This is a genomic window from Dyella sp. C9, from assembly GCF_003332825.1.
Classification (GTDB): Bacteria; Pseudomonadota; Gammaproteobacteria; order Xanthomonadales; family Rhodanobacteraceae; genus Dyella.
In genome coordinates this window covers 22649-137991 of record NZ_QIRF01000007.1, presented here as the reverse complement: position 1 = coordinate 137991, position 115343 = coordinate 22649, and the positions used below count along the sequence as shown (strand labels likewise).

88 protein-coding genes, 1 tRNA gene and 1 pseudogene (1 of these 90 cut by a window edge) are annotated in these 115343 nt (G+C 66.2%); 42 read left to right on the top strand and 48 right to left on the bottom strand.

Translation table 11 applies throughout. The features are described 5' to 3' along the window. Positions 1-720, bottom strand: the start of a protein-coding gene (locus DVU99_RS10975) for a TonB-dependent receptor (RefSeq protein ID WP_114240250.1). Its footprint begins 2202 nt before the window's first position; only the first 720 of its 2922 coding nucleotides appear in the window; its start codon is at positions 718-720; its stop codon lies beyond the left edge, outside the window. A gap of 271 nt (positions 721-991) precedes the next feature. Here DVU99_RS10975 and DVU99_RS10970 point away from each other — a divergent pair, with 271 nt between their 5' ends. The 3 genes from DVU99_RS10970 to uxaC are packed head-to-tail and all read left to right on the top strand — an operon-like array spanning position 992 to position 4947. Next, positions 992-2446 carry an MFS transporter gene (locus DVU99_RS10970; protein WP_114240249.1) on the top strand — a complete coding sequence of 485 codons (1455 nt, stop codon included), beginning with the start codon at positions 992-994 and terminating at the stop codon, positions 2444-2446. Continuing rightward, positions 2443-3495, top strand: a complete 1053-nt coding sequence (locus DVU99_RS10965) for an endo-1,4-beta-xylanase (RefSeq protein ID WP_114240248.1) — start codon at positions 2443-2445, stop codon at positions 3493-3495. Before DVU99_RS10970 ends, DVU99_RS10965 begins: the two co-directional genes overlap by 4 nt. 24 nt (positions 3496-3519) lie before the next feature. After that, positions 3520-4947, top strand: a complete 1428-nt coding sequence (gene uxaC / locus DVU99_RS10960; RefSeq protein ID WP_114240247.1) for a glucuronate isomerase — start codon at positions 3520-3522, stop codon at positions 4945-4947. Positions 4948-4986: 39 nt separating this feature from the next. Here uxaC and DVU99_RS10955 read toward each other — a convergent pair whose 3' ends face one another. The 8 genes from DVU99_RS10955 to DVU99_RS10920 all read right to left on the bottom strand — a co-directional run bounded on the left by DVU99_RS10955 (position 4987) and on the right by DVU99_RS10920 (position 19024). Then, on the bottom strand, positions 4987-6609 hold the full coding sequence (locus tag DVU99_RS10955) for a DUF5597 domain-containing protein (RefSeq protein WP_198670273.1): 1623 nt from the start codon (positions 6607-6609) through the stop codon (positions 4987-4989). A gap of 58 nt (positions 6610-6667) precedes the next feature. Continuing rightward, positions 6668-8149: a mannitol dehydrogenase family protein gene (locus DVU99_RS10950; RefSeq protein WP_114240245.1), complete on the bottom strand. Its 1482-nt coding sequence runs from the start codon at positions 8147-8149 to the stop codon at positions 6668-6670. Continuing rightward, complete coding sequence (locus DVU99_RS10945; RefSeq protein ID WP_114240244.1) at positions 8149-9180, bottom strand: sugar kinase; 1032 nt, start codon at positions 9178-9180, stop codon at positions 8149-8151. The genes DVU99_RS10950 and DVU99_RS10945 overlap by 1 nt, the downstream gene beginning before the upstream one ends. Positions 9181-9192: 12 nt before the next feature. Further along, positions 9193-11826, bottom strand: a complete 2634-nt coding sequence (locus DVU99_RS10940; RefSeq protein WP_114240294.1) for a glycoside hydrolase family 3 protein — start codon at positions 11824-11826, stop codon at positions 9193-9195. Positions 11827-11920: 94 nt separating this feature from the next. Next, on the bottom strand, positions 11921-13573 hold the full coding sequence (locus DVU99_RS10935) for a glycoside hydrolase family 43 protein (RefSeq protein WP_232823564.1): 1653 nt from the start codon (positions 13571-13573) through the stop codon (positions 11921-11923). Between the two features lie 17 nt (positions 13574-13590). Further along, a complete protein-coding gene (manD, locus tag DVU99_RS10930) occupies positions 13591-14844 on the bottom strand; it encodes a D-mannonate dehydratase ManD (RefSeq protein ID WP_114240243.1) in 1254 nt (417 codons plus the stop codon). Then, positions 14841-16844, bottom strand: a complete 2004-nt coding sequence (locus tag DVU99_RS10925; protein ID WP_114240293.1) for a sialate O-acetylesterase — start codon at positions 16842-16844, stop codon at positions 14841-14843. The genes manD and DVU99_RS10925 overlap by 4 nt, the downstream gene beginning before the upstream one ends. Before the next feature lie 29 nt (positions 16845-16873). Then, a complete protein-coding gene (locus tag DVU99_RS10920) occupies positions 16874-19024 on the bottom strand; it encodes an alpha-glucuronidase family glycosyl hydrolase (RefSeq protein WP_232823563.1) in 2151 nt (716 codons plus the stop codon). Between the two features lie 175 nt (positions 19025-19199). On the opposite strand from DVU99_RS10920, the gene DVU99_RS10915 reads away from it, so the two are divergent. Further along, positions 19200-20276, top strand: coding sequence for a LacI family DNA-binding transcriptional regulator (locus tag DVU99_RS10915; protein WP_114240241.1), 1077 nt, complete (start codon positions 19200-19202; stop codon positions 20274-20276). 61 nt (positions 20277-20337) lie between these two features. Here DVU99_RS10915 and DVU99_RS10910 read toward each other — a convergent pair whose 3' ends face one another. From DVU99_RS10910 to xylB, 3 genes are all read right to left on the bottom strand, one after another. After that, entirely contained in the window at positions 20338-21771 is a 1434-nt protein-coding gene (locus DVU99_RS10910; RefSeq protein WP_114240240.1) for a sugar porter family MFS transporter, read from the bottom strand. A gap of 111 nt (positions 21772-21882) precedes the next feature. Beyond that, on the bottom strand, positions 21883-23220 hold the full coding sequence (xylA, locus tag DVU99_RS10905) for a xylose isomerase (protein ID WP_114240239.1): 1338 nt from the start codon (positions 23218-23220) through the stop codon (positions 21883-21885). A gap of 49 nt (positions 23221-23269) precedes the next feature. Further along, entirely contained in the window at positions 23270-24772 is a 1503-nt protein-coding gene (gene xylB, locus DVU99_RS10900) for a xylulokinase (RefSeq protein ID WP_114240238.1), read from the bottom strand. Between the two features lie 190 nt (positions 24773-24962). Here xylB and DVU99_RS10895 point away from each other — a divergent pair, with 190 nt between their 5' ends. Further along, a complete protein-coding gene (locus DVU99_RS10895) occupies positions 24963-26192 on the top strand; it encodes a DNA-binding transcriptional regulator (protein WP_232823559.1) in 1230 nt (409 codons plus the stop codon). An 8-nt stretch (positions 26193-26200) separates the two neighbouring features. Here the strand turns inward: DVU99_RS10895 and DVU99_RS10890 are convergent, their stop codons facing one another. From DVU99_RS10890 to DVU99_RS10865, 6 genes are all read right to left on the bottom strand, one after another. Next, entirely contained in the window at positions 26201-28345 is a 2145-nt protein-coding gene (locus tag DVU99_RS10890) for a sialidase family protein (RefSeq protein WP_114240291.1), read from the bottom strand. 98 nt (positions 28346-28443) lie between these two features. Continuing rightward, positions 28444-31554, bottom strand: coding sequence for a TonB-dependent receptor (locus tag DVU99_RS10885; RefSeq protein WP_232823558.1), 3111 nt, complete (start codon positions 31552-31554; stop codon positions 28444-28446). A gap of 351 nt (positions 31555-31905) precedes the next feature. Then, a complete protein-coding gene (locus DVU99_RS10880; RefSeq protein WP_114240235.1) occupies positions 31906-33609 on the bottom strand; it encodes a ShlB/FhaC/HecB family hemolysin secretion/activation protein in 1704 nt (567 codons plus the stop codon). A 22-nt stretch (positions 33610-33631) separates the two neighbouring features. Continuing rightward, positions 33632-39073, bottom strand: a complete 5442-nt coding sequence (locus DVU99_RS10875) for an MBG domain-containing protein (RefSeq protein WP_114240234.1) — start codon at positions 39071-39073, stop codon at positions 33632-33634. Positions 39074-39318: 245 nt separating this feature from the next. Further along, positions 39319-40428, bottom strand: coding sequence for a LuxR C-terminal-related transcriptional regulator (locus DVU99_RS10870; protein WP_114240233.1), 1110 nt, complete (start codon positions 40426-40428; stop codon positions 39319-39321). A 155-nt stretch (positions 40429-40583) separates the two neighbouring features. Next, positions 40584-40660, bottom strand: a tRNA-Met gene (locus DVU99_RS10865). 191 nt (positions 40661-40851) lie between these two features. On the opposite strand from DVU99_RS10865, the gene DVU99_RS10860 reads away from it, so the two are divergent. The 8 genes from DVU99_RS10860 to DVU99_RS10825 all read left to right on the top strand — a co-directional run bounded on the left by DVU99_RS10860 (position 40852) and on the right by DVU99_RS10825 (position 46143). Next, positions 40852-41409: an RNA pyrophosphohydrolase gene (locus tag DVU99_RS10860; protein WP_114240232.1), complete on the top strand. Its 558-nt coding sequence runs from the start codon at positions 40852-40854 to the stop codon at positions 41407-41409. A 203-nt stretch (positions 41410-41612) separates the two neighbouring features. Further along, positions 41613-41801: a bacterioferritin-associated ferredoxin gene (locus DVU99_RS10855; RefSeq protein ID WP_232823557.1), complete on the top strand. Its 189-nt coding sequence runs from the start codon at positions 41613-41615 to the stop codon at positions 41799-41801. 142 nt (positions 41802-41943) lie between these two features. Continuing rightward, positions 41944-42414 carry a bacterioferritin gene (bfr, locus tag DVU99_RS10850; RefSeq protein ID WP_114240230.1) on the top strand — a complete coding sequence of 157 codons (471 nt, stop codon included), beginning with the start codon at positions 41944-41946 and terminating at the stop codon, positions 42412-42414. A gap of 191 nt (positions 42415-42605) precedes the next feature. Then, positions 42606-43358 carry a DUF6776 family protein gene (locus DVU99_RS10845; protein WP_114240229.1) on the top strand — a complete coding sequence of 251 codons (753 nt, stop codon included), beginning with the start codon at positions 42606-42608 and terminating at the stop codon, positions 43356-43358. Beyond that, positions 43345-43764 carry a polymer-forming cytoskeletal protein gene (locus DVU99_RS10840; protein ID WP_114240228.1) on the top strand — a complete coding sequence of 140 codons (420 nt, stop codon included), beginning with the start codon at positions 43345-43347 and terminating at the stop codon, positions 43762-43764. Before DVU99_RS10845 ends, DVU99_RS10840 begins: the two co-directional genes overlap by 14 nt. 47 nt (positions 43765-43811) lie before the next feature. Continuing rightward, positions 43812-44189, top strand: a complete 378-nt coding sequence (gene erpA / locus DVU99_RS10835) for an iron-sulfur cluster insertion protein ErpA (protein ID WP_114240227.1) — start codon at positions 43812-43814, stop codon at positions 44187-44189. Positions 44190-44202: 13 nt separating this feature from the next. After that, positions 44203-45177 carry an NAD(+) diphosphatase gene (gene nudC / locus DVU99_RS10830; RefSeq protein WP_114240226.1) on the top strand — a complete coding sequence of 325 codons (975 nt, stop codon included), beginning with the start codon at positions 44203-44205 and terminating at the stop codon, positions 45175-45177. A gap of 96 nt (positions 45178-45273) precedes the next feature. After that, a complete protein-coding gene (locus tag DVU99_RS10825; protein WP_114240225.1) occupies positions 45274-46143 on the top strand; it encodes a cobalamin biosynthesis protein in 870 nt (289 codons plus the stop codon). Positions 46144-46278: 135 nt separating this feature from the next. Here the strand turns inward: DVU99_RS10825 and DVU99_RS10820 are convergent, their stop codons facing one another. Then, complete coding sequence (locus DVU99_RS10820; RefSeq protein WP_114240224.1) at positions 46279-48153, bottom strand: MFS transporter; 1875 nt, start codon at positions 48151-48153, stop codon at positions 46279-46281. 337 nt (positions 48154-48490) lie between these two features. On the opposite strand from DVU99_RS10820, the gene DVU99_RS10815 reads away from it, so the two are divergent. The 3 genes from DVU99_RS10815 to DVU99_RS10805 all read left to right on the top strand — a co-directional run bounded on the left by DVU99_RS10815 (position 48491) and on the right by DVU99_RS10805 (position 50491). Then, on the top strand, positions 48491-49072 hold the full coding sequence (locus DVU99_RS10815) for a hypothetical protein (RefSeq protein ID WP_157971408.1): 582 nt from the start codon (positions 48491-48493) through the stop codon (positions 49070-49072). 277 nt (positions 49073-49349) lie between these two features. Continuing rightward, positions 49350-49796 (top strand): SRPBCC family protein, encoded by a 447-nt coding sequence (locus DVU99_RS10810; RefSeq protein WP_114240222.1) that lies wholly within the window; start codon positions 49350-49352, stop codon positions 49794-49796. A gap of 47 nt (positions 49797-49843) precedes the next feature. After that, positions 49844-50491 (top strand): dihydrofolate reductase family protein, encoded by a 648-nt coding sequence (locus tag DVU99_RS10805; protein ID WP_114240221.1) that lies wholly within the window; start codon positions 49844-49846, stop codon positions 50489-50491. 124 nt (positions 50492-50615) lie between these two features. On the opposite strand, the gene purD is transcribed toward DVU99_RS10805, so the two are convergent. The 6 genes from purD to DVU99_RS10775 all read right to left on the bottom strand — a co-directional run bounded on the left by purD (position 50616) and on the right by DVU99_RS10775 (position 59462). Beyond that, entirely contained in the window at positions 50616-51896 is a 1281-nt protein-coding gene (purD, locus tag DVU99_RS10800; protein ID WP_114240220.1) for a phosphoribosylamine--glycine ligase, read from the bottom strand. 430 nt (positions 51897-52326) lie between these two features. After that, positions 52327-53703: an AMP-binding protein gene (locus tag DVU99_RS10795; protein WP_114240219.1), complete on the bottom strand. Its 1377-nt coding sequence runs from the start codon at positions 53701-53703 to the stop codon at positions 52327-52329. A 188-nt stretch (positions 53704-53891) separates the two neighbouring features. Then, positions 53892-54464, bottom strand: a complete 573-nt coding sequence (locus tag DVU99_RS10790; protein ID WP_114240218.1) for an L-threonylcarbamoyladenylate synthase — start codon at positions 54462-54464, stop codon at positions 53892-53894. Beyond that, positions 54465-57002, bottom strand: coding sequence for a DNA topoisomerase I (locus DVU99_RS10785; RefSeq protein ID WP_114240217.1), 2538 nt, complete (start codon positions 57000-57002; stop codon positions 54465-54467). An 83-nt stretch (positions 57003-57085) separates the two neighbouring features. Beyond that, positions 57086-58249: a DNA-processing protein DprA gene (gene dprA, locus DVU99_RS10780; protein WP_114240216.1), complete on the bottom strand. Its 1164-nt coding sequence runs from the start codon at positions 58247-58249 to the stop codon at positions 57086-57088. A 79-nt stretch (positions 58250-58328) separates the two neighbouring features. After that, positions 58329-59462: a LysM peptidoglycan-binding domain-containing protein gene (locus tag DVU99_RS10775; protein WP_114240215.1), complete on the bottom strand. Its 1134-nt coding sequence runs from the start codon at positions 59460-59462 to the stop codon at positions 58329-58331. Positions 59463-59651: 189 nt separating this feature from the next. On the opposite strand from DVU99_RS10775, the gene def reads away from it, so the two are divergent. From def to DVU99_RS10755, 4 genes are all read left to right on the top strand, one after another. Further along, a complete protein-coding gene (def, locus tag DVU99_RS10770; RefSeq protein ID WP_114240214.1) occupies positions 59652-60161 on the top strand; it encodes a peptide deformylase in 510 nt (169 codons plus the stop codon). Continuing rightward, entirely contained in the window at positions 60158-61078 is a 921-nt protein-coding gene (gene fmt, locus DVU99_RS10765) for a methionyl-tRNA formyltransferase (protein WP_114240213.1), read from the top strand. The genes def and fmt overlap by 4 nt, the downstream gene beginning before the upstream one ends. A 68-nt stretch (positions 61079-61146) precedes the next feature. Next, entirely contained in the window at positions 61147-62442 is a 1296-nt protein-coding gene (rsmB, locus tag DVU99_RS10760) for a 16S rRNA (cytosine(967)-C(5))-methyltransferase RsmB (RefSeq protein WP_114240212.1), read from the top strand. A gap of 137 nt (positions 62443-62579) precedes the next feature. Continuing rightward, positions 62580-64310, top strand: coding sequence for a glycosyltransferase family 39 protein (locus DVU99_RS10755; protein WP_114240211.1), 1731 nt, complete (start codon positions 62580-62582; stop codon positions 64308-64310). A gap of 30 nt (positions 64311-64340) precedes the next feature. Here DVU99_RS10755 and DVU99_RS10750 read toward each other — a convergent pair whose 3' ends face one another. From DVU99_RS10750 to DVU99_RS10730, 5 genes are read right to left on the bottom strand one after another with little or no spacing between them, the layout of a single operon-like run. Continuing rightward, positions 64341-65474: a glycosyltransferase family 4 protein gene (locus tag DVU99_RS10750; protein WP_114240210.1), complete on the bottom strand. Its 1134-nt coding sequence runs from the start codon at positions 65472-65474 to the stop codon at positions 64341-64343. Further along, positions 65471-66331: a glycosyltransferase family 2 protein gene (locus DVU99_RS10745; RefSeq protein ID WP_343126324.1), complete on the bottom strand. Its 861-nt coding sequence runs from the start codon at positions 66329-66331 to the stop codon at positions 65471-65473. Before DVU99_RS10745 ends, DVU99_RS10750 begins: the two co-directional genes overlap by 4 nt. A 10-nt stretch (positions 66332-66341) precedes the next feature. After that, entirely contained in the window at positions 66342-67280 is a 939-nt protein-coding gene (locus tag DVU99_RS10740) for a glycosyltransferase family A protein (RefSeq protein ID WP_114240209.1), read from the bottom strand. Next, positions 67277-68227: a UDP-glucuronic acid decarboxylase family protein gene (locus DVU99_RS10735; RefSeq protein ID WP_114240208.1), complete on the bottom strand. Its 951-nt coding sequence runs from the start codon at positions 68225-68227 to the stop codon at positions 67277-67279. Before DVU99_RS10735 ends, DVU99_RS10740 begins: the two co-directional genes overlap by 4 nt. Before the next feature lie 45 nt (positions 68228-68272). Then, positions 68273-69463: an O-antigen ligase gene (locus DVU99_RS10730; RefSeq protein WP_157971407.1), complete on the bottom strand. Its 1191-nt coding sequence runs from the start codon at positions 69461-69463 to the stop codon at positions 68273-68275. A gap of 218 nt (positions 69464-69681) precedes the next feature. Between DVU99_RS10730 and DVU99_RS10725 the strand changes: the two genes are divergently transcribed. The 4 genes from DVU99_RS10725 (at position 69682) to DVU99_RS10710 (ending at position 73698) form a co-directional block, all read left to right on the top strand. Further along, on the top strand, positions 69682-70497 hold the full coding sequence (locus DVU99_RS10725) for a glycosyltransferase family 2 protein (RefSeq protein ID WP_114240206.1): 816 nt from the start codon (positions 69682-69684) through the stop codon (positions 70495-70497). After that, positions 70494-71537, top strand: a complete 1044-nt coding sequence (locus DVU99_RS10720) for a CDP-glycerol glycerophosphotransferase family protein (RefSeq protein WP_114240205.1) — start codon at positions 70494-70496, stop codon at positions 71535-71537. The genes DVU99_RS10725 and DVU99_RS10720 overlap by 4 nt, the downstream gene beginning before the upstream one ends. Positions 71538-71680: 143 nt before the next feature. Beyond that, a complete protein-coding gene (locus DVU99_RS10715) occupies positions 71681-73387 on the top strand; it encodes a glycosyltransferase family 39 protein (RefSeq protein ID WP_114240204.1) in 1707 nt (568 codons plus the stop codon). Beyond that, positions 73384-73698: a hypothetical protein gene (locus DVU99_RS10710; protein ID WP_114240203.1), complete on the top strand. Its 315-nt coding sequence runs from the start codon at positions 73384-73386 to the stop codon at positions 73696-73698. The genes DVU99_RS10715 and DVU99_RS10710 overlap by 4 nt, the downstream gene beginning before the upstream one ends. A gap of 28 nt (positions 73699-73726) precedes the next feature. Here DVU99_RS10710 and DVU99_RS10705 read toward each other — a convergent pair whose 3' ends face one another. Further along, positions 73727-74623, bottom strand: coding sequence for a lipid A biosynthesis acyltransferase (locus DVU99_RS10705; protein WP_114240202.1), 897 nt, complete (start codon positions 74621-74623; stop codon positions 73727-73729). 140 nt (positions 74624-74763) lie between these two features. Here DVU99_RS10705 and dtd point away from each other — a divergent pair, with 140 nt between their 5' ends. Beyond that, a complete protein-coding gene (dtd, locus tag DVU99_RS10700) occupies positions 74764-75204 on the top strand; it encodes a D-aminoacyl-tRNA deacylase (RefSeq protein ID WP_114240201.1) in 441 nt (146 codons plus the stop codon). Positions 75205-75369: 165 nt separating this feature from the next. Then, positions 75370-77223, top strand: a complete 1854-nt coding sequence (gene rpoD, locus DVU99_RS10695) for an RNA polymerase sigma factor RpoD (RefSeq protein ID WP_114240200.1) — start codon at positions 75370-75372, stop codon at positions 77221-77223. A gap of 169 nt (positions 77224-77392) precedes the next feature. Here rpoD and DVU99_RS10690 read toward each other — a convergent pair whose 3' ends face one another. From DVU99_RS10690 to DVU99_RS10680, 3 genes are all read right to left on the bottom strand, one after another. Further along, positions 77393-77764 (bottom strand): SnoaL-like domain-containing protein, encoded by a 372-nt coding sequence (locus DVU99_RS10690; RefSeq protein WP_114240199.1) that lies wholly within the window; start codon positions 77762-77764, stop codon positions 77393-77395. Positions 77765-77852: 88 nt separating this feature from the next. After that, positions 77853-79457: a S10 family peptidase gene (locus tag DVU99_RS10685; RefSeq protein ID WP_114240198.1), complete on the bottom strand. Its 1605-nt coding sequence runs from the start codon at positions 79455-79457 to the stop codon at positions 77853-77855. A 132-nt stretch (positions 79458-79589) separates the two neighbouring features. Beyond that, positions 79590-80447 carry an EamA/RhaT family transporter gene (locus DVU99_RS10680; protein WP_114240197.1) on the bottom strand — a complete coding sequence of 286 codons (858 nt, stop codon included), beginning with the start codon at positions 80445-80447 and terminating at the stop codon, positions 79590-79592. Between the two features lie 112 nt (positions 80448-80559). On the opposite strand from DVU99_RS10680, the gene DVU99_RS10675 reads away from it, so the two are divergent. Then, a complete protein-coding gene (locus tag DVU99_RS10675) occupies positions 80560-80865 on the top strand; it encodes a DUF1272 domain-containing protein (RefSeq protein WP_114240196.1) in 306 nt (101 codons plus the stop codon). 87 nt (positions 80866-80952) lie between these two features. After that, complete coding sequence (locus DVU99_RS10670) at positions 80953-83139, top strand: sensor domain-containing diguanylate cyclase (RefSeq protein ID WP_198670272.1); 2187 nt, start codon at positions 80953-80955, stop codon at positions 83137-83139. A 29-nt stretch (positions 83140-83168) separates the two neighbouring features. On the opposite strand, the gene DVU99_RS10665 is transcribed toward DVU99_RS10670, so the two are convergent. Then, positions 83169-84497 (bottom strand): MFS transporter, encoded by a 1329-nt coding sequence (locus DVU99_RS10665; protein WP_114240194.1) that lies wholly within the window; start codon positions 84495-84497, stop codon positions 83169-83171. A gap of 143 nt (positions 84498-84640) precedes the next feature. Here DVU99_RS10665 and cyoA point away from each other — a divergent pair, with 143 nt between their 5' ends. From cyoA to DVU99_RS10640, 5 genes are read left to right on the top strand one after another with little or no spacing between them, the layout of a single operon-like run. Beyond that, entirely contained in the window at positions 84641-85615 is a 975-nt protein-coding gene (gene cyoA / locus DVU99_RS10660) for a ubiquinol oxidase subunit II (RefSeq protein ID WP_198670271.1), read from the top strand. 24 nt (positions 85616-85639) lie between these two features. Next, positions 85640-87643 (top strand): cytochrome o ubiquinol oxidase subunit I, encoded by a 2004-nt coding sequence (gene cyoB / locus DVU99_RS10655; protein ID WP_114240193.1) that lies wholly within the window; start codon positions 85640-85642, stop codon positions 87641-87643. Beyond that, entirely contained in the window at positions 87636-88274 is a 639-nt protein-coding gene (gene cyoC, locus DVU99_RS10650) for a cytochrome o ubiquinol oxidase subunit III (RefSeq protein ID WP_114240192.1), read from the top strand. The genes cyoB and cyoC overlap by 8 nt, the downstream gene beginning before the upstream one ends. Then, on the top strand, positions 88271-88660 hold the full coding sequence (gene cyoD / locus DVU99_RS10645; RefSeq protein ID WP_114240191.1) for a cytochrome o ubiquinol oxidase subunit IV: 390 nt from the start codon (positions 88271-88273) through the stop codon (positions 88658-88660). The genes cyoC and cyoD overlap by 4 nt, the downstream gene beginning before the upstream one ends. 40 nt (positions 88661-88700) lie before the next feature. Beyond that, positions 88701-89480 carry an SURF1 family protein gene (locus tag DVU99_RS10640; RefSeq protein ID WP_114240190.1) on the top strand — a complete coding sequence of 260 codons (780 nt, stop codon included), beginning with the start codon at positions 88701-88703 and terminating at the stop codon, positions 89478-89480. 42 nt (positions 89481-89522) lie between these two features. Here DVU99_RS10640 and DVU99_RS10635 read toward each other — a convergent pair whose 3' ends face one another. Next, positions 89523-90059: a DUF2501 domain-containing protein gene (locus DVU99_RS10635; RefSeq protein ID WP_198670270.1), complete on the bottom strand. Its 537-nt coding sequence runs from the start codon at positions 90057-90059 to the stop codon at positions 89523-89525. A 156-nt stretch (positions 90060-90215) separates the two neighbouring features. Here DVU99_RS10635 and DVU99_RS10630 point away from each other — a divergent pair, with 156 nt between their 5' ends. After that, on the top strand, positions 90216-90581 hold the full coding sequence (locus DVU99_RS10630) for a hypothetical protein (RefSeq protein ID WP_114240188.1): 366 nt from the start codon (positions 90216-90218) through the stop codon (positions 90579-90581). 7 nt (positions 90582-90588) lie between these two features. Here the strand turns inward: DVU99_RS10630 and DVU99_RS10625 are convergent, their stop codons facing one another. The 4 genes from DVU99_RS10625 to DVU99_RS10610 all read right to left on the bottom strand — a co-directional run bounded on the left by DVU99_RS10625 (position 90589) and on the right by DVU99_RS10610 (position 94748). Beyond that, positions 90589-91536, bottom strand: a complete 948-nt coding sequence (locus DVU99_RS10625; RefSeq protein WP_114240187.1) for a hypothetical protein — start codon at positions 91534-91536, stop codon at positions 90589-90591. Between the two features lie 77 nt (positions 91537-91613). Beyond that, positions 91614-92138 carry a hypothetical protein gene (locus tag DVU99_RS10620; RefSeq protein WP_114240186.1) on the bottom strand — a complete coding sequence of 175 codons (525 nt, stop codon included), beginning with the start codon at positions 92136-92138 and terminating at the stop codon, positions 91614-91616. Between the two features lie 114 nt (positions 92139-92252). Then, positions 92253-93917, bottom strand: coding sequence for a protease pro-enzyme activation domain-containing protein (locus DVU99_RS10615; RefSeq protein ID WP_198670269.1), 1665 nt, complete (start codon positions 93915-93917; stop codon positions 92253-92255). Positions 93918-94451: 534 nt separating this feature from the next. After that, positions 94452-94748 (bottom strand): HigA family addiction module antitoxin, encoded by a 297-nt coding sequence (locus tag DVU99_RS10610; RefSeq protein ID WP_114240184.1) that lies wholly within the window; start codon positions 94746-94748, stop codon positions 94452-94454. 235 nt (positions 94749-94983) lie between these two features. Between DVU99_RS10610 and DVU99_RS10605 the strand changes: the two genes are divergently transcribed. Continuing rightward, on the top strand, positions 94984-95862 hold the full coding sequence (locus tag DVU99_RS10605) for a hypothetical protein (protein ID WP_114240183.1): 879 nt from the start codon (positions 94984-94986) through the stop codon (positions 95860-95862). Between the two features lie 115 nt (positions 95863-95977). Here DVU99_RS10605 and DVU99_RS10600 read toward each other — a convergent pair whose 3' ends face one another. From DVU99_RS10600 to zwf, 5 genes are all read right to left on the bottom strand, one after another. Further along, positions 95978-96514: a DUF2059 domain-containing protein gene (locus tag DVU99_RS10600; protein ID WP_157971406.1), complete on the bottom strand. Its 537-nt coding sequence runs from the start codon at positions 96512-96514 to the stop codon at positions 95978-95980. 204 nt (positions 96515-96718) lie between these two features. Beyond that, positions 96719-97360, bottom strand: coding sequence for a bifunctional 4-hydroxy-2-oxoglutarate aldolase/2-dehydro-3-deoxy-phosphogluconate aldolase (gene eda, locus DVU99_RS10595; RefSeq protein WP_114240181.1), 642 nt, complete (start codon positions 97358-97360; stop codon positions 96719-96721). 153 nt (positions 97361-97513) lie between these two features. Beyond that, a complete protein-coding gene (gene edd, locus DVU99_RS10590; protein WP_114240180.1) occupies positions 97514-99331 on the bottom strand; it encodes a phosphogluconate dehydratase in 1818 nt (605 codons plus the stop codon). A gap of 70 nt (positions 99332-99401) precedes the next feature. Continuing rightward, on the bottom strand, positions 99402-100115 hold the full coding sequence (pgl, locus tag DVU99_RS10585; protein ID WP_114240288.1) for a 6-phosphogluconolactonase: 714 nt from the start codon (positions 100113-100115) through the stop codon (positions 99402-99404). 135 nt (positions 100116-100250) lie between these two features. Continuing rightward, a complete protein-coding gene (gene zwf / locus DVU99_RS10580; RefSeq protein WP_114240179.1) occupies positions 100251-101717 on the bottom strand; it encodes a glucose-6-phosphate dehydrogenase in 1467 nt (488 codons plus the stop codon). A 219-nt stretch (positions 101718-101936) separates the two neighbouring features. Between zwf and DVU99_RS10575 the strand changes: the two genes are divergently transcribed. Next, positions 101937-102689: a GntR family transcriptional regulator gene (locus DVU99_RS10575; RefSeq protein ID WP_114240178.1), complete on the top strand. Its 753-nt coding sequence runs from the start codon at positions 101937-101939 to the stop codon at positions 102687-102689. Between the two features lie 131 nt (positions 102690-102820). Here the strand turns inward: DVU99_RS10575 and DVU99_RS10570 are convergent. Next, a pseudogene (locus DVU99_RS10570) lies at positions 102821-103398 on the bottom strand (transposase); the annotation flags it as partial. 324 nt (positions 103399-103722) lie between these two features. On the opposite strand from DVU99_RS10570, the gene DVU99_RS10565 reads away from it, so the two are divergent. From DVU99_RS10565 to DVU99_RS10550, 6 genes are all read left to right on the top strand, one after another. Continuing rightward, positions 103723-107250: a hypothetical protein gene (locus DVU99_RS10565; RefSeq protein WP_198670268.1), complete on the top strand. Its 3528-nt coding sequence runs from the start codon at positions 103723-103725 to the stop codon at positions 107248-107250. Next, complete coding sequence (locus DVU99_RS10560; RefSeq protein WP_114240176.1) at positions 107250-109241, top strand: RHS repeat-associated core domain-containing protein; 1992 nt, start codon at positions 107250-107252, stop codon at positions 109239-109241. Before DVU99_RS10565 ends, DVU99_RS10560 begins: the two co-directional genes overlap by 1 nt. A gap of 664 nt (positions 109242-109905) precedes the next feature. Beyond that, positions 109906-110514: a hypothetical protein gene (locus tag DVU99_RS19750; RefSeq protein WP_157971405.1), complete on the top strand. Its 609-nt coding sequence runs from the start codon at positions 109906-109908 to the stop codon at positions 110512-110514. Between the two features lie 57 nt (positions 110515-110571). Beyond that, a complete protein-coding gene (locus DVU99_RS20135; protein WP_232823556.1) occupies positions 110572-110901 on the top strand; it encodes a hypothetical protein in 330 nt (109 codons plus the stop codon). A 55-nt stretch (positions 110902-110956) separates the two neighbouring features. Next, the gene (locus tag DVU99_RS10555; protein ID WP_157971404.1) at positions 110957-111136 is read left to right on the top strand and encodes an MbcA/ParS/Xre antitoxin family protein; all 180 of its coding nucleotides are present in this window, start codon (positions 110957-110959) and stop codon (positions 111134-111136) included. A 69-nt stretch (positions 111137-111205) separates the two neighbouring features. Beyond that, positions 111206-111469, top strand: a complete 264-nt coding sequence (locus tag DVU99_RS10550; RefSeq protein ID WP_114240174.1) for a hypothetical protein — start codon at positions 111206-111208, stop codon at positions 111467-111469. A gap of 149 nt (positions 111470-111618) precedes the next feature. Here the strand turns inward: DVU99_RS10550 and DVU99_RS10545 are convergent, their stop codons facing one another. After that, on the bottom strand, positions 111619-114774 hold the full coding sequence (locus tag DVU99_RS10545) for an efflux RND transporter permease subunit (RefSeq protein WP_114240173.1): 3156 nt from the start codon (positions 114772-114774) through the stop codon (positions 111619-111621). Positions 114775-115091: 317 nt separating this feature from the next. Continuing rightward, positions 115092-115343 (bottom strand): efflux RND transporter permease subunit (locus DVU99_RS19950; protein WP_198670267.1); only part of this gene is annotated, 252 nt, incomplete at its 5' end.

The following is a 115343-nucleotide window of genomic DNA, read 5'->3' as shown; positions in this document are numbered from 1 at the left end:
CTTCACGGCGCTGCCGATGGAGTTGTAACTGCCCTGGGCCGAATAGGTGACATGGGGGCCCGGATTGTCGAACGGACGCGTGGTGCGCATGTCCACCACGCCGGCGATGCCGCCTGCGGTCATGCTGGCTTCGGGCGTCTTGTTCACCGTGAGCTGGGTGAAGAATTCGGTCGGCAGCAGGTCCAGGTCCACTTCGCGGTTCTGGTTCTGCGAGTTGAGGCCGCCAGCCGAGGCGACCGCAAGCTGGTTGCCGTTGAGCAGGATCTTGGTGAAGTCCGTGCCGAGGCCGCGGATCTGCACGTTCACGCCTTCACCGTCCACGTCACGGGTCAGCTGCACGCCGGGCACGCGGTTCAGCGATTCGGCGATGTTGGTGTCCGGGAACTTGCCGATGTCCTCGGCGTATACCGAGTCGGTGACGTTGGTGGCGTCGCGCTTGGCATCGGTGGAGAACTGGATACTGCTGCGATAGCTGCCGCTGACGTTGACCGCATTGAGCGTCTTGGTGTCGGCGGACGACTGGGCCTTGCCGTCGGTGGCGGCCTGGCCGTTGGCTGGAGCGGCTTTGCTGTTGCCCTGCGCATTGGCCTGGCCCTGCGTGGAGGACGGCGTCGAGGCCGGTGCCGCGGCATCCTGCGCCTGGGCAGCCCCCACGGCTCCGAGCAGGGCGAGACTCAAGGCATGCGACAACACGGTTTTTGCGATACGAACTTGCACCATACTCCCCTCTCGATTCTGGCGGCGGAATCGTCCCCAGAGCGCCATTGCGGTACTCCCGACTCCATCTGTCTCTACGAACAGCTGACTCAGTGGCCGCACTGCTGCGGCCTCTAGAAAAGGTAGCGCTAACAATATCGACTGGCACGCTGCACGGCAGCATCCCTGAAACGCGACGTGCAAATGGCTAAACGACAAGCCAAATTCGGCATCCGGCGAGAGATTGGCGACGTGGTGCAAGTGCAAATGACTTTGCCTGTTTTGCGTGCCAATAATGGTAGCGCTATCACTTTTGATAGCGATGCAGCGAGGGGACGGCATGGCGGGAGCCGAATACACACGGGCCTGGGCATCGGGGTCGCCCACGCCGTGCGAGTGCGTACCAGACGGCGCCGAATGTTGCGATGCGGCGAGCGAGGACCGCGACAAGCTTGCGATCGAGCGGGCCCCGTCCGCAGGAATAGGACGTTTTCGCTGGCGCGTGTGCGCCATGCTGCTGGCCGCGACCACCATCAGCTATATCGATCGCCAGGTACTGGGCGTGCTCGCGCCGTTCCTGCAGGAAAAGATCGGCTGGACCGAAGTGCAGTACAGCAGCATCGTCACCGCGTTCCAGGCGGCCTATGCGCTGGGCCTGCTGTGCGCCGGCGCGGTGATCGACCGCTTCGGCACGCGCATCGGTTACGCGCTGGCCATCGGCATCTGGAGCCTCGCGGCGATGGGCCACGCGCTGGCCAGCGGCGTGGTGAGCTTCGCCGCCGCGCGCTTCGCACTGGGCCTGGGCGAGTCGGGCAATTTCCCGGCGGCGATCAAGGCCGTGGCCGAGTGGTTTCCGCAGCGCGAGCGCGCACTGGCCGCAGGCATCTTCAACTCCGGCTCCAACATCGGCGCGATCGTGGCGCCGCTGATGGTGCCCGTGATCGCCTCGCGTTGGGGCTGGCAGGCCGCATTCCTTTTTACCGGCGTGCTCAGCGCCACCTGGTTGACCGCGTGGTTGATCACCTATCGCACGCCGGACCGGCAACCGCGGCTTTCGGCGGCCGAGCGCGCCTACATCGGCAGCGAAACGACCCCGGCGACGATGCGCATCTCGTGGTTGACCCTGCTGCGCCACCGGCAGACCTGGGCGTTCGCCGCGGCGAAATTCATGACCGATCCGATCTGGTGGTTCTTCCTGTTCTGGCTGCCCAAGTTCCTGCACGCGCAATACGGGCTCAGCCTGCTGGAACTGGGGCCGCCGTTGATCACCATCTTCCTGATGGCCGACGTGGGCAGCATTGCCGGTGGCTGGCTGGCCGGCCGGCTGATCCGCCGTGGCTGGAGCGTCAACCGCGCGCGCAAGGGCGCCATGCTCGCTTGCGCGTTGTTGATCCTGCCGGTGATGTTCGCCGCGCGCGCGAGCCACCTGTGGCTCGCGGTGGCGCTGGTGGGGCTGGCCACCGCCGGCCACCAGGGCTGGTCGGCCAATGTGTATACGCTCACCTCGGACATGTTCCCGCGCCACGCCGTGGCCTCAGTGGTCGGCATGGGTGGCTTCGCGGGCGCGGTGGGCGGCATGCTGATCTCCACCGTGATCGGACTGCTGCTGCAGGCCACCGGCAGCTACGTGCCCGTATTCATGATGGCCGGTGGCGCCTACCTGCTGGCCCTGCTGGTGGTGCAATGGCTGGCGCCCCGGCTCGAACCCGTTGTGATGGACTCCACCGATCGCCCGGAGGCGACTGCATGAAGAACACGTTGGTCAGGAGCACGCTCGTCGCGGGACTGCTGCTTGCGCTCGCCGCGGTCCTCCCTGCGGCACACGGCGCGCCGCTCGCCGCGGGACAGTCCAAGTTCCTTGGCAGCACCTACAGCGCCAGCCAGTCGGAAGGTTTCGCCAACTACTGGAACAAGGTCACGCCCGAGAACGCCGGCAAATGGGCCAGCGTGGAGCCTGTGCGCGGACAGATGGACTGGAGCGGGCTCGACCGCGCCTACCAGTTCGCCAAGAGCCACGACATGCTGTTCCACATGCATGTGCTGGTGTGGGGGGAGCAGCAGCCCGAATGGGTACGCCACCTCCCGCCTGCCGAACAGCGCAAGGCGATCGAGCACTGGTTCAGCGCCGTGGCCCAGCGCTACCCTGACCTGGATTTCGTCGAGGTGGTGAACGAACCTCTGCACCATCCGCCCTCCGGCAACAAGAAGGACGGCGGCCACTACATGGCGGCACTCGGCGGCAAGGGCAGCACCGGCTGGGACTGGATCATCAGCGCGTTCCGCCTGGCCCGGCAGAACTTCCCGCATGCGCGACTGCTGATCAACGACTACAGCATCACGCGCAGCGACCGCGACACGCTGCGCTACCGCCGCATCGTGGAACTGCTGCAGCGCGAACACCTGATCGACGGCATCGGCCTGCAGGAACATGCCTTCGAGACCGCGCCCGGCGTGCCGATGTCGGTGCACCAGGCCAACCTGGATCGACTCGCCGCCACCGGCCTGCCGATCTACATCACCGAACTGGACATCGACGGCCCGAGCGACGCCGTGCAGCTGGCCGGCTACCAGCGCATCTTTCCGGTGTTCTGGCAGCACCCGGACGTCAAGGGCATCACGTTGTGGGGCTTCCGCCCCGGCCTGTGGCGCGACAAGCAGGGCGCCTACCTGGTGCGCGCCGACGGCAGCGAGCGCCCAGCGCTGAGCTGGCTACGCGACTACGTTGCCGGCCGGCTGGCCACGCCCACCGCCACGCAACACGCGCCGTCCTCCGGCTCCGTCGTCCCGGCCACACCCTGATCGACTTCACCCACGAGACACCCGATGAACACCGCACCCCGCCCGCTCGCCCTGCATGAGGACCGGCTGTTTTCCTCCGACCCGGTGCAGCGCGCCATTGCACGCCGCCTGTTCGCGCAGGTGGAAGAATTGCCGATCGTCAGCCCGCACGGGCATACCGATCCGTCGTGGTTCGCCGACAACGCGTCCTTCGTCAACGCCACCGAGCTTCTGCTCGTGCCGGACCACTACGTATTCCGCATGCTCTACAGCCAGGGCGTGTCGCTGGATGCGCTGGGCATTCCGCGCGCCGACGGCTCGCGTGCCGCGGTGGATCCGCGCGAGGCGTGGCGGGTGTTCGCCAGTCGCTTCCACCTGTTCCGCGGCACGCCTTCGTCGATGTGGCTGAACCACGTGTTCCACGATGTGTTCGGGTTGCGCGCGCGCCTGGGCGCGGATACCTCCGACCTTTACTTCGACCACATCACCGAGGCCCTGCAGACAGCGAACTTCCGTCCGCGTGCATTGTTCGAGCGCTTCAATATCGAGCTGATCGCCACCACCGAATCGCCGCTCGATCCACTGCAGCACCATGCAGCGATCCGCGAAAGCGGCTGGAAGGGTCGCGTGGTCACCGCCTACCGGCCGGATCCTGTGGTCGATCCCGAGCACGAGCAGTTCCCCGATGCCTTGCGACGTTTCGGCGAGATCACTGGTGAGGACGTCTACCGCTGGGACGGCTACCTGCGCGCACATCGCCAGCGTCGCGCGTATTTCGCCGCGGCGGGCGCCACCTCCACCGACCACGGCCACGCCAGCGCGGCGACCGCCGATCTTTCGCGCGCCGAGGCCGAACGCCTGTTCGACACGGTGGTGCGCGGCAAGGCCAGCGCGGCGGAGGCGGAACTGTTCCGCGCGCAGGTGCTGACCGAGATGGCGGCGATGAGCCTGGACGACGGCCTGGTGATGCAGCTCCATCCGGGCTGCTTCCGCAACCACAACCGCCAGCTGTTCGAGCACTACGGCCGCGACAAGGGTGCCGACATTCCGCTGCGCACCGAGTACGTCAACGCGCTCAAGCCGCTGCTGGACCGCTTCGGCAACGAGCCGCGCTTCCAGCTGATCCTGTTCACGCTGGACGAGAGCACCTACAGCCGCGAACTGGCGCCGCTGGCGGGCCACTACCCGTCGCTGTTCCTCGGCCCGGCCTGGTGGTTCCACGACGCGCCCGAGGGGATGTGGCGCTTCCGCGAGCAGACCCTGGCCAGCGGCGGTTTCTACAACACCGTAGGCTTCAACGACGACACGCGCGCATTCCTGTCGATTCCCGCACGCCACGACGTGGCGCGCCGCATCGACTGCGCCTTCCTCGCCAAGCTGGTGGCCGAGCACCGCATGGACGAGGACGAAGCGGCGGAGCTCGTGGTGGACCTGGCCTACCGCCTGCCAAAGAAGGCCTATCGCCTGCCCTGAGTCAAGGCGGCGCGTCGCATGCCGGCACGCCGCCTTCGGTCACTGGCGTGCGATGGCATGCACGCGCACGCGATAGATGCGCATGTGCTGCGCATCCATCATCAACTGGCGGCCCTGGTTGCTCTGGTCGCCGTTGAGGCGGCGCCGCACGACCCAGTCGGCGCCCTGGCGCGTGACTTCCTCGATGCTGCTTATGCCCGCTACCTTGGCGTCCGCGTCTGGATCGCGCCTGACGTTGACGGTGAGGCCGCTGCCCACCACGAAGAATTCGTCCGGCGCCGATTGCAGCACCAGCATGGCGCCATCGTCGGTGAGCAGCTTCTTCTCCGGCCAGGAGCGCGACAAGGTCGCCTCGAACAGATAGCCGCCGAGTGCCACCACCTGGGTCGGCCGCGGGCTTGCCGCATGCAGCACCAGTCCACGCGTGCGCGCCTGGGCCTGCGCCGCCGGCAGCAGTTCGCCCAATTGCGCGAGCACGCCGTAGACCTGGGTCATCAACGGCTGGCTGTCGGTGTCATCGCCCATCACAGGCACGCTGTCGATGTCGAACGGGCTGAAACCAAAGCCGCGTGCCTCGCCGTAGGCGTACAGCGCGTTGTACGGCGCCACCTGCAGCTTGGCCTCGGGGATGAACACCGGGTTGCCCAGCGCCTGGTAGCGCTTCACCCACTGCTCGAATTCCGGCCAGTAGATGTCCGGCGAGTAGAAGTCGACATGCGGCGCCGTCGCGCGATAGACCTGCTGGTAATACGGATGCGGTCCTCCGCTGGGATAGTCGCCAGCGCGCTCCAGCGGTGCCGGCAGCTGCCCGTTGAGGTACATGGGCAGCGCGTATTCGGCCTTGCCGGCCTGCGCCACGCGGTCGATGTAGCTGGCGTAGCGCCACGCCATGAACACCTCGTCGGCGGCGTCGCCAAACACGTCCTTCCAGCGGCTGCCCTGCGCGTTGAAGTGCGCGGCCAGTTCCGGCGTCAGGTTGGCGCGCTGTGCCTGCAGCGCCTGCACCAGCACCGGCGGCACCTCGCCCTGGAAGGCGCGATCGGCGTCGGCGGAACGGTCGCGGCGGTCACCCACCAGGCCCACCTCGTTCTCCACCTGCACCATCAGCACGGTCTGCTGCAGATCCTTCTGGCGCACGTGGGCCATCAGCGCGGCAAAGGCGCGACTGTCCAGGCGCAGGGTTTCCTCGCCAAAGGTGGAGAGGATCTCCAATGGTGTGCCGTCGATGGCTCGTGCCCGGGGAAAGCGCGTGGTGTCCGCCTTGATCCATGCCGGCGCGTATTCGGAAAAGCCGTTCTTCCAACTGCCGAACCACAACAGCACCAGATGCATGCGCTGGCTGCGCGCCACGTCGATCCAGTGATCGAGGATGCGGAAGTCGTACCGGCCCTCAACCGGCTCGATCTGCTCCCACGCCACCGGCATCAGCACGGTGTTGATGTGCTGACTTGCCAGCCGTGGCAGGATGGTGTCGGCCTGCGCCGCCGTGCCCGCGGAAGAGTTGCCCAGCTCACCGGCCAGCATCAGGTATGGGTTGCCGTCGACGACCAGCTGGCTGGCGCCGTCCTGCACGCGCACGACCGGCAGCGTGGCGGCTTGTGCGGCGGCGCCAAACAGGGCGCAGGCCAGCAGGGCAAGGGCGCGGGGATAGATGGTCTTCATGGATGCTTCTCGTGCGAGGCCGGCATGGCGCGCCCGCCGGAATGAAGGAGGCAAGGCATCACACCGCATGGCGAGCTAGCGCATTGGCCACCGCGTCAGGCGAGGCATCACCCAGCGCGGCATAGGCCGCGCGCACAGTCTCGCCGAAGACCGGGTCGACACCCAGCGCACCGAACACCGCCTCCAGCTGCAGGAAGCGAGCCACGTCGTGACCGGCATCGCCGGTGCAACCCTTGCCCAGTGCCTGCAGGGTGTCGTTGATCGGATCCACCAGCGCCACGCCGCGCGAAGCCTGCCGCCGCACGAAGTGCATCCACGCGGCGATGGGCAGGCACAACGCGTCGATGGATTGACCCTGCCGCAGCGACTCACCGATGGTGCTGAGCAGGCGCACGGGCAGTTTCTGTGAGCCATCCCACGCGATCTGCGAAAGGCGATGGCGAATCGAGGGATTGCGGAAGCGCTGCAGGATCGCGTCGATGTAACCCTCGGCATCCATCGCGCGGGGCAACGCGATCACGGCGGCGATGTGCCTGCGCATCAACCGTTCGACGAAACCAGCCAGTGCGGGATGCGCCATGGCATCACCCACGCTGTCCAGCTCCATCAGCGAGCCGAGATACGCCAGCGAGGAGTGCGCGCCGTTGAGCAGGCGCAGCTTGGCGCGGTCGTAACCGGCGATATCGCTGCTCAATGTCACGCCCACGCGCTCCAACGGCGGACGCTCGCCGCCGAAGCGGTCTTCCACCACCCATTGGGTGTATTCCTCGCGCTGGATCGGCCAGGCGTCGTCGCAACCCAGTTCGACATCGATGCGTTCGCGCAGGGCGTCGTCGGTGGCCGGCGTGATGCTGTCGACCATCGAGCACGGAAAGCACACGCTCGCCTCGATCCACGCAGCCAGCGGCGCATCCACCCGTCGCGCGAACTGCAGCACTGCCCGATGCAGGCGATGGCCATTGTCGGCAAGGTTGTCGCAGCTCAACACCGTGTACGGCGCGATGCCATGGCGCTGCCGCTCGCGCAGGCCGGCCACCAGGTAGCCGATGGCGCTGCGCGGCTGCGCCGGATGCGCCAGGTCATGCGCGATGTCCGGGTGCGAGAGATCGAGGTCGCTGCCGGCCAGGCAATAGCCTTTCTCGGTGATGGTCAGCGTGACCAGCCGCACCGCCGGATCGGCCAGCCGCGCCAGCACGGCCGCCGACTGATCGCGGGCGCTGAGCATCTCGCGCAATGCGCCGATCACGCGCAAGTGGCGCTCGCTGCCAAGCAGGGCCAGGGTGTAAAGGCCGCCCTGCGGATCGAGCGCATCGCGCACGTCAGTACTGTGCAGGGAGACGCCGCAGATGGCCCACTCCGGATGCGTGGCCAGCAGGTCATCGATATAGACCGCCTGGTGCGCGCGATGGAACGCGCCGGCACCGATGTGCACGATGCCGATGCGCACGCCATCCAGCGCGTAGGCGGGTTGTTGCACGTTCGCCGGCAGCTGCGCAAGGCAGGCCGGCGACAGGCGGGGACGGGCAGCCGGGGCGGCCATCAACGCTTTACCTCGTAACCGCCACCCTGCAGGAAGGCCAGCATGTCGGCCTCACGCAGCAGGTTCACGTCGCCCGGCACCGAATGCTTGAGGCAGGCGGCTGCGGTAGCGAAGTCGAGCGCGGCCTGTTCGGGCATGCCGCGCAGCAGCGCATGCAGCAGGCCCGCGGCAAAGGCATCGCCACCGCCGATGCGATCCACCACTCCCTGCAGGGAGTGGGCATGGGTCACGCGCGCATGCTCGCGGGTGGAGAGCATGCCGGTCAATTCCTGGTCGTCCACATTGCGGTGGCGCCTTTCCGTCGCGGCAACGTAGCGCAGGTGCGGCCACGCGGAAAAAGCAGCGCAGGCGGCGGCGCGAAAACGCTCGCCGGCCTGCGCCTGGGGAAAACTCTGGCCCAGCGCGAGGGCGATGTCACGATCGTTGCCCAGGATCAGCTCGGCTTGGCTCATCACCTGGCGGATCAACGCCGGCGCCTCATGGGCGCGCTCGCCCCACAACCGGCTGCGGTAATTGCCGTCGAAGGACACGTGCACGCCCAGCGTCCTGGCGGTGGCCACCGCATCCAGCGTGGCCTGCGCGGTCGCCTGGCCCAACGCGAGATTGATGCCGGACACATGCAGCCACTGCGCATCGGCGAGCAGGCGCGGCCAGTCGTAGGCGTCGGGCGACGTCTGCGCGAACACCGAGCCTGCGCGGTCGTACAGCACTTCGGCGGGTCGCTGCATGGCGCCCGGCGACAGGAAATACAGGCCCATGCGGCCCTCGGCATAACGCAGCGCACTGGTGTCCACGCCATGCCGACGCAACTCGCCGGCGCAGGCATGACCCAGAGCCTGCGCCGGCAACGCGCTCACCATCATGCTGTGATGGCCGAGGATGGCCAGTGAGGAAGCGACGTTGGCCTCGGCGCCGCCGAAGCGCGCCTCCAGCCGGTGCGACTGCAGCAGAAGCTCATGGTAGGGAGGCGACAGCCGCAGCAGCAGTTCACCGAAGCAGACGATGCGTGCGGGCGTGGATACGGGAGACATGACGGTGGTTCCTTACGGGCTCACGTCGAACGGCTCGCTGAGGCGGATGTCGGCGCTGGAGGCGCCCACCTGCACTTCGTAGCGACCGGGGTCGACGGCATAGGCATGCTGTTGGTCGTCGTAGTAGCGCAGCGCGGTGCGCGGCGCGAGGTCGAAACTGATGCGGCGCTGCTCACCCGGCTGCAGGCTCACCCGCTGGAAACCGCGCAGTTCCTTGTTGGATCGCCACGGGCCGGCATGCAGGCTGCGCACATAGAGCTGCACTACTTCGTCGCCCGCACGGCTGCCGCTGTTCTTCACCGTCACGCTCACGCTGAGCCTGCCGTCGACCGTCACGCTGGACGAGGCCAGCTGCAGGTCGCTGTAGCCGAACGTGGTGTACGAGAGACCGTAGCCGAACGGATACAGCGGCGTGCCCTTGAAGTAACGATAGGTGCGGCCGGCCATGTGGTAGTCGTCGAAGGCGGGCAGCGCCTCGTCGGCCTTGTAGAAGGTGACCGGCAGGCGGCCGGATGGATTCACCGAGCCGAACAACACGTCGGCCACCGCATCGCCGCCGCGCTGGCCCGGATACCACGCCAGCACGATGCCCGGCACGTGCTGTTGCGCCCAATCCACCGCCAGCGCCGAACCGGAGGTGAGCACCAGCACCACCGGCTTGCCGGTGCGCTGCAGCGCTTCCAGCAGCTTCTGCTGGGTGGCGGGCAGGCGCAGGTCGGTGCGGTCACCACCGGCAAAACCGGGGTAGTTCACCTTCATTTCCTCGCCTTCGATGTCGCTGGTCAGGCCGCCCACGAACACGATGGCGTCGGCATGGCGCGCCGCATCCATCGCTTCCTCGAACGCGGGCCTGGCACCGGGCTCGCGCCAGGCCAGGCGGACATCGTTGTTGTGCTCGCGCTTGCTGTACTCCAGGCGCACCGCGTAAGCCTTGCCGGCGACCAGATCCACCGATGCGGTCGCGGCCTTGCCGGTGGCGTTGTCCCAGGCGTCGACCAGCAGGTGACCGTCGAGGTACAGGCGATAACCATCGCTGGCCGGCGCCGTGAGCGTGTAATGGCCGCTCCTGGGTGCCACCAGCTCGCCACTCCAGCGCACGCTGAAATGCGCCGGGTCCAGCGCCTGGTCGGCGGCCAGCTCGCCCTGCGCAACCAGATCGTCGGTGGGTGCGCTGTGATCCCAACGGAAGCTCACTTTCGCATCCACCCGCGTCAGTACCGGCGTGCCCTGCAGGTCGCCACCGCGGAAATACTCGCCCTTGAGGCCATGCTCGCCGGAGCCGGCGTCGGGCCGCAGGTCGGCCGCGTCGATCAGTGGCGTGCCTTCGTCGTCGAAGCCCTGCACCAGGGCCGCACCCTTCGCATAGGTCACTTCCGCCTGCGGCAACGCGTTGCGGATGCCCTGCAGCACGGTCACCGGCGCGGCCGGCGTGCCGTGGTAATTGCCGAGCAGGGCGGTGACGTCATCGGCGGTGGGGCCGATCACCGCCACATGGCGCAGTTCGCGCGACAGCGGCAGCACGCCATGGTTCTTAAGCAGCACGATGGATTCGTCGGCGGCGCGGCGGGCCAGCGCATCGTGTTCGGCCGACTGGTTCACCGAGATCGGCAGGCTGGACCATGGCACGCGGGCCGGCGGATCGAACATGCCCAGGCGCATGCGCGCCGTCATCAGGCGCGTCAGCGACACGTCCAGTTCCGCCTCGCTGATCAGCCCCTGCTTCACCGCCGCGGTGAGCGCGGCATAGGTGTGGCCGCAGTTGAGATCATCGCCGCGCTTCACCGCCAGCGCGGAGGCCTGTTCGGCGGTCTGCACCAGCTGATGGTGTTGGTAGATGTCCTCCACCGCGTCGCAATCGGACATCACGTATCCCTGGAAACCCCAGTCACGGCGCAAGGTGTCCTGCAGCAGCCGCTGGCTGGCCGAGGCCGATTCGCCGTTCACGCGGTTGTACGCGCCCATCACCGCGTCCACGTGCGCGTCCTGCACCAGTGCCTGGAACGCGGGGAGGTAGGTCTCGTACAGGTCGCGCTCGTCAGGATGCACGTCAAAACGGTGGCGCTCGGACTCCGGCCCGCTATGCACGGCGAAGTGCTTGGCGGTGGCGTCCAGCTTGCGATAGATCGGATCGTTGCCCTGCAGGCCGCGCACGAAGCTCACGCCCATGCGCGAGGTGAGGAAGGGATCCTCGCCGTAGGTTTCCTGGCCACGGCCCCAGCGCGGGTCGCGGAAGATGTTGATGTTGGGCGACCAGAAGGTGAGCCCCTGGTAGCGGCCATGCATGCCGCGCCGCTGGAACTCGTTGTACTTGGCGCGCGCCTCGTCGCTGATCGCGCTGGACACCTGGTCCATCAGCGTGGTGTCGAACGTGGCGGCCATGCTGATAGCCTGCGGGAACACGGTAGCGCCACCGGCACGCGCCACGCCATGCAGGGCCTCGTTCCACCAGTCATACGAAGGCACGCCCAGGCGCGGGATGGCCGGCGCGCTGTTCTGCATCTGCGCGACCTTCTCCTCCAGCGTCATGTGCGCCACCAGGTCGGCGGCGCGCTCCCCGAAGCTGTGGCCGGTATCGAGATAAAGCGGCGTCGCCGGCTGGACGCCCGCGGCGGTTGCCGCCGGCAAGGAGGCCGTCGCGGCCAGCATGGCCAGCGTCACTGCCGCGCACAGCACGGGCTGCACGCCGAACTTCCACTTGCGGTCCATCAGGACTTCCCCCGGTATTTCATGCGGTTTCCTCTCACTGGCCGCCAAGCACGCGCGCGTAGGGCCCGACCACGGCACCAATGAAGCCGCCAGCCACATCGGTGCTCAGCACGGTGCCGTCCTCGTGGCGGCTCAGCCAGGTCCAGCCCGCGCCATCGTCATAGGCAAAGCCATACACGCCGCCATCGCCGCTGATCATCAAGGCCAGCGAGTGCAGCGTGCCGGGCAGTTCGGCCGTGGCCACCGTGGCCACTTCGCCGCCGCGATGTCGACGCAGGGACAGCAGCAGGTGACCGCCGTCGCGGCGCACGCCCAACGCGTACCAGTAGTGCTCGTTCTGGAATGCGGCGATGCCCGCCTCCACGTCGCGATCGACCGGCACGGCGAATGAGGTGCTCGCTTCGAACTGCGTGTTCTGCTGGCGACGCGCGAGAAACGAAGGATTGCGCAGCGTGTCCAGGTCCTCGGCCAGCGGATGGATGGCGAGCTTGCCCGGATGACTGCGCAGGTCGGCCCACGGCTGTTTGGGTACGCGCACGAACAGCCAGGCCGGATCGAGCGCAGCGCCATCGAAGTGGTCGTGCCACTGCACGTTGCCGGTCAGCATCGATGGCCTGGCCTCCGCTTGCAGGAATGACGGCCCCTTGGCCGCCGGCGGTATCGGCTGACCAGCCGGCAGGATCGTGGGCCAGCCGTCCTTCCACGTCACCGGCAGCAGGAAGGTTTCGCGTCCGGTGTTGTAATGCACGCGGTCGTAGGCGCGGCTGGCCAGGAAGATCGCCCACCAGCGGCCATCGGCGGCCTCGACCAGGTCGGCGTGGCCCGCATTGATCACCGCATTCGCGCGGTCCGCCGGCAGGTCCCGCTGGGTCAGGATGGGATTACCCTCGTATGGCGCATACGGACCCCACACGGACCGGCTGCGCAGCACCACTTCCGAATGTTGCGGGCCGGTGCCGCCCTCGGCACACATCAGGTAGTACCAGCCGTCGCGCTTGTACAGGTGCGGGCCTTCGATCCAGATCGGGCGCTGCTCGAAATGCGTGCCACCGTTGAGCACGACCTTGCGCTCACCCACCGGCACCTGTTTCGCCAGGTCGATCTGCTGCAGCCAGATGGCGCGATGGCCCTCGTACTGCGGCTTGCCTTCCGGCGTACCGTTGTTGAGCAGGTACGCTTTGCCGTCGTCGTCGAAGAACAGCGATGGATCGATGCCGTCCACCCCGCGCAACCAGACCGGATCCGACCAAGGGCCAGCCGGATTGGTGGCGGTGGCGATGAAATTGCCGCCACTGTCCACCGCCGTGTTGACCACGTAGAAGGTGCCATCGTGGTAGCTGATGGTCGGCGCGAACACGCCGCGCGACATGCCCAGCCCGTCGAAATCCAGCTGCGAGGGACGGTCGATCACATGGCCGATCGGCGTCCAGTGCACCAGGTCGCGACTCTCGTACACCGGGATACCGGGGAAGTACGCAAAACTGGAATTGACCAGGTAGTAGCGATCGCCCACGCGCACCACGCTGGGGTCCGGGCTGAAGCCGGCGAGCACCGGGTTGCGGTACTCGCCCGGTGCCAGCGGCTGCGCGAACACGGCGTCGTGGCCGGCATACTCGAAGCCGTCGAACAGCACGGGCTGCCGCGCCTGCGCGGCGAAACCGAGCATGGCGAGCAGGCCACCGAGCATGAACCGGCCCAGGCGCATCACCAGTCCCACATCGAACCGTCTTCCAGGCGCGCGATCGGCAGCTGCTTGGGCGCGTAGGGGAAGCGGGCGGCGAGTTTCTCGTCGATGGTGACGCCATGCCCGGGCGCTTCGCCGCAATGCAGGCGACCGGCACGGAAGGCGTAGTCGTGCGGGAAGACTTCGTTGGTTTCGTCCGAGTGGAACATGTATTCCTGGATGCCGAAGTTCGGCACCCAGGTGTCGAAATGCAGCGCCGCACCCATGCACACCGGCGACAGGTCGGTGGCGCCGTGAAAGCCGGTGCGCACCTGGTGCAGCGCGGCGAAATCGGCCAGGCGACGCAGGTGGGTGATGCCGCCGCCGTGCACGATGGTGGTGCGGATGTAGTCGATCAGCTGGTTCTCGATCAGGTGCTTGCAGTCCCAGATCGAGTTGAACACCTCGCCCACCGCCAGCGGCGTCACCGAATGCTGGCGGATCAGTTCGAACGACTTCTGGTTCTCGGCCGGGGTGGCGTCCTCCAGCCAGAACAGGCAGTACGGCTCCACGCTGCGCGCCAGGCGTGCCGCCTCGATCGGGGTGAGGCGATGGTGCACGTCGTGCAGCAGCTCCACTTCGGGGCCATGGTCAGCGCGCAGGCGCTCGAACAGCTGCGGCACGATGTCGAGATAACGCGGGGTGGACCACACCGTCTCTGCCGGCAGTTCGCTCTCGGCCGGTTCGTACGGCTTGCCACCGGTGGAGATGCCGTAAGCCTTCTTCACGCCGGGCACGCCGCACTGCGCGCGGATGGCGAGGAAACCCTGCTCCTTGAACTGACCCACCACCTCGCTGGTTTCGCTGATGTCACGGCCATTGGCGTGGCCGTAGACCAGCGCACCCTCGCGCGAGCGTCCGCCCAGCAGCTGGTAGATCGGCAGGCCCGCCATCTTGCCGAGGATGTCCCACAGCGCCACGTCCACCGCGGCGATCGCGGTCATGGTCACCGGGCCGCGGCGCCAGTAGGCACCGCGATAGAAGAACTGCCACATGTCCTCGATGCGGCCCGCGTCGCGGCCGATCAGGTTGGGCACCACGTGGTCCTGCAGGTAGGACGCCACCGCCAGCTCGCGACCGTTGAGCGTGGCATCGCCCAGGCCGGGGACGCCCGAGCGGGTGACGAGCTTCAGCGTGACGAAGTTGCGCCCCGGGCAGGTGACGATGACCTTGGCCTCGACGATCTCGCGATCGCGGGCCGAGGAGTGCGAGACGGCTTCAGGCGTGGTGCTCATCGATGGCTATCCTGCGTGGAACGGTTGGGTGAAACGGGCATTTCGAACGGACCGGCCGGCAGGCCGGAGTGGTCGTACAAGGTGCACACCGGGCTGTCGGCCCAGCAGTAGCGCACGCGTGCGATGTCCCCGGCGGGCAGCGAGGCGTGCAGGCTCACGCTGTCGCCGTGCACCTGGGCATCGGCGTAATGGCAGCTGCCGGCCTGTGCGCCGCACAGCTCGAAGCCCGCGGGATGATCCGCGCCGTAGACCACCAGCGCGTCGGTGACATCCTTGAAGCGGATGCTCGCGCCATCGCCATCGCGCTGCACGGAGACAGGCACCGGCCCGGACGGCGGCAGGTTCTTCTCGCCATAGACCACCTGGCGCGCGGCGCGCGCGAGGCGACGACCCAACTCCTGCTTGTTGGCGGGATGGATGTCAGTACGCTCGCCGATATCCACCGCCACAGCGAGTGCCGAGTGGGCGTCATTGGCAGCGGCCAGACGCTGCGCCTCGCGGATGCCCGCGGTGCCGCTTTCGCTCGGATGCGTGGGCGCGGCGCCATAGCCGGCGAGCTGCACGATCAGCATCGGCAGCTGCGCGCCGAAGCGCTGGCGGAAGTCCGCGCGCAGTGCTTCGAGCAACGCCTGGTAGTGCGCGGAAGCGTCACCCGTGTTGGACTCGCCCTGGTACCACAGCGCACCGCGGAACACGAAATCACCCAGCGGCGCGATCATGCCGTTGTAGATGGTGGAGAGGCCCTGCGTAGACTGCCACGGCACGCTCGGCGGATGGCCGTAGCTGGACGGCACCACGCGGTACTGCCAGTGGTCGGCCAGCGATACCGCGCTGCCATCGGCGAGCTGGATGTTGCGCTGGGCCGCGTCGCCGTACAGGCCGCCGTCGCGATAGGTGTTGAGCACATTGATGGCGATGAGGTTGTCGCCCTCATGCAGCAAGCCCGCCGGAATGGCATAGCTGCGCGGCTGCCCGCCGTACTCGGTGCCAACCCAGTGGCCGTTGACCCAGGTCTGGTCGGCCTCGTTCACCGTGCTCAGATGAAGCGTGGCGCCCTGCTTCGCCTGCGCGGCGGTGAGTTTCACGATGGTGCGGTACCACACGGTGCCGGTGAAGCTGGCCAGCTCGGGCTTGCCCCAGCGCTGCCAGGCGCCCTTGTCCAGCGGCGCATCCTGCCAGCCGGCCTGGCTCACGTGTGCCGGATTCCATGGCTCGTCATTCGCTGCCACACCCGCACGCGCATGCCACCAGGCACGCCACTGGGCATCCCATTGCTGGCCGGCCCGCTGCGGATCCCTGGCGTACTGCTCCAGCAGATCCAGCGCGCCGTCGTAGCCGCCGACCTTGCGCAGCGCCTGCGCGCTCATCCACGGCTCGATGCGCGAGCCGCCCCAGGCCGATACCACCAGGCCCATCGGTACGTCCACCGTCTTCTGCAATTCGCGCGCGAAGTAGTAACAGGCGGCGGAGAACTCGGGCACGTTTTCCGGCGTGGTCTTCAACCAGTGGTCGGCGGCGGGAATGCGATCAAGCGGCGTCACGCTGCTCACGTTGTCCAGGGTGAGCATGCGGATGCGGTCGTTGTCGGCGTTCTGGATCTCCGAGCGCGAGTCCAGCGTGCGCTTCACCTGCAGCACCATGTTGGACTGGCCCGAACACAGCCACACATCACCCACCAGCACGTCGCTGATGCTCTGCGAAGCGCCGCCCACCACGCTGGCGGTGAGCTGATAGGGGCCGCCCGCACCCACCGCCGGCAGCGTCGCCTCCCAATGCCCCTTGGCATCGGCACGCGCCGTGGCCTGCTTGCCGGCGAAGCTCACGGTGACCTTGTCGCCCGCCTTGGCGTCGCCCCACACGTGGTTGGGCTGGTCGCGTTGCAGGATCGCGTGATCCTGGAACAGCGGATTGAGCAGACCCGCCCCTGCATCAGTCGCGCTTGCGCCAAGCGGAGCGGCGAAGGCGAGGGCGAGCAGCGCAAGCGCCGAACGACGGACCATCGAAACCTTGGGTGCTGCGTGCTGGATCATCATGGGTAACCCGGAACGAAGGGAAAGGTGAGCGATTCGTAGTAGCTCAGCGGATGCGCCGGCGGCCGGTAGCCGGCAGGCAGCGGCAAGCCATTGAGGCTCTGGAAATAGGCGATGCTGGCGTCGCGCCACCACTGCGCCTCGTCCTGCTGGATGGCGAGGAAACTGGCGGCCTTTCGATAGCGGTCCGCATCGACGTAGCCATCCAGGCGCGCCCAGGTGTTGCGCATCTGCGCCACCTCTTCCACGCCCCGGGTGTAATGCGCCACCAGCGCATCCCACAGGGTCTGGCCCGAATGCAGGCGATAGTTCCACGGCAGGTGGTGGAACCACAGCAGGAGCGCCTCCGGCGCGCGCGCCGGATCGTTGAACTCGGCCGCCACCGGCGGCGCGTACTGCGCCACCGCGTCGCTACCGCTGCTGCTGCGGTCGAAGCCGATGCCGTTGCGGTCGGCGCGGTGGTAATACACCGGCGTCCAATCGGCGCGCGGGCCGCTGGCATCCCATGGTGCCGGGCCGTAGTGGTGCCCATGGCCCATCAGGTGATGCAGGCCCAGCGGAGTCATGTAGTCCACCACGGCCTCGCGCGAGCCCATCATCATGTCGACCACCGGCTTCACGAAGGCGGGATCGTTGCTGAAGGTCATGCGCACCCAGTCCTCGGCGATGTCGCGCGACGAAGCCTCCGGATTCCACGCCAGCCGCCCGTAGGCGTACCAGTTGGCCTGGTTGAAGTCCGATCCGGTCCAGTCGCGATCGGTGCCGATGTTGGCCACGCCGGCCATGCCGGTCAGCACGTGGCCGTCGAGCTGGCCGTCGATCACCTTGGCCACGGTGGAGCCCTTGCCGCGCGCCTGCGTATCGGCCTTGAGTACCTCCTCGAACAGCGGGCCGAGATAGGCCAGGTGCGTGGCGAAGCCCAGGTATTCCTTGGTGACCTGGAACTCCATCATCAGCGGCGTGCCGGGCATCGCGCCGAACAGCGGATTGAACGGCTCGCGCGGCTGGAAGTCGATCGGACCGTTCTTCACCTGCAGCAGCACGTTCGCGCGGAACTTGCCGTCCAGCGGCTTGAACTCGGTATAGGCCTGCTTGGCGCGGTCGTCGTTGTTGTGCTGCGAATAGACGAAGGCGCGCCACATCACCACGCCGCCGTGCGGGGCCAACGCATCGGCCAGCATGTTGGCGCCATCGGCATGCGTGCGGCCGTAATCCTGCGGGCCGGGCTGGCCCTCGGAATTGGCCTTGACCAGGAAGCCGCCGAAATCGGGGATCAGCGCATAGATCTCGTCGGCCTTGGCGCGCCACCAGCGCTGCACCTGCGGGTCGAGCGGGTCGGCGGTCTTGAGCCCGCCGATCTCGATCGGTGCGCTGAACTTCACGCTGAGGTACACGCGGATGCCATAGGGCCGGAACACGCCCGCCAGCGCCTTGACCTTGTCGAGATACGCCGGCGTGAGGATCGCCGCGTTGGCGTTGACGTTGTTGAGCACGGTGCCGTTGATGCCGATCGAGGCATTGGCACGCGCGTAGTCGGTGTAGCGCGGGTCCAGCCAGCCCGGCAGCTTCTGCCAGTCCCAGAGCGAAGCGCCGGCATAGCCGCGCTCCACGTGGCGATCGAGGTTGTCCCAGTGGTCGAGCACGCGCAGCTTGAGCCGGGGCGCGTCGCGCAGGTCCAGCTTGTCCAGCAGCTGCCCTGTCTGCACCAGCCGCAACAGGTGGAAGGTGCCGTACAACGCGCCGACGTCGTCGTTGGCTGCCACCACGGTGACCGGATGGCCGGCGATCACGGCGCTGCGGATCAGGTAACCCTCGCGGCCGAGGCCCGCCGTATCCAGCCGCAGCCGCGCGATGGCCGGCGACGACGAAGGCGTGCCCACCACGATGGCGCCATCGCCGCTGACCGCATCGGCCAGTGCGGGCGACTGCCCCAACAGTCCGCCGAGGCCGCGCTGCAGTTCGTCCCGCGTAGCCAGCTCGATCGGCGTGGCGGTGGCCATCACCAGTTGCGCAGCATGGCTGCGGTAAAGGCTCGCCTGGGCTGCCGGCAGGGGGCGATAACGCAGCCACAGGTCGTAGCCGTCCTCCGCCCTGACCGTGCCGGCGCAAGCGAGCAGCAGGCCACCGAACACACCCAGCCATCGGCGCAGGATCGTGCCGCGTGGCCGCCGCGCGGCACGAATGTTAGACGGCGGGTCAATCACAGTTATCGCTAACATATGCAAGAATGAATTCATATCCGATCCGAAATCACCACCGGCAGGACGTCCGTGGTAACCGTGACACGGCCTGTGCGGTGCCTGCGCAGCGCGAGGGGAAACGGCATTGAAGAAGACAGGCAAGAAGTCGGTCCGCCGCAAGGGAGCTGCCGTCACCATCGACGACGTGGCTGCGCTTGCCAAGGTGTCGCCGATGACCGTGTCCCGCGTGGTCAACGGGCACAGCAAGGTGCGCGACGCCACCCGCGAACGCGTGATGGAAGCGGTGCGCGAACTGGGCTACATACCCAACCTGGCGGCCAGCTCGCTGGCGGCGGCGCAGGATGCGCGCATCGCGCTCATCTACACCAATCCCAGCGCGGCCTACCTGCGCGAACTGCTGCTCGGCGCGCTGCGCGGTTCCGCGCGCACGGCTGCCCAGCTGGTGATCGACGACTGGGAGGAACTGGACGCCAGCGGCGAGCGCAAGGCGGCGCGGGCGCTGGCCAAGAGCGTGGCCGGCGTGATCCTGCCACCGCCGCTGTGCGAATCGAAGGTGGTGATCGAGGAACTGGTCAACGCCGGCGTGCCGGTGGTGGCCATTGCCGCGGGTCGCTTCAACCACGACATCTCCAGCGTGCGCATCGATGACTTCCTCGCCGCGCGCGAAGTCACCGAGCATCTGCTGAAGATGGGTCACACGCGCATCGCCTTCATCAAGGGCCACCCCAACCAGACCGCCAGCACGCGGCGCTTCGAGGGCTACCAGGCCGCCTTGAAGGAGGCCGGCATCGCGCCGGATCCGGCGCTGGTGCAGCAGGGCTACTTCACCTACCGCGCGGGCCTGGACGCCGTCGAAATGCTGCTCTCGCTGAAGCAGCCGCCGACCGCCATCTTCGCCAGCAACGACGACATGGCCGCGGCCGCCATTTCGGTGGCGCACCGCCGCGGGCTGGAAGTACCGCGCGACGTGTCCATCGTGGGCTTCGACGACACCTCGGCCGCCACCACCGTGTGGCCGGAACTGAGCACAGTGCGCCAGCCGATCGCGAGCATGGCCGACTCGGCCATCGACATCCTGCTGCGCACGATCCGCCGCAAGGAAAGCGACACCAAGGTAGTGGTCGACCACGTCGTCGCCCACCAGCTGATCAAGCGCGACTCGGTGGCGCCGCCGGTGGCCTCCCGCAGGACGCGCACCTGACGCGCGCCCCGACGGCGCGCCTGCGGAGTGCCGTCCCGCGACGAGGGCGCGAGGCATCGCCTCAGCCCTCCATCTCTTCGAGTTCCTTGCCGCGCGTCTCATGCACGCAACGCAGCACGAACACCACCGAGATCACCGCCGCCGCCGCGTACAGGCCGTAGGCACCGGCCAGGCCGATGCTGGCCAGCAGGATCGGGAAGGTCACCGTGATGGCGCAGTTCGAGGTCCATTGCGCGGCGCCAGCCACGGCCAGCCCCGAGCCACGGATCTGGTTGGGGAACATCTCGCCCAGCATCACCCACATCACCGGTCCCCACGACATGTTGAAAAAGGCCACGTAGACGTTGGCCGCCACCAGCGCCAGCGTGCCCATGGCCGGCGGCAGGCTGAGCTTGCCGGCCGCGTCCATGCCCGCATGCGCAAAAGCCCAGGTGACCAGCGACAGCGTCACCGCCATGCCGGCCGAACCCACCCACAGCAGCGGCTTGCGGCCGACCTTGTCGATCAGCATCACCGCGACCAGGCAGGCGGCAATGCTCAGCGCGCCGGAGAACACGTTGATCAGCAGCGCGTCGCTCTCGGAGAAGCCCACCGCCTGCCACAGCACCGCGCCGTAATAGAACACCACGTTGATACCGACCAGCTGCTGGAACGAGGCCAGCCCGATGCCTACCCATACGATGGGGCGGATCTTGCCGGTGACCTTGTCGAGCAGGTCCGACAGGCGCGGTCGGTGGCGGTCCTGCGCCAGCGACGCACCGATGTCCGCGAGCTTGGCGCGCGCCTCGTTCTCGCCGTACAGGCGGGTAAGCACGGACAACGCCTCGGCATCGCGCTTGCGCACCACCAGAAAGCGCGGGCTTTCGGGAATGAATACCAGCGACACCAGGAACAGCGTCGAGGGCAGCGCCTGCATCCAGAACATCCAGCGCCAGGCATCCTGGCCCAGCCACAGCGCACCGGTGGATGAACCGGCGGCGCGAGCCAGCAGGAAGTTGCTGAGGAAGGCCGTGAACAATCCGCTGATGATGGCGATCTGCTGCACGGTGGCCAGGCGGCCGCGATAACGCGCCGGCGCCACCTCGGCGATATAGGCCGGCGCGATCACGCTGGCTGCGCCCACGGCAAAACCGCCGGTGATGCGCGCGATGACGAAGAAGGCCGCGTTCGCTGCCGCACCGGCACCCAGTGCAGATACCAGGAACAACAGGGCCGAAACAATCAGTACCGAGCGGCGTCCCCAGGTATCGGACACGCGGCCGGCGAAGAAGGCACCCAGCGCACAGCCCAGCAGCATCGAGGCCACTTCGAAGCCGATCGCGGTGGAGCTGGACTGGAAGGCCTGCTTCAGGCCATCCACGGTGCCGTTGATGACGCCGCTATCGAACCCGAACAGGAAGCCGCCGAGCGTGGCGACGCAGCTGATCTGGATGATGAGGCGCGTGTTTTCCGCTTGCCTGGTTTCGAGCGTGCGTTCAAGCAGGACGCTGTTCATGCCGACGAGGTCTCATGGTCATGTTTCCGGTCTCCCCCGACCGGCAAGCGATGTTCCCCCACCGCTTGCCGACCACTCAGATCAGACGCGAGCCCGTCGCGTCGCCGCCACTCAGCGCAGCAGGTACTGGTTGAGCAGGTTCTCGTAGAGCTCCTGCTTGCCGCTGCGCTTGGCCGGCTCGCCGTGCTTGGCGGCATAGGCATGCAGATCGGCCATGCCGAGCTTGCCCTGCGCGAAATCCTTGCCCGCGCCGGCGTCGAAGCTGGCGTAACGCTCGGCGCGCCACGTCTCCAGCGGCGAACGGGTGAGCAGCGCATGCGCCACTTCCAGGCCGCGAGCGAACGCGTCCATGCCGCCGATGTGGGCCAGGAACAAGTCATCCGCGTCGGTCGATTCGCGGCGCACCTTGGCATCGAAGTTGAGGCCACCCGGGGCCAGGCCGCCCTGGCGCAGCACCACCAGCATGGCGCCCACGGTGTCGTACAGGTCGGTCGGGAACTGGTCGGTATCCCAGCCGTTCTGCGCGTTGCCGCGGTTGGCGTCGATGCTGCCCAGCAGGCCGTGGTCCGAAGCCACCTGCAGGTCGTGCTCGAAGGTGTGGCCCGACAGCGTGGCGTGGTTGGCCTCGATGTTGAGCTTGAAGTCCTTGTCCAGGCCATGCTGCTTGAGGAAACCGGCGACGGTGGCGGAGTCGAAGTCGTACTGGTGCTTCATCGGCTCCATCGGCTTGGGCTCGATCAGGAAATTGCCCTTGAAGCCAATGCTGCGGCCGTAGTCGCGCGCCATGGTGAGGAAACGCGCGAAATGCTCCAGCTCGCGCTTCATGTTGGTATTGACCAACGTGGCGTAGCCTTCGCGGCCGCCCCAGAACACGTAGCCCTCGCCGCCCAGCTCCACCGTGGCGTCCAGCGCGGCCTTCACCTGCACGGCGGCGCGCGCCACCACGGCGAAGTCCGGATTGGTTCCGGCGCCGTTCATGTAGCGCGGATGGCTGAACAGGTTGGCGGTGCCCCACAGCAGCTTCATGCCGGTGGCCTTCTGGCGCTCCTTGGCCAGGGCGACCATGTGCTTCATGTTCTTCTCGTACTCGCCGACATCGTCGGCGTCGGGCGCCATGTCGATGTCATGGAAGCAGTAGTACGGCACGCCCAGCTTGGTGAAGAATTCGAACGCGGCATCCATCTTGGCTTCGGCGCGCGCGAGCGGCGTGCCCTCGGCATCCCACGGATACACGCGGGTACCCGGACCGAACGGATCGTGGCCGGCGTTGCAGAAGCTGTGCCAGTAGCACACCGCAAAACGCAGGTGCTCGGCCATGGTCTTGTCGCCGATCTTCTTGTTGGCGTCGTAATGCTTGAACGACAGCGGGTTGTCCGACCCGATGCCCTCGAACGGGATGCTGCCGATGCCGGGGAAGAATTCGCGTTTGCCGATGAAAGGAGTGCTCATGTGTTCGATCCTGGTCGGGAAGTGAGATGAAGCCGGACTCGGCGGCGAATCAGACGGCACCCGCGGCCGGGGGATTCGCGTGGAACGATTGGGTCGCCTCCAGATGGCGGAGGAACTGCCGGTAAGGCGCCTGGTAGGCCTGCACGCTGCGCGGATCGGGCCGCGTGGACAGGCCCGGGGCAATCAGCACGTGCTCGCGCGCCAGCTCGGCGAGGTCGGTGCCGCCGCCCAGCGACCACAGCGCCTGCAGCGCGGCACCGAAGGCGGCGCCTTCGGCCTGCAGCGGCACTTCGACCGGCAGGTCGAACACGTCGGCGATCATCTGCCGCCAGGCCGGGCTGTGGCTGCCGCCGCCGGTGAGGCGGATGGCATCGAAGTGGAGGCCGGCACGGCACAACGCGTCGTAGCCGTTGCGCAGTGCGTAGGTGGCGCCTTCCATCGCGGCGCGATAGACATTGCCGCGCGTGAAGTTGCCCAGGTCCATGCCGTGCAGCGCACCGCGCGCATACGGCAGGTCGGGCGTGCGCTCGCCGTTGAAGAACGGCAGCATCACCAGCCCGCCGGCGCCAGGCAGCGTGCCGGCCATCACCGCATCGCCATCGCGCGTGTTGAAGCCGAAGGCCCTGGCCACGCTCTCGGTGGCGATGGTGCAGTTCATGGTGCAGATCAGCGGCAGCCAGCCGCCGGTGGACGAGCAGAACGCGGCCCAACCCGCGTCATCGTCCACCACCGGGTGGTCGGCGCAGGCGAACAGCGTGCCGGAGGTGCCCAGGCTCATGCTGAGCACGCCGGGCTCGACGTTGCCGGTGCCGATGGCCGCCATCATGTTGTCGCCGCCGCCGGCCGATACACGCACGCTGCGCGGCAGGCCCAGTTCATCGGCCATCGCCGGCGCGATCGGGAAGCTAGCGTTCGACTCCACCAGCGGCGGCAGGCAGGCGCCCAGGTCGCGATCGGGATCGGTGGCGTGCAGCATCTCGGCCGACCAGCGGCGCGTGCGCACGTCGAGCCAGCCGGTGCCGGAGGCGTCGCCGTACTCCATCCAGCGCTCGCCGGTCAGCCAGAAGTTCACGTAGTCGTGCGGCAGCAGGATGCTGGCGAGCCTGGCGTAGACCTCCGGGCGATGCTTGCGCGTCCACGGCAGCTTGGAGGCGGTGTAGCCGGCGAGGATGGGGTTGCCGGCGATGGCCACGCAGCGCTGCGCGCCGCCCACCGCGGCCATGATTTCATCGCACTCGCGCTGCGTGCTGGTATCGCACCACAGCTTGGCCGGCGCCAGCACGTTGCCCGCCGCGTCCAGCGGTACGAAGCCGTGCTGCTGCCCGGATACGCCAATGGCGACCACGCGGGCACGGTAGGCCGGGTCGAGCTTGGCGAAGCAGGAACGGATCGCCTCGATCCACCACTGGGCCTGCTGCTCGCGGCTGCCGTCGTCGCCAGCCATGAGTTCCAGCGGATGGCCATGCGTCGCCACCAGGCGGCGCGCCACGGCATCGTAGGCGACCAGCTTGACGCTCTGGGTTCCTACATCAAGTCCAACCACAAGGCTCATACGTTATCCGCGACCAAAAATGTTAGCGCTACCACCGAGCTGCCCAATAAAACCCCCGAGCTGGTGGGCAGGGCCGGAAGAGGCCGCCTGCCGTCAGATGGAGGTCGTTCTGGCGGACTGTACTAGCGCTCCGCCGAAATGCCATGTCGCATTGCAAAAAAATGCTTTTCCCGGCTTGATGCAGCGCAGCGTGTCGCCACGTGTGCGAGACGCTACCGTCCGCCGCTACTACCTGTGCCCCTGGGGTTGCTGGATGTTGCCGCACCGCGTCGCGCTGCTTTTCAACGCCAACAAGGTCTACGACCGGCAGGTCATCGCAGGTATCGGCGAGTACCTCACCTTCACCCGCGTGAAGTGGGACCTCTTCATGGAAGAGGATTTCCGTAGCCGCACCGTCGGCATCCGCCAGTGGCGGGGCGACGGCATCATTGCCGACTTCGACGACCCGGTGGTGGCCGAGGCCGTCTCGGCGCTGTCCATTCCGGTGGTGGCCGTGGGTGGTTCGTACACCGACGAAACCCAGTACCCGGCGGGCATTCCCTATGTGGCGACCGACAACCGAAAGCTGGTGCAGCTGGCCTATGGCCACCTGATCGAACACGGGCTGGAGCGCTTCGCCTTCTTCGGCAAGCCGCCCGAGCGCGACAACCGCTGGGCCCACGAGCGCGAGATGTGGTTTCGCCAACTCACCGCGGCCGATGGCCTGGAAGGCATCGTCTACCACGGCTCCTCCACCAGCGCGGGCGGCTGGGGCCGCGCGCAGGAGGAAGTGGTGGAGTGGGTGCGTTCGCTGCCCAAGCCGATCGGCATCATCGCCGCCACCGACGCGCGTGCGCGGCAACTGCTGCAGGCCTGCATCGTGGGCGACGTGCCGGTGCCCGAACAGGTGGCCATCATCGGCATCGACAACGATCCCATCGTGCAGGTGCTCAGCTGCATCCGGCTCACCTCGGTGATCCAGGGCGCCGAGGAAATGGGCCGCACCGCGGCGCAGCTGCTGCACCAGATGCTGCACGGCGGCGATTGCTCCGGCACCCGGGTGCTGGTGCCACCGGCGGGCATCAACATGCAGGCCAGCAGCCAGTACCAGTGCATCCGCAGCCCGCACGTGATGCGCGCGCGCCACTACATCCGCCAGTTCGCCTGCATGGGCATCAAGACCGAGCAGGTCGCCAGCTACGTGGGTGTGTCGCGCACGCTGCTGGAGGAACACTTCAAGCGCGAACTGAAGAAGTCCGTGCACCAGGTGATCCTGGAGCACAAGCTGGAACGGGCACGGCACATGCTTGCCGACCCGAGCATCTCGCTCACCGATGTCGCCGTGCGCAGCGGCTTCACCTCGCTGCAGTACATGTACGTGGTGTTCCGGCGCGAGTTCAACTGCACGCCCAAACAGTACCTGGAGCGCCTGCAGGCCTGAGCGCCGGCTCAGGGCGACACCGGGTCGCCGTAGAGGATGCCGCGCCCGCTGGTGCCGAAGTAGACACGCCCAAACACACGTGGGTCGCCGGTGATCATGCTGATCTCGCCGTAACGGTGCGCGTCGTCGTCGATGCGCCGCCAGTGCGCGCCGCCGTCGACGGAGCGGAACATGCCCTGCTGCTCCCCGCGCCGGCCCGCCGCATACAGCGTGGACTGCCCGCTGCCCGGCGCGGCCTTGCCGAAGCCCAGTGCATCGACGCGGGTGAGTTCGCCCGCGGTGGCGATGCGCCGTCCGTCGTCGCTGCCCAGCAGCAGCCCGTCACGGCTGGACAGATACAGCTGCCCCGCGGCATCCGGCGAAGCCTGCAGGCGAAGTCGCGACGACGATGAAGCAACCGCACCCAGCTCCCCCTGGATCGGCTGGAAATGCGCGCCGCCATCGTGGCTGGCGAACAACCGCTTGCCTTCGGCGTCGATCGCGTAGAAGCGCCGCGGGTCGACGCGATCGGCCACCACGCGCAGCTCGCCATCCAGCCCGCTGATGTTCTGCCAGCTCACGCCGAAGTCGTCGGTGAAGTAGCCGTGGCGCGCGTCCCGCGGAAACCACAGCACGCGCTTGCCGTCGGCGGCTATGGCGATGCTGCCGCCGCCAACGCCTTCCATGTGGGCCGGCTCGCTGGCGAACGCCTGCCAATGGACGCCGCCATCGGTCGAATAGGCCGCGCGCACCAACGGCTCGGGCATCCGTCGCAGCCAACCGCTGCGCACGATCACCTCGGGCTCGCCGCCGGCGTAATCGATGTCGTCGGCGTCGGTATAGCGCGGCGGCGAGGCGAAGTGGGGCGGCGCCACGTCGAGTTCATCGTGGCGATAGCCGTCCAGGTCATACATGGCACTGAGCAAGTGCGCACCCGTCGGCGGACTGATGATCTGCTTGGCGACGATTTCCTCCAGTCCGTCGTCAACGAATCGCCAGTGTACCGTGCCGCCGTGCTCGACCTGGCGCAGGTCGCCGGTGGCCCATACGCCATAGCCGGTGGTGAACCACGCACGATCGGGATCATGCGGATCGACCGCGATCGAGGCGATCCAGTGCGGCATGTGTTCGGGCAGCCAGACCGGTTGCGAGGTGTCGAACTGCGATTGCGTGAATACTTCCTGCCAGTGCGCGCCGCCATCGGTGCTGCGGAACAGTTGGTCGCGCGGCGTGTAGTGGCCGAAGGTGGCGGTGAGCACGGCCTGCGGATCGCCCTCATCGACGGTGATGGCGCCCCAGCCATAACCGCTGGGCTGGCCCTGTGCGCGCGGCAGCGGCGTGATGTCGGTCCAGCGTCCGCTGCCGGGCTCGTACTTCCACACCGCGCCTTCGTGCATGACATCCGGGCCCGACTCGTCGGCATAGCTCAGGTAGTAGCTACCGTCACGCGCACGCACCATGTGGTTGGGACGCAAGCCCGTGGGCTGGCCCTGCACCGCGCTCCAACTCTTGCCGCCGTCGCTGGAGCGGTACAGGCTGGTGCCCTTGGTGGACACTCCGGCGTACACGGTGCGACTGGCGTGGCCCTGCGTGCCGCTGGACGGATCGAACACCACGAGCACGACGCCCACCGGTTGCGTGCGCGAGCCGTGCCTGGCGCTGCTGTCGGGACCGCTGGCGACGTCGGGAAATCCGCTCACCCTGCTCCAGTGGGCGCCATGGTCCGCGCTGCGCCACAACCCTGCGGTGCGCGATCCAAGGAACAGGATGCTGCCGTCGTTGGGATCGATCGCGATGCGCTCGCCGTTGTTGCGTCCCTGTTCGTTGCCGCCGACGGGAAACGGCAGGTCGCTGCGCGTGAAATGAGCGCCGCGATCGGCGGAAGCGAGCACCGCGCCGTTGCCGGCCCATTCGGCGGTGTAGGTGCCGGCCAGCAGGTAAAGCCTGCCGGCGTCACGTGGGTCGACCGCAAAGCCATCGACGCCGTAGAGGTTGTTGTCCGAAGCAGGCAGCCAGTCGAGCAACGGCACCCATTGCGCCTGTGCCTCGTCCCAGCGATAGGCACCGCCGACATCGGTGCGTGCGTACAGCAACCCATGGCCCGCGGGCTGGTAGAGCAGGCCACTGACGAAGCCGCCGCCGCCGATCTTCACGTTGGCGTAGTGGTAGGGCACCGCGGGCTCCGCCGCATGTGCCCATGCCGCAAGCAGAACGGGCGCGGTGGCCACAAGCCACCGCGCCCGCCTTGCCCAGCCGTGTGCTGGTCGTGTCATCAGAAGGTGGCTCGGAACACCAACTCGTAGCGGCGGTCGTTCATGAACAGCGAGCGTGTGTAGAGATTGTAGTCCACCTGGCCCGTCGTATAGGTGGTGGGTCCCATCAACACCTTCTGCGTGGTGTTGCTCAGGTTGTTCATCTGCAGGCCAATCTGCATGTTCTTGTTGAAGTGGTAGAACACCGAGGCATCCAGCTGGCCGGAGGCGGCATTCCACATCGGCAGGTAGGTGTCGCCGGTGTCATCGGGCGTGATCAGGTAGCGGCTGCGCCACGACCAGGCCAGGCGGCCCGACCAGTTGCCGTACTCGTACATGCCGATCACGTTGTAGCTGTGCGTCGATAGGCCGGCCATCGGCAAGCCTGGGTTGGTGACGATGTACTGGGGCGAGCACGAACCATTGGCATGGTTCGGATCGCACGAGGTGGTGCCGTAGATCTTGCTGCTCTGCAGGTAGGTGTAGTTGGCCTGCAGGCCCAGGCCCTTCAGCGCGCCCGGGAGGAAGTCGAAGAACTGCGAGTAGCCCACCTCGCCACCCTTTACGTTGCCGGTGCCGGCGTTGACCGGTCCGCTGACCGCCACCTGCTGGCCCTCGACCTCCTGCTGGAACACCTCGTTGGTGATGTAGTTGTGGATGTCCTTCTTGAACAGCGTGGTGTACAGCTGGCCGGTGGGTGCGAAGTACCACTCCAGCGCCAGGTCATACTGGTTGGCCGTCATCGGCTTGAGCGCGGGGTTCCCGGTGCTGCTGCCGGTGAAGCCCTGGAAGCTGGCCTCCTGGCCTGCCGCACCGCCCCACGAGGCGCCGAGCTTCAGGTACGAGTAGAGCTGCGACAGATCGGGGCGGCTCATGCCCTTGGATGCCGCCAGGCGCAGCTGCAGGTCGTCGGTGAACTTGAAGCGCAGGTTCAGGCTGGGCAGCACGTTGTGGTAATCGTTGCGGCCGTTGAGCGGGTAGTACTCGCCATTGAACAGCGCGGCCTGCTCAGGCGTCAGCGTACTGGTGTTGCCGGAGAGGTTGCTGGAAGTGGGGTTGAGCACCGAGCCCATGGCGTTGAGCTGGGTGTAGACCAGGCGCGCGCCGATGTTGCCGTCGAACGGCACGCCCAGCGCCTCCTCATTGCCAAAGTACAGCGCGGCATAGGCCGCCTGCGTATTTTCCTTGAGCGAGGCGTTGTAGCCCAGCGTGCCCACCAGCGGCTCCTGCGACTGCCAGCTGCCGGAGTTGGCCATCTCGATCTGGTACAGCGCATTGACCGCCCTGGCGTAGTTGCTCACGAGCGCGTTGCTGGGGAACCACAGCGTAGTCGGCAGGTTGGCGCCACGGAAGAAGTTGCCCATCGAGAACGACTGCTCCATCCACGACGGGATGGTATTGGCCCAATCCAGGCTCGACGGACCGGTGTAGCCCCCCTGCCACACCTGGCTGATCGGGCCCCAGTTGTAGTTGCTGTTGGTGTTGTTGCTGTCCGCATCGCGATCGGTGGCGCGCAGGCCCACGCGGAAGAACTGCAGCCAGCTGCTGTCGACGAAGTTGTACTCCAGGTCCACGCGCGCGGTGCGCTCCATGGCGTAGTCGTACTCGAGGTGATCCATCGCCGCTGCCAGGTAGTAGTTGGCGGAATTGGCGAAGAAGCCGGGGTTGCTGGATACCAGGCTGGGCGTGCCGGTCACGGTCACGTAGGCGGGCGGCATGTAGAACTGGTTGTAGACAGAGAAGTCCACGGTATTGCTGGTGGACTTGACGAACTGCACCGAGCCGCTCAGCAGCATGTTGTCGCTGAGGTTGTACTTGAAGCTATTGGACCAGTCGGTGGTGCGCGTGAACTGGGTCTGCATGCGGTTGTCGGTGTAGTACTCGACCGCACCGTTGGGACCTGCCGGCGGCGAGCCCTTCCACGCATTGGACGCCATCTCGCCGCTGGTGAACACGCCCTGGTCGTTGTAGTTGAACTGGGTGCCAGCGGCCGGCAGCACGTCGTTGTAGTTGCTTTCGTTCGTCTGCACCCAGTGCTCGTTCCACTGCAGGTTGTAGTTGGAACGGAAGAACTGCGAGGACAGCTCGAGGTTGTCGTTCGGACGCCACTGGAAGGCACCGTAGATGCCGGTGCGGCGGCGCTGCATGTCCATTTCCTGCCAGTTGATGTCGCCCGGCACGTAGACGTTGCTGGTGGGCGATCCGGCGGCGATGTTGGGCGCGTAGTACGCGGTGTCGGTCGCGTTCGGACGCAGCACGTACGGGTTGGTCTGGATGCCGTCGCTGCGCGTGGCCAGCTCGGAGTAGGAGACGTCGATCAGAGCACCGAATTCGCCGAGGTCGTCGCTGTGCCAGCGGTTGCTGTAGAGGAACGAGGCCGACGGCTTGGACTTCTTCGCCATGTCGCCTTCGTTGACGCCGCCGGAGAACGCGATGAGCTGGCCTGGGTTGTCGAACGGCATGCGCGTGCGCAGATCCACCGTGCCGCCGATGCCGCCCTCGATCATTTCCGCCGACGGGTTCTTGTACACGTCCACGCCGGCCATCAGCTCGGCCGGCACGTCCTCGAAACCCAGTGATCGGCCATTGTTGGCCGAGAAGCTTTCGCGCCCGTTGAGCAGGCTGGCCACGTAGGGCAGGCCGCGGATGAGCACGCTGCTGCCTTCGGCCGAGGGATGGTCCGGATCGTCGTCGGCGAGGAAGTGATCCACCGTCACGCCGCTGATGCGCTGCAGGGTTTCGGTCACGCTGCGGTCCGGCAAGGCATTGATGTCGGAGGCGGTCACCGAATCGATGATCTGGCTGGCGTTCTGCTTGAGCGACTGCGAAGACTCAAGGCTGGCGCGGATGCCCGTCACGGTCACACCGTCGAGGTTCTCCACATCCTTGCCGTCGGCCGTCTTCTTCTTGTCCTTGCTCTTGTCCGCGTCGGTCTTGGCATCCGGCTTGGCCGGTTGCGCCGTGCTGCCGCTGGCTGGCTGGCCTGTGTCCTGCGCCAGGGCGATGGCAGGCACATACAACAACGACAATCCCAACGCGATGGCCGTCGCCAGGCGGCGGTTACGCAGCGACGTACGCGAGGGTGGATACAGGCCTCCCTGCAACGCGGACGATTGCATCGTGCTCTTCATTATTTTCTCTCCCCCGACAAATGTGACGTCGCCAACGGCCCTCGCCGAACGGCTTGGTTGTTCTGTTCGCTTTGCAGGCAAGGCCCGCAAGGACTTCCGACCGACTGCTCCCCACAGCGCGGTCTTCGGTGTCTGCCTAGTGAATAGGACGAGTTCCCGCTAAACAATTATGAAAATGCAGGCGCGGCTTAATGATTCTTCATTTGCTGTTGCCGCAAACCACTGCCGGAGGCTTCCGGGCATGAGTCTTTGACCAGTGGCACTGGTGAAATTTGCTGGTGCAGCGCAACAGACATCCGCCGCAGGCGCAAACAACATGGCGCAACTTCCTGCGCGACTGCGGCCGACGGCCTACTGGAATGCCTTCACCAACTGCAGCCAGCCGCGCGCCGACGGACGATGGCCCGCCAGCGCCGGCGTACCACCGATGGGCGTGGCGACCTGCAGCCGTGCCGTCCATCGCGAGGGTCCGACCCAGGCGAGACCGAGTCCGCCACTCGAAAGCACACCATGATTGGGGCCGCCGGCACCCGGCCAGGACTTCGCGTTCACCCACACGGCGCCCTGGTCGAGCAGCACCGAGGCCTGCCACTGCCCGGGCCAGGACAGGTGCAGGTCGCGCCGAAGCTCCGCGGTGGCGAGATAGCCCGAGGCACCGGCCAGCGTGTTCACCTCGTAGCCGCGGACACTGTCGGGACCGCCCAGCAGGAACTGTTCGGCGCTGTCGAGATTGCGCCGGCTGTATTGGCCGTCCAGCGCCAGGTAGAGGCTGGTGGACGCGGACAACGCCTGCAGCCGGCCGAGGCTGGCATCCCAGCGCGTATACGTTCCCTGGGTGTCGGCCGACGCGGCATCGGCGGCCTGTGCATCCTCGTTGTCGAACGACACGCGGCCGTGCGTGGCCACCAGCGAAACCGTCGATGCGCCGCTGCCTTCCCAGGCGTCCCGCTCGCTGGCGAGCACGCCTGCGTTCCAGGCCAGGATGCGGCGGTCGTCGCGCACGTCGGTGCTGTCGACGTCGTCGTGCAGGCGCTTGTCGTCCACGCCAAGCCGCGCGCTCACATTCCATGCCGTACTTCGCCACAGCACCTGCGAGAGCCACAGGCTGCCCTGGTCGGCCGAACCGCGCGACTGCGTGTCGGACAGCGAGCCGCCCAGCCGGTAGGCCAGTGCGGAATAGCTGGCGCCCATGCGCATGCCTCCACCACCCAGCGCCAGCTCGTAGGCCAGCCGCCCATAGCGCATGTCGCTGCCCGAAGTGGTCGCGCTGATGCCGAGCAGGTCGCCCAGCCCCAAGGGCTCCACCACGGAAAGGTCACCATCACCGCGCACGCGGCCGGTATAGCGATCGCCGTAGTCGTCCAGCTTCAGGTCGCCGATCACCGGTGGCGCCGGGTCAGCCTGTACCAGCAGGTCGGAAGTGCCGGGCTGGGTGCCCGCGCTCAGCGTGGCGTGGGCATCGCCACCGGGAAGATCGTCGATCAGCAACAGGCGGCGATCCAGCACATTCTGGTCCACCATCGCTCCCGCCTGTACCGGACCCAGCGTGGATTGCAGCAGGCCGTCGCGCACGGGTCCGTGGTTGTCCAGTCGCACCTGGCCGTAGCGCGCCTCCACCACGGCGATGCGCACCACCTGCTGCCGCACTTCCTGCGGCGGCACGATCGCCCGCGCCAGCGGATAGCCGTGGGCGTGGTAGTAGTCGGTGATCCTGTGCGCCAACGCCCGCAGCTGCTCGAGGGTGAGCATGCGACCTTCGCCGTCGGCCACCAGCGCATGCAGGCTGGCGGTATCGAACACGGTGTTGCCCTCGATCTCGATGCGCTGCACGAGAAGGGGCGGCGACTGCGTCGCGGGCGCGACCGGCAGTGGCTGCACCGTTACGCTGGGCGGCGTGTTGGCTGGCAGGCCTGCGCGCGGCTGCAATTGCTGCAACAGCTGGCCACCGGTGGGGGCGTTCTGCGCCATCGTCGTACCTACGGCGCAGAACGCCAGCAGCCATGCCGACACGGTCGCGCGTGCAACGCTCGGGTTCACCTTGACTCGCTTGCGCATGGCGTGGAAGGACCTCAAGGCGTCACGGCAGCGCCACCCCTTGGCCCACTACGCGCACACTGGCCTTGGACGGTAGCGCTCCCGCCGTGCTGCCGCCCGAGGAAGCCGACTGCGCGTCATCGAGCAGGGTTCCGCCGGACAACGGCGCTGCCTCCGCGCTTGCGACGGCGCCACGTCCCGTGCGCACGGGGCGCAAGGTCAGCGCAGTCGCGTTGCCTGGCGATTGCACGAACACGTAGTTCTGTGCCGTAAGCCCGCTGCCATCGATGGCGTAACTGCCCGCGAGACTGCCCGACGTGGCGCTCGTCGTCCACACCAGCGTGCCGCTGGTCGCGTCGGCGAGATTCTGTCCATCGACGAAACCGACCACCCGGCCCGACATGCCCGTCGGTGTTTCGCCATCGGGCAAGCTGAGGCGATTGGCGATATAGGTCAGCGTGGCCGGGTTCACCGTCAGGGTGCCGTCGACATAGGTGATCGCGTAATTGGCGGCCGTCAGCCCCTCGGGCGCGATGCTGTAGGTGCCGACATTCGTGGCGCCCTGCGCGGTGCCTGCATATTGCAGCCGGCCGCCCAGTACCGATGCGTTCTGGCCATTGACGAAGCCGCTATAGCTGACGCCGTGTCCGCCGGCATAGGCACGGCCGTTGTAAGTCTCGCTGGTGCTGTTGGCAGTCACGGTGAGCGGAGCCGGATCCACGTACAACAGGCCCGGCATATAGGTGATCACGTAATTGGACAGCCCCGTGCCCACCGCCTGGCTGGCCGCGATGGTGTAGGGCGAGCGGGCCACGTTGGCGCTGGCAGGCGCGCCCGCGCTGGCCAGCGTCACGCCGCTGACGCTGTCATTGCCCACCAGCCCGCTCTCCGAGAAGGCGGTGCTCCCGAGGCTGAGCGTCTGCCCATAGGTCTTGCTCTGGTTGGAGGCCGTGATGACGAGCGAGGCAGGCGTGATGGTGCCAATGTCCGCATTGGCGCTGTTGCTCGCCAAAACGTAGTTGCCTGCGCTGGCGCCGATCAGCGCGAGGCCGTTCACGGTCACCTCCAGCTTGCTGCCGACGTTGGCCGAAGCGTAGCTTCCCGCAGCGGGGTCATCGAGGCTCACCTGGTCGCCGCCGATGATGCCCGACAAAGTGTAATTGCCGGCAGCCAACGTGGCCGTGCTGGTGCCGTCATAGACCTTGCTGACCGTACCGGTGAGCCCGGCCGCAAGCACCGCCGGATTCACCGTCAGCGTGCCGTCGTCGTAAGTGATGATGTAGTTTGCGGCGGAAAGCCCTTCCGGCGCGATGCTGTAGCTGCCGGCATTCACCGCGCCCTGCGCCGTGCCGCCGTAGGCGAGTGAGCCACTCAGCACCGATGTGCCGTCGCCATTGACGAAGCCGCTGTAGGTCACCCCGTTACCCCCGGAGTAGGCCAGGCCGTTGTAGGTCTTGCTGGCGTTGTTCGCGGTGATGACGAGTGACGCGGGATCGACAACGAGTGCCCCGACGTAGGTGAGCTGATAGTCCGGCGCGACCGTGGCGCCCTCGCCCCCGATCACATAGCCACCCGCATTGCTTGACGCGCTTGCCGTGGTCAGCCAGTTGATGCCCGACGTGTTCACCAGCGCGCTGGCATCATTGCCGTCCTGGTCGGTGACGCCGGTGATGCCGATGGATTGCGCGGAAGACCCGTAAGTCTGGCTGCCCGAGGCAGTGACCAGCACATAGGGCAACGCCTTCAGCACCGGGTACGGATAGCCGGCCACCCAGGTGTTGCTGGTATCAAAGGCGCCGGTGGCGACGGGGCCTTCGGTGAGCCATTGCGGGGTGGCAAGGCCGATGGCACCGGTGCTGCTGCCCAGACCGATACCGGTGGTCGAACCCGACGTGCTGGTATCCCAGTAGACACCCGTGAGCGAACCTTCGTTGTGTCCCGCGAAGGCACCGACGTAAGCGCCACCGCTGCCCGAGGCGGATCCAAGGCTGTAGGCATCGGCGATGCTGCCGCCCGCCATGTTGTAGCCGATGAATCCGCCGACGCCGAAGCTGCTCTGGTCGGTCGAGACGGCACCGGTGGCGTAGGCATTGCTGATGCTGCCGTCGTTGCCGCCGGCAAAACCACCCGCGTCCGCTTCGAGTCCGGTGGTCGACACCGCGCCCGACGCATAGGCACTGGCAATGGTGCCGCCGTTGAAGCCGGTGAGGCCGCCCGCGTAGACCGCCCCCTGCGAGGGGCTGGTCAGGCTGGAAGGCGCAGCGCTGGTGACCGCGCCAGTGGCGAAGGCATTGTTGATGGAACCGGCGTTGTAGCCGACAAGGCCACCGAGGAAGAGATTGTAGGCTCCCGATACCGCACCGGTGGCATAGACCTGAGTGAGGCTGCCGCCGTTGTAGCCGACCAGCCCGCCGATCGACGGGATGTTGAGCCCGCTGTTGCCGGCCAGTTCCACCCCCATCGCATTGGGGTCGCTCACTGTCGTGGTGGCGTAGGCATTGGAGATCGTTCCCTCGTTGTCACCCGCGAGCGCGCCGACTTCGTTCTGCGCGCCACCGCTGACCGTGCCGCCCACCAGTCCAACATCCGTCACCAGGCCATTGCCGCCGCCGTCGCCCACCTGGCCGAACAGGCCGGCATTCGTGGTCAGATCGTTGATGGTGAGGCCATTGATCGTGTGTCCCAGGCCGTTGAACGTGCCGGTGAACGGCGTGGTGGCACTGGCCGGATATGCCGTGCCAGTCGCGGTCACCAGATTGTTGTAGCTGGTGCCGATCGGCACGAAACCACCACTACCCCAGACATCGTTGCCGGTGCCGGTCGCGCTTGCATCGATATTGCCGCCAAGCACGTAGCTGCCTGCCGGATTCATCGCCATCAGTTGCAGCTGGTGCGCATTGGTGATGGTGGTGGCGTATTCCGAGGCCAGCATCGGCAGCGTGCCGCCATTGCTGCCGTTGAGCGTGCCGTCGCTGTCGACCATCACCCAAGCGTTGCCTTGCGCGCCGGGCGTGGTGGTGAAGTTGAAGCCTTGATACGACGACGCGGCATACGGGCTGGAGCCACTGCCGCTAAGGCCGGTTACGCCAGTGGAAGTACCCGCTGCAACGCCTGTAGCGGTGCCACTGCGGTCTTCGTTCCAGTAAGCGTTGCTGATCGTCCCGCTGTTGTAGCCCACGAAACCGCCTATCGTGCCATCCCCTCCCACGGTACCGGTGGCATAGGCGTTACTGATCGTTCCCCCACTATAGTTGGAGCCCACGAGGCCACCGACATAGTCGCTGTTGGGGCTTCCGTTGACGGCGCCGGTGGCATACGCGTCGGTGATCGCGGCCTCATTCATCCCGACCAAGCCACCTACCGAATAGCTTCCGCTGACAGCCCCCGTGGCGTAGGCATTACTGATCGAACCTACAAAGAGGTTGTAGCCTACCAAGCCACCATCAATGCCGCCGCCAGCCACCGGGCCGGTAGCGTAGACGTTGCTGAGCGAGCCCTCGTTGATACCCGCCAGACCACCCACGGAACCAGACCCGCTGACATCGGCTACTGCGCCATTAGCGTGGGCGTCGTTGATCCAACCGTCGTCGTAGCCCACCAGACCGCCGATGGATCCACCGTCCCCCGTGACCTCACCGCTGGCGTAACTGTTGCTGATATAGCCAGCGTTTGCCCCAGCCAAGTCTCCAACATCGCCTTCGCCGGTTACCGTGCCCCCGATCAGTCCCAGATTGCGAACATCTGCATTGCTGCCGATCCAACCAAACAGGCCTACCGCGATCGCACTGGGCCGGTCGATTGTCAGATGAGTGATCGTGTGCCCGAGCCCGTCAAACACGCCCATGAAAGGCGATGCGCTTGTACCCAGCGGCGCAAAACCCGCACCGCTATTCCAACCGCTGGTAGCACTGGCATCGATATCAGCGCCCAACGCGTAGTCGCCGGACAAATTGCCATTGATGCCCTGCACGTCGGTGCCGGTGGTACTGCCCGGCGCCCCCAGGTTGGTGATGATGGTATAGGGGTTGCCATTGATGGCCAGGCTATTGGCGCTGCCGGTGAAGTCGACGCGACCACTGCCCAGCGCCACGTTCACCGTGCCGCCCGCAACGCCGGTGTCGGTACCATTAGCGGTGGCGGTATTCATCACCAGTCCCGCATTGCCGCCTGCCGTCATCACCGCGTTGATGTTGATGTTGTTGGCGGCGGTGATGGTAAGCGTGTTGGTATTCCAGCCCACGGCATCGTTCACGTTGATGTTGCCGCTGCCGCTCACGCTTCCGCTGCTGGATTCGATGGTGACGTTGTTGCTGCCCAGTTCGCTGCTGAGCGTCTTGCCGGTGATGTCCCCGCCGCTGGCGGCAATGGTGAAGTCCTGCGGGTCGATCAACCAGCTGCCGTTCTGGCCGTACGTGGCCTTGCTGGTGATCACGGCATCGTTGGCCACCGAGACCTGGCTGGCCGAGGTCTCGATATGGCCGCCGTTGCCACCTGCTGGCGCGCTTGCGTCCAGCGTACCGTCGACGTTGACCGTACCCGCCTGCGCGCCGCCAAGCAGGCTGATGCTGCCCGCATGGTCCTGCACCGTCTGCGCTTCCACGCTACCGGTATTGTTGACTGCACTGGCAAGCAGGCTGTCCTGTGCACCGGCGGTCATCACCACACGTCCACCATCGGCGACGATCAGGTTGCGGTTTTCCGCCAGCGCATCGAGCGCGCCCTGGTCCACCTGCACGCCAACGAGCTGGTCGCCCGAGAAGCTGAGCGTGGCCGCGCTGCCGCCCGCCAGCACCACGGTACCAAGTTGCGCGCGGATCACGCCCTGGTTCGATACCTGGCCCGCCAGTAGCGCCACGTAGCCACCTGGAGCCGCCGCAAGCTGGCCTTGGTTGACCACCTTGCCCGCACCCGAGCCACTGAAGCTCATCGTGTTGCTGTTGAGCGCGGCGTCGGCGACGTTGAGCGTGGAGGCCACCAGGCCGCCTGCGTTGACCTGTGCTCCCGGACCAAACAGCACGCCATAGGGATTGATCAGGTAGACCTGCCCGTTCGCATCCAGGTGACCGTAGATCTGCGAGCCATTGACGTCGGCAATGCGGTTGACCGCGATGCTCGAAGCGTTCGGCTGCTGAAAATCCACGGTGGCCGCCGCGCCAACGTTGAAGCTTTGCCAGCTCAGCGAAAGATGCTGGCTCTGCTGGGAGATCGTGGTGGTATTCGACGATTGCGTGATGCGACCGCTGCCCGACGTCACCTGGCCACCCGCGGGCAAGGTATTGGCTGGGGGTTCACCCGCCCTTGCCGTGTCTACCACGGTGAACAACATGGCCGCCGGCAGCCACAGGCACAGCCAGGCGAGACGCGACGGGCGCGGCACGGCGTGGCGCGGTACCCGGCCTGCCTTGGTCCGGCGCGTGGCCAGTTCCGACGCGATGACCCACAGCTGGCGCGTGGGGTTCCAGACGAGGCGATAGGTCCGGTTCATGGCAGCAACCTCGATGTCAGCGAGGAGGGCGCGTCACCGGCCGCAATCGGTCATGCATGACGCGTGGTTTGCACGCGTGCCATCAGGGAAAGTCGCGCCATGGCACGCATGCGTAGTGCGTGCCCTAAAGTCCTACGGTGGGAAGGTCTCGTCATCATCCGAACGGATGACGTCCGGCACGTGTCCGCGCGCGGTGTTGCGCAACGGGCACACGGCAAGGACTTGCGATGAAGGCACGCCCTAGCTCAGGGCCGCGACAGCACCAACAGGCGCACCAGCTCGGCCTGTCGGCCCACGCCGGTCTTGGCAAGAACGCCACGGAGCTGGGTACGCACAGTGTTCTTGCTGACGCCGCAGACGTCCGCGGCCTGTGCGAGCGTCTGTCCGTTGGCCAGGCATTGCGCCAGGTCCGCCTCCGCTCGCGTGAGTTTCCACAGGCTTCGCCAGTGATCCCGGTGGGGCAGCGGCTGGTCTTGTGATGCGCGACTGAAGAACACCACCACGCCGGTGTCCGCCTCGCTCCACGACAGGCTGACCATTCGCTCCACCGGACACAGCTTCGCCACGCCGACCCAGCGGCCACGTGCATCCACGATGCGCATCGACACGGGTTCCAGCGCGGGGCTGCAAGCGAAGATGTAGTGGCGCATTACCAGCGTCTGCTGCAACGTCGGCAGGCGCAACGCGCCGTCGGGCTGGCGCGTGAACAAGCCTTCGGCGGCCATGCCCTCGGCGGAGGTGTTGCAGTGGCGGACACGCCCCTGGCGGTCCAGCAGCACCACGCCTTCGTCAAGCCGGTCGAGCGCGCTGCGAAACGTCCTCACGTCGGCCTCGAGCCAGCCCATGCGCTGCTGCAGCAGGTAGGCGCCGCGCAGGTGCGGCAGCAGCGCGCGCCCCAGGGCCCGCTCGTCGTCGTTGTAATAGCCCTCGCGTCCTTCGCGGTTGATGGTCAGGTGCGCAATTCTGTCCGGGCCTTCGTTGTGCAGGCACAACGCCATGCCATGCGCGACATGGGCCGGCTCCATCAGTTCGCCGTAGAAGCGGGAGTCGTACAGCTCCGCAGGCGTCAGCAGGCCTTCGTCATCGGCCATGCCCTCGCGATACAGCCGCTCGCCACCCCGGATGTACCAGGGGTGTTCGTTGGACAGTTCGCGGTATCGCGGCAGCAGGTCCGTGGGCATGCCTACGCAGGTGTCGATCTGGCCATGCTGATGCAGCACGTCATGGGTCTGGAATGCCACCGCATGCGCGCGAAAGGCATCGCCGAGCAGCCCGAGGAACGGGCTCCAGTCCGCGTCCACCTGGGGCATCGCATACAAGGCATCGAGCAACGGCACCAGAACCCGACGGTCCATGGGACGGCCTCCCCGCACAACCCTCGCAGAGGTTTCATCCAATTGGATGACCTCGCAATACGTCTTACGGGGGACAACATCACAGCCACGACCACGCGCCCCGCAGACTCCGTGGAGTCTCAGCGGATCGTGCGCCGACGGGGGAGAAAACACAGTGGTGGCTATGGGTGGACTCGAACCACCGACCCCAGCATTATGAGTGCTGTGCTCTAACCGGCTGAGCTACATAGCCTTGGGTGCCGCCCGCCTCATGGGTGTCGACGTGGTGTCGATCAGGCAGGGCCCGGCAGTTTAGTGGGCTCTGGCCGAAGGATCAAGGGGTCAGCTTGCCCCGGTCTCCCCCGCATGGTTGAATCGTTTTGCGGGCAACAGCGCTGAGCGGCAGGTATTTTTTGCCGCGCCGGCCGACCCCAAGGAGGCAACATGATCGACGTCGATGGCTATCGTCCCAATGTAGGCATCGTGCTGCTCAACGCAGACGGCCGCCTGTTCTGGGCGCGCCGCGTCAATCGTGATGGCTGGCAGTTCCCCCAGGGCGGCATGCGCAGCGACGAGACGCCGCTCGAAGCGATGTACCGCGAACTGGAGGAGGAAACCGGCCTTTCGCCGCACCATGTCGAGGTGATCGGGGCCACCCGTGGCTGGCTGCGCTATCGCCTGCCCAGCCGGTATGTACGGCACCACCAGCGCCCGACCTGCATCGGCCAGAAGCAGGTGTGGTTCCTGCTGAAACTGGTAGGGGACGAGCAGTCCCTGCGCCTCGATGCCAGCGAGAAGCCCGAGTTCGACCACTGGCGCTGGGTGGATTTCTGGTATCCCGCCGGCCACGTGGTCAATTTCAAGCGCGACGTCTACGAACGGGCCTTGCGCCACTTTGCGCCCATGGTCGAGGCCCTGCTCAGCGTGCAGCTGGGCGAGCTGCCCCAGCGCGCCAACGACGGTCCGCAAGGCGGCAACCGCAAGGGCCGCGCAGCCGCCTGACCGGCCCCGCAGGCCCCCAGCAGCCCTGACACCCGATCCGTCCGGCGCCCCGCGGCAGGCCGGTCAGGGGCGTGCCTGCGTCTGCCGGCTCCCTGGAGGCGCCCCGGTCGCCCGGCCGGGTCCCGCTGGTCGTTTTCTGTTCAGCTAACACTTGTTGACAATCATTCGCGTTTACATTCTTATACGCAGCCATGTATATCTGCATGTGCAACGCCGTCACCGACGGTGACATCCGCCGAGCCGCCGCCGATGGCGTGCATCACTTCGCCGACCTGCAGGCGCGCACCGGTTGTTCGGACTGCTGCGGCTGCTGCGAGCAGGATGCCCGCGCTACCCTGAGCAGGGCTGTGCAGCAGATGACGTTGGCCATCCCGGTGGTGGCGGTCGCCTGACCCCTGCAGCACCGTCGAATTCCCGTGAAACGCGCAGCCCCGGCTGCGCGTTTTTGTTTGGCCACTTCTAAGTCATTCTCGTTCCGTCATGGCCGTCAAGGACGCCGTATAGTCGCCTGCTGTAAACGCAAGGAGACTTCTCATGAAGGGCGACGCCAAGGTCATCGAGTTCCTCAACAAGGTGCTCTACAACGAACTGACCGCCATCAACCAGTACTGGCTGCATTACCGCATGTACAAGGACTGGGGCTACGGCGAACTTGCGGAGCATGAGCACAAGGAATCCATCGAGGAGATGAAGCACGCCGATCACCTGATCGAGCGCATCCTGTTCCTCGACGGCCTGCCCAACCTGCAGCATCTGGGCAAGCTGCGCATTGGCGAGAACCCGGTGGAATGCCTGCAGGGCGACCTCGACCTGGAAATGGCCGCGGTAAGGGACCTGCGCGAAGCGATTGCCTACAGCGAAGGCATCGCCGACTACGTCAGCCGCGACCTGTTCAAGAACATCCTCCACGACGAGGAAGAGCACATCGACTGGCTGGAAACCCAGTTCAGCCTGATCAAGGACATCAGCGCCGAGCGCTACCTGCAGACCAAGATCGACAGCTGATCCACGGGCAGCCCGATGCCTGTCCCGCCACCGGGCAAGCCGGTGGCGATCGGGGCCGGCCCCATGGCGGTCCCCCGGAGCATCCGCGTTATCGTGCCGGCAGCGCGGGCGCACGCGCGAAGCGTGTCACGGTTCCTTGACGCTTTCGCCATGGCGCGGCTATACCTTGGCTTTTCCCGGGAAGGCCGCGCATGGCGTCACGCCCACCACCGCGTTTCGTGGTTCGCCCGCACGACGCGGCTGGCCTGCGGCGGCGTGCGTTGTGGCTGGGGGCCGCCTGGCTGGCCACCCTGCTGCTGACCGGCCTGGTGGTCGGCATGCTGGCCCACCGCGGTACCCCGGCGGCCATCGAGAAGCGCGAACTCACCACGCTCACCCAACGCAACGACGAGTTGCAGCAGCAGGTGGCCAACCTGCAGCGCGCCAATCAGGTGGCCGACATCGCCACCCGTTCGCTGCGCCAGACCTTGTCCGAGCGCGAGGAGGAAATCAGCGGACTGCGCGCCGACCTGGGTTTCTACTCGCGGCTTACCGGCGGGGATGCGCAGCGCGAGGGCCTGAAGGTGCAGGAAGTGCGCCTGCAACCGGTGGCCAACTCGCACGCCTGGGATGTGACCCTCAGCCTTACCCAGAACGCCAAGCGCGGTGAGGACGTGAGCGGCAACGCCAGCCTGAGCGTGGAGGGCTTGCGCGGTGACAAGGTGGTCCAGCTCGCCTGGGATTCGCTGGGTGACAGCGCACACAGTGCGGGCATCCCCTTCCACTTCAAATATTTCCAACAGCTGCACGCCACCATCGTGCTGCCCGCCGACTTCCGGCCGACCCGCCTGCTGATCACCGCCCAACCCGGCGGCGACGATGCGGTGAGCCGCAGCGTGGCCTGGGGTGATGCGCTGTCCGGCCACCTCACACCGACGCAAGGAGAACAGGATGCTCAACCGTAAGCGCGCCGAGCGCACGCCCGCCAACCCGGACACCAGCCTGATCGCCCGCGGCACCCTGATCCGCGGCGACGTGCGCTTCAGCGGCACCCTGCACCTCGATGGCCGCATCGAAGGCTCGGTGCATGCGGAAGACGATGGCGCCGTGTTCACGCTGAGCGAGCACGGTCTCGTGCAGGGTGAGATCCGGGTGCCGCACGCCATCATCAACGGCCACGTGCAGGGCGACATCCACGTCACCGATCGCCTGGAACTGGCGCCGGAGGCCCGCATCACCGGCGACGTGCATTACCGCTCGCTGGAAATGGCCGCCGGCGCCCAGGTCAACGGCCGCATGAGCCATCACGCCGCCGAGCTGCCGCGCGAGCTGCCCGCTCCGTCCCTGGTGGCGGAGCCGGTGCCGGCCTGATCGCGCTATCCTTGCGCCCAAGCCGTATCACCCCCAACTTGAGCACCATGGATACCGTCGTCCCCCTTCCCATCGTCCCCGACTATCGCAGCGCCGGCGCGCCGCTGGTCTTCACCGAGGCCGCCGCCCGCAAGGTGCACGAGCTGATCGTCGAGGAGGGCAATCCCGAGCTGAAGCTGCGCGTGTACATCACGGGCGGCGGTTGCTCGGGCTTCCAGTACGGCTTCACCTTCGACGAGACCCAGGCCGAGGACGACTTCGCGATTGATCGCGAGGGCGTCACCCTGCTGGTTGATCCCTTGTCGCTGCAGTACCTGACCGGCGCCGAGATCGACTACTCGGAAAGCCTCAGCGGCTCGCAGTTCGTCATCCGCAATCCCAATGCCAAGACCACCTGCGGCTGCGGGTCCTCCTTCTCTACCTGAGCGCCATCCCGGCATGGAACGCATCCCCTCGCCGCGCCTGAATACGTTCGCGGGTCTTAGCCATGTGCTCGACCGCGTCGCCGAGCGGCGCGACGAGTCGATGTGGGTCAACGAGCTGGCGGCCTCGGACGAGGCGCGGTACCTGCTGATCGATCCGCTGGGCGACACCTACCTGTGGCCGGAGCGCGACGCGCTGCGCTGGCTGGACGCCGCCGAACGCGAGCGCTGGCTTGGCGAGCTGAAGGCCAGCTTCCTCGGCTTTGCGCATGGGCGGCCCCATTTCCTGCTGGCGCTGGACGACAGCGACCGCGCGGCGGAACTGGAAGCCGTGCTGGGCGCCCGCCGCGGCAGCCTGCGCACGGTGGGCCTGCATCTGGCGGCGGATGAGGCCGGCCTGTTCGCCTACGGCAAGGGCCTGGCGCACTGGCAGCGCGAGACGCGCCACTGCGCCTATTGCGGTTCGCCCGTCGTGCTGGTCGCTTCGGGCCATCGCGCGCAATGCACCAACAACGATTGCGGGCGCATGCACTTTCCGCGCACCGACGCGGCCGTCATCGTCATCGTGGAACACGACGGCGCCTGCCTGCTGGGCCGCCAGGCCGGCTGGCCCAAGGGGCGCTATTCGACGCTGGCCGGCTTCGTGGAGCCCGGGGAGGCACTGGAAGACGCGGTGCGCCGGGAAGTGGCCGAAGAGTCGGGCGTGATCGTGGGCGAGGTGCACTATCACTCCTCGCAACCCTGGCCGCTACCGCAGTCGCTGATGGTGGGCTTCACCGCCAGGGCCGTCTCGCCCGACATCCGCCTGCGCGACCACGAGCTGGAAGACGCGCGCTGGTTCACCCCGCAGGACATCGTCCACGGACTGGCCGACGGCAGCTTCCTGCCATCGATGCCGCTGTCGGTCTCCTATCACCTGCTGTCGGACTGGCTGCGCCGGCAAGCCGGGCTCGACCTGGACGCCCTGGTCGCGCAGCGCGCCGCCAGCTGACACCACGCGCGCGGCCGCGCGGACCGGCCAAGAGATGGGCTGGTCCGTCATGGACCTTGCCCTACAATGCCGGCAACGACCGGGAGTATCGTTTTCATGGCTGTCAGCCTGCTCACTGCACTCATTGCGCTGGGACTCGTGCATATCGCGCCGCAACTGGTGCATTGGCGTGGCGATGGCGGCTTCCGCCGCTGGGTGAAGCAACTGGGCGATACCGCCGGCCCGGCGCGCGTGGCGGTCACGCTGGGCGTGCCGGTGGTGTTGTGCCTGCTGGTGACCTGGGTGATCTCCTGGCTGCCGGGCAGCGAACTATGGCGGCTGATCTTCTCGCTGGTGGTGCTGCTGTACTGCTTCGGTCCCCACGCCTACGAGGCGGACCTGGAAGCCATCATCAAGGCGTCCGACCAGCCTGCGCGCGAAGCCGCCGCGCAGGCGCTGTCCGATGACGGCGAGGCGGTGAGCTGGAACGCCGTCGCGCTGGGCGAAGCCACCGCTTATGCAGCACTGCGCCGCCGTTTTGGCGTGCTGCTGTGGTTCTTCCTGCTCGGCCCGGTCGGCGCGCTGCTGTACCGGCTGGCGCAGACGCTGGGGCGCGATCCCAGCCTGCAGCTCGACGCCCCCGCGCGCAACGCCGCCCGCGCCTTCGCGAACGTGGCCGACTGGCTGCCGGCGCAGCTGATGGTGTTCACCCTGGCCCTGGTCGGCCATTGGGATGCCGTGATCGGCGCGTGGAAGCGCTGGCACCAGCAGCAATCGCCGAACAGCTGGTACGTGGAGGGCCCGGGTTTTCTCGGTGCCGCCGCGCGTGCCGACGTACAGGTCGACATCGAGGCGGGCGACGGTTATGCCGAGGAACGCATCGACACGCTGGGCGAACTGATCCGCCTGCGCGGCACCTTGCTGCGCGCCCTGCTGGGCTGGCTCAGCGTGGTGGCGTTGATCGTGCTGGCCGGCTGGATGAGCTGAACACCGCCGCCGATGGGGTGGGCGCGCCTGCGGTGCGCGACACGCCATCGAAACGGTGACGATACGACGCGGCGCTCGCGCACAGGGCCTGCCCTGGACTGGATCCAGGGGCGCGCATCTGCATGACCGCGACGCTCAGGCGAAGTCGCCGCGCAACTCGCGCACCCGTGCCTCCAGCGTATCGGGCTGTGCATCGGCCGGAGCGATCGGCGCACCCGCCACCAGTTCCACCCGCGCGCGGAAGCGCCGTGGCAGGCGTGCCCGGTGCAGCATCGAGTCACGGCGACTCCACACGCTGCCCCACAGGCCGCGCAAGGCCAGCGGCACCACCGGCACCGGCCGGCGCAGCAGGATGTGCGCGGTGCCGGGACGGAACGGCGCGATGTCGCCGTCAGGCGTGAGCCCGCCCTCGGGGAAGATGCAGACCAGTTCGCCATCGGCCAGTGCCGCGTCCACTTCGTCGTAGGCGCGTTGCAGCACGGCGGGATCTTCCCTGTGCCCGGCGATGGGAATCGCCTTGGCGGTGCGGAACACGAAGTTGAGCACCGGGATGTTGAAGATCTTGTAGTACATGACGAAGCGCGCCGGCCGACGCAGGTTGGCCATCAGCACCAGCGGATCCATGAAGCTGACGTGGTTGCACACCAGCAGCGCCGGTCCCTGCTCGGGAATGCGCTCCAGCCCGTCGACGCGCACGCGATACAGCGTGTTCACCAGCACCCAGGTGATGAAGCGCATCAGGAACTCGGGCACCAGCGTGAAGATGTACACGGCCACCGCGACATTGAGCACGGCCGCCGCCAGGAAGATCTGTACCGCCGTGAGGCCCAGCATGCCCAGGGCCAGACCGAAACCGGCGGCCAGGCATATCAGCAAGGCATTGAGGATGTTGTTGCCCGCGATCACGCGCGACAGGCGGTCGCGCGGCGTGCGCGCCTGCACATAGGCGAACAGCGGCACCACGTAGAAGCCGCTGAACACGCCGATCAGGGTGAGGTCGAGCACGATGCGCCAGCTGCCGGCGCTGCGCAGGAAATCCAGCCAGTGCAAGCCGTGCGCGGTGGCCAGGCCGGGATGCGCCAGGTACAGGTCGACACCGAAAGCGGTGAGGCCGAACGCACCCAGCGGCACCAGGCCCACTTCCACCCGACGCCCGGACATGCGCTCGCACAGCAAGGCACCCACGCCGGTGCCCAGCGAGAACAGGGTGAGGATCAGCGTGTTGACGGTACCGTCGCCGCCGAGGTTCATGCGCGTGTAGTTCGGCAGCTGCGCCACCAGCACCGTGCCGAAGAACCAGAACCAGGAAATGCCGAGCACCGCGTTGAAGACCTTGGGGTCCGCGCGGGTGATGCCGAGCACGCGACCGGTCTCGGTGAGCGGATTCCAGTTGAACACCAGCTCCGGCGCCGTCGCAGGCGCGGGCGGAATGCGACGGCTGGCGAGATAACCCAGCACTGCCACCAGCACCGTCGCCAACGAAGCCGCCACCGGGCCATAGCCGGCGATCAGCATCAGCGAATTGCCGGCGACCATGCCCAGCAGCATCGCCAGTTGGGTGCCCATTTCCACCATGCCATTGCCGCCCACCAGCTCTTCGGGCCTGAGCGCCTGCGGCAGGATCGCGTACTTGATCGGCCCGAAGGTGGTCGAGTGCAGCCCCATCAGGAACAACACCACCAGCAGCAGCGTGGTGTGATGCGTGTAGAAGCCAATCGCCGCGATCAGCATGGCCGCGATCTCGAACAGCTTCACATAGCGGATGATGCGCGATTTCTCGTACTTCTCCGCCAGTTGTCCCGCCGTGGCCGAGAACAGGAAGTAGGGCAGGATGAACAGCGCGGGCGCCAGGTTGGTGTAGAGCGACACCGTCTTGTCGTCGAGCCCCATCTGGAACGCCACCAGCATGATCAGCGCATTGCGGAACGCGTTGTCGTTGAAGGCACCCAGGGCCTGCGTCCAGAAGAACGGGGCGAAGCGACGGCTTCCCAGCAGGTTGAATTGGCTCATGCACGATCCAGGTATGGACTGGCGGCAAGCCTAGCGCGAAAACGGGGCGGCGATCATGCCGCCGCACGCGCTCACTCTCCCCATCGCGCCGTCGAGTTCGCGGATCGCCATGCCTTGTCAGCCCGTTGCCCACCATGAAAGGATGTCGACACACCATACAGCCCGATGTGAACCAACGAGGTCCGGCTGCATCAGGGAATCAAGTAGCTGTTCCTTGCAGGCGCCATGTAGCGATGCGGATCATTGGAGATGGGCATAGATCATCGGCGCTCGCTACGACTACGCCTCTAGTCAAACGGCAGCGTCGCCACTTGGATACAACGCCAGCGAGCTTCCCATGCCACCACTTGATACCGTGCTTTCGTTCCTGAGTTTTGCAGGTGTCGCGACCCTCCTTCTCTTGTTTCGAAAGGGCCTTCCGGCCTACGTTACCGAGAAAGGGAAGAACCTCGCCACGCGCGAGGATATCGAAGAAATCACCCGAAAGATCGAGGGGGTCAGGGGCGACATCTCGCGTGCCAATGCCGTGGAAGAGCAAAAGCGGGCATTGAAGTACGAGGCATGCCTTGAAGCGTTGGTCGTCATCGACGCTCATTTTTCCCAACTGTTCGCGATGACCCCCCAATCGATTGATACTTCCAAGGCAAGAGAGGCACACAGCAAGCTCATTCTTTCTTGCAACAACGTTGCCATCGTCGAAAAGTTTGGTGAATTGTATTTTGGTCCGCGCGCTGGTGAGCCACGTCAATCGCCGACCGATCTTCTGAATGAGTTTCGCAACCTGATACGCCAGGAACTTGGCTTCGGATCAGAGCTACCACTGGATCGGGAGCGCGCCTGGATCGGGCGAAGCGCAGCTGATTCTCAAACCCAGGCGAACGCCAGCGTGCCAACCCAGCTTTCAAGCGGAACTGCTTAAGCAATAAGGCGTCGGCTGAGCAGAGCACGCGGTGCAAGTCACTGCCCTTCCGCTCACCGAAATCCATGCTCGACTTCGGGTGGACGGCAGACCAACCAGGCGCCGACACGGCCATTTTCATGGCGGCAAGGTGCGCGCTTCGAACTCTGGCCAATCGCTGCCGTCACGGGCGGCATCAAGCCCCAGTCACTACTCGCGCATCGAGCGGGTATGTCGAAATAGCGGAGGCCTCTTCGTCGTGTCTATGCATATGCCCACCCATTTCAGGGAGCCCGACATGACCACCCACACCGTCCGCCTCCACCGCGTGCTTCGCACCACGCCGGACAAGATCTACCGCGCGTTCCTCGACGCCGATGCCATGGCGCGCTGGTTGCCGCCCTACGGCTTCACCGGCCACGTCCATCAGCTGGAGCCCAAGATCGGCGGCAGTTATCGGATGTCATTCACCAACTTCACCAGTGGGCACAGCCACGTGTTCGGCGGCGTCTATCGCGAGCTGGTGCCGAATGAGCGCATTTGCTACACGGGGACCTTCGAAGATCCCAGCCTGCCGGGAGCGATGCAGACCACGGTGACGCTCGCGGCGGTGTCCTGCGGCACCGTGCTGGATGTGGTGCAGGAGGGCATCCCCGCCATCATTCCCAACGAGGGATGCTACCTGGGCTGGCAGGAATCCCTGCACAACCTGGCGCACCTGGTGGAGCCCGATATTCCGGGTTGATGTGCCGCCACCGGTGTTTTCTCCCTCCCGTTTCCGAAGAGGTCGTGATGTCGAAACTTCGCGTGCAAAGCTTTGCGCTTTCGCTGGACGGATATGGCGCCGGCCTGCACCAGGACCTGCACAACCCGATCGGTGTGCGGGGCCTGGAGCTGATGGACTGGTTCTTCAACACACGTGCCTGGCGCGAGATGCATGGCCAGGAAGGCGGCGATACCGGCATCGATCACCGCATGGCCATGCAGGGCTTTGACGGCATCGGCGCCTGGATCCTCGGACGCAACATGTTCGGGCCGGTACGCGGACCGTGGCCGGATGAGCAGTGGAAGGGCTGGTGGGGCGAAGAGCCGCCATACCACGTGCCGGTATTCGTACTGACGCATCACGCGCGGCCTCCGCTGCCCATGAAGGGCGGCACCGTCTTCCACTTCGTCACGGATGGCATCGAGGCGGCGCTTCAGCGTGCAAGGGATGCAGCGGGCGGCAAGGATGTCCGTCTCGGTGGTGGCGTTGCCACCGTACGGCAATACCTGCGGGCGCAACTGGTCGACGAGTTGCACCTGGCCGTGCGCCCGGTGTTGCTGGGCCGGGGCGAGCATCTGTTCGATGGCCTGGACCTCCCGGCGCTGGGCTACGCCTGCGCGGGCAGCGTGGCGGGCGAGCGCGCGACCCACGTCATGCTGCGTCGGCAGCCATAAACCGACGCCCCGCGGCAGGAGCGCACCACGTCAACGGCGCGCAGGACATGCGCGCTTCGTGGACGACTGACTGGAACGCTGAGCGATCGTCCTCCGGCCACAACCGGAAGACGATCCCAAGACATCAGCGATGCAGCGCGCGGTGCGCGATGTCGCGGCGGCAGAAAGCGCCTTCGTAGTGGATCTTGCCGACGGCGGCGTATGCGTTTTCACGCGCCACCGCGATGTCCTTGCCCAATGCGCACACGGTGAGCACGCGGCCGCCGGCGGAGACGACATGGCCTTCGGCATCGAGCGCGGTACCCGCGTGGAACACCTTTACGTCGGGGCCGAAATCGTGGTCCAGGCCAGTGATGACGTCACCGCTGCGCACCTTGCCCGGATAGCCACCGGCCGCCATCACCACGCCCAGCGAGGGACGCGAGTCCCACTGCGCATGGGTGTGGTGCAGCTCGCCATCCAGCGCCGCCTCGATCAGGTCGACCAGGTCGGACTTCAGGCGCAGCATGATCGGCTGAGTTTCCGGATCGCCGAAGCGCACGTTGAACTCGATGACCTTGGGCGTGCCGCTCTTGTCGATCATCAGGCCGGCGTAGAGGAAGCCGATGAAAGGCGCGCCTTCGGCCGCCATGCCGCGCAGCGTCGGTTCGATCACTTCCTTGAGAATGCGCTTTTCCACGTCGGGCGTGACCACCGGCGCGGGCGAATACGCGCCCATGCCGCCGGTATTGGGGCCCAGGTCGCCTTCGTCGCGGCGCTTGTGGTCCTGGCTGCTGGCCATCGGCAGCGCGTGCTGGCCGTCGCTCATCACGATGTAGCTGGCTTCCTCGCCATCGAGGAATTCCTCGATCACCACGCGGGCCGAGGCATCGCCGAACTGGTGCGCGCCGAGCATGTCGTGCAGCGCCTGCTCCGCGTCGGCCAGGGTCAGCGCCACCACCACGCCCTTGCCCGCCGCCAGGCCATCGGCCTTGATCACGATGGGCGCGCCATGCTGGCGCACGTAGGCCAGCGCGGGATTGAGCTCGGTAAACACCGCGTAGCGCGCGGTGGGAATGTTGTGGCGGAGCAGGAAGTCCTTGGCGAAGGCCTTGGAGCCTTCCAGCTGGGCAGCCACGGCGCGCGGGCCGAAACAGCGCAGGCCGGCGGCGCGGAACTTGTCGACCACGCCTGCCACCAGCGGCACTTCGGGACCGACCACGGTCAGCGCGACCTTTTCGTCCTTGGCCAGCTTGAGCAGGCCGTCGATGTCGGTCACCGCCAGGTTGGCGTTGCGCAGCCCCTTCTCCCGGGCGGTACCCGCGTTGCCGGGCGCCACGATCACCTCGCTCACGCGCGGCGACTGCTTGAGCTTCCACGCCAGCGCATGCTCGCGACCGCCGCTGCCAATGACCAGGACTTTCATGGGTACTCCAACTGCCTATGGATGGCGCCGGGGAGGGCGCAGCCTGTCATTGTAAGGGGCAGAGGGCGTGTTGTGCTGTGCGTCATGGGGGAGGGTGCAGGCCGGGGCACCAAGGGCGACCCCTCACCCTAGCTCTCTCTCCCACAGGGGCCACCTTCGGGTCGCCCGTGGGGAGAGGGAACAGGGCGCTCGCCCAGCCCCCTGTAGGAGCGCACCCTGTGCGCGACCGGATCGAAGCAGGGACGGGGGGCGGGTAGTGGGGGCGCCAAGTCCGGCCACCTGGGGCCTGCTTGCAGGCTACGACGGAGCTGAGGCTTGCGTCCTCGCTGCTCGTCCCTCGCCCTTCGGCGTTCCGCTTCGCAGGGTGTTCGCACACGGAGCGCCCCCGAACTCGATTCAGGGGTGCGTTCCTGCAAAGGAGCGGTGCAGCTCAGTCGCGGGCGTCGAGCATGGCCAGCAGGGCGGCCCGGGGCAGCTTGCCCGTCTCGTTGCGCGGCAGCGCATCCACCAGCTTCAGGCGACGCGGCAGGAACACCGGATCCACTGCGCGGCGCAGGGCGTCGAGAATGGCGTCCTCGTCCAGCCCGGGCGCCACCGCGAGCGCGGCGATGCGCTGCACGCCCAAGCCCTCGCCACCGTCCAGCTGAAGCACGATGCCGTCCTTCACCCCGGGAATGGCCTGCAGGCGCCGGGTCAGGTCGCCCAGCGAGGCGCGCTTGCCGGCAATCTCCAGCATGTCGGCGTGGCGCCCGCACAGGCGGAAGCGACGACCGCCGTCATGCAGGGTGACGATGTCGGCCAGGGTCATCGGCTGGTCCAGCTGCGGCGCCAGCACCTGGGTGCCGTCGGGCTGCGGGTGCAGTTCGGCGCCGTCGTACAGCGTCCAGGGCTCGTCGGCCGAGGTACGGCGGCTGGCGAACACGCAGGTCTCGGTCGAGCCGAACACTTCCAGCAGCGGGGCGCCATAGCGGGCCTCGGCCAGCTGCGCGAGCTCCAGCGGCATGGGCGCGGTGGCCGAGAGCAGGCCCGCTACCGGTGGCAGCATCACTGCCGATTCGATCAGCGCACGCAGGTGCACCGGGGTGATCACCAGCAGGCGGGGCGCCGGCACCTCGGCCAGCGCAGCGGCCACGTCGGCCGGGAAGAACGGACGGCCCGCGTGCACGCCCACGTCGTCCAGCAGCGGCAGCAGCACCGACATCTCCAGGCCGTACATGTGCTGCGGCGGCACCGTGGCCACCACGTTGAAGCCGGTGCCCACGGCGGCGTGCAGCATGCGCAGGTTGCCGTGGTTGCTGGCGGTGAAGCTGCGCCAGGTCTTGGCATTGCCCTTGGGCACGCCGGTGGAACCGGAGGTATAGGCGATCGCCACCACCTGTTCGGCAGGAATCATCGGCAGCTCGCCCAGCGCCGTGGCCTGCGGCGGCTCCAGCAGCGAGGGCAGGTGGCGGTAGTGCGGCGGCGCGGGGTCCAGCGCGCGCTCGCCCACCGCATAGCAGCCCGGATGGGTGGCCATCACCTCGGCGACGGCCTGCGGTGCGCGCGAGGGCGGCAGCAGGTTGGTCTGGCCACGCAGCGCGATGGCGCAGAAGGCCACCAGGAAGGCGTAGCGGTCCTCGCACAGGTTCACGCCCGAGGCCGCCGGAGGCAGCTGTGCCGCCACGGCTTCCACATGGGCTAGGAAACGCGCCGCGCTCACCGGTTCGCCATCGCGCCATGCCACCGTGCGCTGCGGACCGTCCGCCACCAGCAGGGGCAGGGACTGGAGTGCCGGATCGCGCTGCAAGCTTTCGAAAACGGTGGACAAGCGTGGTCTCCCTGGACGGCCTATAAGGCGCCCGCACCGGAAGCCACCGGCACGAGCGGTTACGGGTGAGGTCGATAGCCCGTGAGGTCCCCATCCTCAGGGCAGCCACTGAATCGGCCCCTACCGACTCGGCATGGCGTGCGGAGCGCGTTCATCCTTCGAAGGAACTTGTGGGACGAGCGGCTCGATCAGGCGCGAATGATAGCGCCAGTGAGCGCGTCCCGGATGACAGACGGCCGGTCGAGCCCGCCCAGCGGGGCATCCAGCACGCCGTCGAGGATGGTGCCGAAGTAGTCGAGCACGGTGTCCACCGAGCGGGCCGGGGGCTGACCATGCGGATTGGCGCTGGTCGACACCAGCGCGCCGCCGAAGGCCCGGCACAGGGCGGCGGCCGGGGCGTGCGCGGTGACCCGCACCGCGATGCCTGCGTGCGCGCCAGCCACCCATTCGGGCACGGCGGCCGAGCGGGGAAAGATCCAGGTGTTTGGCCCCGGCCAGCTGGCCTGGGCCTGCGCCAGCGCCTCGGCCGGCACGGCGGCCAGGTCGATGTAGCGCTCGACCTGGGCGAACTCGGCCGCGATCAGCAGCACGCCCTGGGTGGCCGGGCGCTGCTTGAGGGCGAACACCTGCTCGAACGCACGCCGGTCATGAGGGTCGCAACCCAGGCCGAACACCGCCTCGGTGGGATAGGCCAGCACGCCGCCGCCATGCAGCAGCGCGGCAGCGGCGTCGAGCTCATCCAGGGTGAAGCGCGCCGCCACTCAGGCGCCGGCCTTGGCCGAGGTCTTCTTGGCGGCAGCCTTCTTGGCGGGCGCCTTTTTCGCGGCGGTCTTCTTGGCCGCCGTCTTGGTCGTGGCTTTCTTCGCCGCGGCCTTCTTGGCAGGCGCCTTCTTCTCGGTGGCCTTCGCTGCCGCCTTCTTGGCTGCCGCCTTCTTGGCTGCCGGCTTCTTCTCGGCGGCGGCCTTCTTGGCGGCGGTCTTCTTGAACGCACCGCGGCCCTTCTTCACCGGCGCCGCGGCCAGCAGCTCGATGCACTGCGCCTCGGTCAGCTCCTTCGGCTCCTGGTCCTTGGGAATGCGCGCGTTCTTCTCGCCATCGGTGATGTAGGGACCGAAGCGGCCGTTGAGTACCTGCACGCCGTTGCCGAAGTCCTGGATGATGCGGTTGGCGATCATCTCCAGCTTTTCCTGCACGATCTGCAGGGCGCGCGGCAACTCGATGGTGTACGGATCGTCCTCGGCCTTGAGCGAGGCATAGGTGCTGCCCTGCTTCACGAACGGACCGAAGCGGCCCACGCCCACGCTCACTTCATCGCCGTTCTCGGCCGTGCCGAGCTTGCGCGGCAGCTTGAACAGCTCCAGCGCCTCTTCCAGCGTGATGGTGTGCATGCTCTGGCCGGGGCGCAGCGATGCGAACTGCAGCTTCTCGTCGGTGTCCTTGTCGCCGATCTGCGCATACGGCCCGTAGCGGCCCAGGCGCACCGACACCGGCTTGCCGCTCTTCGGATCGCTGCCCAGTTCGCGCGCACCGGTGGCTTCGCTGCGATCGACCGTCTCGGTCTTCTCGTCCACCTGCTGCTTGAACGGCTGCCAGAAGCGCTCCATCAGCGGCACCCAGGCCTCTTCGCCGCGGCTCACAGCGTCCAACTCGTCCTCGAGCTTGGCGGTGAAGTCGTAGTCGACGTAGCGGGTGAAGTGCGAGGTGAGGAACTTGCTCACCGCGCGACCCACGTCGGTGGGCTTGAAGCGGCGGCTGTCGAGGAACACGTATTCTCGGTTGAGCAGCACCTGGATGATGCTGGCGTAGGTGGACGGACGGCCGATGCCGTATTCCTCCAGCGCCTTCACCAGGCTCGCTTCGGAGTAGCGCGGCGGCGGCTCGGTGAAGTGCTGGTCGGCCACGATGTCGTGCAGCGCCACCTGCTCGCCCACTTCGAGCTTCGGCAGGCGGCGACCCTCGTCGTCGTCCTCCGCGCTCTTCTGGTCGCGGCCTTCCTCGTACACGGCGAGGAAGCCCGGATCGACCACGGTGGTGCCGGTGGAGCGGAACGCCGCGTCGCCACCGGCGACGTGCTTGAGGTCGAAATCCACCGACACGGTGTTGAGCGTGGCGTGGATCATCTGGCAGGCGACGGTGCGCTTCCAGATCAGCTCGTACAGCTTGCGCTGTTCGTCGTTGAGGAACGCGGCCACTTCGCGCGGCGTGCGCATGGCCGAGGTCGGGCGGACCGCCTCGTGCGCTTCCTGTGCGTTCTTCGACTTGGACTTGTAGGTCTGCGCATGATCCGGCAGCGCCTTGCGGCCGAAGTCGCGCGCGATCAACTCGCGCAGTTCAACCACGGCGTCCTCGGACAGCGCGACCGAGTCGGTACGCATGTAGGTGATCAGGCCGACGTTGCCTTCGCTGCCCAGCGACACGCCCTCGTACAGGCCCTGCGCCACCTTCATGGTGCGGCTGGTGGAGAAGCCCAGCTTGCGCGCGGCCTCCTGCTGCAGCGTGGAGGTGGTAAACGGCGGCGCGGGTCGGCGCTTGCGCTCCTTGCTGCCCACTTCGGTGACGGTGAGGCGGCCGTGCGCGGCTTCCTTCAGCGCCGCACGCGCGGCCATCGCATCGTGTTCGTTGGTGAGGTCGAACTGCTCGAACTTCTTGCCGTGCAGCTTGGTGAGGCGCGCGCTGAAGTCGCCCTCGGGATGGCGCAACGCCGCTTCGACGGTCCAATACTCGCGCGCCTTGAACGCTTCGATCTCTTCCTCGCGTTCCACGATCATGCGCAGCGCCGGCGACTGCACGCGACCGGCGGACAAGCCGCGCTGCACCTTGCGCCACAACACCGGCGACAGGTTGAAGCCCACCAGGTAATCCAGCGCGCGGCGCGCCTGCTGCGCATCGACCATGTCCAGCGACAGCTGGCGGGGCGCGGCCACGGCGGCCTTGATCGCCTTGGGCGTGATCTCGGAGAACACCACGCGATGGAGCTGCTTGCCCTGGGTCAGGCCGCGCTCCTTGAGGATCTCGCTGATGTGCCAGGAGATCGCCTCACCCTCGCGATCCAAGTCGGTCGCCAGATAGATGTCGTCGGCCACCTTGGCCGCCTTGGCGATGGCATCGACGTGCTTCTCGTTGCGGTCGATCACCTCGTAGGCCATGGCGAAGCCGTGGTCGGGATCCACCGCCCCTTCCTTCGGCTTGAGGTCACGCACGTGACCGTAGGAGGCCAGGACCTGGAAATCCTTGCCGAGGTATTTGTTGATCGTCTTGGCCTTGGCCGGCGACTCGACGATAAGCAGGTTTTTTGCCATGAAACTCGGTATCCGCCATCTGTGGCCGGGCCCGTCCGGGCCGGCTTCTTATATTTAGTTAAAGGCATGGCGGCTCAAGGCCGTCAAGCTGGATCATGTGAAAGCGCGCTGCACACCGGCTTTGGCAGGCGCTGGTAACGGTTGCCCGGCAAGGCTTCGACCCAGCCGGCGAGCTCCAGCATCAGCAAGGCCGACGACAGCCTGGCGACAGCTTGACCGGTATGTTCGGCCAGTTCCTCCAGCGTCATCGTGGCATGGCCCAGCGTTTCCAGCAGGGCACGCCCCGTTGAATCCAGCCCTGCCTCCAGCTCCGGCTGCCCCGGCACAGTGGCCACGCTGGCCAACCGGATGGCCAGCTCATGACCCAGTGCGACAGCCGCCGGCGTCAGCGCCTCGACGATCTCACCCGCGGTTTCCACCAGCCGCGCGCCTTCGCGGATCAGCCGGTGGCAGCCTTGGGCGAGCGGATTATGAATGGAACCGGGCAAGGCGAACACCTCGCGGCCCTGCTCGGCGGCCAGCCGTGCCGTGATAAGCGAACCCGAGCACAGCCCGGCCTCCACCACCAGCGTGCCCAGGGCCAGCCCGGACAGGATCCGGTTGCGGCGGGGGAAATGGTCGGCACGCGCGGCGGTGCCGGGTGGAAACTCACTGATCATGGCGCCGTGCTCCACCACCCGCCGGGCCAGCAGCTGGTGCTTGCGCGGGTAGACCCGGTCCGGCCCGGTACCGACCACGGCCAGGGTGGGCAGGTCGTCATCCAGCGCCCCCAGGTGCGCCGCACCGTCGATGCCGTCGGCGAGCCCGCTGGTGATCACGAAGCCCGCCCGCCCCACCACTTGGGCGAATGCGCGCGCATGAGTGCGTCCGGACAGGGTTGCTGCACGTGCGCCGACCACCGCCAGCTGGGGGCGCAGCAGCAGGCTGGCGTCACCCGCCACGAACAACGCGGCGGGCGGCTGGGAGATGCTTTCCAGCTGCGGGGGAAAGTCCTCGTCGGTATGCAACAGCAGACGATGGCCCGGCTCCGCCAGCCAGGCGAGATCCATGGCCAGGCGACGTTCGTCGGGATCGCCCAGCCAGCGGCGGGCGGCGTTTGAAAGGGCATCCCGCCGGCCCCTGAGGGCCGCCAGCGCGGCGTCGGCGTCACCGCCGCTGGCGGACAGGGCGGCACGCAGGCCACCGGGGCCGAGCCCTGGCGTGCGCAGCAGGATCAGCCAGGGTCGATATCGGTCGAGTTCGTCCATGGCCGCCAAGCCTAGGCAGCACACGAACAAAAACGGCGCGGTAGACACCGCGCCGTTCTGTCATCCCGAGCCGTAAGGCTTATTCGGGCATTTGCAGCTTGTCGCCGCGATGCACCGGACGCAGGCCGTCCATGATCAGGCCGTAGCTGACGCGGTCGAACGTGCGGAACACCATCACGTGACCGACGAACTCGTCAGGCAGCGTGACGTAGCGACCCGTGCCGCGATCCCAGCTGTTGTGCGCCACATCGTCGGGGATGTCCTCGCCCGGCTGGAAGATGGAGTAGGTCTGGCCGTTCTCCACGCCGTCCTGCGTACCGATGTTCAGCGCCACCACCTGACGCGGACCGACGGCGTCGTAGGCCTCGGAGGTGAAGGCGATCACGCGCGCATTGCCCGGGATCTGCTTGGGCGCATGCGGGTAGTAGTACGGGTCGTAGGGCTTGTCGTCGATCGGCATCAGGCGGTCACCCTTGCGGATCTCCATGGTGGAGTCCAGCAGCAGCAGGGTGGACGGATCGCCGGTGCGCAGCACCTCGGCCGTGCCGATCACGGAGAGTTCGACGCCCAGGTCCTCGCCGCGGCCGTAGTGGCCGTCGTTGCGGAAGTCTTCGGACCAGGGCGAGCGCACCATCGAGGCATCGGCGTCGAGCGGATGGGCTACCAGGTCGGCGCCGTTGTCGCGACCGGCCTTGCCGTTGAACTGGCGGAACACCTGGGTCGGCCGCACGATGGCAAAGCGCTGGCCCGGCTGGGCGTCGAGCTTGCGCACGTAGATGTTCTTGCCGACGGTACCGCGCAGGTCGGCTTCCTCGAAGCCCATCACGTAGGGCAGCGACGAGGCGACGTTGGAGTCGACCACGCGCATTTCCTTGAGGAACAGGCGCAGCTTGTCCAGCGGGATCGCCGGCACCGCGTCATCCTCGGCATGCACGCGCGGCTGCAAGGTGAGGCGCGGGCCACCGTTGATGAAGGAAAGATTGAGCACGTCGCCCGGGTAAATCAGGTGCGGGTTCTGCACCTGCGGGTTGGCCTGCCAGATCTCCGGCCATAGCCAGGGCTTGGACAGGAAGCGCGCGGAAATGCCCCAGAGCGTGTCACCCTTGCGCACCGTATAGGTATCGGGATGATCGGCTCGCAACTGCGCACCCGCAGCGTAAACGGCTACCGTGACCAGCATGCCGGCCAGCAGCCCAATGGACTTTCTGATCATAAACGGGAATCCCCCATCCCCCGACGCTCGGGCGAGTGTAACCGAACCACTTGTTCACGCAACCGTGTCCAGTTGGCAAAATGGCATGCCTTCCGGGGGCTTGGCGGCGTACAATAAAGGCCATTCTAAAGTGCGCCCGGGCTTGGTTTTCACCGATTCGCCCGCATTTTGAGCGCTTGAGGTAAAGCCATGTCCGTCCTGACCATCCTTGAATTCCCCGATCCCCGCCTACGCACCAGGGCCGAGCCCGTGCGCGCCTTTGACGCGGAGCTCAAGCAATTCGTGGCCGACATGTTCGAGACCATGTATGACGCCAATGGCGTCGGACTGGCTGCGACCCAGGTCAACGTGCACCAGCAGGTGCTGGTGGCCGACATGAGTGACGAGCGCAACCAGCCGCTGGTGCTGATCAACGCGCAGATCCTTGAGAAGGATGGCGAGCAGGTCTACCAGGAAGGATGCCTGTCCTTCCCCGGCATCTATGCCGACGTGACCCGCGCGCTCAAGGTGAAGGTGAAGGCGCAGGACGTGGACGGCAACGAGGTCGTGATGGACTTCGAAGGCCCGCTCGCCGTGTGCATCCAGCACGAGATGGATCACCTCGCCGGCAAGGTGTTCGTGGACTACCTGTCGCCGCTGAAGCGTTCCATGCTGCTCAAGCGCATGGAGAAGCAGCGCAAGCAGGCGGCCAGCGCTTGAAGCTCCGCGTCGTTTTCGCGGGCACCCCCGATTTTTCCGTTCCCTGCCTTGAAGCGTGCCGCGCCAGCGGCGCCGAGGTGGTGGCCGTCTATACCCAGCCCGACCGCCCGGCTGGCCGTGGCCGCAAGCTGACGCCCAGTCCGGTGAAGCAGGCCGCGCTGGACGCCGGCATCCCGGTGGAACAGCCCGAATCGCTGAAATCGGCCGAAGCGCGCGACGCGCTGGCCGCCTACGCACCGGACCTGATGGTGGTGGTGGCCTATGGCCTGATCCTGCCGCGCAAGGTGCTGGCGATCCCGCGCCTGGGCTGCTGGAACGTGCATGCCAGCCTGCTGCCGCGCTGGCGCGGCGCCGCGCCGATCCAGCGCGCGATCCTGGCCGGCGACGCCGAGAGCGGCGTAGACCTGATGCAGATGGAAGCGGGGCTGGATACCGGTCCCGTGCTGCTGGAGCGCCGCACGCCGATCAGTCGCGACGACACCGGCGGCACGCTGCACGACCGCCTGGCTGCCCTGGGCGCCAAGGTGCTCGCCGATGGCCTGTCGCGCGTGATGGCGGGAGAAACGCTGGTTCCGCAGCCGCAGCCCGAGCAGGGCGTGAGCTACGCGCACAAGCTGGACAAGGCCGAGGCGCGGCTGGATTTCACTCGACCGGCGATCGAGCTGGAGCGCCAGGTGCGCGCCTTCGACCCGTGGCCGGTGGCCGAGGGCGAGATCGGCGGCGAGACGCTGCGCGTGTGGGCCGCTCGCGCCATCGAAGGCAACGGGGCACCGGGTTCGGTGCTCGGCATGAGCCGCGACGGCATCGACATTGCCTGCGGTGACGGGGCCTTGCGCGTGACCGCACTGCAGCGCGCCGGCGGCAAGCGCATCACGGCGGCCGACTACCTCAACGCCATGAAGACACGCGGCGCCTGAAAGCACCTGCGCCAGGGCGACCGGTGGCGTTGACGCCCGCACCTCCCTCACTTCGCTATGTTCCGCCCATGACCGATCCCCGCGCCCTCGCCGCCCAAGCCCTTGCCGACGTAGCCCTGCGTGGCACCTCGCTGCGCGACGCGATGGAGCGTCATGCGCCCAAACTGGCCGACGGCCGCGACCGGGCCTTGCTGATGGCCCTGCTCAGCGACGGCGCGCGCTGGTGGCTGCGCTTCGACCCCGTGCTTGACCGCCTGCTCGACAAGCCGCTGCGCCAGAAGGAGCCCGCCGTACACGCGCTGATGGTGCTCGGGCTGGTGCAGCTGGAGATCCTGGAGCTGCCCGATTACGCCGCCGTGGCCGCCACCGTGCAGGCCACCCGCGCGCTGCAGCGCCCGCGGCTGGCCGGACTGGTCAACGCGGTGCTGCGCCGTTGGCAACGCGAGCGCACCGAACTGCTGGCCTGGCTGGATGCCAAGCCACAGACGCGCCACGCCCACCCGGCGTGGCTGGCCAAGGCGATCACGCAGGACTGGCCGGAGCACGCCGATGCCATCATGGCCGCCGACAACCGCGAGCCGCCCTTGATGCTGCGCGTGAACCGCCGCCGCACCACCCGCGAGGCCTTGCTCGAACGGCTGCGTTCGGACGGCTATACGGCTGAGGTGCATGATTGGCTGGTGGACGGCATCGTACTGCCCCACAGCGCCGACGTGACGCGCATGCCTGGCTTCGCCAGCGGGGAGTTCGCCGTGCAGGACGGCGCCGCCCAGATCGCCGCCGATCTTGCCGAGGTGCGCGATGGCCAACGCGTGCTCGATGCGTGCGCCGCGCCCGGCGGCAAGGCCTGCCACCTGCTGGAGCGTGCCAACGTCGCGTTGACCGCGCTGGAGTTCGACCCGCGGCGCGCCCTGCGCATCACCCAGAACCTCGAACGCCTCGGCCTGCGGGCCAAGCTTGCGGTCGGCGATGCCGGCGATCCGGCGGGATGGTGGGATGGCCAGCCATTCGACCGCATCCTGATCGATGCGCCCTGCTCGGCCACCGGCGTGCTGCGCCGGCGCCCCGACGTGCGGCTGCACCGCCGCGAAAGCGACATGGCGCCCCTGGTGGCGCAGCAGCAGCGCATCCTTGAAGCCCTGTGGCCACTGCTGGCCCCGGGCGGCCGCCTGCTCTACATCACCTGCTCGATGCTGCGGCAGGAGAACGAGGCCGTGATCGGTGGCTGGCTGTCCGCGCATCCGGAGGCGCGCGTCATCGCCCCCGACCTGCCGGTGGGCCAAGCCGCCGCGGTGGGCTGGCAGGTGCTGCCGGGCGATGGCGACCTCGACGGCATGTACTATGCCGTTCTCGAAAAGCCCTGACGCCGCCATCCGGGGCCCCGCCAGACCCCTCGCCAGCGCCCCGCGGCGCCCACCGGCGTGTCTCAGCGGGCCATAAGGTGCGGCCGGGTACGCTATAGAACGTTGGCGATGCGGCAAGGCCGCTCCGGAATCCACGCATGCTTGCTTCATCCCAAGTCACTCCCCAGGAACGCCGCCGCTTCTGGCTACTGTTGCTGATCGCACTGGTGGTGATCGGCGCCGGCATGGGCCTGCGCGATCCCTGGCCCTCCGACGAGCCGCGCTTCGCCCTGGCCGCCAAGCAGATGGTGGAAAGCGGCGACTGGCTGTTCCCGCATCGCGGTAGCGAGCTGTACTCGGACAAGCCACCGATGCTGTTCTGGCTGGAGGCCGCCAGCTACTCGGTGGTGGGCAACTGGCGCATTGCCTTCCTGCTGCCCTCGCTGCTCGCCGCGCTGGGTACGTTGCTGCTGGTCTACGACCTCGGCCGCCGCCTGTGGAGCCGACAGGTGGGCCTGTACGCCGCCTCCGCGCTGCTGATCACCTTCCAGTTCGTCTACCAGACCAAGCGCGCGCAGATCGACCCGCTGGTGATGTTCTACATCACCGCGGCGAACTGGGGCCTGCTGGTGCACATGCTGAAGGGACCGAACTGGCGCGCGTTCTGGTTTGGCTGCTTCTGCGCGGGGCTGGGCGTGATCACCAAGGGCGTGGGCGTGCTCGCGCTGTTCATGTTCCTGCCGTACCTGGTGGGCTCGCTGGGCCACTGGAACGGCGTGGCGCGCATGGGCCAGGGCGCGTGGTGGCGCTGGGCGTTGGGCCTGGTGGCCTTGCTCGCGGCGATGGCGTTGTGGCTGGTGCCGATGCTGCTGGGCGCAAAGGCGCACGCCGGCGACCCGGCCTATGCCGCCTACGTCAACGACATCCTGTTCCACCAGACCGCCGGCCGCTACAGCAAGTCGTGGGATCACCACCACTCGCCGCTGTACTACGTGCCGATCGTGCTGTTCACCTGGCTGCCGCTGTCGCTGACCTACCCGGGCACGCTGCCGCGCTGGTGGCGCAGCCTGAAGGCGAAGGAGGCGCGCATCCTGCTGCCGCTGGGCTGGATCGTGCTGCTGCTGGTGTTCTTCTCGATCCCCAAGGGCAAGCGCGACGTCTACATCATGCCGGCGTTGCCGATGCTGGCGCTGGTGAGCGCGCCCTACCTGGACGAGCTTCTGCAGAAGCGCTGGCTGCGCATCGCCGGTATGCTGTTCATCGGCGCGATGGGCGCAGCCATGCTGGGTGTCGGCGCCGTCGCCCTGGCCGCGCATCCCAAGTTCGCCAGCGAGTTCGCCACCGCGCGCGGCTTCGACGATGGCGGCCATGCGCTGTGGTGGATGTTCGTGGTGATCGGCGCCGCCCAGCTGATCCTGCTCGCCACGCTGCGCGTGCGTCGTGCGGTCGCCGCCGTGGCGGGCGGCATGGCCGCAATGTGGCTGGTGTGGAGCCTGTGGGCATACCCCATCCTCAACGATTCGAGCTCCGCGGCCGGCCTGATGCAGGACGTGCGCGGCCACCTGGCCCCGGGCGACCAGCTGGGCATGGTGGCGTGGAAGGAGCAGAACCTGCTGATGCTGGACCACCCGGCCACCGATTTCGGCTTCACCCAGCCCTGGCACGAGCAGTACGCCGCGGCCGTGAAGTGGCAGGCCGAGGACCCGGCCCATCGCTGGCTGTTCGCACTCGACCCGGTGATGGCCAACTGCGTGGATCGCAGCAAGGCGGTGAGCCTGGGCCATGCCAACCGGCGCGAATGGTGGATGTTCAAGGCTGACGCGGTGATCCCTGGCTGCCTGCCGCCCGAAAGCGTGGATCGCGTGTCGGCGGCATCGCAGGAGGACTGAGGCGACCTGCATCGCGCACAGGCTGCGCTGCTACAGGGACTCGCTTCCCTGGCGGCTGGCCAGCAGCCGCTGGTAGACCGACTCCGTGCGCTGCACGAACAGGGGCAGGCCGAATTCGCGCTCGGCGCGCTGGCGTGCCGCCGCGCCCATGACAGGCAGGGCGTCGCGCTGCTCCAGCAGCCGGGCCACCGCAGCGCCGATCGCGCTGCGATCGCGCACCGGCACCAGCCAGCCATCCACGCCTGACTCGATGTTCTCCGGCAGGCCCGCGTAGTCGGTGAGCAGCATCGGCTTGCCCATCGCCATCATCTCGCGGCAGGCGAAGGAGATGGTTTCCACGTCCCAGGACAGCACGAAGCCCGCGTCCAGCGCGGCTACCATCGGTCGCGTATCGGTGAGCACGCCGGGAAACACCACGCGATCGGCCAGGCCCAGTGCCGCGACGCGCTCCAGCTCGATGGCCTTGGGCGGCACGCCGGCGATCACTACGCGCAGGCGTCGACGCGTGGCTTCGGGCAGCGCGGCCACCGCTTCCAGCAGGTCCATCCAGCCCTTGTAGCTTGCGGTTCCGGCGTTGCTGCCCAACAGCAGCACGTCGGCTTCACCGCCATCCCAACGGCGCCGCTCGGACGCGACGTCGGCGGCCGACCAGGGCGACCAGTGCTCGATGTCCACGCCGTTGTGCACGGTATCGAGGCGACAACGCCGGTAGGCGGTATGCGTGAGCTCGCTCCGCGTGTAGTCGCACACGGCAATCACCTGGTCGGTGCGGCGCGCACGCAGCCAGTGCCCGATGCCGCGCACGGGCTTGGAGTTGTGCTTGGTCCACACCAGGGCAGGCCGTCGCGCCGGCATCGCCGAGAGCACCAACCGGTGATCGGCCGAGCCATTCACATGCACCACGTCGAACACCTGCTCCCGCAGGTAGCGCGCCAACTGGTCGCCGGCCTGCTGGCGTGCCTTCCACTGCTTCAGGCCGTTCGGAAACGGCTGGTCGAGCACGATCACGCCGGGCAGGGTGCGTGCCTCGTGGTTGAGGCGGCTGCCGGGTGGCGCGGCGACGTGCACCTCGTGGCTGGAAGCCAGCGCGGCCGCCAGCTCGCGTATGTAGGTGGTGTGGCCACCGCCATCGCCGGTGTGGAAGTTCGTGTAGAGCAGCTTCATGGCGCGCCGCCGGTTGCCTCGAGCAGGTCGACGTGCTGGTTAATGCCGCGCTCGCACCAGGTGATGCCCTCGGTGCGCGTGGCGAGGAACAGCCGGTTGTTGGGCAGGTCCATGTCGTCGACGTCCGGCGGCGAACGCGAGTTGTGCCACAGGTGCACCGCCAGCGCGCACCATTTCAGCGCACGGCGGCGCAGGCCGCTGTTCTCCAGTCGCGCGGCCAGTTCGCGGTCCTCCGCGCCATAGCCTTCCATGCGTTCGTCGAAGCCGTTCACGCGCAGCACGTCGTCGCGCCAGAAGCTCATGTTGCAGCTCATCACGCGACCGCCATTGCGCGAGCGTGCCTTCCACCGCGCCAGCCAGGGCGCACGGAAGGCGTACAGGCGCTTGGTGCCGTCGAACTCGTCGAAATGGGCCGGGCACCAGGGCGCGAACACCGGCTTGCCGCCCGCCAGCAGGCGCTGCGATTCCTCGGGCGTAGCCTTGAGCCGGCCGCCCTGCAGGAAATAGCCGCGTTCGGCCAGCATCAGGTGATCGGCGACGAAGTGCGGATGCACCAGCATGTCGCCGTCGAGCAGGATCACGTAATCGCCACGACTGGCGGCGATGCCACGGTTGCGCGCACGCGCGGCGCGAAAGCCATGATCCTCCTGCCACACGTGGCGCAACGGCACCGGGAAATCCTTCGCCATGCGCTCGACCAGCGCGGCGGTATCCGGGCCGGAGCCGTCATCGGCAATGATCACTTCGTATGGCAGCTGGGTTTGCCTGGCGAGACCTTCCAGCATGCGCTCGAGGGCCGTGGCCCAGTTGTAGGTCAGCAGCACCACGCTGACGCGCAGGGCGAGCGGGTCATTCATCGACCGGTGCTCACTTGCCGGCCCCGCCCTCGCGCTGCCGGCGCTTGCCGTGGCGAAGGATGGCGATGGCCCGGTCCAGGCGCTTGGGCCACGCGGCCGCGCCGCGGCGCAGCGCGATGGCGGCGTAGCGCCAGGCCTCGTCCCTGTCCGGTGCCGGCTTGCTGCGGAACTCGGCCTTGGCAAGATCCAGCGTATGGACGTCCATATGCATGCGCTCGGCGTAGTGGTTGATCAGCGTGCGCGAGCGGAACAGGTTGAGGAACTGGTTCTCGCGGTGCCGTGCATGCCACCAGCCGTTGGCGCCATGCACGCGGTAATGCACCATGCCGGTGGGCAGGTAATACTTACGCGCGCCCAGCACGCTGGTGCCAAACACCAGGCAGTTGTCGGCCGAGATGCGCCAGGTGGACAGGAAGCTGGCCGGCAGGTCCAGCGCGCGCTGGGCCCAGGCGCGGCGCATCGACAGCGCGGACGTCGCCGCGCCGTACCAGTATGCCGTGACCCAGGTGCTGATCGCGGTGTAGCCCAGGTCCACCGCGTGGTCGGCGTAACCCTGGATGCCCTGCTCGTTGCCGAACAGGCTCACGTCGGTGAACACGAAATCGATGTCGCGGCGGCTGTCGTACAGTTCGCCGATGCGGGCCAGGTAATCCTTGTCCCAGTAGTCGTCGGCATCGAGGAAGCACACGATGTCGCCGGTGACGCCCTCCATGCCGCGCACGAAGGCGGACAGCTGCCCGCCGTTGCTGAGGCAGCGCAGCGTCACGCGCGCATCGTTGCCGTACTGCGACGCCAGCCACTCGGCGGATCCGTCGGTGGAACCGTCGTCCATCACGATCACCTGGGCGGCAGCGCGCGTCTGCGCCAGCACGCCGTCGATCGCCGCACCGACGTAGTCGCGATAGTTGTAGTTGGTGATGATGACGCTGAACGTCACCGGGGTACTCATGCAACGGCCTCGCCGTGGAGCAGCTTGCGGAAGTAGGCGATGGTCTCGCGCAGGCCATCGTCCAGGCCCACCTTCGGCTCCCAGCCGAACTTCTCCTTGGCCAGCGCGATGTCCGGCTGGCGCTGGCGCGGGTCGTCCGAAGGCAGCGGGCGGAACACCAGCTTCGAGCGTCCGCCGACCAGCGCAAGCACGCGCTCGGCCAGCTGCAGCATGGTGTACTCGGACGGGTTGCCGATGTTCATCGGGCCGGTGAAGCCGGCCTCGCTGTCCATCATGCGCACGATCACCTCGATCAGGTCGTCCACATAGCAGAAGCTGCGCGTCTGGCTGCCATCGCCGTAGATGGTGATGTCCTCGCCACGCAGGGCCTGCACGATGAAGTTGCTCACCACGCGGCCGTCGTTGGGATGCATGCGCGGGCCGTAGGTGTTGAAGATGCGAACCACCTTGATGTCGAGGTTGTGCTGGCGGTGGTAATCGAAGAACAGCGTCTCGGCGCAGCGCTTGCCCTCGTCGTAGCAGCTGCGGAAGCCGATCGGGTTGACCCTGCCCCAGTAGTCCTCGCGCTGGGGGTGCACTTCCGGATCACCGTACACCTCGCTGGTGGAGGCCTGCAGGATGCGCGCGTGGGTGCGCTTGGCCAGGCCCAGCATGTTGATCGCGCCATGCACGCTGGTCTTGGTGGTCTGCACCGGGTCGTACTGGTAGTGCACCGGCGAGGCGGGGCAGGCGAAGTTGAAGATGCGGTCGACCTCCACGTACAGCGGAAAGGTCACGTCGTGCCGCATCAGCTCGAAATACGGGTGGCTGAGCAGATGTGCGATGTTCTGCTTGCTACCGGTGAAGAAATTGTCGACGCAGAGCACGTCATGGCCGTCACGCACCAGCCGGTCGCACAAATGCGAGCCGAGAAAGCCTGCGCCACCGGTTACCAGCACCTTGTTCATCGAGTAAGCCCCCGAACCCCCAATCCGCATCGGGGTACTTTAAATTTATTGAAGTGGAGTTGTCCGTGCCGCCTGGCGCTCCCGCCAGGCCAGGCCCAGCGTCAGCGCGAACGGCAGCCAGACCAGCAGCCAGCCCGGACGCGGACTGTCCAGCAGCTGCGGCATGTCGAACTGCAGGGCCACCGAGGCATAGACCCACAGGGTCAGCACCAGCCGGCCCTGCATGGTCTCACGGTGGCGCCAGCCCTCGCGCAGCACCATCACCCACAGCGCCAGCAGCAGCAACAGGCCCGGCAGGCCCAGCTCCACCATCATCTGGGTGAGCACGTTGTGGGTATGGGTGTAGGACTGGCCGTAGACCATCAGGTTGAACGGCACGCCCTGGCCCAGGCCCAGCAACGGATGCTGGGCGATCAGATGCATCGACTGCTGGAAAAGTTCCGGACGCAGGGACGTGCCACGCTCGGTCAACAAGGCCGAGAGGCCGAATATGGCCGCCATGGCGATGACCAGCACGCCCAGCGCCAGCCAACGATGGCCCCGGCCTGGCCGCCACAGCGGCATCAGCACCGCGGTCACGCACAGTGCCAGCCAGATGTTGCGCGTGTGGGTCAGCCCCACGAACAGCAGCAACGCCAGCATGGCGCCGTAGCGCAGCCATGACCAGCGCCGTTCGGGCAGGTCCAGCTGGCTCAGCCACAGGGCCACCACGCCCATCAGCGCCGCCGCGTAGTTGGCGGTGGCAATGGTGCCTTCACCCACGATGCGGCCGTCCGCCACCGGGGTCACCACGAAGGTCACGCAATAGAAGGCGGCGCACACACCGATGGCCAGGCCGGCGGCAAGCAGCAGGCCGCGGATGCGCTGCGGCTCGTCAGCCGCATAGGCCTGCCAACCGAGCACGAAGGCCAACACGCTGAGCAACCGGCCGAATTCGTCACCCGGCCGGGGCAGCCGCCCCCACAGCAGGGACAGCGTGGCCCAGGCCAGCAGCAGCAGGAACAGGCGAAACGCGGGCAACGGCCACAACTGCCGCCAGACCCGGGCACGCTGCGAAAAGGCGAGGTACAGCGCCGGCAGATACAGCAGCACCGCCAGGCTGGCCTGGTACGACTTGCCCGGATTGAACGAGACGCCGGCCGGCATGACGACCATGCCAACCATCATCCAGACGATGCCGACACCGAGGATCCAGCGCCCGATCTCGCGGCTGCGCGGCTCGACTTGTGGGTTCAATGGGCTCGCCCTGCGTTCCATACTGCCTGCTTGCTTCAATCATCATTGCGGCCCCGGGGCGCTACCCCGTCCGGCGCCCTCGCGGCGCCCGGCATAGTCTCGTGCCTGGAGCCGCACTTGTCAGCACCATAGTGCACAGCGCCAGCTGAAAATGAGCCGACCACCGCGCCGGCCCGCCCGCCCGGGGCAGACAGCCAATTGCGGCTAGAATTCGCGGCATGCCTACCTTGCCCCTCACCCTCGTGGTCATCACCTACAACGAGGCGAAAAATATCGCGCGCTGCCTGGACAGCGTGCCATTCGCCGCCGAGAAGGTGGTGATCGACAGCGGCAGCACCGACGACACCGTCGCCGTCGCACAGGCGCATGGCGCTCGCGTGGTGCACCAGTCGTGGCTGGGGTTCGGACCGCAGCGCAATTTCGCCACCACCCAGTGCAATAACGACTGGATCCTCGCGCTCGACGCCGACGAGTACCTCTCGCCAGAACTTGCCGCCGAGCTGCAGCAGCGCATGCCGGGGCTGATGGCCGGCAACGTCTGCGCCGTGTTCCTGCGCCGCGCGACCATCTACATGGGTGCGCCGATGCGCTGGTACCTCCCCGCGATGGGCGAGAAGATGGCGCGCCTGTTCCACCGCGACCGCGCCCGCTGGGCCGACGTGCGAGTGCACGAGTCGCTGCGCTTCGATGGCCCGTCGGTGACGTTCAAGGCCCGTTTCAACCACGAGAACAACCCCAGCCTGCCGCAGAAGCAGCTCAAGGTGCTGCGCTACGCGGAACTGAAATGCCGCGACTGGCTGGAGAAGGGCAAGCCGGTGCGCATGTGGCAGACGCCGTTCGTGTTCCTGCTGGCCTTCATCAAGGACTACTTCCTGCGCCTGGCCTTTCTCGATGGCTGGCGCGGCTTCGTGATCGCGCAGACAGCTGCCTCCTACGCGGCCTACAAGCGCATGCGCTACTACGAGATGCGTCGCAACCCGGCTTCAGTGGAAACCGCCAATGACGCACTGATCCGCCACGGAATCGATCGATGAGCAAGCAGTCCGATCCCAAGAAGCACTACCTCCTGTACGGTTCCGAACGCTATGCGCTGGCGATCCTGCGCCCGGTGCAGGAGGCGATCCGCGCACGCGGCGACGAGGCAGCCTGGTTCTTCGACGGCCCCGGTGCGGAAGACCTGGTGGACGGCGAGCGCCTGCTGACCGTGGCCGAGGTGCGCGCCTGGAAGCCGCGCGCGGTGATCACCTCCAGCAACGCGGTGCCGCATTTCTTTCCTGGCGTGAAGGTGGAGACTTTCCACGGATTCGATGCCGGTAAGCCCAGGCATATTTATGTGCGCGGCTTCTTCGACCTGTACTGCACCACCGGCCCGCGCGACACCGCCAAGTTCAAGGAGATCGCCGACCGGGTCGGCCACTTCTCGGTGGTGGAGACCGGCTTTCCCAAGCTCGACCCCTTCATGAAGGAAATCAGCGGCCCGCTGCCGCCGGTGCGCCAGCCGCCCGTGATCCTCTACCACTCCACCTTTTCGCCCTCGTGGAGCGCGGCCGAAACCCTGTACGAGGAAGTGAAGCGCCTGTCGCGCGACGGCCGCTGGCGCTGGATCGTCACCTTCCATCCGAAGATGGAGCCGGAGACGGTGGCGAAGTACAAGGCGCTGCAGAACGAGTACCTGACCTTCGCCGAGAACGACAACATCCTGGAGCTGTTCCCCCAAGTCGACATGATGTGCTCGGACACCTCGTCCGCGCTCAACGAATTCCTGCTGACCGGCAAGCCGGTGGTGACCTTCAAGAACCGCCGCCCGGGCCCGCAGCTGATCGACATCAGCGAGGCGTCCCAGTTCGAGCCGGCGATCGAGCGCGCGTTGGCGCGACCGCCTGAACTGATGCAGGCGATCCGCGACTACGGCGACGCCATCCATCCTTACCGCGATGGCCATTCGAGCGAGCGCATCCTCCAGGCCATCGACGCCTTCATCGCGGCCGGTGGGCGCAACCGTCGCCGCAAGCCATGGAATCTGTGGCGAAAACTGAAGATCCGCCGGCGCATCGGTTACTGGGGACCGGTGTAGGCGAAGCGACGCCTCAGGGCGTTGATCTTCATTCCGGCGCGGCGCCGGGAATCCGGGCCCCATGAACGCCCGTAAGACCCCAGCACATGGCCCGCGCCCCGCTCGGGATAGAATCGTCTCACTCATCATCAAGAAGACTGCCCGTGGCATCCAGCAGCTACAGCCGCTCCGAACACCTGCGCTCCCTCTGGCCCTGGCTGCCGCTCTGGGTCCTGGCCGCCCTGCTGGCGATCTTTTCGCATGGCCCGATGCCGCTGTACTCCACCCGCACGCTCGCCGTGGCGTGGGAAATGTGGACGCATCACGACTGGCTGGTGCCGCATATCAATGGCGCTCCGTACAGCGAAAAGGTGCCGCTGCTGTTCTGGATGATCCATGCCGGCTGGGCCGTGTTCGGCGTGAGCGATGTATGGCCGCGCATACTCGAGGTGATCTTCGGCGGCACCCAGCTGGTGCTGGTGTCGCTGCTGGCGCAGCGCCTGTTTCCCCAGCGCCCATGGGTGGCCAAGGGCGCGCCGTGGATGCTGCTGGCCCTGGGCTATGCGTTCCTGTTCGGCCTGCAGATCATGTACGAGGTACTGCTCGCCGTATGGGTGCTGGCCGCGCTGCTGTGCCTGACCCCGAAGGCGGGGCGCAATGAGCCGCGCTGGCTGCTGTTCGGGCTGTGCATCGGTGCCGGCCTGCTGACCAAGGGCCCGGTGATGCTGCTGCACGTCGCGTTCCCCTGGTTGCTGGGTCCGCTGTGGAACGATTGGGCTCGCGACAACCGCGCCCGCTGGTACGGCCGCGGCGTGCTCGCGGTGCTGCTCGGTGGCGCCATGCTGCTGGCCTGGGCGCTGCCGGCCGGCTTTGCCGGCGGCGAGGCTTATCGCCAGCGCCTGTTCTTCACCCAGACCGCCGGCCGCGTGGTGAATGCGTTCGACCACGCCCGCCCGTTCTGGTGGTACGTGCCGATGATCCCGGCGCTGCTGTTCCCATTCAGCGGCTGGCCGCGCGCCTGGGCGGCGCTGGCCACGCTGCGGCGTCCGCTGGACAGTGGCCTGCGCTTTGCCCTGTGCTGGCTGGTCCCGGTGATGCTGGTGTTCTCCTGCATCAGCGGCAAACAGCTGTACTACCCGCTGCCGGAGTTCGCCGGCGCCGCGCTGCTGATCGCCGGCGCGGTGGCGGTATTGCGCGACCAGCGTCCCGAGCTGGCCAGCAACCCGTGGCTGGGCACCTGGCCGCTGGGCGTGGGCGGCATCCTGTTCGGCATCTTCCTGTTTGTGCTGCCGATGCTGGTGGCGCACAACGACCTGCACGGCGAATGGTTCGACAGCACGCAGCGCTACAGCCGCTTCTTCAGCGTGGTGTTCGTGCTGCTGGGCATCCTGCTGTTGCTGCGCGGCCGTGGCGAGATGCGGCGCCTGGCGTTTGCCGGCCTGATCGGCACGCTGGCGCTCAACACGCTGTTCACCCTCACCATGTGGCAGAACTTCGACCTGCGCCCCTCGGCCGAGCTGCTCGGTGCTGCCGACGCGGACCATCGCGCGATCGGCCTGCTCGGCAACTACGAGGGCCAGTTCCACTTCGCCGGCCGCATGACCCACGCCATCGAGCGGTTGTATGAAGGCGAATCGCTGCAGCAGTTCGCGCAGCAGCATCCGGACGGCCTGGTGGTGGAGCATCCGGAGAAAATGACCAGCAATGCGCTGCGCTATGCGCTGCTGGTGCAACCGTTCCGCTCGGGCTGGGTGGTGATCTGGCCGGCCCAGGCGCTGGCCGACCTGCGCGCGGGGCGGGTACCGCCGGAACCGGCGCATCCGACCCGCATCTACCAGGTCGACGAGTGGCGCTTCCGCGCCCTGCAATGAACGCCGCACTGATCGCCAACCTGCGTGCGCAATGCGGGGGCCCCCGCGATGGCGCGCTGCTGCGCTTTTCGCTGGGCAATGCCCTGCTGGCGGCCGGCGATGCCACCGCCGCCGCCGTGGAGCTGCGCCGGGCGGTCGTTTTCGATGGCGGCTATTCGGCCGCGTGGAAACTGCTGGGCAAGGCCTGCCTGGCGCTGGATGACCGGCCCGGCGCCGCCGACGCCTGGCGCCAGGGCATCGCGGCGGCGCAGGCGCGTGGCGACAAGCAGGCCGAGAAGGAAATGACCGTCTTCCTGCGCCGCCTGGGCTGATCCGCCCGGCGGTGCCGGCACACCGGCGCTAGATCGCGCGCTCGTTGTCGTAGGGGCTGGGACGGGCGTCGGCCGAATAGCGCTTGTAATGCCACTGGTACTGGGTGAAGGCGAGCTCCACGCATTGCTCCACCCCACGGTTGAGCGCGCGGCAGGCCACGCCCAGGTCGGCATCGGCCAGCCCTTCCGGCGCAGGCAGCAGGTGCACGCGGAAGCCCTGGCCATGCGCCAGCCGTTCGGCAAAGGCAAACAGCACGGTCGACCCGGTACGCGCAGCCAGCCGCGGCAGCAGCACCATGGTCAGTGCGTCGCGGCCGAAGAACGGGGCGAACTCGCCTTCGCCCGCACGCGGCTTCTGGTCCGGCAGGATGCCTACCGTGCCGCCGCCGGCCAGCCGCTTGTACAAAGTACGTACGCCGGCGCCCTCGGCGCGCACCTGCTCGGGCGCCAGCGCACCGCGCACCTTGCGCAGCAGGCCTTCCACCGCGGCGATGCGGGGCGGCCGGTACAGGATCGCCATCGGCGTCTTGCGGCACAGCCAGTAATTGAGCACTTCCCAGCAGCCCAGGTGCGGCGCGGCGATGATCACGCCCTTGCCGGCCGCCAGGGCCGCGTCAAACAGGGCTTCGCCGCGCACCTCGCGCACCAGGTCGAGCGCGCGCTCGGCGTCATTGCCCCAGATCTTGGCGATCTCGGTGGCCGACTGGCCGCTCTGCGCCATCACCTCGCGCAGCAACGCGGCCTGGGCGGCCTTGTCGAGGCCGAGCCGAACGATGCGCAGGTTCACCGAGGTGTTGTGGGCGGTGCGACTGTGGCGCCACAGCGAGAAGCGGCCGATACCCGAACCGATGGCGTGCAGCACCCGCAGGGGCAGCTTTCCGAACAGGCGCAGGAGGAAGTAGAGGATGGCTATGTCGAATCGCATGAGCGCCGAAGTGTAACCGTCCGGAACCGGCCAGCGGAGGTAAACGGCACGACGCGAGCCACGTTCTGTGGTGCCGGAGGCTATCGTCGGCATCAACCAGGCCCTAAGCTTCGAAGCCGTCGCCAGCCGTCACTCCATCCATGATCGCCCTGATCCAGCGTGTCCTGTCTGCCCGTGTCGACGTCGAGAACGAAACCGTGGGAGCCATCGGGGCAGGCCTGCTCGCGCTGGTGGCCGTGCAGCCGGGCGACGACGAAGCCCGCACGCGGCGCATGCTCGAACGACTGCTGGGCTATCGCGTGTTCGCCGACGAGCAGGGCCGCATGAACCGCTCCCTGGCCGACACTGCGGGGGAACTGCTGCTGGTGAGCCAGTTCACCCTGGCCGCCGATACCCGCTCGGGCATGCGCCCGAGCTTTACCAGCGCCGCCACGCCCGAGGAAGGCCGCCGCTGGTTCGACCGGCTGGTGGAACTGGCCCGTGCCGCACACCCCCGGGTGGAAATCGGCCGCTTCGGCGCCCATATGCAGGTTCATCTGGTCAACGACGGGCCGGTCACGTTCTGGCTGGAGACGCCATGAGCGGCCGGGCCGCGGCAACTGACGGACTTCCCTCACAGGATCATCGGAAGATGCCTATTTGGCGCGTTTTTTGCGTGTCGGCGATCCCATTATCCTTACTTGAAAACTGGTCAAAAAAGCATCACATCGGTATACTGATCGGTTCCTGCATACGCGGCGGTAGGTATGAATAGCAAAGCTCCCGAGCAACAATCGGAAATCAAGGCGCTCATCTCCAAGGGTCTGGAGCAGGGCTACCTGACCTACGCCGAGATCAACGACCACCTGCCCGACGACATCGTCGATCCGGAGCAGATCGAAGACATCATGGCGGTGCTCAAGGGCGTCGGCATCGAGGTGCACGACGCTGCGCCCGACTCCGATCCGCTCTCGGACAACGCCCCGGGCGCCTCCACCGACGATGAAGCAGCCGCGGAAGAAGCCGTGGCGCTGCTGTCGGCAGTCGACTCCGAAGTGGGCCGCACCACCGACCCGGTGCGCATGTACATGCGCGAGATGGGCACGGTCGAGCTGCTGACCCGCGAGGGCGAAATCGCCATCGCCAAGCGCATCGAGGAAGGCCTGGGCCAGGTGCAGACCGCGCTGGCCAGCTTCCCGCTGACCATCGAGCTGCTGCTCGAGGAATACGACCAGCACCTGGACGGCAAGCGCCGCCTGAGCGAGATCCTGGCCGGCTTCGCCGACCTGGAAGACGCCGCGGACGCTGCCCAGGCCCTGGCCGATGTGGAAGTCAGCGATTCCGACGTCGAGGAAGACGAGGACGAGGAAGACGGCGCCGTCGACGAGGACGCCGGCCCGAGCGGTCCGGACCCCGAAGAGGTCAAGCGCCGCATGGAGCTGCTGCGCGACTACTACAGCAAGTTCCAGAAGGCGGCTCCCAAGGCCGCCGACATCAACGACAAGAAGGTCGTCAAGCTGCGTGACCAGATGGCTGAGGAATTCCTCAAGCTCAAGCTGCCGTCCGCGCTGATCGATGGCTTCGTGCGCAAGCTGCGCGACGTGGTGAACGACATCCGTCACCACGAGCGCGTGCTGATGGACATCTTCGTCAAGCAGGTGAAGATGCCCAAGGCCGAGTTCCTCAAGGCGTTCCCGAGCAACGAGGGCAACCTCGAGTGGGCCAATGAGCTCGGCCGCAAGCGCCAGAAGTGGTCGCCGAACATCAAGCCGTACAAGGAAGCGATCGACGCCGAGCAGGAAAAGCTCGCCTCGATCGAGCGCCAGCTGTTCCTGCCGCTGACCGACATCAAGGAAATCAACCGCACGATGTCGATCGGCGAGGCCAAGGCCCGCCGCGCCAAGAAGGAAATGGTCGAGGCGAACCTGCGCCTGGTCATCTCCATCGCCAAGAAGTACACCAACCGCGGCCTGCAGTTCCTCGACCTGATCCAGGAAGGCAACATCGGCCTGATGAAGGCGGTGGACAAGTTCGAATACCGCCGCGGCTACAAGTTCTCCACGTACGCCACATGGTGGATCCGCCAGGCCATCACCCGCTCGATCGCCGACCAGGCGCGCACCATCCGCATCCCGGTGCACATGATCGAGACGATCAACAAGTTGAACCGCATTTCCCGCCAGATGCTGCAGCAGTTCGGCCGCGAGCCGACGCCGGAAGAGCTGGCCAAGGAAATGGAGATGCCCGAGGACAAGATCCGCAAGGTGCTGAAGATCGCGAAGGAACCGATCTCGATGGAAACCCCGATCGGCGACGACGAGGATTCCCATCTTGGCGACTTCATCGAGGACACCAACGCGTCCTCGCCGATCGAGTCCGCCACCGAGACGGGCCTGATGGAAACCGTGCGCGACGTGCTGGCCGGCCTCACCCCGAGGGAAGCCAAGGTGCTGCGCATGCGCTTCGGCATCGACATGAACACCGACCACACGCTGGAAGAAGTCGGCAAGCAGTTTGACGTCACGCGCGAGCGCATCCGCCAGATCGAGGCCAAGGCGCTGCGCAAGCTGCGTCATCCGAGCCGCTCCGAGCAGCTGCGCTCGTTCCTCGACATCGACTGAGCACTGCGCTGGTGCAAGTACAGGAAGCCCCGCGAAAGCGGGGCTTTTTGTTTGGGCGACGCTTTGTTCTGTAGGAGCGCACCCTGTGCGCGAAGATCTTCAGCGTCGCTGCTCCGTTGGCTTGTCGCGCACAGGGTGCGCTGCTACAGGGGAAGTCAGGCGACGGGGCTCAGCCCATGTCGTAGAAGAACTGCTCGCTGACGATCTTGTCGTCCTGCACGTGATACACGCATACCTCGCTCAGGGTCATGCGGCCACGCTCCTTCATGGTCACGTCCATGCTCAGGGTGAGGCAGAACCAGTGGCCGGCGACCAGCGGTTCGCTGACCTCCACGGCGTGCACCTGGGCCACGCCGGCCTGGAAGCGGCGCCCTTTTTCCAGGATCGCCTCGAGGCCTTGCACGTTGCCCAGCGGACCATTGGCGGCGGCCTCCGGCTCGATGCTCACGGCATGCCTGGCGTAGAGTTCGTGCTGCGCTTCCTCGAACTGGCCGTGGCGGCACATGGCCACCAGGCGCTTGGCGACGGCTTCGGTACTCATGGGGCGACTCCGGCGTGGGAAACGCGGAGGTTAGCGCCGCGCGTCGAAGGCAGGCGTGAAGGCGCGGCTCGTCGCCGCGCCGCCACGATCAGCGCTTGCCGACGTTGTCGGTTTCCTCGATGAAGCGCGCCACGTTGTCGTGCAGCTGCTTCAGCGATTCCTCGTGCGCATAGACCATGTGGCCCGAGGGGTACCACGCGTACGAGATGTTCTTCTGCAGGCTGTCCGGAATCGGCATGTGGTGCATCTCGTAGTCGGCCGCGAAATAGGGCGTGGCCAGGTCGTAGTAGCCGCCGTTGAGCGAGACGCGCAGGTTCGGGTTGGTCTTCATCGCCGTGGCCAGGTCCGGCATCACGTTGGTGGACTGCTGCAGCGATTCGCTGGCACCCGGTGCCTTGTGCGAGAACTCCCAATGGTCGATGTCGGCGAACAGGCGATAGGTCTGGCCGTCGCCGAACTTCAGCTGGCGGCGCACGTAGTCGTTGAAGGCCGCCACATAGGCGGAGCTGATCGCCGAGGACTGCGGATCGTAGTCGGCCGACTTGCTCAGCGGATCGAGCGACGGGCCGGAGAAACGCGAATCCAGGCGCCCGGTGGTGATGTCGCCATCGGCCTGCAGCTCGTGCTCGAACATGCCGCCATCGACGCGCAGGTTGGCCTTGAGCAGATAGGCCACCGGCAGGCCGGTGTACTGGTGCAGCTTCTGCGCCACCGCCTGCTTGCGCCCTTCGTCCAGGTGCGAGCCGGCCATCAGTGCCGAGGCGTAATCGGTCATGGCGTACTGCTCCACCTCGCGCAGGAAGGGCTCCAGCGCGGCCGGCTGCTGCGGCAGCCTGTGGTGGTAGTAGGCCGTGGCGGCAAAGGTAGGCAGGCCCACCACGTAGGGCAGGTCCACGCCCGGATTGTTGGCGGCACCGTCGATGTCGGTGTCGAAATTGAGGATCTGCGAGAGCAGCACCACGCCATTGAGGTCGACGCTGTCCTCGTTCTCCAGGATGTTGGCCACCACCGCCGAACGGGTGGTGCCGTAGCTTTCGCCGAACAGGTACTTGGGCGAGTTCCAGCGGTTGTAAGTGGACAGGAACTGCGTGATGAACTTGGCGAACGCGTGGCCGTCGCCGTCGACGCTGTAGATCTTCTTCTTGCGATCCTTCATCAGCTCGTCGCGCTTGCCCTTGTCGGCGTCGTCGGCAATCAGGCGGCTGAAGCCCGCGCCCGGCGCATCGATGAACACCAGGTCGGAGGCGTCGAGCAGGCTGTAGTCGTTGTTGACCAGGCCATAGGGCGCCGCCGGCGTGTGCGAATCGTCGGCGGTCACCACGCGCCTTGGCCCGAACGCGCCCATGTGCAGCCACACCGTGGCCGAGCCAGGGCCGCCGTTGTAGATGAAGGTGATCGGCCGCTTGCCGGGTTCCGCGCCCTTCTTGAAGTAGGCGACGTAGAACATGCTGACCTGCGGCTCGTTCTCCTTGTCGCCATTGCCGTGCAGCACCAGGGTACCGGCCACCGCCTTGTAGTCGATGCTCTTGCCTTCGACCTTCACCGTGCCGGAGGTTTCCGACGACTGCGGCTTGAGCAGCGTGGCGGGGGACTTCTCGTCGGGCTTCTTGTTCGGGTCGCCCTTGTCGTCGGCATGGACCACCGTACCGAGCATCAGCGTGGCGAGGGCAAAGGCGAGGGGGAGCTTGCGCATACGGGTGAAACCTCCGACGGACGTGATGGCGCGTGTTGCCCAGCTTAGGCAGCGAGCGCGCCGGCTTTCATACGCCAGAAGTCACTGCGCAAGTTCATGCTGTCGTTCGCCCGGGCCGAGCGCGGGTCGACGTCAGCTCCAGGCAATCATGCCGATGGCCGCCAGTGCCAGGGCCAGGCCCAGCACGTTGACGGCGCTGAGGCGCTCGCGGAACACCCCCGCGCCGATCACCGCGCCGAGCGCCACCACGCCCAGGTTCATGCTGGCGAACACCAGCGAAGGGTGGTCGGGCAGCGCCTGGTGGCCGCGCACGTAGAACACGATGTTGCCGAAGTTGGCCAGGCCCAGCAGCAGGCCGGCCACCGCATCGCGCAGGGTGAAGAAGGTGCGGTCGTGCCAGCGGCGCCACAGCAGCAGGATCACCGAGACCACCAGCGCCAGCGCGAACATGGCCTGCAGCGAGGCGGCGAACGGCGTACCGGCCTGGGCCACCCGCTTGAACAGGATGTCGATGGCGCCAAAGCCGGCGAACACCACCAGCGGCCATAGCCAGCCACGCGCGGCCGCTTCACCGTTGACCGGCGCCGCGCGCCACACCATGCACAGCAGCGCCAGCAGGCCGAGCGCGATGCCCGCGCCCTTGCCCACGCTGAGCGTTTCGCCGAACAGCACGAAGGCCGCCAGCAGGGAAATCAGCAGCGACAGGCGTTGCGCGGCGTCCGTTCGCACGATGCCGGCCGTACGCACCGAGGCGGCCAGCGCCAGGAAGATCAGCGGCAGCAGCAGGCCCAGCCCGACGAAGCCCAGCCAGGGCGCCTGCGGGCTGCGCAGCACCGCCAGCGACGGATGGAACACCAGCGCCGTGAGCGCACTGGTCGCCACGTAGTTCCAGGCAATGGCCTGCCCGACGTCGATCGACAGCCGGCGCGCCAGCTTCAGCAGTACCGACACCAGCACGCTGCACACGACGCTCAACAGGACATAGATCATGGGGGAACCTTGGTGGCTGGACGGGACGCGCCTGCGCGGCCCCGGGGCGGCGCGTAGGGTACCCGCCCCGGCATGACGGTTACCATGCCCGCCATTCCCAGGGGATCGACCCATGCTGGAACTGCGCCCCACCTGCGAGCACTGCAACCGGTCGCTGCCACCCGACTCGACCGAGGCGATGATCTGCACCTTCGAGTGCACCTTCTGCCGCGACTGCGTGGCCCTGCTGCACGACGTCTGCCCCAACTGCGCCGGCGGTTTCGCGCCGCGGCCCATACGCCCGGCGCAGGACTGGGGCCTCGGCCGCATGCTCGGGCAGCACCCGCCCACGCCGCACGCCGTGCACCGGCCGGTGGACCTGGCACGACACGCCGCGCTGGTCGCGCGAGTCGGCATACGGCCGCCGGAACAACGCTGACCGCGCACGCGGGCATGCAACGACGGACCGTTGACGTGCGCCGACCTAAACATGGGGAGTACAGGCGGCCCGACGAACGCAGGCATCATGGTCCAACCCGAACACCTGCAGCGCCATCGCAAGCGGCACCCCATGCTGGTTCCGTCAGCGATCCTGTTCGTGGTGATCTTCATCGCCGCAGGCGGAACGCTGCTGCTGGCCCGCTGCACCGGCAGCATGGCCTCGGTGTGGGCCGCCAACGGCATCGCCGCCGGTGCCATGCTTACCGTATCGAAGCGGCACTGGCCGCCCTACCTGATCGCCATCGCCGCCGGGTTGCTGGCGGGTCAATACCTCAGCTTCGGCCTGCACTCGCCGGATGACCTGTGGGTGCCGCTGATCCTTGTCCCGGCCAACCTCATCGAGATCCTCGTGGTGGCGGCTGCCATACGCCATTACGTTCCGCGCATCATCGAGCACCACACGCACTACCTGCGGCTGGGCGCGGTGGCGATCGGGGCGACGCTGGCCGCCTGCGCGGCATCCACCCTGCTGGCGATGGTGACCCGCTACTTCGCGACCGGCGACGCCTTCCTGGGCACGGCCAACGAGTGGTTCCGCGCACATCTGCTGGGCATGGTGATCGTGGGCACACTGACCCTGGTGGCTCTGCGCCAGCGTGGCCGCATGCTCGGACCACCGGGCCAGCGGCTGCGCATGTGGTGCGAAATCGCACTGCTGGCCGCCATCACCGCGGGCGTATTCGCGCAGGTGCGCTTCCCGCTGCTGTTCGTGATCTTCGGGCCGGTGCTGTACCTGGTGTTCCAGTACCGTTTCCCGGGACTGGTGGTCGGCATGGCGATCGTGGCGATCATCACCAACGTGGGCACCGCCCTCGGCAGCGGGCCCTTCGACCTGATCCAGCATGCCAGCGCCGGCGAGCGTGCGCTGGTCGCACAGATTTTCCTCGGCACGCTGTGTGCCGTGGCGGTTCCGGTGGCGCTGACGCTGGCCGACCGCCAGCGCCTGTCGTTCGAGGCCAACGCGAGCGAAAGCCGCTATCGCCTGCTGGCTGACTACGCCAGCGATCTGATCATGCGCATTGCCCGCGACGGTACGCGGCGCTACGTATCGCCCTCGGTGCGGGACATCCTGGGCTGGGAGCCGGACGAATACGCCGCCTCGCGCGGCAGCATGATCCACCCGGACGACTACGAACGCGTGATGGCCGTGGTGGCGCAACTGTGGCTGGATGGCATCGCCCGGCTCACCTGCTACCGCATCCGGAGCAAGTCGGGCGAGTACCGCTGGTTCGAGGCCCTGGCCAGGGTGGCCCCCAGCCCCGACCACCCTGGCGAGGTCGAGATGGTCTACATCGGGCGCGACGTCACCGCGCGCATCGCCGCCGAGCAGGCACTCGCCGACAGCGAGCTGCGCCTGCGCACCATCACCGACAACATCCCCGCGCTGATCGCGCAGCTGGATGCCGGGCAGCGCTACGTGTTCATCAATGCCTACGCCCGCACCCTGATCGGGCGCGAGCTGCCCTCCATCCTCGGCCGCAGCGTCGAGGAAGCGCGGCCCTCGGTCTATCCCACGCTCAAGCCCCACATCGACAAGGTGCTGGACGGCAAGATCACCTCATTCGAGTACCACACCGAATTCAACGGCCGGCGGCATTACCTGCACGCCACCTACCTGCCCATCGTCAACTCGAAGGGCGAGCGCAACGGCTTCTACACGCTGACCACGGACATCACCAAGCTCAAGCGCGCCGAGCAGAAGCTGGCCTTCCTGGCCCACCACGACACCCTCACCGGCATTGCCAACCGCCTCGCCTTCCACAACGGTATCGAGCTGGCCATCCAGCACGCCGCCATGGCGCGCGAGCCGCTGCTGGTGATGATGATCGACGTGGACCACTTCAAGCAGATCAACGACACCCACGGCCACGCCGCCGGCGATGCGGCACTGCGCGAGGTGGCCGCGCGCCTGAAGACCTGCGTGCGCAAGAGCGACCTGCTGGCGCGGCTGGGCGGCGACGAGTTCGTCATACTCTGCCGCGACATCGGGGATGCCACCACGGCCGAGGCCCTGGTACGCAGCGTGGCCGAGGCGATGAAGCCACCGGTGGACATCGAAGGCGTGCGGCTGCAGGTGACACTGAGCATCGGCGCGACGCTGCATGCCGGTGCCACCACCGCCGACGCGCTGCTGCAGCGCGCCGACGAGGCGCTGTACCAGGTCAAGGAAAGCGGCCGCAACGGTTACCGGCTCAACCTCGGCGACCTCTGAGGCCGCGCCCGGTCAACGATGCCGGCCGGCTACTCCCTGGCAGCCAATGCCCGGTTCACGCGCAGCGCCAGCAAGGTGCAGATCACGCCGGACAGCAGGTAGGCGCTTACCGCCACCAGGCCGAAGCGTGCCGACAGGCCCAGTGCCACCAGCGGCGCGAAGGCCGCGCCGATCAGCCAGGCGAAGTCGGTAGTGAGCGCGGCACCGGCATAACGCAGGCGGATCTCGAAGTTGGACGTCACGCTGCCGGCCGCCTGGCCATAAGACAGGCCCAGCCCGCCAAAGCCCAGGATGATGAAGGCGTCCTGCCCCAGCTTGCCGCCACCCAGCAGCCACGGCGTGATCAGCGCGAAGATGGCGATCAGCGCGGCCATCAGGCCCAGCGTGGTGCGCCGGCCGATGCGATCGGCCAGCAGGCCCGAGATGATCATGCCGAAGATGCAGGCCACGGCGCCGATCAGCTCGGCCACCAGCACCGCGTTCACCGACTGGGTGGAGCCCAGCACGATCCACGACAGCGGGAAGATGGTCACCAGGTGGAACAAGGCGTAGCTGGCCAGCGCGGCGAAGGCGCCGATGAAGATGTTGTAGCCCTGGCTGCGCAGCAGGTCGATGATGCCGATGGGCTCGAGCTCGCGCTCTTCCATCGCCACCGTGTATTCCTCGGTCACCACCAGGCGCAGGCGTGCGAACAGCGCCACCACGTTGATGGCGAAGGCCACGAAGAACGGATAGCGCCAGCCCCAGTCGATGAAGTCCTCCTGGCTGAGGCTGCTGTGCAGGAACAGGAACAGCGCACCGGCCACCATGAAGCCGATCGGCGCACTGAGCTGGCCGAGCATCGCGTACCAGCCACGGCGCTGCGCCGGCGTGTTGAGCGCCAGCAGCGAGGGCAGGCCGTCCCATGAACCGCCCAGGGCGATGCCCTGCAGGATGCGGAACAGCACCAGCAGGCCGATCGACCAGGCGCCGATTACCTTGTAGCCGGGCAGGAAGGCCATGCCCGCGGTGGCGCTGCCAAGCAGGAACAGCGCGATGGTGAGCTTGGTGCCGCGGCTCCAGCGCCGCTGGAAACTCATGAACAGCGCGGTGCCGAACGGCCGCGCGATGAAGGCCAGTGAAAAGATCGTGAAGGCGTACAGCATGCCGTCCAGCTGGCTGGCCGAGGGAAACAGCAGGGAGGGAAACACCAGCACGCAGGAAATGCCGAACACGAAGAAGTCGAAGTGCTCGGAGGTGCGGCCGATGATGACGCCCACGGCGATCTCGCCCGGCGCCACCTTGGCGTGGGCATGCAGCCGCCCGATGTCCTCGACCGTGGTGCCCGCCGATCCATGTTCAGGGAACGTGCTTGACATAGTCGTTACTCGGAAAGAGGGAGGATGGCGCCGCCGCAGCATGGCACCGCCACGCCTTACGCGCTATGGGAAGTTCCTGTACCGCGCCGATCGGCGTACCGTTTCCACCATCCAGCTCATCGGTTGCGTCGTCGGCTATGTCTATGAAGGCTTTCCGTGGACTGCTGCTACCTGTCGCCCTCCTGCTTGCGGGCTGCCAAACCGTGCTGATGTCGCCATCCGGCGACCTCGCCGTGCAACAGCGCAACCTGATCATCACTTCAACGGTACTGATGCTGCTCATCATTGTTCCGGTGATTGTGTTGACGCTGTGGTTCGCCTGGCACTTCCGCGCTTCCAACAAGAAGGCGACCTACGATCCCGAATGGGATCACTCCACCATCCTCGAGCTGTTGATCTGGTCCGCGCCGCTGCTGATCATCATTGCGCTCGGCGCGATCACCTGGGTCAGTACCCACAAGCTCGATCCGTACCGGCCGCTGGAACGCATCGACGCCAGCCGCCAGCTTCCTGCCGATGCCCGACCGCTGGTGGTCGACGTGGTCGCGCTCGACTGGAAGTGGCTGTTCATATACCCCGAGCAAGGCATTGCCACCGTGAACGAACTGGCCGCGCCGGTGGATCGGCCGATCCAGTTCAAGATTACGGCCACCTCGGTGATGAACTCGTTCTTCATCCCCGCGCTGGCCGGGCAGATCTACGCCATGCCCAACATGGAGACCACCCTGCAGGCGGTGATCAACAAGCCGGGCGAATACCAGGGCTTCTCCGCCAACTACAGCGGCAACGGCTTTTCGGGCATGCACTTCGTCTTCCACGGCCTGGACGAGGAAGGATTCTCGCGCTGGGTGGCGCAGGCCAAGGCGAACGGCGGTGACCTCAGCCGTGAGGTCTACGTGAAGCTGGCCGAGCCGAGCGAGAACGAGCCGGTGAAGTTCTATGCCACGGTGGAGCCAGGCCTGTACCTGGCCATCCTCACCCACTGCGTGCAGCCGGACGACCCTTCGTGCATGGCCCATATGGAAATGAAGCCGCCCAGGACCGAGGGCGAGGCCGGCGCCGCGGCACCGGCCGGGGACATGGCCGACATGTCCAACCACCATCCCCATTCCGACTGAACCTAGCGACAGGCGGTGTTGACGATGCTTGCCCAGACCGACCTTACCAAGCTGATCTTCGGTCGACTCACCCTGGAGTCGCTGCCGCTGCACGTGCCCATCGTGCTCGGCACCTTCGCGGTGGTGGCGATCGGCGCGATCGCCGTGCTCGGCGCCATCACCTACTTCAAGCTATGGGGCTACCTATGGCACGAGTGGTTCACCAGCATCGACCACAAGCGCATCGGCATCATGTACATGATCCTTGGGTTCATCATGCTGCTGCGCGGCTTCGCCGACGCCATCATGATGCGCGCGCAGCAGGCGATCTCCTTCGGCGACAACGTGGGCTACCTGCCACCGGAGCACTACGACCAGATCTTCACCGCGCACGGGGTGATCATGATCTTCTTCGTCGCCATGCCGATGGTGACGGGCATGATGAACTTCGTGATGCCGCTGCAGATCGGTGCCCGCGACGTCGCCTTTCCCTTCCTCAACAACTTCAGCTTCTGGATGACCGTGGCCGGCGCGCTGCTGGTGATGGCCTCGCTGTTCATCGGCGAGTTCGCACGCACCGGCTGGCTGGCCTATCCCCCGCTGTCCGACATCGTGTCCAGCCCCGACGCGGGCGTGGACTACTACATATGGGCGCTGCAGATAGCGGGCATCGGCACCTTGTTGTCGGGCATCAACCTGCTGGTGACCATCATCAAGATGCGCGCGCCCGGCATGACCATGATGAAGATGCCGGTGTTCACCTGGACCGCGCTGTGCACCAACGTGCTGATCGTGGCGGCATTCCCCGTGTTGACCGCCGTGCTCGCGCTGCTGGCGCTGGATCGCTACGCCGGCACCAACTTCTTCACCACCACGCTTGGCGGAAACGCCATGATGTACGTGAACCTGATCTGGATCTGGGGGCACCCGGAGGTATACATCCTGATCCTGCCTGCGTTCGGCATCTTCTCCGAAGTGACCGCCACCTTCAGCCGCAAGCCGCTGTTCGGCTATGCCTCGATGGTGTACGCCACGGTGGTGATCACGGTGCTGTCCTATCTGGTGTGGCTGCACCACTTCTTCACCATGGGCTCGGGGGCGAGCGTCAACTCGTTCTTCGGCATCACCACCATGATCATCTCCATCCCCACCGGTGCGAAGATCTTCAACTGGTTGTTCACCATGTACCGCGGCCGGGTCGAGTTCGAGCTGCCGATGATGTGGACGGTGGCCTTCATGGTCACCTTCGTGATCGGCGGCATGACCGGCGTGCTGCTGGCGGTGCCCCCGGCGGATTTCTCGCTGCACAACAGCCTGTTCCTGATCGCGCACTTCCACAACGTGATCATTGGCGGCGTGCTGTTCGGCCTGTTCGCCGGCATCAGCTACTGGTTTCCCAAGGCGTTCGGCTTCCGGCTCGATCCGTTCTGGGGCAAGTGCTCGTTCTGGTTCTGGGTGGTGGGCTTCTATTTCGCCTTCATGCCGCTGTACGTGCTCGGCCTGATGGGCATCACGCGCCGCCTCAGCCACTTCACCGACCCGGCACTGCAGATATGGTTCGTGCTGGCCGCGTTCGGCGCGTTCCTGATCCTGCTCGGCATCGGCTGCATGATCCTGCAGTTCGTGGTGAGCTTCCGCCGCCGCGAGGCCCTGCGCGACGTGACCGGCGACCCGTGGAACGGGCGCACGCTGGAATGGTCGACCTCCTCGCCGCCGCCGAAGTACAACTTCGCCTTCACCCCGCTGGTGCATGACCACGACGCGTGGTGGATGATGAAGAAGTACCACTACCAGCGTCCGCTTGACGGCTTCGTGCCGATCCACATGCCGCTCAACACGGGCGCCGGCATCATCCTCGGCGGCCTCAGTTTCATCTTTGGCTTCGCGATGATCTGGTACATGTGGCTGGTGGCCATCCTCTCCTTCGCGGGCATCCTGGTGGTGGCCATCGCGCACACCTTCAATTACCACCGCGATTACTACCTGTCGGCGGACGATGTGCGCCGCGTCGAGGCATCCCGTACGGAGCTGCTGGCCCGCCATGTCTGAGATATCCACCACCTATCCCGCCTCGGCCGGACCGACGCAGCCGCTGGTCTTCCACGAGACTACCGAGAGCCATACGCCCAACGGCACGCTGCTGGGCTTCTGGATCTACCTGATGAGCGACTGCCTCATCTTCGCCTGCCTGTTCGCCGTGTACGGCGTGCTGGGCCGCGAATATGCCGGCGGCCCCACCGGTGCGGAGGTGCTGGAACTGCCCGCGGTGGCGGTGAACACCGCGCTGCTTCTGCTGTCCTCGATCACCTATGGTTTCGCGGTGCTGGAAATGCAGCGCGACCGCCAAAGCCCGATGATGCTGTGGCTCACCATCACCGGCCTGCTGGGCGCCTGCTTCATCACGCTGGAGCTGCGCGAATTCGCCCATCTGGTGTCGATCGGCGCCGGCCCGCAGCGCAGCGCGTTCCTTTCCTCGTTCTTCACCCTGGTGGGCACCCACGGCCTGCACGTCACCTGCGGCATCATCTGGCTGATCGTGCTGATGAGCCAGGTGGCGAAGAAGGGCCTGATCCCGGCCAACAAGCGTCGCCTGATGTGCCTGTCGATGTTCTGGCACTTCCTCGACGTGGTGTGGGTGGGCGTCTTCAGCTTCGTCTACCTGATGGGAGTGCTGCCATGAGCGCGCATGACGACACCCAGCACGCCCACGACGACGGCCACGGTCACGACGACCTGGGCATCCACGCCACCTTCGGCGGCTACATGACGGGCTTCGTGCTGGCGGTGATCCTCACCGTCATCCCGTTCTGGCTGGTGATGGGCCATGTGATCGAGAAGTCGAGCACGGCGGCTGTGGTGATCCTCGCGCTGGCGGCGGTGCAGATCGTGGTGCACATGATCTACTTCCTGCACATGAACGCGAAGTCCGAGGGCGGCTGGAACATGCTCGCGCTGGTGTTTACCATCGTGCTGGTCGTCATCACGCTCAGCGGATCGATCTGGATCATGTATCACCTCAACAGCAACATGATGCCGTCCATGATGGATCCGGCGAACCTGCCGTGACGGTTCACGCAGGTCGCACAGCCACTTCCGCGAGTCATCCATGAGTGTTACCGAAGAAACGGGCCGCCAGCCGCGCGGCCCGCTGGCCTTGGGCCTGCTGGCCCTGTTGGGCCTGATCCTGTTCGCCGGATTCATCGCCCTGGGCACCTGGCAGGTGTACCGGCTGGCGTGGAAGCGCGACCTGATCGCCCGCGTCGACCAGCGCGTGCACGCCGCGCCGGTGGATGCACCCGCGCGCGACGCGTGGGGCGGCATTACCGCGCAATCGGCCGAGTATCGCCACGTGCAGCTGCGCGGCCGTTTCCTGTACGACCGGCAGACGCCGGTGTGGACGGCATCGAACTACGGCACCGGCTACTGGCTGATGACGCCGCTGCAGCTGGCGGATGGTTCGGTGGTGCTGGTCAATCGCGGCTTCGCGCCCGAGGACTGGTGCGGGCTCAAGGCCCAGTGCGCACCCGGCCCGGACGGCGAGACCACCCTGACCGGCCTGCTGCGCATGAGCGAACCACCGGGACTGTTCCGCCACAACGATCCGTCGCGCAACACCTGGTACACGCGCGACGTGGCGGCCATCGCCACCGCGCGCGGCCTCCGGGACGTCGCGCCGTACTTCGTGGACGAGGATGCGGCACCGGGCACGCTCGATGCCGGCAAGCCCGCCTGGCCGCAAGGCGGGCTCACCGTGATCGCGTTTCCCAACAATCACCTCAGCTACCTGATCACCTGGTACCTGCTGGCACTGATGGTGCTGGCGGCGGCCATCTACGTGGCGCGCGACGAGCGTCGGCTGCGGCGCTCCACACCGCCCCGGGTGTAGGAGCGCACCCTGCGCGCGGCCACGACCGCGCCAGGCTGGTCGCTACAGGAACGACTTGCCCTGCTTGAGCACGGTGTCGCAGGCCTTCTTGGTCAGTTGCGACTTCATGTCGCTATTGCCGCCACCGAGGCTGTTGAGATCCATGCTCTGGCCGTTGCTGCCCTGCAGGATGCCCTTGGCACCGCTGAGGTAGGCAGGATCGCTGGTCGCACCGCCGCTGGCGCTGCCGCCACTGCTGCTGTCCGACGACTTCTTCTTGCTGCCGGTCAACTCGCCCAGCATGTTGCTGGTGCTCGACCCCTGGCTGTCGCTGGCCGATGAACCCGAGGAACCGCCACCCATCTTGCCCAGCAACTGGTCCTTGATGCCGGAGGCGCCCGAATCGCCACCCAGGTAATTGTTCTTCACGCAGTATTCGAGCAGCCCCGCCACGTTGCCCATGCTCCCTGAACTCATGGAGCCACCACCGGGAATCATCCCGCCAAGCTTGCCCAGGTCTTGCGCCGCACCGCTGCCACAGACGAGGCCCAGGATGATGGCCAGGCCGACCGTGATGCCGGTTCCGATGTGCTTGTTCATGTCCGTCCCTCCATCAGGTCCGGCCATTCAACACCTTGCGTCGTCATGGTCGCGTCAGCGCACAACGCACTTCGCGCGTTTGCCGTTCAGGTGCGCGCCGGCCGGCGCGCCCGTACCATGGGCACACGCCCTCAACGACTTCATGGAAGCGACTCGATGAAACGATATGTGGCCCTTGCCACGCTGGTGACGCTGATGGCCGGCTGCTCCAGCCAGGGCAGCCTGCGCAACTCCAAGCCCACGGCGGTCTACGAAGGCCGCGGCGCCGTGGCCGACATCGCCACCTGCATCTCCGGCGCATGGGGCAGCAAGCACATCTTCCTGCAGGGATCCGTGCTCTATACCGGCACCACCATCGAGATCCACCAGACCGAAGACGGCCCGGCCGTCGCCTTGGTCGACATCAAGCCGGTGAGCGATCGCACGGTGGCGACCTACTATTCCAACTTCGACGAAGACGATTCGTGGTATTTCCACGAAGTCGAACGCTGCGTCGACGAAACCCCGCCGCAGCCAGACTGAGTCGACCTCATGCGTTGAACAGCGGGCGCTGCGCATACCACCAGCGCCCCCACAGCGCCACGACCAGCACCGACAGGCCGGCGAACACGTACGCAGGCATGCGCGCGGACTCCGGCACATCGCTGCGGAACAGCGCGTAAAGCTGCATGAAGGGCGCACCCGCGATCAACAAGAATCCGCCGCGCCACGCCAGCAGGCGCCGCTGGTAGACACCCCATGCAAGCAGCAGCGCGAGCACACCGATCGCTCCACTGAGATAACGCAGTCGCTCATCGGCGTAGTGCGTGATGATCGCGCCCGTCGCGTCCCCGCGGTACTGCTGCACGCCGGTGCTGGCCGACACACACGCAATCACGCCTGATAGCGCCAGTACGCCCGTGATCAGCAGGATCGGCGGCGGCCTCGCGCCCGGCCGGGCCGCGCGTGCGGGCGGCGCCGCGCCGACGCCCGGCGGGGTCGAACCCAGTGCACGCCGGCTCACCTCGGACAGCCACGCCGGCTCGTTGCGCGAGAGCCAGGCGCCCAGGCGCAGCAGGGCAAACCCGAACGCGAGCATCAGCAAGCCGAACGGCGCGGCGGCCAGGGCCTTCGGATGGGCCAGGCCGGCGAGCAGGTCGCCGACCACGAACACGCCGACAAAACCGAACCAGACCAGCATGAACAACCGCACCAACGCGAGCATGGTGAAACGGCCGGTCAGCACCACGCGACCCTGGCGTCGCTCGAAGCGACCGATGAAGAACGGCTTGAACGAATTGCCGACCATCGGGATCACCCGCTGCAGGGACACGCGGGATTCGGACACACGGCCCGCGGCCACTTCGCCCGCGACACGAAACATCCCCCAGCGCGCGGTCGCCGCCCTGAGCCGCTCGACCGACTCGTTCATGCCATAGGCACTCTCGAACTCGACGGGCGCCGAACCCGTCCACACCTCGCGGAACCAGCGCAGCATGCCCTCCCCCTGGCGGGCCTCTTGCCCGCATGCGCGAGCACTTTATGCCCGGCGCCAGACCTTGGCCAGCCGTGGCCCTACAGGTTGAGATACACCATCGACAGGAACTGGCCCAGGCCGTCCTGGGCCGAGCGCATCACCGTCATGGAGTAACCGGCATGGCCCGGCAGCTCGCGCTCGATCCTGGGGGCGCCGTTGTTGCGCGCGTCGACGCCTGCGGCCTGCAGCGATGCCGTCACCTGCGCCGCGCGCTCGGGCTTGAGCACCAGCTGGCTCACCATGGTGGCGCGCTGTTTCCAGATCTCGTCCGCCACGCCATCGCGTGCATCGGTCCACAGGCGGGCCACCAGCACCGGCTTCAGGCAACCGGTCTGGGCCACCCGCAGCACGTCGCCGTTGGCGAACAGCACGGTGGCCTGCGCATGGCCGGCATCCATCACCACGTCCTGCACGCCGATGGCGGCACGCACGGTCGCCTCGTCCAGCTCCAGCGTACGTGCGGGGCAGGCAGCGGGTGGCAGGTCCGCATGTGCCGGCGGCGCCACGGCATAGACGCCCAGCAGCACCACGCACAGCGCACCCAGGCGGGTGATCACGCTCATCGACGACTCCTGTCCATGGGGAAAGCCCTGGCGGGCATCAGTACCACACGGACGTGCCGGCGACCATCGCCGAGGGGCCCGGTCGCTCCGGGCCCCTCCCTGCAAGCTGCCTGCCTATTGCTCCAGCGTGGTGATCAACCCGGCCTTCGGGCTGCCCCAGCCGGTCACCAGGTCATAGCCGGTCACCGCCGAGTAGCTGCCGGACTTGCCGCTGGTGATGTCGTGGAAGTCCGTGGCATAGGTGCTGGTGATGTTCTGCGGGTAGATCGTCGCGTTGAAGTTGCCGATGCGCGAGCCACCATTGGCCACGATCTGCTGGTTGACCAGTGCTATGAAGCCCGCCCACATCGGCGCCGCAAAACTGGTGCCGCCGTACTCGTTGGCGAGGCAGCTGGTCTGGTCGGCGCAGGTGTAGAAGGTGAAGTTGGCGTTCGCCGACACGTCCGGACCGTTGCGGTACTTGGTCGAGCCCTTGTTGGTGGACGTGATCACGCCCGAGAGCTGCTGCCACGACGGAATCGCGATCTTGTCCGGCGAGATGCCGCCTCCGCTGTCCGTCCACGCCGTCTCCGACTTCCACGCGCCCGCCGCGCTGGCGGTGGTGAGGTCGGTGCCGCCTACCGAGATCACGTAGGCATCGTCCGCTGGCCACGCCTCGTTGCGCGACGACCAGGTCGAGTCGTCGCCTGAGGCCGCGAAGAAGGTCTGGCCCTGCGCGGCCATCTTCTCGAAGTAGGGGTCCAGTGTCGAAGGATCGGCCGGCGTCCAGCCCCACGAGCAGCCGATGGTGGTCGGCAGCGGGCTGTGCGTGGTCATCGCGCTGATGATCGCCGTGTCGGTGGAGCCGATGTACATCACCAGGCTGCTCAGGCCCGGCGCCATGCCCAGCGCCTGCGTCATGTCCAGCGTCTGCTCGGTGTCGTCGCAACCACTGGAGTACAGGCAGCTGGTGCTGGTGCCATCGGTCGACAGCAGCGTGATGGGCACGCTGTTGGTCTGCTTCACGTTGGTGTAATACGTGGTGAGGTCGGCCAGGTCGGTGCCTTCGTATTCGAACAGGCCAAGGTTCTGGCCCGAGCCGGTCAACGCCGTGCCGCCGTAGTAGGCCGCACGCATGTCACTGCCGAGGAACGAAGCGGAAGGACCGGAGCCTGTCGTGGCATGCGCCACCACCGCTTCCGGACTGATGCCATTGGCCTTGGCGTAGTCGCTCTTCTTCACGTACAACGGGTGCGGGATCGAATAGTTGTCCAGGCCCGATACATGCCACAGCGGGATCGCCAGCGCCGTGGTCGGCTCGCGGTCGGGACTGTAGAAAACGCGGTTTTCGCTGGGATGCTGGTACGTGCGCATGTGCACGTTGAAGGCCTTCTCCACCGCCGCCACGCTGCCGCTCACCTGCACGTCCAGTCCGTCACGACTGCCCCCGACGACCGTGAGGCCGTTGCGGGTGAGGTAGTTCACCACGGCGTCGTAGTCGCTCTGAGTGGGACCGAACCGCGCGGTGAATTGCGCCGGCGTGAGGTACTGGCGATACGAAGGACTGCTCGGGTTGGTGACATCCGCCACGAACGCATCCAGGCCAGCCTGGTCGCGTACGGGCAACACCACGTCGAGCCGCATCACCTGGGTGGCGGGCAGGCTGCCCACCGATGCGACCGCATTGCTGCTCACCACGTCTCGCACATGATGGGTGAGCACACCGGCCGCCTGCGCGGTTCCCGTTGCTGCCAGGGCCAAGGTAATGGCCATGGACAGGCTACCGGTCTTGCGCAGCATCAAGCGAACTCCGTTTCCTGCATATGTTCCAGTCAAAGCTGTTCTATTCATTGGGACTCTCCCGGATGTAGACAGTGACCGTGAAACATGTCGTAGGGGAGCTGGCGACACGCTCCCCCGTGTGCGCCGTTAGGCCGCGGGAGCGTAGGTCCCGATCTGTTGCCTTGGGGTGAATACGCGCGGCCTTGCGACGAGAAAGTTTTTGCGTCGCAGGAGCGCACGCCCGGCCCTCCTTCGATGGCAAGTAACTACGCAAGCAGCGAGAAATCGCGTGCGCCATGGTGCACCTGAATCGTCATGGATTTGCCTGGCACCGATGCCAGGCGTGGTTTCTTGCTGGAAGCGGCACATGTGCCGCGATTCACTTAATGGCGGAGGCGAACACCTGCTTTGCCGTCGCTTCACGACCTTCCGCAAAACGCACCAACGCCGGGTTCGGTAGTGGGCCTGGCATGCAACATGCGAGGCGAAGAGAGAAAGCGCCGCACGGCTATCCGCAAGAATACGCACGCGTCGGTGCACTGCCGTTATCGGCTAGGAAAGGCGGCTTTCCCCGTGTCCTGCCAGATCATGACGCGCCTGCAACACCAGCCAGAACACCGGTGTAGCGTCCAGCAGTCTGGACAGACGCAACGCCTGCTCCGCGCTGATGCGCCGACGCCCGAGGATGATCTGCCTCAACATGGGTAACGGGATGCCGGTACCACGCGCCAGCCGGGCAAGCGAGATGGCGTGGCGTTGAAGGTAATCGGTCAGCAGCACTTCACCCGTATTGCGCGAGGGCATTGACGGTTCAAAGTCCATCAGCGGATCGGTTTGTATGAGGCACATACGGATTCATTTCCTGTCAGGCAGCGCCCAACGATGGATCAAGCCCTACAGGCTTCCATGTCCGCACAGGTCGGGGGACGACGTAGGTGATCGCTTAGGCGCGCACACTGGCCACACCGCCCGATGCGCCACGGAAACGGTCACGGACCACCGAAAACACTTGCTTCGAAGATCGATGCGCCCTGCAGGATGAGGGGCTAAAGTAACGCGGCGGCGCCCGGGCCAGGCGCCAGGGATGGAGGCGTCGATGAACCTTCGATCTCGCGAAACCGACGCCGCTGCCAGTAGCGACGGTACCGCCGCAGCCCCCCGTCACGCGTCGCACGCGAGCGCGATCAACATCTTCTTTTTTGCAACCTGGGTGGCGGTCTGCTCCGCCGCTCCGGAACTCATCTGGCAGGGCTTTCTCACCGTCATCCACCATTTCAGCTGGACCACCGTATGGTCGGCGGTGCTGATCGGCTCACTCGTGGCTTTTTTCGTGGAGCCACTGACGGAGCGAATGCGCCATTTCAGCCTGCATCTCTCGCACCGGCATAGGACGACCACGCATGCCACGGTGTCCGCGTTCGGTTTTGCCGTGCTCGCGGTCCTGGTGCATGAGGCCATCACCAGTTATGTATCGGTTGCCAAGACCAGCGAACCCGGCAGTGACAGCCTGTTTGATGCGATATCCGTGGTCTTTCAGTGGGCATGCATCCCGTTCACGACGACGGTCGCCTGGTACTGCGCGGCGGGCCGTCGCTGGATCGGGTTGCCCGCATTGCTGCTGGCCCTGCTTGCCATTCCGCTGGTGGGCGTGGTGTTTGACTGGGATGTGCCGGATATCGTCTCCACCGCGATACCTTGCACGAGCATTCTGCTGGCCGGGTTTTTCCACATGCGCGAGTACCGTGACCCACAGGTGCTATCGCGCTGCATCATGCTGACGGCAGCCATCGCCTTGGTCTGGCTGATCGTGGCGGGCGGCCTGCAACTCGCCCTGTTGCTGTTTGCAGCCAGGCCCATCCACATCTACTCATGGGCGGAGTACACGATCGATCTTCGCTTCTACGTGGGCTGGATCATTGGCCTGGCCGTCGCCCCGCGGCCGGGGGAGCGGCACCCGGCCTGAGCCGAAGCTGCCTCGCACCGAAGGCGAGGCGGCCCGAAACAGAATGCAGGGGTTTCCAGGTACTGCTTCTTACCGCCGGTGGGCTGCAGCCGCGCCAGCTCGGCAAGCCATGCAATCAATGATTGGCCGGGCCAAGCTTGCTGGCGTTGTAGGCCTTCAGTTGATTGGCGGTGTCCTCGCTGATGCGCTGGATCTGCGGCCCCATCGTCGCCATTTCGCTTTTCAAGTACTGCATGGTCTGCGCCATGACCTGCGGCATCTTGGTCACCATCGACTGACCCGACGGCGACAGGTAAAACGCGGTCATATCGTCGACTTCCTTCTGCGTGAACGACTTTCGGTAGATGTCCATGTACACCGGCTCGAGCTTGGCCCAGGCCAGCTCGTTCGCCAGCAGTGCCTGCATCTTCTGCTCGCTGTCGCTGATGATCTTGCGCTGGCCGTCATCCAGCTGCGACTGGCTGGCGAGGTTGGCCTCGACGGACTGCTGCATCATGGCGCGCGTCTGCGCCATCATGTTGTCGACCAGGCTGTGCACGTGGGTGACGTCCAGAAGCTTGTGCAGCGATGCGTCGGTGGGGGGAGCCTCCACCGCCATGGCGGGCATGGCCAGTGCTGAGGAAAGTACGACTGCTGCAATGAAACTACGCATGCTCCGTGTCTCCGGGTCGTGATCCATGGGATGGGCCGCCAACGCCTGCCGGCGGGTGGCTGCACTCTAAGCCAATGGCGTCATGTCATCCATTCGCACTTCGCGCCGCCCGCGCCACCCGCGCCGCACCTTGCCATGGCAGCTCACGGCGCGCGGGCGCTGCCTGGCACGCGCCATGCCCGGGGCGAGGGGGTGACCCGCGCCTCAGCGCAGCGCTGCCGCCTCGCGCGCCAGCTGCTCGATGCCGGCCCAATCACCGCCGCGCAGCTTGTCGGCCGGGGTGAGCCACGAACCGCCCACGCAGATCACGTTGGGCAGCGAGAGGAAATCGTTTGCGTTGGCGAGGCTGATGCCACCGGTGGGGCAGAACTTCATCTGCGGCAGCGGGCTGGCCCAGGCACCGATCAGCTTGTGGCCGCCGGCCGGCACGGCGGGGAAAAACTTCACGTGGCGGTAGCCGCGCTCCAGCAGGGTCATCACTTCGCTTGCGGTGGCCGTGCCGGGCAGCAGCGGCAGCTCGCTGTCGTCCGCCGCGTCGAGCAGGCCGGGCGACACGCCGGGCGACACCGCAAAGCGCGCACCGGCCTTGTGCGCGGCGCGCAGGTCCTTGGCGCTGAGCACGGTGCCCACGCCGACCACGGCGCCTTCCACTTCCTCGGCGATGGCCTTGATGGCATCGAGTGCGGCCGGCGTGCGCAGCGTGATCTCGATGGCCGGCGTGCCACCGGCGACCAGCGCGCGGGCCATCGGTACCGCGGCGCGCACGTCCTCGATGATGACCACAGGCACCACCGGCGCCAGGCGCAAGGTGGCTTCAACCTGTTTCTGCTTCTGTTCGATGCTCATGGCGTTCCGTGGACTGAAAGAGGGGAGGCCTGCGCCTCCGTGATCGTCATCCCGGCGCTGGCCGGGATCCAGTGACTGCACCTCGATGGCGCGGAACACGCTCGAAGCCTGCCTGCGCAGGAACGACGAGCGAGGCTTCGCGCCAGCGGACCGTCAAAACACCCCCGCCCCGAGGTCGGCGGTGGTGGCGTTGCGGCGGAACAGCCCGAACAGCTCGCGGCCCATGCCGAACTGGTGCGCGGAAAGATCGGCGGTGGCCGGTACGCGCGCGACGAATTCGGCCGGATCCACCAGCACGTCGAGGCGGCCGTGCACGGCATCCAGGCGCACCATGTCGCCGTCGCGGATGCGCGCGATGGCGCCGTTGTCCTGCGCCTCCGGCGTCACGTGGATCGCCGCCGGCACGCGGCCCGACGCGCCGGACATGCGGCCGTCGGTGAGCAAGGCGATGCGATGGCCGCGGTCCTGCAGCACCGACAGCGTCGGCGTGAGCTTGTGCAGCTCGGGCATGCCGATCGCCTGCGGGCCCTGGAAACGCACCACAGCGACGAAGTCGCGGTTGAGTTCGCCACGCTCGAAAGCCTTGCGCACGTCGTCCTGGTCGTGGAACACGATGGCCGGGGCCTCGATCACCAGGCGGTCGTCCGGCACCGAGGACACCTTGATCACCGCGCGACCGAGATTACCGGTGAGCATGCGCAGGCCGCCGTCGGCACGGAACGGCTCGATCGCACCACGCAGTACACCGCGGTTGCCGCTTTCCTTCGACACCGGCTTCCACACCAGCTGGCCGTCGCCATCCAGATACGGCACCTGCGCATAGCCGTCCATGCCGGTGCCGAACACCGTGCGCACGTCGCGATGCAGCAGGCCGTGCTCCAGCAGCTGGTCGATCAGGAAGCCCATGCCGCCGGCTTCGTGGAACTGGTTCACGTCGGCATAGCCGTTCGGGTACACGCGAGCCAGCAGCGGGATCACCGAGGACAGTGCGTCGAAGTCGTCCCAGCGCAGTTCGATGCCGGCGGCGCGGGCAATGGCCACCAGATGCAGCAGATGGTTGGTGGAACCACCGGTGGCATGCAGGCCGATCACGCCGTTGACGATGGCGCGCTCGTCGATGATGTGGCCCAGCGGCAGATGCGAGGAACCCGGTGCACTCAGCTCCGCCACGCGGAGCACGGCCTCGCGCGTCAGCGCATCGCGCAGCGGCGTATCCGGCGCGACGAAACTGGAGCCCGGCAGGTGCAGGCCCATGATCTCCATCAGCATCTGGTTGGAGTTGGCGGTGCCATAGAACGTGCAGGTGCCGGCCGCGTGGTACGAGGCGGCCTCGGCCTCCAGCAGCTCGGCCTTGGTCGCCTTGCCTTCGGCATAGGCCTGGCGCACCTTGGATTTCTGTTCGTTGCTGATGCCACTGGGCATTGGCCCGCTGGGCACGAAGATGCCGGGCAGGTGGCCAAAGCTCAGCGCGCCGATCAACAGGCCCGGCACGATCTTGTCGCAGATGCCCAGGTACAGCGCACCATCGAACATGTCGTGCGAAAGCGACACCGCGGTGGCCATCGCGATCAGGTCGCGCGAGAACAGCGACAGCTCCATGCCGGCGCGGCCCTGGGTGATACCGTCGCACATCGCCGGCACGCCACCGGCCATCTGCGCGGTGATGCCCGCCGCGCGGGCCACCTCGCGGATCAGCTCCGGGTAGCGCTCGTACGGCTGGTGCGCCGACAGCATGTCGTTGTAGGCATTGATGATGGCCAGGTTCGGCGTATGGCCTTCGCGCAGGCGCTCCTTGTCGGTGGCGCCGCAGGCCGCGAAACCGTGGGCGAGGTTGCCGCAGGACAGGCGCTCGCGGTGCACACCGGAGCCCTGCGCCGCGTCGATGCGGCGCAGGTAGTCCGCGCGCGAGCCGCGGCTGCGTTCGCGCAGGCGTTCGGTGACTTCGGCAATGACGGGGTGAAGCACACTCATGTTGGAACTCCGCAGAAATCAGTCGGCGCGCTCAGGGGCGCGCAGTCGTTCGGGCGTGGCTGCCGGTGCCTCACGGGCACCAGTACACGGCCACCGGCACGCGCGGCTGGGTGAGCACCGCGCGCACGGGGTAATGCGCGGCCTCGCCCTTGCCCTGTTGCGCGTCGTCGAGCAGCTGGCGCTTGGCCTCGCCCTCGATGTGCAGGAACAGCGCACGCGTATCGAGCAACGCGGACAGCGTGAAGGTGATGCGCGGTTCGCCAGCGCCGGCCGCGCGCATCGGCAGCACGCGCACCGGGTTGTCCGGATCCAGCGCCTCGGGCAGGCGATCGCCGCCAGGAAAGAACGACGCCGTGTGGCCGTCGTTGCCCATGCCCAGTACCACGGCGTCGAACGGCAGTGCAAGCGCAGCCATGCGCGTGCGCACCGTGGCGAGTCCCGCCTCCGGCGTCGGCGCATCGGTATACAGCGGCACGAAGTGCGCGGCCGATGCCTCGTGCTGCAACAACAGCGCCTTCACCATGCCGGCATTGGAGCGCTCGTTGCTTTCCGGCACCCAGCGCTCGTCCACCAGGGTGACCTGCACGCTGGACCACGGCAGCGTCTCGCGTGCAAGACGCTGGAAGAAGTGACGCGGCGTGCTGCCGCCGGACACCGCGAGCAACGCCGAGCCGCGCGCGGCGATGCCTTCGCGCAGGCGCTCGGCCACGGCGGTGGCGAGTGCCGTGGCAAGCACTTCGCTGTCGTTGAAACTGTGGGTAATGACGTTCACGGTGTCAGGCATGGCAATGGGGCGAAGGCGCTGCGCGGGAAACACACGCGCGGCGGGCAATGCAGGAAGGAAGCCGAGTGTAGGTGGCCCGCCGCGACGCACAGGTGAAGCGCCCATGCATCGCCGTGAACCATACCAAACGCCCGCTTATTCACTGTCCTCGTTCCAGGTGCGACCGTCGCGCTCGATCAGCGCCACCGCCGCGCTCGGGCCCCAGGTGCCCGAGGTGTACGGACGCGGCGACTCGCCGCTGTCCGCCCACGCGGCCAGGATAGGGTCGGCCCAGTGCCATGCCGCTTCCACTTCGTCGCGGCGCATGAACAGGGTGGGGTTGCCGCGCACCACGTCGAGGATCAGGCGCTCGTACGCGTCGGGTTGCTGCACGCCGAAGGCCTCGGCGAAGCTCATGTCCAGCGACACGTGGCGCAGGCGCAGGCCGCCCGGACCCGGATGCTTGATGGTCACCCACAGCTTGATGTTCTCGTCCGGCTGCAGGCGCAGCACCAGGCGGTTCTGCGCGAGCGGGCCGGCCGAGGCGTCGAAGATGGAGTGCGGCACCGGCTTGAACACCACCACGATCTCGGACACGCGCTCGGGAAGGCGCTTGCCGGTACGCAGGTAGAACGGCACGCCGGCCCAGCGCCAGTTGGCGATTTCCGCCTTCACCGCCACGAAGGTCTCGGTGTTGGACTTGTGGTCCTTAAGCTCGTCCAGGTAGCCCGGCACGCTCTGGCCTTCGGCGGCACCGGCGCGGTACTGGCCGCGCACGGTGAGCTGGGCCGCGTTGCTCTCGTCGATGGGCTTGAGCGAGCGCAGCACCTTGAGCTTCTCGTCGCGCACCGCATCGGGCGCCAGCGAGGAGGGCGGCTCCATCGCCACCATGCACAGCAGCTGCAGAATGTGGTTCTGCACCATGTCGCGCAGCGCACCGGCATGGTCGTAGTAGCCCGCGCGCTGGCCCACGCCGAGCGTTTCGGCCACGGTGATCTGCACGTGGTCGATGTGCTCGGCGTTCCATAGCGGCTCGAACAGGATGTTGCCGAAGCGCAGCGCCAGCAGGTTCTGCACCGTTTCCTTGCCGAGGTAATGGTCGATGCGGAAGGTCTGCGACTCGTCGAACACCTGGCCGACGTCGTCGTTGATCTGGTTGGCGCTCTTGAGGTCGCGGCCGATCGGCTTTTCCAGCACCACGCGCGCCTTGCCCTGGTTGAGGCCGTAGGCGCCCAGGCGATTGCAGATATCGACGAACAGGTCCGGCGAGGTGGACAGGTAGAACACGCGGACGTGGTCGGGCTGCTCGCCGATCAGCTTGGCGAACGCGTCCCAGCCCTCGTCCTTGCGCGCATCCAGCGAGCGGTAGTGCAGCAGCTTGAGGAAATCGTCGACCTTGCTCTTGTCGCCGCCGTTCTCCATCAGCGCCTTGCGCGCATGGGCACGGTAACCCTCATCGTCCAGGCCCTCGCGGGCGATGCCGACGATGCGGCTGGTATCGGGAATCTGCCCGTCGGCATAGCGGTGGTACAGCGCAGGCAGCAGCTTGCGTACGGCGAGGTCGCCGGTTCCGCCGAAGATCACCAGGTCGAAAGCGTCGACCGGCTGGGGAGAAGCAGTCACTTCAGTCACCTCGAGGCGATGCGGGGAGTGACACGTGGGGTGCATACCACGTGCAATGCCTGTCGATCGTACCAGTGACATACCAGACAAAACCAGTTCCCTCGATCCAAGCCGAGGCCCCAGTCAACACAATGATTGCGACGTGAAATTGGTACGACCGAAAATCCGCGCCGGCACGCATGATTGCCAAACTGGTATGGTCATTGGTATCGTTTCGGTATGGAAACCGCCCTCGTCAATGAATACCGCCGGCTGAGCCGGGACCCGGCCGCCAGCCAGCCTCTGGCCTATCTGCGCCTGCGCCGGGCGATCCGCAACGTGGTCGAGCACCGGGACATCGAACCCGGCCAGGCCCTGCCCAGCGAACGCGACCTGTCGCGCCTGCTGCAGCTGTCGCGGGTGACCGTGCGCAAGGCCATCGCCGGCCTGGTCGAAGAGGGGCTGCTCAACCAGCGCCACGGCGCGGGCACCTTCGTGGCCGAACGCATCATCAAGCCGATGTCGCGCCTCACCAGCTTCACCGAGGACTTGCGCGCGCGCGGCCTCAATCCGCGTTCGGAGTTCTTCGAACGCGGCATCGGCGAGGTGACGCCGGAAGAGTCGATGGCGCTCAACCTGTCGCCTGGCGTGCTGGTGGCGCGCCTGCACCGCGTGCGCTACGCCAAGGAAGAACCGCTGGCGATCGAGCGCAGCGTGGTGCCGGCCAGCATCCTGCCCGACCCGATGATCGTGCACGACTCGCTCTACCAGGTGCTGGAAACCCTGGGCGCCCGCCCTCGCCGCGCCTTGCAGCGACTGCGCGCGGTGTCGCTGGGCGCACAGCAGGCGCGCCTGCTGCACGTGGCCCCGGGCAGCGCCGGCCTCAACATCGAGCGTCGCAGCTTCCTCGACGACGGCCGCGTGGTGGAATTCACCACCTCGTGGTATCGCGGCGACATCTACGATTTCGTGGCTGAATTGCAGACGGACTAACGGCACTCCTCGTGAAGTAGCCGGACAAGGTGCCACCGTGCCTTGCCGCTGTAGGAGCGCGCCCTGTGCGCGACCGTCTTGGGTCGCGGTGGTCGTTCCAGCGATTTTTGCTCGCCGGTCACCAACAGTAGTGGATGTCGATTTGGCACTCGTTTCTTACCGCGTCGACGGCGATTGAGCAGCATCGGGCAATACACGCGCCACACCCTTTGGTGATTCCAGACTAGGCTGCGCCGCCGAATCAGCTGAAAAATTTATCGAACCCCAGCTCGGGAAATCGCTCAGCAAGCTCTGCGAACAACGCGATGACCTCTTCATCTCGATCAGCCTGGCTCGATAACGAGCGGTTGACCGCGATAGTCCAAATGCCGCACAAGAACGATGCTCGCTCTCGCCATGCTGCTGCATCAGCCACGCCAGGAGCGTGCGCTTATGCGCCTGGTCTGCAGCTTTTTAAGACGGGATCCTTCAGTGCGTGGTTCTCCATCGCCGGTTCTGCATCCATTCGCTTGAACTTGACGTGCTCGGCTTCGACATCACGTAGCCGCTGCACGTCCGAGTCTTCCATGCCGCCGCACTTGGACTTCCAGACGTAGTACGTCGCTTCGGAAATGCTGATCTCGCAGCAGACATCCTTAACCTCGCGCCCACTCTCGACCTGCTTCAGCGTCGCGACGATCTGGCTCTCCGTGAACTTGCTTTTGCGCATCTTCGGCCCCCTTGGGGCTAGTTTGCCCGGGACCTCTAGTTATGGGTGAGTGGGCTTACGGGGATTCGACATTACGAGGCGAAGCCCCATTCTTGGTCTTCGCGCACCAACTGCTTTTCAGATTAGTCCGATTGTTGCCAAGACATCGTCACCGCAGACTGCATCTGCCTTAAAAGAGTAACCCTTGCCGGTCGATAGCGCACTTCTGCGCTTGTCGACTGGCATGCGTGTCAGTAGACCCTCACCCGATCTGGGGATGATCAGGTGCAAGAACCCTCATTCGCACGGCGCAGCCGAACTCGCTGAGAAGGATCTCTTATGTCAATGGCTGTGAAGCTTCGATGGACGCTCTTGGCCGCAAGCATGGCATTGGCCGGCCCGGTCATGGCCGGCACCGCTGATGACAATCATGTAGCGGAGCAAATCAACGGACCACCGCCGCCGCCATCAGTGACAGATGCAGCCCCCGTGATAGTGCAAGGGTATCGACTGCCAGATATCCAATTTGATCCCGTGGATCATATGGCGCAAGGTGCGCTCATGGCGCCGACCGGCAACGGGTTTGCGGGGCATGCCTTTGTAACGGCGAGCACCACGCCATCCGCTGTGCCAGGTAAGAACCAGGCCCCCTGCAACAACACCGGCGATCCGATTCTCCAAGCCACCGGTACCAAAGTAGAAACATACCCGCTCTTTTCGGTACCCGGGGAAATGGGTCTGAACTATGTGCTCTATCTGACAAATGGAAGTTGGTACGACAACTTTTCCTCCAGCCTTGATACGACCTGTGTAATCAATCCTCCCGATAACGGCGCCTGCAAAGTCACCACACTCCATCGCGCCGACGGCTCGACCATTATCTTTACGGGTGGTCCGACGGCTACGTCCTATACGGAGCAGAACAGCAGCGTCAATGGACTCGCCACCTTGACGCGGGACCCTGTATCGGGCCGCTATACGGTGCACGACGAGGACGCAACTACCCAAGTCTATTCGTCGTCCGGTGGACTTTTGTCGATTATGGATGCCTCGGGTGTGGGCTGGACGATATCCAGTAGCGGGAATCTGGAAACCGTTACACACACCAATGGCAAAAGTTTCACCATTGCCCACGGTACCGCTACACAGACAACCGTCAATGGCGCGATAGTCTGGCTCGAAACAGATACGGTGACTGATCCCGCCGGAAACGCCTACACCGTCAACTACAACAACTGGGCCGTGTCCCGCATCGTTTACCCGGGTTCGCCGAGTACCGTCATCTCGTTTGCATACACCAGCTTTGGGTCCGCCCCGTATGGCTCGAGGTTATCCGAGGTGGACTACAACGGGACGCCCTATTCGTACACAACGTATGTCATGGATGGCACTAACCCGAATTACGAGTGGGCGAACGGCACTCATCTCGCCGACGGCTCCATGAATGTCGTCATTGGCTACAAGTCGCTCAACAACGGCACGATGAGCGTCACGATCACCAATCCGCTTGGTCATCAGACGACTCAGTCCTATGACAGCATCCTTTACAGCGGTAAGCCAGGCGGCGTCTCGAATGCGCGCCTTACACTGACCAGTGATGCTGCTGTTGTCACATGCGGTGGAACCACGCAAGGCCGCACTTATGATTCCAACAATCACCTTGCCGCTACTATCGATAACAACGGCAACGCCCACACGTACACGTACGCGGCCAATGGTCAGCTGCAAACCGAAACCGAGGCCTATGGAACACCACAGGCGCGCAAAACTGACTATGTGTGGGACGCCAACCAGCAGCTCAACCGTCTGCTGTCAGCCACGGTGGAGGGATGGCGCAAGACCGCCTACATCTACAATGCCCAGAATCGGATCGCCTCCGTCACGGTCACGAACCTATCGGCCAACGGCAGCGCCAATCAGTCGCTGACGACGACCTACGGTTACTCGCTGTCTGGGAACGGCATGGTGCAAGCCATGACGGTCACGCGGCCGTCGCCGAACGGTAGCGATACCGTGACATCCAAGTACGATGCGTTGGGCCACTTGACGTCCGTATCCAATGGGTTGGGGCAAACCACCACCTACGGCAATTACAACGGGCTGGGTTTAGTGGGCCATGTGGTCGGACCCAACGGCGATGCCACGGATTACACATACGATGCGCGTGGGCGAGTGGTCACCAAGACCACATATCCGAATGGGACGGCCGCCACCTGGTCGTACACCTATGATGGTTTCGGCTTGCCGCATACCCAAGCATCGCCCGACGGGCAGGTGACGACGTGGAATCGCGATCCATCAAGCATGCGCGTGACGTCCATCACGCACAACGATAAGGATGGCACATCGACGGAGAGCTTCAGTTACGACGCCAATGGTGATGTGCTGGAGCATAAGGTCGCCCGCGGCAGCACGGTGGGATTGGATCAGCTGTTTACCTACGACGCGTTGGGCCGCCTTTACCAATCGGTCGGTCGCAACGGCCAGTTGCAGACCTACGCCTACGATGGCAACGGCAACACCCTGTCCGTGGCCGATGCGACCGGGCATACGGTGGCGTACCAATATGATGCGCTCAATCGCATCACGCAAAAGACCGAGAGTGGTGGTGCCAGTCCGGCCATGCCAGCCACCGCGCCAACGCTTAACGTGCCAAGCACCAGTGCAACGGGTGCCTATACCGTTAGTTGGAACAGCATCACTGGTGCGACGTTCTATGTACTCCAGGAACAAGTGAGTGGCGGCAGCTGGAGCACCGTGCAGAGCAGCTCTGCCGTGACCTGGCAAGCCACCAACCGAGCCACCAACACCTACAGATATCAGGTGAAGGCCTGTAACGCCACCGGCTGCGGCCCCTGGAGTAGTGCGGGATCGATCAGCGTAACCATCCCCGCCGCGCCAACGAGTGCACCAAGTTTGACGGTGCCGAGTACCAGTGCCAACGGAAACTACACGGCCAGCTGGACCAGCGTGGCTAACACGAGCGCCTATACGCTACAGCAGCAGGTCAACGGTGGCACATGGACCACGGTCCAAAACAACACCTCGCTAAGCTGGAGTGTCACGGGCAAAACCAACGGAACCTATGCGTATCGCGTGCAGGCGTGCAACGCGGTGGGATGCGGGCCGTGGAGTGCGACGGGAACCACGGTCGTGACGTGGCCGCCCGTACCGGCCACGCCGGTGATGACCGTGCCCGCTTTCAGCCTGTCGGCTAACTTCACGATCTCCTGGACGGCGGTCAGTGGGGCAACGTCGTATTACTTGACGACCCAGCCCAATGGCGGCGCATGGGCATACCTCACGAGCATTTCGTCCAGCAGTCTCGCCACGTCGGTGGGTAGTAGCGGTACCTATGCCTATGCGGTCGAGGCCTGCAATATCAGTGGTTGCAGCGCGTGGAGCAATACGCCCACCGTCACGGTGACCATTCCCGCGCCCATCGGCATCAACGGACAGACCTATTCGGGCACGAATTCCCTCAAGTCGGGTTCGGGTAACGAAGGCATCGGTTTCGACCTGGCCAACGGAACAACCTGGGAGGTCTTTCACACCACGCCGGGTAACACCCATGTGGTCAATGCCAGTGGCCCTATCCCGTTCGGGGCGGCCACCGTTCAATACACCTGGACGGACGCCGGCGTGCTGCCCGGGATGAACGATGCGAAGGGGAGCATCACCACCAACGGCGCAAGTTCGCGCGTCGCGGTGACCAGTAATCCGTCGACCGAATACGTGACGGCGGCCTTCAACTACAACAGTGCGAACAACGCTCACGAGTACAACTTGCGCGTCGATTTCTTCAATGCGGCGGGACAGAACATCTCCTCGTCGACCTGTCTGCTTATTGGCCAAGTCGTGGGGAACCAGTGATGAAACACGCACGTATACCCGGTAGCACGCACGGAAAAGGTCTGGCCCTCGGTGGTGCACTGTTGTTCATGGCGGCGCCCGCGGCCTTTGCGCAGACCGTCGTGACCAAGTACAGCTACGACACCGGCGACAATCTGACGACCGTGACCGATCCCCGCGGTCTGGCCACACACTACACCCATGATGGGTTGGGCCAGCTATGGCAGCAGGTCAGTCCGGATACCGGAACGACCAGCTTTAGCTACGACGCCTACGGCCGCCTGGCGAGCCTTACCCGAGCCAATGGCGCGCAGACAACCTACGGCTACGACGGCATCGGGCGCCGCACGAGCGTCAGTGCCGGAGGGTCGACGCAAACGATGACGTACGACAGCTGTACCAACGGTGCCGGGCGTCTGTGTACGGCGACCGACCCCACCGGCAAAACGACCTACACCTACAGCCCGGAAGGGCGGCTCACGGGGCGCGGTTTTGCGATGGGCAGCACCAGCTACGCCCTGGGCTACAGCTATAACGCACAGGGGCAGGTGACCGCGGTGGCTTACCCCGACGGGGTTCAAGCTATCTACACCTACAGCCTCGGCGTCGTGTCGACGCTCCAGGTGAAGTCGGGCAGCACCACCGCCAACGTGGCCACCGGGGTGGCCTACCAGCCGGGCAACGCGGCGATGGCGCAATGGACGGCCAGCAATGGCCTGGTGAACAGCCTTACCTACGACGCGGACGGTCGGTTGACCAGCATCACTGCGCCCTCGGTACAGGGACTGGCGTTGAGCTACGACACCGCCAATCGTATCGTAGGCATCACCAATAGCATCGACAGCGCGATGACCCAAAGCTTCGGCTACGACGGCCTATCCCGACTCACGTCGGTCTACGGCACCGCCGATAACGAAGCACTACAGTACGACGCCAACGGCAACCGCACGAGCCAGCTGGTGAATGGAACCACGGTCACCGTGACCACGGGAGCTTCAAGTAACCAGCAGACGCGCCTGTCGGGCGGTGCCAGCACCAGCTACGGCTATGACGCCAAAGGCAACCTGACGACCGTCAATGGCACAGCGACCTTTACCTACGACGCCTTCAATCGCCTTCAAGCCGCAGGCACAGCGAGCTACTACGTCAACCCGGAAGGCCAGCGGCTGCGCAAGGTGGCCGGGAGCGTGACGACTTACTTTGCCCCGGATGCCACCGGCCCCTTGCTCGCCGAGAACCCGGGCAGTGCCGGCTGGATCGACTATATCTGGCTCAACGGACGCCTCGTCGGCCGGCTCAATGCGGGCCAGCTGCTAGCCATCCACGATGATCAGCTAGGGCGGCCGGAGGTGATGACGGATACGAATAAAACGATCGTGTGGCGCGCGAGAAACTTCGCCTTCGACCGTACTGTCACGGTGGCCAACGCGGTGCCACTGAACCTGGGCTTCCCCGGCCAGTACTACGACGCGGAGTCGGGTCTGTGGAACAACGGATTCCGTGACTACAGCCCGGCGGCGGGCCGGTATATTGAGAGTGATCCTTTGGGGTTGGCGGCGGGGATCAACACCTATGCCTATGTGGGCAGCAATCCTTTGATCAACGCCGACCCCTATGGCTTGTGGACATTTCAAATTGGCCTTTCCTTGAGTGGATCGCTAGGCCCGTTATCGTTTAACGGAAGCTTCGGCATAGCGTTGGATAGCTGCGGAACCGTCGCGGCATATAAGGAAGGCGGGTTTGGGACTGGTGCTGGGGCCGATGTTCAAGTCGGAGTGGGTGTGCATACAACCAATGGCGATACGCTCTCTGATTTGAACGGTCCTTTCGTCAACGGCTCCGTGTCAGCTGGTGAGGGCGTCTCTGGAACATTAGATGCTCTTGTGGGAACCGGCTCGCACGGACAAGTCGTTTCCGGCGGTGGCTTCACCGTCGGGGCGGGTCTCGGAGGTGCGACCTCAACTTCAATTACCAACACAACTATTTCATCTAACAGCATCCATCTATGGTAGTCGTATGAAATATGTAGCTTCAGTTCTAATCGTCCTAGCGATTGCAGGTGGCTGTGGATTCTTTTCAATGGAAAGGTACTACCAACAAGCACTACCCAGAGCTCCGGATGAGAGTAGCGGGCACATCTATCCAAGAAATAACCACGGCGTCATCGTTTACTACTCAACACGAGAGTTATTGATAATAAACGGGCTATTTTTTGGAGGGGCTGCTCTTGGTTTGATAGGCGGCCTTCTTTGGCGGAGACAAGAAAAGTCGGGCCATAACTAATGCATCAGATGCCGAACATTTCTGTCCTGATCTCCATGATCGTCTTCGTGCTTTGTTGGCTCGTGACGCTATGGAACATAGTTCTTGCGGCACGAATCCCCCGCCCGCCCGGGCAATCGTTGCCATCGTTGTTTGAGATTTTGGGAAATCCCAACGATCCGGCTCGTCCCTACGCGAAGAGAATCATTGGTGCCATCCTCATCGGTGCGGTTAGTTGGTTCTTTGCATTCGGCATATGACTAGGTTACCGGGACAGCCATTGCAATCGCTCGACTCAAAGCTGTTCGAGCTTCCGTTGTGGCAGAGATTGTGTGGCGAGATTTTACGGTGACCATCTGTAGCCCGCGATAACGGTAGCGCGAAACCCGCGACCCGGTAACGAAAGGCCAACCGATGAATCGGCCAAAACTCGCCTCTAGAGAAAATCGCTCCAGACAGAGAGGTGCTGCCTTCGTCAGCAGCGCGCCAACCCGCATCACGCCAAGGAAAAACGGGCTCCGGTACGACGAACTCGTGTCGGGGGCAACTGTTTATGCCTATGTGGGTGGGAATCCGCTTATGCGAATTGACCCCTATGGTTTGGCATGGCAATTGGTTGTCGGTGGCGGCGTGACGGCGATCGTTCCGTTCTTCGGCGGCGGCCTGAACTTCAATGTGGGCCTGAATATCGATGGATGGAAATCATCGATCTACATCCAAGACCAAGGAAATTTGGGTGCCCCCAATGCCGGCGGAGCCTTCCTTGGAGCTGGGTTGAATCTATCTTTGGCGCACGCGGATGCGCCGACGACGGGGACGGATTCAGCGGACTACATGGAGGCGGACGCGGGATATCTTGGTGGCCTGGGCATAAATGCAACCGGCGATCACTGTAAAAGCATGGATGTCAGTGGCGTGAAGGGACTCAAGCCGGGAGTTGGTATTGGCATCGGTGCATTCATGGGAACTACCTATACATCTACAGCCGTCTCGCCAACCATCGGATCGCTATTCGGCCACTGAATTCATGGCTCGGACTAACGCTCAAGTGCTCTATCGCTTGATGGATGAGTAAAATTTATGTCGCAAGAAGACTGCGCTTTTCTCGAAACGGTCAAACGCAAACAGTGTAGGTTCTGGCTTGCATTTTTCATATGGTGGGTCTGCGCTGCTGCCTTTGTGTTCGTCGTCAACCAGTTTTTTAAGGGCATTTCAGATGCCGTCGTGCTGGCCACTTTTTATGTGAGCGCAATGCTTCTGTATCTGCCTGCCTGGGACCTTTACAGGGCGGCTTGTCCTTACTGCCACGGAAAGGTTGGTGCCCTACCATTCCTTCGATACAAGTTCATTTACTGCAGGGCTTGTGGTGAACGCATTGAATGCAACCATGCGCACCTTCAACACGGTTGATTGCCATGGGCAGGCGGCATCGATCGCGTGATATCCGGCAGGGGGTATGCAGGACATGGAGCGCGTCATATTGGCCGCTAAGGCGGTGTCCGGTGATCGAGCCAAAGCAATTGAGTGGCTGAATCAGCCACTCAAAGAATTTGGCGGGAAGACGCCGCTGGAGCTGATCGCCGAAGGCCGCACCAACGACGTGATCGGCTATCTCGAATCCATCGAGTCCGGCTTCGTCGGCTGAGCACGACGGGCACGTGACATCGGTAGCGCGATAATCCGCTACCGATGTCACGCACCAGGAGCAGGTTCGATGAACTACTTCACGAAAGACGCCGAGATGTCGAGCGCTCGGGAAATCCTCTTCCACTGCCGGGGCAAGCTCTCGAATGAGATCCTGCGAGAGAAGGCGAAAAGCCAACCTGATGCGCAACGCCTGGCTGACCTGGAGCTAGTGATAGACCAACTGCGCGATGACATCGATGCCGTCACGGCCGGCAACCGTGCCGTGACCACGCGAGTCCGTTTGCTCTACGGCATGTTGATCAAAGCTGCTTACGCGCCGGCCTCGCACTGACCGGCTGCATCATCCCTGCATCATCTTTGCCGCATATCTGCATCACGATGCACCACCATGCATCATCGGTGCTTCAAATCTGCATCATCCGTGCATCACGCCGTGGCCCGCTGGGCCACGTGATCATGCTTTGTCGACCTCCCGATACCTCAGCCCGCCGCCGTCTGCGCCTTGAGCGCCCGCTTGGCCGCGCGCCGCGCCTGGCGTGCCGCCTTGCGCTCCTTGCGGTCGTGATTCCACAGGTAGAGCGCCGGGGTGCTCAGCAGGGTAAGCAGCTGCGACACCAGCAGGCCGCCGACGATGGCCACGCCCAGCGGCTGGCGCATCTCCGAACCCACGCCGAAACCGATGGCCAGCGGCAGCGCCGCGCCCATCGCCACCAGGGTGGTCATGGTGATCGGACGGAAGCGCACCAGCGCCGCCTCGCGAATCGCGTCCGGCGGTGACAGGCCGCGCTCGCGCTGTGCCACCAGGGCGAAGTCCACCATCAGGATCGCGTTCTTCTTCACGATGCCGATCAGCATCAGGATCGCGATGATGGCCATCAGGGTCAGCTGGGTCTGCGTCACCAGCATCGCCAGGAACGCACCTGCGCCGGCGGCGGGTAGCGTGGACAGGATGGTCAACGGGTGGCCGAGGCTTTCGTAGAGGATGCCAAGCACGATGTACATCGCCACGATGGCGGCGATCAGCAGCACCATGCCGTTGCTCTTGGCCTGCTGCATGCGCTGGTTCTGGCCGGTGTATTCCACCCGCACGCCGGCTGGCAGGCCCGCGGCGATGGCCGCGTTCTCCACCATCTTCATGCCGATGTCCTGGGTCACGCCCTGGGCGAGGTTGTAGGTGATGGTGGAGGCTTCCAGCTGGTTGTGATGGCGTATGCGCATGGGGCTGATGTCCGGCTCGATGCGCGCCAGCGCCGACAGCGGAACCATCAGGCCCTGCGCGTTCTTCACGCGCACGTTGAGCAGCGACTCGGGGCTGAGCGAGGTGGCCGAGCGGGAGGTGAGCACCACCCAGTACTGGTTGATGTCCGAATAGATGATCGACACCTGGCGCTGGCCGAACGAGTTGAGCAGGGCGGTGTCCACGTCGCCCATGGTTACCTGCAGGCGTCCAGCGGCAGCGCGGTCCACCTTCATCATCTGCTGCTTGCCGACCAGGTCGAAATTGCTGCCGACGTCGCGCATTTCCTTCATCTTGCGCATCTGCTGCACCATCTTCAGCGTCCACGGCTGCAGGTTCTCGCCCGTGCTGCTGATGAGCTGGAATTCGTACTGGCCACCCTTGTCGCCGCTGCCGCCGCCACCGAGGAACTGCATCGGGCTCAGCGAAACGCGCACGCCAGGCAGCGCGTCGTATTGCTTGGACAGGCGAGCGACCACCACCTTGACCGGATCATGGCGGTCCTGCGGGCCTTTGCCGCGGGTCTTCAGGTCGACGAACATGGTGCCGCTGTTGCCGACCGCGCCGGAGCCGTCGTTGCCGCCAAGGATGGTGAGCACGTCGAGCACGGCCGGATCGTCCCGCATGATCTTGGCCACGTTCTGCACGCGCGTCGCCATCAGCGTGGGTGAGATGTTCGCATCGGCTCGAATGTCAGCCTGGATCATGCCGATGTCCTCTTCCGGCATGAAGTTGCCGCCCGCGGTGGCCACCACTGCGGCGCCCAGCCCGAAGGTGGCCAGCAGCAGGATGATTGGCTGCCAGCGCATCAGGCGGCGGTGGCGCATGGCCCAGTCCAGCGCGCGCTCGTAGGCATGGTGGAACTTGCGGTCGATGGACTCCATCGCCCGTTCCATGCGGCCCGGCACGCGCTCACCCGGCGCCTCGTGCCGGAGGAACTTGCCGCACAGCGCGGGCGTCAGCGTGAGCGAGACGATCGCCGAGATCACCACGGCCACCGCCAGCGTCACCGAGAACTCGCGCAGCAGCATGATCAGCATGTTGTTGCCGAACAGCAGCGGTGCGAACACCGCCACCAGCGACAGCGTGATCGACACCACGGTGAAGCCGATCTCGCGCACGCCGATCAGCGACGCCTGCAGCGGCGGCTCGCCGTTTTCCATGTGGCGCACGATGTTTTCGATGACCACGATGGCGTCGTCCACCACGAAGCCGATGCACAGCACCAGCGCCACCAGCGACAGCGTGTTGAGCGTGTAGCCCAACGCCAGCATGGCCACGAAGGCGCCGGCCAGCGACAGCGGCACGCTCAGCGAGGCGATCAAGGTGGGACGCATGCGACGCAGGAACACCAGCATCACCAGCACCACCATCACGATGCTGATGAGCAGGGCTACCTGCACCTCGTGCAGTGCCGACTTGGTGGTCTGGGTCAGGTCGAAGATCGGGGTGATCTGCACATCCGCGGGCATCCATGCACGCAGCTCCGGCAGGCGACGGCGGATCTCGTCCACCGTCTCCACCGCATTGGCCTCGGGGCGCTTGCTGATCTGCATGGCCACGGTGTTCTGTCCGTTGAACCACGCACCCTGGTAGATGTCCTGCTGGCCGCTTTCCACCTTGGCCACGTCGGACAGACGCACCGGCGCGCCGTTGCGGGTGGCGATCAGCAGCTTGGCGAAGTCCGCGGCATCGCGCAGGCCGTCATTGGCCGTCACCGTCATCTGCGTGCGGCCGTCGCTCAACTCCCCCTGCGGCGAGGTGACGTTGGCGGCAATCAGCGCATTGCTGACGTCATTGGCGGTAAGGCCCTTGGCGGCCAGCGCGTTGATGTCCAGCTCCACGCGCACCGCGTGGGGCGTGCCACCGAACACCTGCACCTGGGCCACGCCGGGAATCTGCGCGACGGCCGGCTTCAGCAGGGTGTCCGTGAGGTCGTACAGCTTGTCCTGCGGCAGGCCGGTGGAGGTCAGCGACACCAGCAGGATCGGGAACTGCGAGGTGTCGAACTTGAAGTACTGCGGCTGGCTGGGCAGCACCGGCAGGTCGGCCTGGGCGGCGTTGATCGCCGCCTGCACGTCACGCGCGGCCTGGTCGGCGGTGCGGTCGAAGGTGAAGCGCACCTGGATGGACGCCGATCCCTCCGAGGCATTGCCGTACATGTCGTCGATGCCGGGAATGCGCCCCAGGTGGCGCTCCAGCGGTGCCAGCACGGTGGAAGCCATGGTCTGGGCATTGGCACCCGGCAACTGCGCCACGATGTACACGCCCGGGAATTCCAGCGACGGCAGCGCCGCCACGCCCAGCAGGCGGTAGGCGAACAGGCCCGCCAGCAATAGGCCCAGCGCCAGCAGCGAAGTGCCCACGGGGCGTCGGATCAGGGGGGCGAAGATGTTCACTCAGGTTTCCATACCGGTAGGGGGCTGCACGCGCCGCATCCCAGGCAGACCAGCGGCACGGGCGCTCGTTCACTCGCAAGGCAGGCGAAAGGCGCGGACATACCGCAATTTATGCCCGTGGGACGGCAGCGGCGAATGTGCCTGAAGTCGGTCCGTGCCGAAAGGCAGGGGCCCTCGTTGGACCCCGGGCGCCTTGGGGAATGCGGATGGGGCTCGTGCCGCGCATCATCACCACGAAGCGTCCATGCAGCCGCCCAGGTTCTTTGCTTTCAATGAGTTGAAAGGGAATCACCCCCGCGCGGGATGGCGCCTGGACCTCAACCCGGGGCGGTCTGCGCCTTGAGTCCCCGCTTGGCCGCGCGCCGCGCCTGGCGTGCCGCCTTGCGCTCCTTGCGGTCGTGATTCCACAGGTAGATCGCCGGGGTACTCAGCAGGGTAAGCAGCTGCGATACCAGCAGGCCGCCGACGATGGCCACGCCCAGCGGCTGGCGCATCTCCGAACCCACGCCGAAACCGATGGCCAGCGGCAGCGCCGCGCCCATCGCCACCAGGGTGGTCATGGTGATCGG

Bases quoted from the DNA above. Each gene is read 5' to 3' on its own strand.
- DVU99_RS10720 (WP_114240205.1), top strand. From the start codon at position 70,494: ATGAGCAAGCAGTCCGATCCCAAGAAGCACTACCTCCTGTACGGTTCC.
- DVU99_RS10815 (WP_157971408.1), top strand. From the start codon at position 48,491: ATGCCACCACTTGATACCGTGCTTTCGTTCCTGAGTTTTGCAGGTGTC.
- DVU99_RS10625 (WP_114240187.1), bottom strand. From the start codon at position 91,536: ATGCTGCGCTGGTTCCGCGAGGTGTGGACGGGTTCGGCGCCCGTCGAG.
- DVU99_RS10775 (WP_114240215.1), bottom strand. From the start codon at position 59,462: ATGATCAGAAAGTCCATTGGGCTGCTGGCCGGCATGCTGGTCACGGTA.
- xylA (WP_114240239.1), bottom strand. From the start codon at position 23,220: ATGAGCACTCCTTTCATCGGCAAACGCGAATTCTTCCCCGGCATCGGC.
- uxaC (WP_114240247.1), top strand. From the start codon at position 3,520: ATGAACACCGCACCCCGCCCGCTCGCCCTGCATGAGGACCGGCTGTTT.
- cyoD (WP_114240191.1), top strand. From the start codon at position 88,271: ATGAGCGCGCATGACGACACCCAGCACGCCCACGACGACGGCCACGGT.
- manD (WP_114240243.1), bottom strand. From the start codon at position 14,844: ATGAGCACCACGCCTGAAGCCGTCTCGCACTCCTCGGCCCGCGATCGC.
- rsmB (WP_114240212.1), top strand. From the start codon at position 61,147: ATGACCGATCCCCGCGCCCTCGCCGCCCAAGCCCTTGCCGACGTAGCC.
- DVU99_RS10940 (WP_114240294.1), bottom strand. From the start codon at position 11,826: ATGCTGGCCGCGACGGCCTCCTTGCCGGCGGCAACCGCCGCGGGCGTC.
- DVU99_RS10630 (WP_114240188.1), top strand. From the start codon at position 90,216: ATGAAACGATATGTGGCCCTTGCCACGCTGGTGACGCTGATGGCCGGC.
- DVU99_RS10840 (WP_114240228.1), top strand. From the start codon at position 43,345: ATGCTCAACCGTAAGCGCGCCGAGCGCACGCCCGCCAACCCGGACACC.
- DVU99_RS10745 (WP_343126324.1), bottom strand. From the start codon at position 66,331: ATGAATGACCCGCTCGCCCTGCGCGTCAGCGTGGTGCTGCTGACCTAC.
- DVU99_RS10750 (WP_114240210.1), bottom strand. From the start codon at position 65,474: ATGAAGCTGCTCTACACGAACTTCCACACCGGCGATGGCGGTGGCCAC.
- DVU99_RS10880 (WP_114240235.1), bottom strand. From the start codon at position 33,609: ATGCGCAAGCGAGTCAAGGTGAACCCGAGCGTTGCACGCGCGACCGTG.
- DVU99_RS10810 (WP_114240222.1), top strand. From the start codon at position 49,350: ATGACCACCCACACCGTCCGCCTCCACCGCGTGCTTCGCACCACGCCG.
- DVU99_RS10955 (WP_198670273.1), bottom strand. From the start codon at position 6,609: ATGAAGACCATCTATCCCCGCGCCCTTGCCCTGCTGGCCTGCGCCCTG.
- rpoD (WP_114240200.1), top strand. From the start codon at position 75,370: ATGAATAGCAAAGCTCCCGAGCAACAATCGGAAATCAAGGCGCTCATC.
- DVU99_RS10620 (WP_114240186.1), bottom strand. From the start codon at position 92,138: ATGAGCGTGATCACCCGCCTGGGTGCGCTGTGCGTGGTGCTGCTGGGC.
- def (WP_114240214.1), top strand. From the start codon at position 59,652: ATGTCCGTCCTGACCATCCTTGAATTCCCCGATCCCCGCCTACGCACC.
- DVU99_RS10925 (WP_114240293.1), bottom strand. From the start codon at position 16,844: ATGGTCCGTCGTTCGGCGCTTGCGCTGCTCGCCCTCGCCTTCGCCGCT.
- dprA (WP_114240216.1), bottom strand. From the start codon at position 58,249: ATGGACGAACTCGACCGATATCGACCCTGGCTGATCCTGCTGCGCACG.
- DVU99_RS10885 (WP_232823558.1), bottom strand. From the start codon at position 31,554: ATGAAGAGCACGATGCAATCGTCCGCGTTGCAGGGAGGCCTGTATCCA.
- pgl (WP_114240288.1), bottom strand. From the start codon at position 100,115: ATGCCTGACACCGTGAACGTCATTACCCACAGTTTCAACGACAGCGAA.
- eda (WP_114240181.1), bottom strand. From the start codon at position 97,360: ATGAGCATCGAACAGAAGCAGAAACAGGTTGAAGCCACCTTGCGCCTG.
- DVU99_RS10735 (WP_114240208.1), bottom strand. From the start codon at position 68,227: ATGAACAAGGTGCTGGTAACCGGTGGCGCAGGCTTTCTCGGCTCGCAT.
- DVU99_RS10805 (WP_114240221.1), top strand. From the start codon at position 49,844: ATGTCGAAACTTCGCGTGCAAAGCTTTGCGCTTTCGCTGGACGGATAT.
- DVU99_RS10725 (WP_114240206.1), top strand. From the start codon at position 69,682: ATGCCTACCTTGCCCCTCACCCTCGTGGTCATCACCTACAACGAGGCG.
- cyoC (WP_114240192.1), top strand. From the start codon at position 87,636: ATGTCTGAGATATCCACCACCTATCCCGCCTCGGCCGGACCGACGCAG.
- DVU99_RS10565 (WP_198670268.1), top strand. From the start codon at position 103,723: ATGGCTGTGAAGCTTCGATGGACGCTCTTGGCCGCAAGCATGGCATTG.
- DVU99_RS10560 (WP_114240176.1), top strand. From the start codon at position 107,250: ATGAAACACGCACGTATACCCGGTAGCACGCACGGAAAAGGTCTGGCC.
- DVU99_RS10640 (WP_114240190.1), top strand. From the start codon at position 88,701: ATGAGTGTTACCGAAGAAACGGGCCGCCAGCCGCGCGGCCCGCTGGCC.
- nudC (WP_114240226.1), top strand. From the start codon at position 44,203: ATGGAACGCATCCCCTCGCCGCGCCTGAATACGTTCGCGGGTCTTAGC.
- DVU99_RS10685 (WP_114240198.1), bottom strand. From the start codon at position 79,457: ATGCGCAAGCTCCCCCTCGCCTTTGCCCTCGCCACGCTGATGCTCGGT.
- purD (WP_114240220.1), bottom strand. From the start codon at position 51,896: ATGAAAGTCCTGGTCATTGGCAGCGGCGGTCGCGAGCATGCGCTGGCG.
- DVU99_RS10680 (WP_114240197.1), bottom strand. From the start codon at position 80,447: ATGATCTATGTCCTGTTGAGCGTCGTGTGCAGCGTGCTGGTGTCGGTA.
- DVU99_RS10945 (WP_114240244.1), bottom strand. From the start codon at position 9,180: ATGTCTCCCGTATCCACGCCCGCACGCATCGTCTGCTTCGGTGAACTG.
- cyoB (WP_114240193.1), top strand. From the start codon at position 85,640: ATGCTTGCCCAGACCGACCTTACCAAGCTGATCTTCGGTCGACTCACC.
- DVU99_RS10870 (WP_114240233.1), bottom strand. From the start codon at position 40,428: ATGGACCGTCGGGTTCTGGTGCCGTTGCTCGATGCCTTGTATGCGATG.
- DVU99_RS10910 (WP_114240240.1), bottom strand. From the start codon at position 21,771: ATGAACAGCGTCCTGCTTGAACGCACGCTCGAAACCAGGCAAGCGGAA.
- DVU99_RS10670 (WP_198670272.1), top strand. From the start codon at position 80,953: ATGGTCCAACCCGAACACCTGCAGCGCCATCGCAAGCGGCACCCCATG.
- erpA (WP_114240227.1), top strand. From the start codon at position 43,812: ATGGATACCGTCGTCCCCCTTCCCATCGTCCCCGACTATCGCAGCGCC.
- DVU99_RS10615 (WP_198670269.1), bottom strand. From the start codon at position 93,917: ATGCTGCGCAAGACCGGTAGCCTGTCCATGGCCATTACCTTGGCCCTG.
- DVU99_RS10950 (WP_114240245.1), bottom strand. From the start codon at position 8,149: ATGGCCGCCCCGGCTGCCCGTCCCCGCCTGTCGCCGGCCTGCCTTGCG.
- DVU99_RS10690 (WP_114240199.1), bottom strand. From the start codon at position 77,764: ATGAGTACCGAAGCCGTCGCCAAGCGCCTGGTGGCCATGTGCCGCCAC.
- xylB (WP_114240238.1), bottom strand. From the start codon at position 24,772: ATGAGCCTTGTGGTTGGACTTGATGTAGGAACCCAGAGCGTCAAGCTG.
- DVU99_RS10755 (WP_114240211.1), top strand. From the start codon at position 62,580: ATGCTTGCTTCATCCCAAGTCACTCCCCAGGAACGCCGCCGCTTCTGG.
- DVU99_RS10820 (WP_114240224.1), bottom strand. From the start codon at position 48,153: ATGAGCCAATTCAACCTGCTGGGAAGCCGTCGCTTCGCCCCGTTCTTC.
- edd (WP_114240180.1), bottom strand. From the start codon at position 99,331: ATGAGTGTGCTTCACCCCGTCATTGCCGAAGTCACCGAACGCCTGCGC.
- DVU99_RS10855 (WP_232823557.1), top strand. From the start codon at position 41,613: ATGTGCAACGCCGTCACCGACGGTGACATCCGCCGAGCCGCCGCCGAT.
- DVU99_RS10965 (WP_114240248.1), top strand. From the start codon at position 2,443: ATGAAGAACACGTTGGTCAGGAGCACGCTCGTCGCGGGACTGCTGCTT.
- bfr (WP_114240230.1), top strand. From the start codon at position 41,944: ATGAAGGGCGACGCCAAGGTCATCGAGTTCCTCAACAAGGTGCTCTAC.
- DVU99_RS10635 (WP_198670270.1), bottom strand. From the start codon at position 90,059: ATGAACAAGCACATCGGAACCGGCATCACGGTCGGCCTGGCCATCATC.
- DVU99_RS20135 (WP_232823556.1), top strand. From the start codon at position 110,572: ATGTCGCAAGAAGACTGCGCTTTTCTCGAAACGGTCAAACGCAAACAG.
- DVU99_RS10665 (WP_114240194.1), bottom strand. From the start codon at position 84,497: ATGTCAAGCACGTTCCCTGAACATGGATCGGCGGGCACCACGGTCGAG.
- cyoA (WP_198670271.1), top strand. From the start codon at position 84,641: ATGAAGGCTTTCCGTGGACTGCTGCTACCTGTCGCCCTCCTGCTTGCG.
- DVU99_RS10785 (WP_114240217.1), bottom strand. From the start codon at position 57,002: ATGGCAAAAAACCTGCTTATCGTCGAGTCGCCGGCCAAGGCCAAGACG.
- DVU99_RS10935 (WP_232823564.1), bottom strand. From the start codon at position 13,573: ATGCTCGGTGGCCTGCTCGCCATGCTCGGTTTCGCCGCGCAGGCGCGG.
- DVU99_RS10600 (WP_157971406.1), bottom strand. From the start codon at position 96,514: ATGCGTAGTTTCATTGCAGCAGTCGTACTTTCCTCAGCACTGGCCATG.
- DVU99_RS10860 (WP_114240232.1), top strand. From the start codon at position 40,852: ATGATCGACGTCGATGGCTATCGTCCCAATGTAGGCATCGTGCTGCTC.
- DVU99_RS10845 (WP_114240229.1), top strand. From the start codon at position 42,606: ATGGCGTCACGCCCACCACCGCGTTTCGTGGTTCGCCCGCACGACGCG.
- DVU99_RS10705 (WP_114240202.1), bottom strand. From the start codon at position 74,623: ATGCGATTCGACATAGCCATCCTCTACTTCCTCCTGCGCCTGTTCGGA.
- dtd (WP_114240201.1), top strand. From the start codon at position 74,764: ATGATCGCCCTGATCCAGCGTGTCCTGTCTGCCCGTGTCGACGTCGAG.
- DVU99_RS10970 (WP_114240249.1), top strand. From the start codon at position 992: ATGGTAGCGCTATCACTTTTGATAGCGATGCAGCGAGGGGACGGCATG.
- DVU99_RS10825 (WP_114240225.1), top strand. From the start codon at position 45,274: ATGGCTGTCAGCCTGCTCACTGCACTCATTGCGCTGGGACTCGTGCAT.
- DVU99_RS10710 (WP_114240203.1), top strand. From the start codon at position 73,384: ATGAACGCCGCACTGATCGCCAACCTGCGTGCGCAATGCGGGGGCCCC.
- DVU99_RS10550 (WP_114240174.1), top strand. From the start codon at position 111,206: ATGAACTACTTCACGAAAGACGCCGAGATGTCGAGCGCTCGGGAAATC.
- DVU99_RS10610 (WP_114240184.1), bottom strand. From the start codon at position 94,748: ATGTGCCTCATACAAACCGATCCGCTGATGGACTTTGAACCGTCAATG.
- DVU99_RS19750 (WP_157971405.1), top strand. From the start codon at position 109,906: ATGAATCGGCCAAAACTCGCCTCTAGAGAAAATCGCTCCAGACAGAGA.
- DVU99_RS10740 (WP_114240209.1), bottom strand. From the start codon at position 67,280: ATGAGTACCCCGGTGACGTTCAGCGTCATCATCACCAACTACAACTAT.
- DVU99_RS10875 (WP_114240234.1), bottom strand. From the start codon at position 39,073: ATGAACCGGACCTATCGCCTCGTCTGGAACCCCACGCGCCAGCTGTGG.
- DVU99_RS10555 (WP_157971404.1), top strand. From the start codon at position 110,957: ATGGAGCGCGTCATATTGGCCGCTAAGGCGGTGTCCGGTGATCGAGCC.
- DVU99_RS10575 (WP_114240178.1), top strand. From the start codon at position 101,937: ATGGAAACCGCCCTCGTCAATGAATACCGCCGGCTGAGCCGGGACCCG.
- DVU99_RS10605 (WP_114240183.1), top strand. From the start codon at position 94,984: ATGGAGGCGTCGATGAACCTTCGATCTCGCGAAACCGACGCCGCTGCC.
- DVU99_RS10675 (WP_114240196.1), top strand. From the start codon at position 80,560: ATGCTGGAACTGCGCCCCACCTGCGAGCACTGCAACCGGTCGCTGCCA.